The 115,343-nt window shown below is 61.6% G+C and carries 84 protein-coding genes and 7 pseudogenes; 34 read left to right on the top strand and 57 right to left on the bottom strand.

The features are described 5' to 3' along the window. Positions 1-248: 248 nt before the first annotated feature. From QRN51_RS12585 to QRN51_RS12555, 7 genes are all read right to left on the bottom strand, one after another. The gene (locus QRN51_RS12585; RefSeq protein WP_284990190.1) at positions 249-902 is read right to left on the bottom strand and encodes a hypothetical protein; all 654 of its coding nucleotides are present in this window, start codon (positions 900-902) and stop codon (positions 249-251) included. A 795-nt stretch (positions 903-1,697) separates the two neighbouring features. After that, the gene (locus tag QRN51_RS12580) at positions 1,698-2,339 is read right to left on the bottom strand and encodes a hypothetical protein (protein WP_284990189.1); all 642 of its coding nucleotides are present in this window, start codon (positions 2,337-2,339) and stop codon (positions 1,698-1,700) included. Positions 2,340-2,671: 332 nt separating this feature from the next. After that, positions 2,672-6,919 (bottom strand): sacsin N-terminal ATP-binding-like domain-containing protein, encoded by a 4,248-nt coding sequence (locus QRN51_RS12575; RefSeq protein ID WP_284990188.1) that lies wholly within the window; start codon positions 6,917-6,919, stop codon positions 2,672-2,674. Between the two features lie 91 nt (positions 6,920-7,010). Then, complete coding sequence (locus QRN51_RS12570) at positions 7,011-7,967, bottom strand: FRG domain-containing protein (RefSeq protein ID WP_284990187.1); 957 nt, start codon at positions 7,965-7,967, stop codon at positions 7,011-7,013. A 105-nt stretch (positions 7,968-8,072) separates the two neighbouring features. Continuing rightward, the gene (locus tag QRN51_RS12565) at positions 8,073-11,303 is read right to left on the bottom strand and encodes a DEAD/DEAH box helicase (RefSeq protein WP_284990186.1); all 3,231 of its coding nucleotides are present in this window, start codon (positions 11,301-11,303) and stop codon (positions 8,073-8,075) included. Positions 11,304-11,938: 635 nt separating this feature from the next. Beyond that, positions 11,939-12,481 carry a DUF6036 family nucleotidyltransferase gene (locus QRN51_RS12560; protein WP_284990185.1) on the bottom strand — a complete coding sequence of 181 codons (543 nt, stop codon included), beginning with the start codon at positions 12,479-12,481 and terminating at the stop codon, positions 11,939-11,941. After that, complete coding sequence (locus QRN51_RS12555; protein ID WP_284990184.1) at positions 12,471-13,016, bottom strand: hypothetical protein; 546 nt, start codon at positions 13,014-13,016, stop codon at positions 12,471-12,473. Before QRN51_RS12555 ends, QRN51_RS12560 begins: the two co-directional genes overlap by 11 nt. A 212-nt stretch (positions 13,017-13,228) precedes the next feature. Here QRN51_RS12555 and QRN51_RS12550 point away from each other — a divergent pair, with 212 nt between their 5' ends. Together QRN51_RS12550 and QRN51_RS12545 are read left to right on the top strand one after the other, a co-directional pair. Further along, positions 13,229-13,726: a hypothetical protein gene (locus tag QRN51_RS12550; protein ID WP_284990182.1), complete on the top strand. Its 498-nt coding sequence runs from the start codon at positions 13,229-13,231 to the stop codon at positions 13,724-13,726. After that, positions 13,705-13,968 carry a hypothetical protein gene (locus QRN51_RS12545; protein WP_284990181.1) on the top strand — a complete coding sequence of 88 codons (264 nt, stop codon included), beginning with the start codon at positions 13,705-13,707 and terminating at the stop codon, positions 13,966-13,968. The genes QRN51_RS12550 and QRN51_RS12545 overlap by 22 nt, the downstream gene beginning before the upstream one ends. Before the next feature lie 426 nt (positions 13,969-14,394). Here QRN51_RS12545 and QRN51_RS12540 read toward each other — a convergent pair whose 3' ends face one another. The 10 genes from QRN51_RS12540 to QRN51_RS12495 form a co-directional block, all read right to left on the bottom strand. Beyond that, on the bottom strand, positions 14,395-14,673 hold the full coding sequence (locus QRN51_RS12540; RefSeq protein ID WP_284990180.1) for an HPr family phosphocarrier protein: 279 nt from the start codon (positions 14,671-14,673) through the stop codon (positions 14,395-14,397). 55 nt (positions 14,674-14,728) lie between these two features. Further along, a complete protein-coding gene (locus tag QRN51_RS12535) occupies positions 14,729-16,441 on the bottom strand; it encodes a phosphoenolpyruvate--protein phosphotransferase (RefSeq protein WP_284990179.1) in 1,713 nt (570 codons plus the stop codon). A 157-nt stretch (positions 16,442-16,598) separates the two neighbouring features. Continuing rightward, complete coding sequence (locus QRN51_RS12530; RefSeq protein WP_284990178.1) at positions 16,599-17,447, bottom strand: PRD domain-containing protein; 849 nt, start codon at positions 17,445-17,447, stop codon at positions 16,599-16,601. Positions 17,448-17,534: 87 nt separating this feature from the next. Next, positions 17,535-18,953: a glycoside hydrolase family 1 protein gene (locus tag QRN51_RS12525; RefSeq protein WP_284990177.1), complete on the bottom strand. Its 1,419-nt coding sequence runs from the start codon at positions 18,951-18,953 to the stop codon at positions 17,535-17,537. A 14-nt stretch (positions 18,954-18,967) separates the two neighbouring features. Next, a complete protein-coding gene (locus QRN51_RS12520; protein ID WP_284990176.1) occupies positions 18,968-20,923 on the bottom strand; it encodes a beta-glucoside-specific PTS transporter subunit IIABC in 1,956 nt (651 codons plus the stop codon). A 487-nt stretch (positions 20,924-21,410) separates the two neighbouring features. Beyond that, a complete protein-coding gene (locus QRN51_RS12515; protein ID WP_059389075.1) occupies positions 21,411-21,782 on the bottom strand; it encodes a DUF2255 family protein in 372 nt (123 codons plus the stop codon). Beyond that, positions 21,754-22,659: an aldo/keto reductase gene (locus tag QRN51_RS12510; RefSeq protein WP_284990174.1), complete on the bottom strand. Its 906-nt coding sequence runs from the start codon at positions 22,657-22,659 to the stop codon at positions 21,754-21,756. The genes QRN51_RS12515 and QRN51_RS12510 overlap by 29 nt, the downstream gene beginning before the upstream one ends. Next, the gene (locus QRN51_RS12505) at positions 22,656-23,090 is read right to left on the bottom strand and encodes a cupin domain-containing protein (RefSeq protein ID WP_284990173.1); all 435 of its coding nucleotides are present in this window, start codon (positions 23,088-23,090) and stop codon (positions 22,656-22,658) included. The genes QRN51_RS12510 and QRN51_RS12505 overlap by 4 nt, the downstream gene beginning before the upstream one ends. Before the next feature lie 22 nt (positions 23,091-23,112). Beyond that, positions 23,113-24,099: an aldo/keto reductase gene (locus QRN51_RS12500; protein WP_284990172.1), complete on the bottom strand. Its 987-nt coding sequence runs from the start codon at positions 24,097-24,099 to the stop codon at positions 23,113-23,115. Positions 24,100-24,101: 2 nt separating this feature from the next. Continuing rightward, on the bottom strand, positions 24,102-25,010 hold the full coding sequence (locus QRN51_RS12495; protein WP_284990171.1) for a helix-turn-helix transcriptional regulator: 909 nt from the start codon (positions 25,008-25,010) through the stop codon (positions 24,102-24,104). Positions 25,011-25,142: 132 nt separating this feature from the next. Here QRN51_RS12495 and QRN51_RS12490 point away from each other — a divergent pair, with 132 nt between their 5' ends. Further along, a complete protein-coding gene (locus QRN51_RS12490; RefSeq protein WP_284990170.1) occupies positions 25,143-25,481 on the top strand; it encodes a carboxymuconolactone decarboxylase family protein in 339 nt (112 codons plus the stop codon). A gap of 122 nt (positions 25,482-25,603) precedes the next feature. Next, positions 25,604-26,464: an MBL fold metallo-hydrolase gene (locus QRN51_RS12485; RefSeq protein WP_284990169.1), complete on the top strand. Its 861-nt coding sequence runs from the start codon at positions 25,604-25,606 to the stop codon at positions 26,462-26,464. 819 nt (positions 26,465-27,283) lie between these two features. On the opposite strand, the pseudogene QRN51_RS23470 reads toward QRN51_RS12485, so the two are convergent. Further along, positions 27,284-27,445, bottom strand: a pseudogene (locus tag QRN51_RS23470) (MFS transporter); the annotation flags it as partial. Positions 27,446-27,541: 96 nt separating this feature from the next. Then, the gene (locus tag QRN51_RS12475; protein ID WP_284990168.1) at positions 27,542-29,521 is read right to left on the bottom strand and encodes an FAD-binding monooxygenase; all 1,980 of its coding nucleotides are present in this window, start codon (positions 29,519-29,521) and stop codon (positions 27,542-27,544) included. Between the two features lie 235 nt (positions 29,522-29,756). Between QRN51_RS12475 and QRN51_RS12470 the strand changes: the two genes are divergently transcribed. From QRN51_RS12470 to QRN51_RS12445, 6 genes are all read left to right on the top strand, one after another. After that, complete coding sequence (locus QRN51_RS12470) at positions 29,757-31,325, top strand: fumarylacetoacetate hydrolase family protein (RefSeq protein ID WP_284990166.1); 1,569 nt, start codon at positions 29,757-29,759, stop codon at positions 31,323-31,325. A 10-nt stretch (positions 31,326-31,335) separates the two neighbouring features. Next, positions 31,336-32,877, top strand: coding sequence for a 5-carboxymethyl-2-hydroxymuconate semialdehyde dehydrogenase (gene hpaE / locus QRN51_RS12465; RefSeq protein ID WP_284990165.1), 1,542 nt, complete (start codon positions 31,336-31,338; stop codon positions 32,875-32,877). A gap of 35 nt (positions 32,878-32,912) precedes the next feature. Continuing rightward, entirely contained in the window at positions 32,913-33,989 is a 1,077-nt protein-coding gene (gene hpaD, locus QRN51_RS12460; protein ID WP_284990164.1) for a 3,4-dihydroxyphenylacetate 2,3-dioxygenase, read from the top strand. Positions 33,990-34,082: 93 nt separating this feature from the next. Beyond that, a complete protein-coding gene (locus QRN51_RS12455) occupies positions 34,083-34,904 on the top strand; it encodes an HpcH/HpaI aldolase family protein (RefSeq protein ID WP_502870862.1) in 822 nt (273 codons plus the stop codon). A 22-nt stretch (positions 34,905-34,926) separates the two neighbouring features. Continuing rightward, a complete protein-coding gene (locus tag QRN51_RS12450) occupies positions 34,927-36,435 on the top strand; it encodes an NAD-dependent succinate-semialdehyde dehydrogenase (protein ID WP_284990163.1) in 1,509 nt (502 codons plus the stop codon). Positions 36,436-36,583: 148 nt separating this feature from the next. Beyond that, entirely contained in the window at positions 36,584-37,993 is a 1,410-nt protein-coding gene (locus QRN51_RS12445; protein WP_284990162.1) for an aldehyde dehydrogenase family protein, read from the top strand. A 58-nt stretch (positions 37,994-38,051) separates the two neighbouring features. Here QRN51_RS12445 and QRN51_RS12440 read toward each other — a convergent pair whose 3' ends face one another. Then, positions 38,052-38,489 (bottom strand): hypothetical protein, encoded by a 438-nt coding sequence (locus QRN51_RS12440; RefSeq protein WP_350224973.1) that lies wholly within the window; start codon positions 38,487-38,489, stop codon positions 38,052-38,054. Positions 38,490-38,520: 31 nt separating this feature from the next. Next, the gene (locus QRN51_RS12435; RefSeq protein ID WP_284990199.1) at positions 38,521-40,467 is read right to left on the bottom strand and encodes a primary-amine oxidase; all 1,947 of its coding nucleotides are present in this window, start codon (positions 40,465-40,467) and stop codon (positions 38,521-38,523) included. Between the two features lie 78 nt (positions 40,468-40,545). Between QRN51_RS12435 and QRN51_RS12430 the strand changes: the two are divergent. Continuing rightward, positions 40,546-41,111 (top strand): annotated as a pseudogene (locus QRN51_RS12430) (TetR/AcrR family transcriptional regulator). A 179-nt stretch (positions 41,112-41,290) separates the two neighbouring features. Here the strand turns inward: QRN51_RS12430 and QRN51_RS12425 are convergent. From QRN51_RS12425 to QRN51_RS12410, 4 genes are all read right to left on the bottom strand, one after another. After that, the gene (locus tag QRN51_RS12425; protein ID WP_284990161.1) at positions 41,291-42,688 is read right to left on the bottom strand and encodes an aldehyde dehydrogenase family protein; all 1,398 of its coding nucleotides are present in this window, start codon (positions 42,686-42,688) and stop codon (positions 41,291-41,293) included. Positions 42,689-42,760: 72 nt separating this feature from the next. After that, entirely contained in the window at positions 42,761-44,245 is a 1,485-nt protein-coding gene (locus QRN51_RS12420; RefSeq protein ID WP_284990160.1) for an APC family permease, read from the bottom strand. 56 nt (positions 44,246-44,301) lie between these two features. Next, the gene (locus tag QRN51_RS12415) at positions 44,302-45,606 is read right to left on the bottom strand and encodes a flavin monoamine oxidase family protein (RefSeq protein ID WP_284990159.1); all 1,305 of its coding nucleotides are present in this window, start codon (positions 45,604-45,606) and stop codon (positions 44,302-44,304) included. A gap of 38 nt (positions 45,607-45,644) precedes the next feature. Beyond that, positions 45,645-45,998, bottom strand: a complete 354-nt coding sequence (locus tag QRN51_RS12410; protein ID WP_284990158.1) for a cupin domain-containing protein — start codon at positions 45,996-45,998, stop codon at positions 45,645-45,647. 122 nt (positions 45,999-46,120) lie between these two features. On the opposite strand from QRN51_RS12410, the gene QRN51_RS12405 reads away from it, so the two are divergent. Continuing rightward, positions 46,121-46,708: a TetR/AcrR family transcriptional regulator gene (locus tag QRN51_RS12405; protein WP_284990157.1), complete on the top strand. Its 588-nt coding sequence runs from the start codon at positions 46,121-46,123 to the stop codon at positions 46,706-46,708. Between the two features lie 379 nt (positions 46,709-47,087). On the opposite strand, the gene QRN51_RS12400 is transcribed toward QRN51_RS12405, so the two are convergent. The 7 genes from QRN51_RS12400 to glnT are packed head-to-tail and all read right to left on the bottom strand — an operon-like array spanning position 47,088 to position 54,581. Next, on the bottom strand, positions 47,088-47,675 hold the full coding sequence (locus QRN51_RS12400) for a helix-turn-helix domain-containing protein (RefSeq protein WP_284990156.1): 588 nt from the start codon (positions 47,673-47,675) through the stop codon (positions 47,088-47,090). Positions 47,676-47,716: 41 nt separating this feature from the next. Further along, positions 47,717-48,973: an allantoate amidohydrolase gene (locus tag QRN51_RS12395; protein ID WP_284990155.1), complete on the bottom strand. Its 1,257-nt coding sequence runs from the start codon at positions 48,971-48,973 to the stop codon at positions 47,717-47,719. Positions 48,974-49,032: 59 nt separating this feature from the next. Then, the gene (locus QRN51_RS12390; RefSeq protein ID WP_284990153.1) at positions 49,033-50,175 is read right to left on the bottom strand and encodes an FAD-dependent oxidoreductase; all 1,143 of its coding nucleotides are present in this window, start codon (positions 50,173-50,175) and stop codon (positions 49,033-49,035) included. Beyond that, positions 50,172-51,554, bottom strand: a complete 1,383-nt coding sequence (locus QRN51_RS12385; protein ID WP_284990151.1) for an FMN-binding glutamate synthase family protein — start codon at positions 51,552-51,554, stop codon at positions 50,172-50,174. Before QRN51_RS12385 ends, QRN51_RS12390 begins: the two co-directional genes overlap by 4 nt. Before the next feature lie 10 nt (positions 51,555-51,564). Then, positions 51,565-52,284 carry a GltB/FmdC/FwdC-like GXGXG domain-containing protein gene (locus QRN51_RS12380; RefSeq protein ID WP_284990150.1) on the bottom strand — a complete coding sequence of 240 codons (720 nt, stop codon included), beginning with the start codon at positions 52,282-52,284 and terminating at the stop codon, positions 51,565-51,567. Then, positions 52,272-53,177 (bottom strand): class II glutamine amidotransferase domain-containing protein, encoded by a 906-nt coding sequence (locus QRN51_RS12375; RefSeq protein ID WP_284990149.1) that lies wholly within the window; start codon positions 53,175-53,177, stop codon positions 52,272-52,274. The genes QRN51_RS12380 and QRN51_RS12375 overlap by 13 nt, the downstream gene beginning before the upstream one ends. Positions 53,178-53,207: 30 nt before the next feature. After that, entirely contained in the window at positions 53,208-54,581 is a 1,374-nt protein-coding gene (gene glnT / locus QRN51_RS12370) for a type III glutamate--ammonia ligase (protein WP_284990148.1), read from the bottom strand. A 206-nt stretch (positions 54,582-54,787) separates the two neighbouring features. Here glnT and QRN51_RS12365 point away from each other — a divergent pair, with 206 nt between their 5' ends. From QRN51_RS12365 to QRN51_RS12335, 7 genes and pseudogenes are all read left to right on the top strand, one after another. Beyond that, positions 54,788-55,165, top strand: coding sequence for a cupin domain-containing protein (locus QRN51_RS12365; RefSeq protein WP_284990147.1), 378 nt, complete (start codon positions 54,788-54,790; stop codon positions 55,163-55,165). Between the two features lie 7 nt (positions 55,166-55,172). Continuing rightward, positions 55,173-55,658: a dimethylamine monooxygenase subunit DmmA family protein gene (locus QRN51_RS12360; protein WP_284990146.1), complete on the top strand. Its 486-nt coding sequence runs from the start codon at positions 55,173-55,175 to the stop codon at positions 55,656-55,658. Further along, on the top strand, positions 55,655-56,632 hold the full coding sequence (locus QRN51_RS12355) for a PDR/VanB family oxidoreductase (RefSeq protein WP_284990145.1): 978 nt from the start codon (positions 55,655-55,657) through the stop codon (positions 56,630-56,632). The genes QRN51_RS12360 and QRN51_RS12355 overlap by 4 nt, the downstream gene beginning before the upstream one ends. Continuing rightward, positions 56,629-57,627, top strand: a complete 999-nt coding sequence (locus QRN51_RS12350; RefSeq protein ID WP_284990144.1) for a heme-dependent oxidative N-demethylase family protein — start codon at positions 56,629-56,631, stop codon at positions 57,625-57,627. The genes QRN51_RS12355 and QRN51_RS12350 overlap by 4 nt, the downstream gene beginning before the upstream one ends. Positions 57,628-57,704: 77 nt before the next feature. Further along, positions 57,705-58,994 (top strand): ammonium transporter, encoded by a 1,290-nt coding sequence (locus QRN51_RS12345; RefSeq protein ID WP_284990142.1) that lies wholly within the window; start codon positions 57,705-57,707, stop codon positions 58,992-58,994. A gap of 368 nt (positions 58,995-59,362) precedes the next feature. Beyond that, the gene (locus tag QRN51_RS12340; protein WP_284990140.1) at positions 59,363-59,995 is read left to right on the top strand and encodes an MBL fold metallo-hydrolase; all 633 of its coding nucleotides are present in this window, start codon (positions 59,363-59,365) and stop codon (positions 59,993-59,995) included. A 130-nt stretch (positions 59,996-60,125) separates the two neighbouring features. Further along, positions 60,126-60,497 (top strand): annotated as a pseudogene (locus tag QRN51_RS12335) (nuclear transport factor 2 family protein); the annotation flags it as partial. Between the two features lie 506 nt (positions 60,498-61,003). On the opposite strand, the gene QRN51_RS12330 reads toward QRN51_RS12335, so the two are convergent. The 7 genes and pseudogenes from QRN51_RS12330 to QRN51_RS12305 form a co-directional block, all read right to left on the bottom strand. Next, positions 61,004-63,886 carry an aminotransferase gene (locus QRN51_RS12330; protein WP_284990138.1) on the bottom strand — a complete coding sequence of 961 codons (2,883 nt, stop codon included), beginning with the start codon at positions 63,884-63,886 and terminating at the stop codon, positions 61,004-61,006. Positions 63,887-64,291: 405 nt separating this feature from the next. Beyond that, positions 64,292-65,965: pseudogene (locus tag QRN51_RS12325) on the bottom strand (amidase); the annotation flags it as partial. Positions 65,966-67,239: 1,274 nt separating this feature from the next. Then, on the bottom strand, positions 67,240-67,734 hold the full coding sequence (locus QRN51_RS23270; protein ID WP_350224974.1) for a TetR/AcrR family transcriptional regulator C-terminal domain-containing protein: 495 nt from the start codon (positions 67,732-67,734) through the stop codon (positions 67,240-67,242). 424 nt (positions 67,735-68,158) lie between these two features. Next, the gene (locus tag QRN51_RS12320) at positions 68,159-68,431 is read right to left on the bottom strand and encodes a hypothetical protein (RefSeq protein ID WP_284990137.1); all 273 of its coding nucleotides are present in this window, start codon (positions 68,429-68,431) and stop codon (positions 68,159-68,161) included. Positions 68,432-68,471: 40 nt separating this feature from the next. Continuing rightward, positions 68,472-69,692, bottom strand: coding sequence for an NAD(P)/FAD-dependent oxidoreductase (locus QRN51_RS12315; protein WP_284990136.1), 1,221 nt, complete (start codon positions 69,690-69,692; stop codon positions 68,472-68,474). Positions 69,693-69,712: 20 nt separating this feature from the next. Continuing rightward, entirely contained in the window at positions 69,713-70,039 is a 327-nt protein-coding gene (locus QRN51_RS12310) for a 2Fe-2S iron-sulfur cluster-binding protein (protein WP_284990135.1), read from the bottom strand. 93 nt (positions 70,040-70,132) lie between these two features. Further along, complete coding sequence (locus QRN51_RS12305) at positions 70,133-70,408, bottom strand: cytochrome P450 (RefSeq protein ID WP_284990196.1); 276 nt, start codon at positions 70,406-70,408, stop codon at positions 70,133-70,135. 737 nt (positions 70,409-71,145) lie between these two features. Here QRN51_RS12305 and QRN51_RS12300 point away from each other — a divergent pair. The 10 genes from QRN51_RS12300 (at position 71,146) to QRN51_RS12255 (ending at position 82,190) form a co-directional block, all read left to right on the top strand. Beyond that, entirely contained in the window at positions 71,146-71,829 is a 684-nt protein-coding gene (locus tag QRN51_RS12300; RefSeq protein ID WP_284990134.1) for a nuclear transport factor 2 family protein, read from the top strand. A gap of 1,322 nt (positions 71,830-73,151) precedes the next feature. Beyond that, positions 73,152-74,696, top strand: coding sequence for an ABC transporter substrate-binding protein (locus tag QRN51_RS12295; RefSeq protein ID WP_284990133.1), 1,545 nt, complete (start codon positions 73,152-73,154; stop codon positions 74,694-74,696). 123 nt (positions 74,697-74,819) lie between these two features. Beyond that, positions 74,820-75,824: an ABC transporter permease gene (locus QRN51_RS12290; protein ID WP_284990131.1), complete on the top strand. Its 1,005-nt coding sequence runs from the start codon at positions 74,820-74,822 to the stop codon at positions 75,822-75,824. Further along, positions 75,821-76,723: an ABC transporter permease gene (locus QRN51_RS12285; RefSeq protein WP_284990129.1), complete on the top strand. Its 903-nt coding sequence runs from the start codon at positions 75,821-75,823 to the stop codon at positions 76,721-76,723. The genes QRN51_RS12290 and QRN51_RS12285 overlap by 4 nt, the downstream gene beginning before the upstream one ends. Further along, positions 76,720-77,703: an ABC transporter ATP-binding protein gene (locus QRN51_RS12280; protein ID WP_284990128.1), complete on the top strand. Its 984-nt coding sequence runs from the start codon at positions 76,720-76,722 to the stop codon at positions 77,701-77,703. Before QRN51_RS12285 ends, QRN51_RS12280 begins: the two co-directional genes overlap by 4 nt. After that, positions 77,700-78,503: an ABC transporter ATP-binding protein gene (locus QRN51_RS12275; protein ID WP_284990127.1), complete on the top strand. Its 804-nt coding sequence runs from the start codon at positions 77,700-77,702 to the stop codon at positions 78,501-78,503. The genes QRN51_RS12280 and QRN51_RS12275 overlap by 4 nt, the downstream gene beginning before the upstream one ends. 106 nt (positions 78,504-78,609) lie before the next feature. After that, on the top strand, positions 78,610-79,341 hold the full coding sequence (locus tag QRN51_RS12270; RefSeq protein WP_284990126.1) for an alpha/beta hydrolase domain-containing protein: 732 nt from the start codon (positions 78,610-78,612) through the stop codon (positions 79,339-79,341). Between the two features lie 32 nt (positions 79,342-79,373). Continuing rightward, positions 79,374-81,005, top strand: a complete 1,632-nt coding sequence (locus QRN51_RS12265) for an amidohydrolase (RefSeq protein WP_284990124.1) — start codon at positions 79,374-79,376, stop codon at positions 81,003-81,005. A gap of 123 nt (positions 81,006-81,128) precedes the next feature. Beyond that, positions 81,129-81,587, top strand: coding sequence for a DUF3237 domain-containing protein (locus tag QRN51_RS12260; RefSeq protein ID WP_284990123.1), 459 nt, complete (start codon positions 81,129-81,131; stop codon positions 81,585-81,587). A 204-nt stretch (positions 81,588-81,791) separates the two neighbouring features. Next, positions 81,792-82,190: a MarR family winged helix-turn-helix transcriptional regulator gene (locus QRN51_RS12255; protein ID WP_284990122.1), complete on the top strand. Its 399-nt coding sequence runs from the start codon at positions 81,792-81,794 to the stop codon at positions 82,188-82,190. A gap of 454 nt (positions 82,191-82,644) precedes the next feature. On the opposite strand, the pseudogene QRN51_RS12250 reads toward QRN51_RS12255, so the two are convergent. The 10 genes and pseudogenes from QRN51_RS12250 to QRN51_RS12205 form a co-directional block, all read right to left on the bottom strand. Then, positions 82,645-83,321 (bottom strand): annotated as a pseudogene (locus QRN51_RS12250) (IS982 family transposase); the annotation flags it as partial. 89 nt (positions 83,322-83,410) lie between these two features. Next, positions 83,411-84,880: an alpha/beta hydrolase domain-containing protein gene (locus tag QRN51_RS12245; protein ID WP_284990121.1), complete on the bottom strand. Its 1,470-nt coding sequence runs from the start codon at positions 84,878-84,880 to the stop codon at positions 83,411-83,413. 26 nt (positions 84,881-84,906) lie between these two features. Continuing rightward, on the bottom strand, positions 84,907-85,281 hold the full coding sequence (locus QRN51_RS12240; RefSeq protein ID WP_284990119.1) for a nuclear transport factor 2-like protein: 375 nt from the start codon (positions 85,279-85,281) through the stop codon (positions 84,907-84,909). Positions 85,282-85,362: 81 nt separating this feature from the next. Continuing rightward, entirely contained in the window at positions 85,363-86,979 is a 1,617-nt protein-coding gene (locus tag QRN51_RS12235; protein ID WP_284990118.1) for an amidohydrolase, read from the bottom strand. Continuing rightward, positions 86,976-88,685: a dipeptide ABC transporter ATP-binding protein gene (locus QRN51_RS12230; protein ID WP_284990117.1), complete on the bottom strand. Its 1,710-nt coding sequence runs from the start codon at positions 88,683-88,685 to the stop codon at positions 86,976-86,978. Before QRN51_RS12230 ends, QRN51_RS12235 begins: the two co-directional genes overlap by 4 nt. A 74-nt stretch (positions 88,686-88,759) precedes the next feature. Then, complete coding sequence (locus tag QRN51_RS12225) at positions 88,760-90,325, bottom strand: ABC transporter substrate-binding protein (RefSeq protein ID WP_284990116.1); 1,566 nt, start codon at positions 90,323-90,325, stop codon at positions 88,760-88,762. A 14-nt stretch (positions 90,326-90,339) separates the two neighbouring features. Then, positions 90,340-91,311: an ABC transporter permease gene (locus tag QRN51_RS12220; RefSeq protein WP_284990115.1), complete on the bottom strand. Its 972-nt coding sequence runs from the start codon at positions 91,309-91,311 to the stop codon at positions 90,340-90,342. Next, complete coding sequence (locus tag QRN51_RS12215; protein ID WP_284990114.1) at positions 91,308-92,258, bottom strand: ABC transporter permease; 951 nt, start codon at positions 92,256-92,258, stop codon at positions 91,308-91,310. Before QRN51_RS12215 ends, QRN51_RS12220 begins: the two co-directional genes overlap by 4 nt. A 5-nt stretch (positions 92,259-92,263) precedes the next feature. Next, positions 92,264-93,970 carry a CocE/NonD family hydrolase gene (locus QRN51_RS12210; protein ID WP_284990113.1) on the bottom strand — a complete coding sequence of 569 codons (1,707 nt, stop codon included), beginning with the start codon at positions 93,968-93,970 and terminating at the stop codon, positions 92,264-92,266. A 24-nt stretch (positions 93,971-93,994) separates the two neighbouring features. Continuing rightward, positions 93,995-95,302, bottom strand: a complete 1,308-nt coding sequence (locus tag QRN51_RS12205) for an NtaA/DmoA family FMN-dependent monooxygenase (RefSeq protein WP_284990112.1) — start codon at positions 95,300-95,302, stop codon at positions 93,995-93,997. A gap of 460 nt (positions 95,303-95,762) precedes the next feature. Here QRN51_RS12205 and QRN51_RS12200 point away from each other — a divergent pair, with 460 nt between their 5' ends. Genes QRN51_RS12200 through QRN51_RS12190 form a run of 3 tightly spaced genes read left to right on the top strand, consistent with a single transcriptional unit; the run spans position 95,763 to position 97,791 of the window. Next, positions 95,763-96,338, top strand: a complete 576-nt coding sequence (locus QRN51_RS12200; RefSeq protein ID WP_284990111.1) for a MarR family winged helix-turn-helix transcriptional regulator — start codon at positions 95,763-95,765, stop codon at positions 96,336-96,338. A gap of 37 nt (positions 96,339-96,375) precedes the next feature. Further along, on the top strand, positions 96,376-97,521 hold the full coding sequence (locus tag QRN51_RS12195; protein WP_284990110.1) for a flavin reductase: 1,146 nt from the start codon (positions 96,376-96,378) through the stop codon (positions 97,519-97,521). 48 nt (positions 97,522-97,569) lie between these two features. Further along, positions 97,570-97,791, top strand: coding sequence for a hypothetical protein (locus QRN51_RS12190; protein ID WP_284990109.1), 222 nt, complete (start codon positions 97,570-97,572; stop codon positions 97,789-97,791). A 423-nt stretch (positions 97,792-98,214) separates the two neighbouring features. Here the strand turns inward: QRN51_RS12190 and carA are convergent. The 7 genes and pseudogenes from carA to QRN51_RS12155 form a co-directional block, all read right to left on the bottom strand. Further along, positions 98,215-99,233: pseudogene (carA, locus tag QRN51_RS12185) on the bottom strand (c-glycoside 3-oxidase CarA); the annotation flags it as partial. Between the two features lie 206 nt (positions 99,234-99,439). Continuing rightward, the gene (locus tag QRN51_RS12180) at positions 99,440-102,196 is read right to left on the bottom strand and encodes a family 78 glycoside hydrolase catalytic domain (RefSeq protein WP_284990107.1); all 2,757 of its coding nucleotides are present in this window, start codon (positions 102,194-102,196) and stop codon (positions 99,440-99,442) included. Continuing rightward, positions 102,193-103,977, bottom strand: a complete 1,785-nt coding sequence (locus QRN51_RS12175) for a glycoside hydrolase family 3 protein (protein WP_284990106.1) — start codon at positions 103,975-103,977, stop codon at positions 102,193-102,195. Before QRN51_RS12175 ends, QRN51_RS12180 begins: the two co-directional genes overlap by 4 nt. A gap of 4 nt (positions 103,978-103,981) precedes the next feature. Continuing rightward, positions 103,982-104,827 (bottom strand): ATP-binding cassette domain-containing protein, encoded by an 846-nt coding sequence (locus QRN51_RS12170; protein ID WP_284990104.1) that lies wholly within the window; start codon positions 104,825-104,827, stop codon positions 103,982-103,984. Next, positions 104,824-106,605: a dipeptide/oligopeptide/nickel ABC transporter permease/ATP-binding protein gene (locus QRN51_RS12165; RefSeq protein ID WP_284990103.1), complete on the bottom strand. Its 1,782-nt coding sequence runs from the start codon at positions 106,603-106,605 to the stop codon at positions 104,824-104,826. Before QRN51_RS12165 ends, QRN51_RS12170 begins: the two co-directional genes overlap by 4 nt. Continuing rightward, the gene (locus QRN51_RS12160) at positions 106,602-107,543 is read right to left on the bottom strand and encodes an ABC transporter permease (RefSeq protein ID WP_284990102.1); all 942 of its coding nucleotides are present in this window, start codon (positions 107,541-107,543) and stop codon (positions 106,602-106,604) included. Before QRN51_RS12160 ends, QRN51_RS12165 begins: the two co-directional genes overlap by 4 nt. Before the next feature lie 51 nt (positions 107,544-107,594). After that, a complete protein-coding gene (locus QRN51_RS12155; RefSeq protein WP_284990101.1) occupies positions 107,595-109,127 on the bottom strand; it encodes an ABC transporter substrate-binding protein in 1,533 nt (510 codons plus the stop codon). A 120-nt stretch (positions 109,128-109,247) separates the two neighbouring features. Here QRN51_RS12155 and QRN51_RS12150 point away from each other — a divergent pair, with 120 nt between their 5' ends. Beyond that, a complete protein-coding gene (locus QRN51_RS12150) occupies positions 109,248-109,853 on the top strand; it encodes a TetR/AcrR family transcriptional regulator (RefSeq protein ID WP_284990100.1) in 606 nt (201 codons plus the stop codon). Positions 109,854-112,639: 2,786 nt separating this feature from the next. Here QRN51_RS12150 and QRN51_RS12145 read toward each other — a convergent pair. After that, positions 112,640-114,514 (bottom strand): glycoside hydrolase family 15 protein, encoded by a 1,875-nt coding sequence (locus tag QRN51_RS12145; RefSeq protein WP_284990099.1) that lies wholly within the window; start codon positions 114,512-114,514, stop codon positions 112,640-112,642. Between the two features lie 119 nt (positions 114,515-114,633). On the opposite strand from QRN51_RS12145, the pseudogene QRN51_RS12140 reads away from it, so the two are divergent. Continuing rightward, positions 114,634-114,755: pseudogene (locus QRN51_RS12140) on the top strand (recombinase family protein); the annotation flags it as partial. Positions 114,756-115,343 lie beyond the last annotated feature (588 nt).

Raw genomic sequence — 115,343 nt, 5'->3', positions numbered from 1 at the left:
TGTTTTCCTTGCCTTTTTCGAAACGGAGCAACTCGCGTACCAACCCTCCCGGTGACGCCACGGACCATATAATGCGCCGACGGAGGCACGCTAATGCCCAGATGCTCCCAGGGTCATTTCGATTGGCTGAAAGTAGCACTGTCGCACACCTCGGCACAGCGAGCCGCGCTACTCCTTGCGGTCGTTGGTGCATCGCGTGGTGGAATCGTCCATGCACCAGGAACCGAAGGACGATCTCTGTTGCAACGCTAGAGGGCCCCCGATCCAACCCGGCAGTTGAGCTCGCTGTATGCCGGAAAATCATGGAATTTGTTGTAAGTACTCTCGAGAAACATGCCCACGCCAAGTAGCTGTGCGCCGGCGTGTAGCGTTGCTTTTGGCAGCTGTCCTACAAGAGGGGCCTTTCCCGCAATCTCGCCTACCCCGTCCATCAGTGATGCGACAAACCCGGCGAATGAGGTGTTTAACCCATCGTCGATCATTAGTTCGCCGAGGTTGTCGCGGACACATGCACTCGCGAGGGAATTGGATGAAATCTCCCTGTCAAGCTCGATATAGACACCGCTTAGGGTTGCCGCCATCTCGGGGCCGTTAGCGACATCCGAACGCTCAAGTTTCTGTATGAGCGGAACGTAGACATCGTGAGCCGCCCGCGCTACATCGCTTGGGTCCGCCCGCGAGCTGAGAACCTTACGAATTGCGGGGTCCTGGCACGTGGAACGATAGTTCTTGCAGTTCTTCAGCACGTCTTGGTGCATGCAGAAGCGAATGCCGCTCACCACAATTGGGATCAGAGTCAGAACCAGAAAGACACCGGCTATGATCCGTTTCTGTTGCTGCCAAAATGACTTCACGGCACCCGCAATTCGACCAACCATATTCAAAATGATTCGGCGATGCATTCTTTCCCCAATATTTGACTTATTCTACGATAACAAGCATAGACGATCTGAATCTTCGGTTTTAAATTATCCGAACTATCAGAAAGCTCCGTATCCTGGCCTACGCCTGGCACTGCGACCAGCAAGCTAGCCGTGCAAAAGTGTTTGTGCACGCGTCAGGGCGAACGGTTTAACAGCAGTTGGCGCGCGGGGATGACTGCAAAACCATCTTCGCCCGAACTACTCGAAATGGCTTCACTTCCAACGTAATTGGCGCGAGGGACGCCAGACCATCGTCGAGCCGGAAGCCCCAAAGGCCCAGACCTGGACACGAACACTCGTGCCCAAAGGAGGACTCGAACGGGGTTCTGGCGGTTCAAAATCCGCCACCGATCGCGACGTCGAGCCCACACGCCATTTTTCGAATTCGTAAGCGGGCACGATCATGCGCGACATCGACGAGGTTTCAGCTGTAGTTACAAAGTCGGCCTTGATATGCCTCCTGTGTAGCGAGGACGGATAGCCGGTGCGGGCAATCTTTCGATGAGCGCGCGGGCGGGTCATGCGTATAGAGAACTTTTCTTGCGACGATCTCAAGTCCATGCTGACTCAATGTTCGCCCTGGTATGTCGCCATTACCCGTGTTGCGTACGAGATAGATTGCTGCGTTCTGGAAAGTTGCGCGCACAAGTCCGCGGTCACCGACCAACGGCAACGCGAATAGACAATCTGTCACGATCTCGGCAAAGGTATTCGCTATCGATGTCGCAGCCGGAAAAGCGCATAGAGCTGGCGGTGAAGGATGCCCGGTTTGTTCTAGCCTTTCCGCATGTTGATCTTCAGTACGCCGGCGTCCTCTTTGATCGAGCTGACGACTCCTAGTGCTTGGAGGCGGTTTACCAAGGCGCGTTCGGCAGGAGTGTTAGTGATTCGTGGACGCCGTCCGTCGGCACTGGTGAGTTGCACATAATCTCCGCCGAGCGCGGTTAGCAGAGTGGCAATTTCAGTCAACGTCAAAGATGACAGGAGCGGGTTGAGCAATGGGAGGATGATTGCGGTTGCTAATCGTTCTGAGGCTAGGCGGGCGAGGTCTGTGACGGCCAGTCTCTTGCCTCGTTCCAGTGTGTAGCTGGCAAGAGCAGCAAGAGCATGTCGAGTGGCGCCGACGGTGAACTCTCCAAACCTATCGGCGAGGGCGTCTTTGACTTGGATCGCCACCAGTTCGCTTTCAATGACGGGGACCAGAGCCAGCGGCGCCACGTGGGCGGGTGTCATGAACGTTGCAAAACCAGACGACTTTCTTATCGCAAACACGAGTGCCGAGACGCCTGCGGTTGCGATCATGCCGAACGTCTCGGCGTCATCTTCGACTACATCACCAGCTATGAGGTGGACGAAGAGCTCGCCGTCCTCCGTCGGGATAGTGGAGGCGGATAAGTAATGTTTGATTGGTTTCAACGATCACCCGCCGGCAACCCGCAGTGACGGTGGTGGAGATGACGTGATAGTCGGGCAGGTTGAAGAGGATGGTAGCAGCGTCAGCTGCGACCCCGGTAGGCCCGTTCAAGGCTCGTGATCCTGTTCCAGGTTGAATGCTAGACACACTCATCCCAGCAGGGCCACGGGCCCCCTTGCCTTCAACGACACGAGCTCAATTCCCCACCAACCACGAAGAGCCGAGTATCTGGCGGAGCCGACATGCGTATGCCGGCGCGGTTGCCCAGGCAAATCGGCTGGCAATTTCGCGGTAACCCATACGGGTATACCTCGACAGGCAGTTTTCTCTTTCCTCACTTGCTCTCAGCCTCATCGGCCAATGAGAGGGCCATCTGTGCCTTGGCGAGCAACAGCTGTCCCTTGCCGCTTTTGATCAATCCAAGTGGGTCGGCCCACCTAGTGATGGTTGGAACTACAGTGTCAACGTGAGTAACCCGGTAAATGTAGTACCGACTCCGGTGCACTGTGGCTTCAATCAGCTCACGGTGTGAGATGTAGAACGCTTCGGTGGGATCAGTCCCCTTCGTCGATTTCACCTCAAGGTAAATCAGCTGGTCATCTTCATCCATACTGACGATGTCATATGGCGACAGCTCATTGACCTTTGAAACCCACCGAACCGAGTCGGGGTTCTTGCCCAGCTTGCTCAACCGCTGACGTTCTGCGTGGTACACCACCTCTTCGCCACGCTTGCCGATACGGCGGTTCTCTTCCTCGGTGTGAATGCTTGGTGCCGTGCTGTAGCCGCTTCCGCCGCTTCCCCCGTAACCGTTGGGTTTGGCACTTCCAGTCTGAACTGGGTTCCCCGGTACGGCGTCAACGATCTCGACAGCTGAGAAGTCGACCGCTGGAAGTGAAGTCTGCGCACGGGGCTTGCTTGCCACCTCGTTGTCATCCTCAGCCGAATCATGCTTGCTCGGGTCATTTGTACCGTTGCCCGTCTCGGGAATAGGCTCGGATACCACTCCCGCTTGATGTTTCTGTAGTGCCGCCAGCCCAGACGAAATACCCCCATCCGCGTCGCCGAGATCGGGCAGAAGCGAATCGAGGACATTGATCAGTTCCTCTTCTTCCTCTTGAGGCAGTTTGAGCAGCCGCCTGGCCTCCGAGATGTCGTGTGGCAGGATCTGGCGGTCGGCCATCATGCGCTTTCGGTCTTCGGGTGAGGCTGTGAGCAACATGGTGAATGCGTCCGCCGAGGTCGGCACGTTCAAGTGCTGGGCCAGTTGCCGGCCGAGTGGAAACCAATGGGGTTCGCCGGTTGCGGCGTCGAGTTCCAGATACGCCGTGCCGACATTGATCGTCTTTCGGCCTCGTTTCTCGGAGCGGCTGGCGATATAACAGACGGCATCCTCGCGCGAGGCTTTCGTGCTTCCAAATTCGTACGTGAGGACCAGCCGTTCGCAAACGACGAGTTCAAGCCTCCGCAGGGCCGGCCGGACGCGGTTTTCGGCGCTGGAGTTCTCGGCGCGAACCAGCGCCAACAGGTACGGCTTGATGCCGGTGATTCGCCCTCTGACCTGATCGTCGACCGCACCGTGGTCCTCGCCGAAGGGAAGTGCGGAGGTAACGACTGAGTCGTCGAGCTTGTTCAGCGCGAGATAGCGGGTAAGTTTCGTCAATCCGACCTCGGCCGAAAGCATCGGGAGCTGCTTCTCGAAAGTGTCTCGAAGAAGGGGATCGTCAGCGTAGGCCGGCTGTGCCACGAACTGGGTTACGCCGTCTTGGCTGGCCAGAAGCAGAACGGTCTCTGGTGCAGGGTGCGGCTCGGGCTCATCGCGAAGTACATCGTTCAGGGTGCGCTGCACCCAGCGCGCTGCCTGGTCGATCTCCCGGTTCGTCCCCCCTGCGGCATCTGCTTCCTCTGCGATGCCCTCCAGCAGCATTAGAAGATCGACGACACCGGGACGGCCGGCGTCTGTTAGGTGCAGGGCTGCAGCCAAGCCCGCCCCGCCATGGGTTTGATACATCGCCTCGCTGATTCGCGGGATGCGTTGTTGAATTCTGCGCGGCGTTTGAGCCGCATCGATCCATGCCTCCGACGGCCGGACGAGATCCGGCACGTTGCCTCGGTCAACCGGAACCCACGGTTGCGACCGAAGGGTGTAGGCGAACAAAGACGGGGCACGACGGCCACGTTCGCCGGCATGGCTGCCGTGGATGCAGTAGAAGATGGCCTGCATGCCGTCCTCGTAAACGGATCCCCACCGTCGCGCAAACTGCTTCCAGAGCGCCATGAGGCGGACAGGATCCTCGGACGCCACGAGTTCTTCGTGACGGTCAAGCCGGAATGACTCGCGCAGTTGCTGAGACTGAGTGTGGCCTTGCGGGCACAACGTCGCAGCCTTGACTTCGGAGCATTCGAACCACTCTCGGAAAAGCGGCCCCCGGTGGGGATGTCGGATGGTGTTGTTGATATAGGTGTTCGTTTCAGCTTTGGAAAGCCGTGGATACTCAAGCACGCCGAGCATGCGGTAAAAGTCAAAGTCATCCTGGCGACTTTCGGACTCGTGGGGTGGCGCGATGTCGAGGAACTCGGCGTCACCGAACGGACCATAGATTACTTCCAAATCATCGGAACCAATCCACGGCGCACCGAAGTAGATCTCGGCTGCAGGACGCATCTGCTGGACGGAGCCGTCTGCCGTCCGGGCAGGAAGAAGCACTCCTCCGAGCAGCGGCTCGAAATCTTCGCTTCCCTGCAGTCGCACCTGGTGGTATGCCCGCAGGCCGGCCATAGCGCCAGCTCGTGCGTCGTCATCGGGTTCAGGGTCGCACAAAATCTTGATCAGATACTCGCGGATGAGTTCGCGCCATTCAAAGGACTTGATCCCTAGCTCTCGAAAAAGGTTCCTCACGTCATCGACATCGGGCACATATGCAATGGGAACCGGCAAATCTTCCGGAATGGTGGTGTCACCGCGCTCCCTCGGAAAGAAGATGGTGTCACTGCCCGGCGTCAAAAGCTGCCCAGCCGCGCCCAGAACGATTGGCGCCTTCTTGAGTTCGTTGACGATTCTCATTCCGAGCGATTCGCGCCAGTCCACCAGGAATTGGTAGAAGTACTCCGCAGTCTCCCGTGTGGGCGCAGTCAACAGCGAGATAAACTCGCTGATCCCCATCTCGAGGGTGTCGGCCACGCCAGCAAGAAAGCCTTTGATCGGAGCTAGCTGCTCGACGTCGGGACGCAGCGTGTGAGCGCAATCTAGGTTTGCCAACTCATGAGCAGTCACGGCATCCGGCAAACTTCGCGGCAGGAGAAAAATCTCGTCGGGACGACGCAATGAACCATTTGCAGTAGGCAGGAAGGGAGAATCGAGCAGCGCTTCCCGCCAGTAGCCGCGCATGACGGTCCCGCCCCCGCCGGCTGGCGGGGCGATCGCAGGGACGAGGGCCTCGATCGCGACGGAACTCGCCTGAGTCCGCCGGACCAGGTCCGGAGCGACTGTCGACTTGAGGTGATCTGCGACCGCCCGGAACAGCATGCGATTAAACTCTGCAGCTTCGGGCGTCGTGGCGATCTGACGACGGTCCATACTCAACATCCACTCGGCATGGACCGCCACGTGGAGCCCAGGCTCTTCGTCAGTCGGGAAATAAACGTGAAGTGGATATGTCGAGTCGACGAGCGGCTGGCCCTGTGCGTCCACCGGCACGGCGACGGCGAAACGAACCTCGTCCATCTCCTTCCACGACTCTCCAAGAGGCTCCAACAACGCAGGGTCCGGCGCGACAGACCCTCGATATATGAACCACTCTTCAGTACTGCCGTTGGTTTCCAGAATCACGTGCTCTACGCCGCCGTCCGTCTGGCGAAAGATCTCGGACGAAAAGTCGACGTAAGTCCCTTCCAGCTCCAGATGATCCACATGTGGCAGAAAGAGAAGGAGACGGGAGGCGAGGTTTTCAATCAGAGCGGATTCGACAGTCGACCGCTCGACGCCGTCCCGGAAGGGAAGCCGGATAACCGTCGTAAAGCCTTTCGCACGGAGTTTCTCAACCGCGGCAGCATCGGGGCCAAGGTCCGTATTCTCTACGGGAAACGGAAAAGCATAAATCGGTATCTTCTGACGCGGCGCTAATAATCCGAGAAGCTGGCCAACTTCAGCACGGACGCGCGCACCGTTGAATTGGAATGAAGACAACTCCGAGACAATCTGCGGATGGTCGGTGATTTCCCCGACAGATTTGAACCCAAGCCCTTTGTGACCGACTGAGTCCGCTGGGTCCTTGGAGGATCTCCCCAGTGAGCAAATGGCTTCAACCTGTGGATCACCAAACCCGGAACCATTGTCGGCCACGATCAATGCTGTTTCGGTCAACAGGAAGTGTGCGCTGCCCTGCGCGCCGGTGTCACGAGCTGCGTCGTTGGCATTCTGCAATAACTCGAAGGGATATCGTCCAGTGTACTGTTGTCGCACCAAATCCTGTGCGCCCCCACGTTCATCCAGACTCTTGAGCACGCTCTCCCGCAAATCATTGTCCATTTGGACGCGGATTGATGCCAGCTCGCTTTCGCGAAGTCTCGTTGTGACGTCCACTTTGCCCCTTCGTTTATGAATTCCTTAGGGAGTGTATCTGCTGGTTAGGTTCGGCCCCGGCGTTGCCCGCGCTTTACTTTGGGGGCCAGGCTCATTTTGCTGGGGCGTAATTGAAGTCCTGCGCAGCGAAACCGGATAGGTCGGGATACATGCTTCGGTGGGAACGGTTGAAGCTATTTTCCAGGATGGGGAGAATCGTCTTCTTGACGTCGGGTTTGATGATGAGTCCCAGCATCCCGAAGGAGGGCCAACGGCTCCCTTGAATATCAAAACTCATCCCCTTCATCTCCCTCACCAAACTCAGAAGAGTCCAATTTGTCTTGTACGGGAAGCCCCACATGGGCGTTGCCGCCGACTCCTCCGGCACGGATGCAGTTATAAATAACCCCTCTTGGGCTGTCATCCGTGCGTCGCGCACGACCGGCTGAACCAAAAAAGGCGTTTGGTTCTCTGCGGACTTCTCGAGCGCGTGGGAGTAGTCAAAGCCAAGCGGATCCCCCATACCTCCCCAGGTCTGCTTAGGCAAGAACGGGACAGTCTCGATTACAGGGACATCACTGACCGCCATGCCGATAAGCACGCCTGGTTCATCGATCCGACCCTCATCTGAACAGGCGAACCATAATGCAGTTAGCGGGTTGTAAGTCACGTCGATGAGTCGCGTAGGAATTCCGTGGTGCTGCATGAGGGCCAACATGTGAAGGTCAGAAGCATAGCCATACTGCGAGTGGCCTAAGCCCCATTCTCTGGCCGCTTGGATGGCTCGTACCTCATTAGCACGAATGTTTCCTTCCGTCGGGTCTACCCCGCTTGCCGCGAGCTTGCGGGCCAGCGACGACTTAACTTCATATTGCGTGCTGGGAAGGCCACGCCATACAAACTTTGTCTCAAAGCCCAAGGAGAAACTCAAGAAGCCAATCTCGGCCCAGAGTTCCTTAGGAGTTTCGACGCTACGGGCCCACGCTCTGTGCCAGGTTGGGTACTCTTCATCGTCGTCCTGGCTGTCGACCGCAGCCTGGCTGTTAGCTGCGCTCTTGTCACTGCTCATATTGCTCTGTGTTCCTCACCATTAAAATCCGTCTCGCAGACGGCTGTACCGTATGCCCGCTGCTTTGATATAAACCCGTTTGGGTCCCGCAACCATGAATGTCGGTCAAGCTGAACACCAGATCGTCAGTGGAGCGTTGATCGTCGTCTTGACGTAGGTTTCAACCGAGGCGAGCAGGTCAGCTTGTTGTTGGCTCAGTAGCGAAGCGCTCAGCCCGGGTTGGACGATAACGATTTCCATCCTACGGCGGAGGACTTGGGCCTGAGCCTGAAGCAGAAGCAGTCTGGCGGCATCGCCGACTTCAAATGGGCTTGTGCCCGTCCGCTGGTGCCTTAGTTGGGCGCGCCGGGCGAGTTGCTTGAAGAACGGTCCGAGGTCGCTGCGCCGCCAGGCTACAGACTTCTCGGCCTGCCCGCAGACCTCGTAGAGGTCGGCTACACGTGCACCAGACGTAGGACCGCCTGAATATTTACAGTGCACCAGACGCACGAGGAGCCCCTCGTCGTCCAGTCTCATAGCGACAACGTCAGCAATCTCCCCCGGGCCATCGTCGTCTATGACGACATCCCAGCTTTCGGCTTCCTCGAGCAAGTCCCGAATTACGCGGTGTTGAATCGAGTTGTCGAGCTTTCTCTCAGTTTGCGATTCCACTTTGATGTCTGTTCCTGCCCAGTCGACAACGACGAGGTTTCTGCGGGCGTAGGGGGCGCGGTCCCACTTAGGCCGGTAGAGAAGCCCGCCTTCAATCATGCGGTCATCGTTTAGAAGAAAGACCAAGCCGTTCTGGTTAAGCCAAGTGCTGAGCGGCAGCTCCGAACGCGGTCGGATCACTTGGATCTCTTCGGTTTCGGTGCACGAGTACGATATGACACCTTCGGGGCTGACGGTGGCTACATAGGCAACATTCCACGCACGGTTCGAAACGGTGAACTTGAAAGGACCTGTGGAGCTCGATGTGTCTGGAATTAGATCGCAGTACACGGCCTCCACTGATTTGTCGCCGTGCTTGAGCCGCATGCTTTCCGCGCTTTGAATGTGCAACTCCCATGGCCACTCGACCCCTAGCAGCACGCCTTCCGGACGGCTTTTCAATGCTTCAGGAAGTATGAAATTCCCGATGACGTGCTCGATAGTAACCGTTTCATCCAAGAGTTTCGTGCCGATGGCCTCGCACCAGTCGCACCACTGTTTCAGACTTGTCGCAGTCGAGTGGGACCAGATTCGGCCTTTCTGCGAGGCGCTGATGTTGACGCGTTCGCCTTCGCGGAAGCCCGAGCCCGAGATGTTGGTTTGTGTCTTCGTCCCGGCCTCAGCCGCGGTGAAGCTCTCAGTAACATCAGAGCCAACGTGCATCGAGAATCTCCGGAACTGGCTACGCGCATCCAAGACACCTACGTTCGTTGGCACGAGGCGTTGAACATCGCCCATGACCCGATAGACCTGCGCACCGTTGAAGCGCACCGCTCCGGGGCCGAGCACGGCTTCAGCGAGTTCTTCAAAAAGGCCGTCGTTAGCTGAGTTGTTGATGTAAAGAAGCTTTCGCGCACTATCGAAGTAGAGCACATATAGCTCGAAGCTAACTTCGTCGAGTGTTTTGAGGTCGCCCCAGCGAACCGGAGTTCGTCGTTCGACTACACACCAGGCAACGCCGGCTTGGGTGTTGAGGCCGATTGGTTTCGTGAGAAGCGAGGATTCACCAAAGTATTTTTGGATTGCATCGCTGTCCCACTCGGATGACGGCGCCCGGTACACAACAGTGCTCATCTTCGGCAGCAAGCTTCGGAGCGCGACCTCTTCAGGCAGACTCCCGAAACCAGCTTCGAAATCGCTGATCTCCTGCTGTTCGTCCACAGCGGCTTCGGAGATGTCCCGGAGGATGACGTTCCAATCAGCATCCTCGGCGTAGAGGTTCCTGAGCCGCGGATCAGGCTCAAGCTCCGTTCGGGCGACGAACATCGCAGCATCACCGAACCTCTCACCCGATGATGTACGGGCGAATCGTCCGATGAACTGGAGCGTCACGCCAAGGCTCTTGTGCGCGTCGTGGACCGCTGCGACCTTCAGCGCGGGCAGGTCGAAACCCTCGCCGAGCATGTCCACGCAAACTACTACCCGCGTGGTACGGGCCGTCAGCGCCTCAACGGCGCCTTTCCGGGTCTTCGAATTCAGTTGGCTGTAAATGGCCACCGGTTTGAGATCCTCAGCCTCATTCTGATAGACAGCCAAGATTGCTTCGGCGCGGGCAATACTCTTCACCCTTGCCATAAGCACATGGTCTCTGCCCGCTTCAAGGTCGACGCGTAAGCGCGCGACGGCCTCCTTGGCAAGGGCCGCATCAGGGTCCTCGAAGTCAACTACGGACTTGAAGTCAATCTTCGAGAAGTAACCCTGAGCTTGAGCTTCCCGGAGTGGGAAAGAGTAGATGACACGACCTTGCATATGCCTGCCATCTTCACGAAACGGTGTAGCGGTGAACTGAACCACGTGCTTCTTCTCGAAAGCTGCACGGATGTCAGTCCAAGTTGAAGCCGCCACGTGGTGAGCTTCATCGACAAACAAGTGACTAAACTGGGACAGGAACGCCGCCCTTACCTCCGGACTGGACGCGTGGAGCGCAGCCGGCGTGCCGACGACGACGTTGCAACTCTGCGCAAATGCAACTGCCGTTTTTTCTGCTGAGAACCCATGGCTGACCCGGCCAACGATAGGGCGGAGCGCAGTTGCCGAAACGACGCCGAGCTCCTGTAAAACTCCGAGGCGGTCGAACTTGCCCGCAATCTGTTCACGCAGCGCATCGGACGGGACGATCACGAGCAGACGCCTGGGCCGTGCCGCGACCAACAAACCGAGCATCGTCTCGGTCTTTCCAGTGCCCGTAGGCATGACGACGGTCGCAGGTTCAGAGCGCTTGGTCGTCCAGTACCCAAGTACCGCGTGGATCGCCCCCAACTGGGGTGAGCGGAGCCCGATCTCGTTCTCAGCAGGCTCTTCAAGCTTTAGCGCGCCGCGGTAAGTTTCAAGCACTTCATCTGTCGTTCGACATCGTAACGAGGCATGATTTTTCCACGCCGCGCCTCGAATGCGGTCGCCGATCTTTGTGCCCACCGGAAGCTTGAGCCAGAGGCCATCCGTGGAGATCGGGCGATCTGCGACCGACGCTAGCCACGCCCCGTATCCATTGGATACATACATGGCGCCGTCCTTGCCCGACACATTCGCGAACCCGGCGGCCGGGACCATGAGCTGGCGGGCAACGTTACCGTCGACCACAAGTGGTTTCGACCACAAGTCTCGACTTCGCCACATCTTCGCGTCCGCGTATTCAAACTCCCCCATGAAGCAAGACTACTGGCCGGGACGGCGTCCTCCTTGAAGGTGCCCAACCGAGCCAGCCCCGAGTCGTCCAAGGACGGGGCCACCTTTCGACGGCCCGCGAAACCAAAACTTGGAAAAAGTCAAGGTTTGTCAACAGTCAGGGGCTAAATAGCCCCTGACCTGCGATAACACTGTGCCCGAGGTGGGACTCGAACTGCATTCCAGGCCTTGCAAACACTGGGAACTCCCGAAAACATGTCGAGTACGGGCCAAACCGGCCGATGTACGACGCAGTCCGACGGCAAAAGTGTTGACACTGTCAACACCCCCTTTCGGACAGAATTTGTATAACGCCGAGCGACTGCCGCCCTCGTTTTAGGAGAAGCGGCAGTCGCTCTATCGTCCGTTGCAACGGCATCAGGCCAACTCGTCCTCGATGCATCCGTCCGCGACAGATGTGTCGGCACGAATCTGGTCACGGCGATCCTCCTTCGTACATCTCATAGACCCAAAGTGCAGGAGCGCCCATGACCTTGCAGTCTGCACGACAACGTCACCGTGGGCCGTGGAACCGAGCGAACGGGTTGGAGCTCAAACGGCGGGGGGCTCCGTCGCAGGCCGCCCTCGGGGATGAGGAGGGCGTGGTTGCCTGATTGTCAGCGGCCGGCGGAACTGCGGACCCATGCCAGGGCCCGGTCCCGGCGAATGTCGTCACCACGTACGGTTTCAAGCCGCACGGCAATCGTGTCCGCATCGACCAGCCCATGCTCAAGGAGGGCGTTCACGAAGACGCGGTCCTTGGCCCGGCCGGCGATGAGCTTGGCCGCACATAGGTCGTGCGGTTCAAGGCAGAGTCCGGTCCGGCCATTGGTGTTGGCGTTATTGACCCTCACAAGCCTGTCCGTCCAGCCCTCGGGCAGCACCGCAGTGTCCATGCCGACGCCTTGGACATAAAACCCGTGTGTTTCGTGGAAGAACGACATCTCACCGATGGCCGCGTCCAGCTCGGTCGCCAACGACTGGGCATCATCGTCCTCCATCGGAGCGACGTCGACTTCCTCGGACATCGTCGCCTCGAGCGGCAACTCGTCCTCCGTGAATGACCCCAGGATTGCCTGGCTGCCGATGATCACGACGGTGTCGTGCCGGATGATTTCCGTCGCAGCCCGAATGGCGTGCTCCAACTGGCTACGATCCATGCCGCGTCGCCTTGTGAATGGCCAAGAGCCTCTCCTCATCTGTCAGGACTCCGGCGAAGGGCGTCATCTGGCGCAGGTCGATCGACCGCTCGTCCGGGCGGAGCATCACCTCAATAAGGTTCTCGACCGGGCCGGCGAGCAACGCCGACCATTCACTCACCCACCCCTCGGCAAAGGAGCCCCGGGACCTTGCCGCAAGACGGGCGAGGTTCACCCCCGCCTTAGCCAGCACAGCCTGAGGATCGACACGCAACTTCTCGGCAACGGCCCGGTGCAACTCATACGACACCCGTTCCTCCCGCCGTTCAAACGCCGGCCGGCCGGCCCGGGCCTTCTCCAACAGGCGCTGACTCACCGAAGGACTGACAGCCGTCGCCTTGGCGATCCCCCGAACCGTCATGCCCTCGACCCACAAAGAAAAGACAGCTTCAGCGCGGCTATCCGAAGCCGCAACCATCTCCCGACGCGCCCTATTGGCCGCCTCGCCAGCAACTTTCACCTTCTGGATGAGCTCATCCGTCAACACGGTGGACATGCTTGTATCCTACCCGGATACAGGTATTTTCTAAAAGCCAGCGATGAGAATACGGCGGCCCTTCGGCCGTTTCCTCGCTCTGCCATCACAGCTTGGGCCAACCTCGCGACGCCGAACAGCCGCCTCTCACCCTGTCATAACAGCCTCTTTCGGGTGTCATGACACCGCGTAGACTTGACCGTAAAGGTCAAGCCCTCTGAAAGGAGCGCGCCATGTCGGCAGGCACGCCACGGCACACGATCCGCGTGAGTGATGACCTGTGGAACGAAGCCCACCGCAAAGCCCTGCGGGAAGGCACCTCCGTGTCTGAACTCATCCGCATCCGGCTCCGCGAGTACGTCCCGGCCCCGGTCGAGCACCGGCACACCATCGCCGACTCCCTCGCGTACCTGGTCCCGAACGCGTTCAACGACCTGCACGGCCCTGCCGCCGGAACCGTGGAACTCCCGCTCCATCTGGACTGGGGACCGGAAAGAAGCTACACCGTGGATGACGACGGCAGCTGTTCGGCGCTGTACCAACTCACCCTGCAGAATTCGGGATCCATCGAGGAAATCTGCCGCATCGTCCACCCGGCACGGCAGACGGCCCTGTGGCCTACCATGATCCTTCCCTCACGGTGCAGGCAGCTCTGGGAAAACACCTTCCCCCAGCTTCCCGCCACCCGCGAAGCGAAGGAACACCCATCATGGACGACGCTCAGCGCGTAGCAGCCAAAATCGCCCTCGGCGCCCTGGCCGCCGACGGCTTCCTCCTCGCCGGCGGCCAGGCCCTCATTGAACACGGCATCACCGAACGCCTCTCGGACGACATCGACCTCTTCGCCCTCCACCGACGCCACACCCCGGCAACCTTCGCCGCATCGGTACAGAAAATGACAGCCGCCTCGAAGCCGCCGGATACACCGTCAAGATCACCCGACACTAGGAGGAGTTCGCCAGCGTCACCGTAGGACACAACGAAGAAGCCGTCGTCATCGATCTCGGACTGGACTGGTGGGAGAACTCCCCCGCCATCATCGACATCGGACCGATCCTGTCTCTGAAAGACTCCGTCGCATCCAAACTGCTCGTCGTCTACTCACGCGGATACGCCCGCGACTAGCTCGACGCCTACTCCATCATCACCAGCCGCCGCTTCACCCACCAGCAACTGATCACCCTCTGCCAACGCCGGGACCCGACCCTGGACCTGCCAACCTTCGCCGCCGCCATCGCCAGGCACCGGACACTCCCCACCACCGAATTCACCAAATACGGCCTCCACCCCAGCGAACTCCCCACCCTCAGCACCACCCTCCTGGACTTCGCCACGACAATCCACAACGCCTCATCAGCCGACTGACCTGCCGGGCGGACATTGTCTCTTCCGGAAATCGTCAGAAGGCGTCCAGGTCGGTTTCAACCAGGGCTGCGAGCTTGTCCAGGGCCTCTTCGGCGCCAGCGCCCTCGGCGCGCAGCACCACCGTGTCGCCGTTGCCGGCGCCCAAGGTCATGAGGGACAGGATGCTCGAGGCGTCCATGGCTTCGTCCTCAGGGGTGCCGTCCATGGCGATAGTGACCTCGACGTCCAGTTCAGCGGCGGCTTCGGCGAAGATTGCCGCGGGACGGGCGTGCAGACCGGAGCGGCTGGCGACTTCGGCTTTGAGTTCGGTCATGGGGTTCTCCTTCAGAATGGGGATCGATGAGGGTCGGGTGAAATCCAGGGTGCTTCTACAGGCCCAGTTCGGCCAGGATCGGCAGGCGGGCCCGCACGGAGTCGCGGCCTTCCGCAGCTGTGGCGGCTCCCACCGCCAGGGCCGCCACCTCCTGCGCCTCGGCCAGGGTGACGGTCTTCAGCACCGCGCCCACGGCTGCGAGCGAGCGGGCCGTCATGGAGAGCGTGTTCACGCCAAGGCCTGTGAGGACGACGGCGAGGGCCGGGTCCGCAGCGGACTCGCCGCAGACGCCCACGGCCTTGTCCCCAGCGGTCTTCGCACCCTCGACGGTCAGCTGCACCAGGCGCAGAACGGCCGGCTGCCACGGGTCGTTGAGCCCGGCGAGGGGGCCGAGCATGCGGTCCGCGGCCATGGCGTACTGGGTGAGGTCGTTCGTGCCCAGGGACGCGAACTCGACTTCCTTAAGGACACTTCCGGCGGTCAGCGCGGCGGAGGGGACCTCCACCATGACGCCCGGCGTCTTCAGCCCCGCGGCGGCACACAGGCTGGCGAAGTGCGCGGCCTCGGGCCGGGTGGCGATCATCGGGGCCATGACCCACACGACCGCCTCGGAGTCAGCGGCCGCCCGCGCAATCGCGGAGAGTTGGCGATCCAGCACGCCCGGGGTGGTCCAGTCGGTGCGGTAGCCGCGGACGCCCAAGGCGGGATTCGGCTCTGTGGAATCGGTCAGGAACGGCAGGGGCTTGTCCGCCCCGGCGTCCAGGGTGCGGACCACCACCTTCTTCCCCGGGAAAGCCGCGAACACGGCTCGGTAGGCGTCGGCCTGCTCGGCCACCGACGGCTCGGTGTCCCGCTCCAGGAAGCAGAACTCGGTGCGAAACAAGCCCACGCCCTGCGCGCCCATGCCCGCGGACGCCTCAGCGTCCTTTGCGTTGCCCACATTGGCCAGCAACGGCACCGGGTGACCATCCGCCGTCGTACCCGTGCCATCGAAGGAAGCCAGGGTCGCGGCACTGACCGCCCACTTCGCGGCCGATTCCCGCTCCGGCTCCCCCGGTTCCGGGACGACGACACCGGCAGCGCCGTCAACGTACACCTCCACGCCGTCGTCGATCGCCTCGATGCCCGCTGCCGCGACGACGGCAGGCAGGCCGAGGGAGCGGGCGATGATGGCGGTGTGGGACTGGGGTCCGCCGCCGGAAGTGGCCAGGGCCAGGACCACGGTGGTGTCCAGGGTGGCGGTATCGGCCGGGGCGAGGTCCTCGGCCAGGAGGATGAACGGGGTAGCGGAGCTGGGGATGCCCGGGGCGGGGGCGCCGCGCAGCTGAGCGACGATGCGGGCGCGCACGTCCAGTACATCAGTGGCGCGTTCGGCCATGTACCCGCCCAGGGCCTTGAACTGGGCGGCCACGCCCTCGGCGGCCTCCCACACGGCGCGTTCCACGCCGGTGCCGGCCGTGATCAGCTTCCCGGCGGCCTTCAGAAGCATGGCGTCCTTGGCCATCAGGGCCGTGGCCTCCAGCACAGCCTTGCCGTCCTCACTGGCCCGGGAGGCGCGATCCTTCAGCTCGTCATGCACCGCCAGCGCCGCGGCCTTCAGGCCAGCGATGGCCTCCGCCGGGTCCGTCCCGACGGGCAGGGCATCACCGGTGGCCGGCTCCGCCAACGGCCCCGGCATGTGCTTGACGGTGGCGATGACGCGGCCCGGATTGACTCCGACTCCCTGGAACCCTGTGGTTCCTGCAGTTTTCAGAGCTGTTGCTTTCATTGAAGTTCTCTTTCGTCTGTTCGGCTCAACAGTGCCCAGCGGGCGTCAATGCTGTCGGTTGGTTGAGAGAGGATTGTGACGGCGTCAGTGCACCGTGCCGCGACTATGGCTCTGCGGGCATGCTGCCCGGCCCTGGAGCGCGAGACGCATCGCGGTTTCAGCGGTATTCGTTCACATCCGCAACGAGGCGGGCCACGTGCAACGCCAGGTAGGCGACCTCGTCCCGGGTGAGGCTCGTGTCCAGTCCCATTTCCAGTAGGTACTGGATCTTGGCGGCGCAGACGACGGCCTCGGCGTGGCTCTGGATGATCGCGTCCACGAGTACGGAGGACTTCTCAGAGATCTGTTTGCCTGAGGCGACTCGGCTGAACAGGTATCGCAGATGGGTGACGAAGCGCGCTGCGTTCATGGACTGCTGGTCCACGGTGAAGCCGAAGGTCTTGTCCACCAGCGCGAACGCCTGCGCGATGACACCGGTCATCTGCATGGCCTTCTCCATGCCGGGGGTGGCGAACTGGGCGTTCACGAAGTGCATGGCCAAGGCGACTGCTTCGTCGTCGTGCAGTCTCACGCCCAGGGACGCCTCCACCAGGCCCAACGCCTCGCGTCCCGTGGAGAGCTCCTTCGGGTACAGCTGGGAGACCTCCCAGGCCAGCGGGAACTGCGCCGGGATCCCCGCCTGCAGCCGTTCGACGGCGAAGCTGAGATGGTCAGCGAGCGGTACCACCAGGGCTTGGCTGACCCGCAGGTCGAGCCGCTCCCCCGCCAGCGCCGCGACCTCGCCGGCTGCATTCAGGCAGTCCAAGGGGATGTCATCCAGGAAGCGGGCAAGCCGCTCCACATTGGCGTTCTCCGCCGCGACGAAGACCTGGTCTGCCACTTCGCGGGAGATTTCATCACCCGGTCTGCGGCCGTGGCCGAGGCCCCGTCCGATCACCACAAGGTCGTTGCCGTCGTCATCGATCGCCAGGACCGCGTTGTTGTTGAGCACGCGCTTGACTTGCACGTCTCACCGTTCCTTCCATCAACAGTTCACGGGGTGGTGCGGGGCAGGATGCCCCGCACCACTGGTGCCCGCACCGCGGGCCCGTCCTCAGAAGGACAGTGACTCACCGCCGGTGGCGATGACGTCCTGGTACCAGAAGAAGCTGTCCTTCCGTACCCGGGCCAGTTCCTTCAGATCGTCCTCCGTGCGGTCCACATAGATGAACCCGTACCGCTTGGAGATGCCCTGATGGGTCGAGATCACGTCGATCGCAGTCCAGGGGCAGTAGCCGAACACGTCCACGCCGTCGCTGATGGCCAGGCGGATCTGTTCCAGGTGTAGCTTCAGGAACTCGATCCGGTAGTCATCCCGGACCCGGCCGTCCACCAGCTCGTCCAAGGCACCCAGGCCGTTCTCAGTGATGATGAGCGGCAGCTGGTACCGGTCCCAGAGGCGGCGCATGGTGGTGCGGAAGCCCACCGGGTCGATCTCCCAGCCGAAGGCGTTGACGGGCAGATGTTCGTTCTTCACCGCTCGGTAGAGTCCCACCTCGCCGCGTACGATCTGCTGGTCCCCGCCCCGTACCTGGATGTCCGAGGAATCCCCGCGGGACGCACCCACGGTCTGGGTGGAGTAGTAATTGAACGCGAGGAAGTCCGGCTTCGCGGCGGCCAGCAACTCGAGGTCCCCGTCCAGGATCTCCGGCTCCCAGCCCTTCGATTTCAAGTAGGCCCAGGCCAGGTTGTGGTAAGTGCCCCGCACGGACAGGTCCACGTAGAGCAGGTTGCGGATGGCATCCCAGTCATCGGCCGCGATGATGTCCTCCGGTGCGCTCGTGGCCGGGTAGACGGAGACGATGTTCGGCGCGGGGCCGATCTTCGCTTCCGGCAGGAGCTCGTGGCAGAGCACCATGGCCCGGGCCTGGGCTAGGAACATGTGGTGGTTCTGCTGGTAGAGCTCCTTACCTCCCACCTGGCCGCTGCGGCCCGTGGTCCCGATGGCCCGGCCATGCAGGATCATCATGTTCTGCTCATTGATGGTGAGCCAGAATTTCACCTTGGAGCCGTACTCTTCGAACAGGATCCGGGCGTAGCGTTCGAAGGCATCGATGGTGGCCCGCTCCGACCAGCCACCCTTGGAATCCAGCGCCGCGGGGAGGTCGAAGTGGTACATGGTCACGACCGGCTCGATACCCTTGGCCAGGAGCGCGTCGATCACCCGGTGGTAGTGCGCGACGCCGGCCGGGTTCACCTCGCCGTCGCCGTCCGGGATGATCCGGGTCCAGGCGATGGAGAAGCGGTATGAGTTCAAGCCGAGTTCGGCGAACAGTTCTACGTCCTCGGCGTAGCGGTAGTAATGGTCAGAGGCCACCGTGAAGTCCGTGACACCGTCCGGCCGGTGCATATGGATGTCGATCACGGACGGGCCCTTGCCGTCGGCGTCCCAGCCGCCCTCCACCTGATAGGCGGAGGTCGAGGCTCCCCAGAGGAAGTCCCCAGGGAACGGCGTCAATTGCTCATGCTGCATGGTTATCCCGTTCCTCAGCGTCCGACGGCGGCGATCGCCGCGCCTGCCACCACGGAGCCGCCTTCGAGCTGCTCCACCGGCGCGTCCTTGGGACCGTTGGTCACCACCACCAGCACGGTGGCCGGGTGACCGGCGGCACGGATGGCGCCCAGATCGGCCGTGACGAGCGGCTGACCGGCCTCCACACGGGTTCCGCGTTCCAGCGCGCCGTGGAAGCCCTCACCCTTCATGGTCACCGTGTCGATGCCGACGTGCACCAGCACCTCCACGCCGTCGTCGGTCTTGATGCCGAAGGCGTGGCCGGTCTTCATGGCGACAGCGATCGTGCCGCTCACCGGGGAGACAATGACGCTCTCGGTCGGCTCCACGGCGATGCCGGGGCCCATGGCTCCGGAAGCGAACACCGGGTCACTGACCTCGGCAAGCGGCACCACGGAGCCGGCGCAAGGGGCCGCGAGCTCCACGGTCTCGGCACGCACCAGCGTGGCCATGCCACCCGCACCGCTGGCGACGACGGCGCTCTCGGCAACGGACGAGCGGCGGCCGGACGGTGCGGCGACGGCGTCGTCCGCTGCCGCAGTTGCTTCGCCGGCGGACTTTTCGAACTTGAACGAGAGGATGAAGGTCAGCACGGCGGAGACCACCGCGGAGATGACCAAGGCAATGATGATGTTGATCATGTTCACCAGCGTGTTGTCACCGATGTAGAGGAGCACGGCAGGCAGGCCGGAGGATCCGGTGGCGAAACGGTGCGCCTGGGACAGGCCAGCGTACAGGCCGCCCGCGCCGCCACCGATCATGGCCGCGATCAGCGGGTACCGCTTGGGCAGAGCCACACCGTAGAGGATCGGTTCGGTGATGCCCATCAGGCCGGTGATGCCGCCCGCGGTGGCAATCTGACGCGTCTTCTTGTCCTTGGTTCGGAAAGCGACGACCAGGGACGCTGCACCCATGGCGATGTTGGAGACCAGGGCGCCCGGGCCGAAGATGCTCTCCTTGCCCGTCTGGGCCAGCTGGACGACACCGAGGGGCGCGATGCCGTTGTGCAGGCCGAACATGACCATCACCGGAAGGGTCGCACCGACCAACAGGGCCGGTGCCCAGGCGGCGTTGGTGCTGAGGAAGGTGAAGAACGAGCCCAGGTAGCCGCTGAGGATGCTGCCGATCGGGCCCAGGACGCCGAGGGCCAGAGTGCCCATGATGAGGAAGGTCAGCATGGGGACGAACACGAGGTTCACGGACTTCGGGATTACCCGGGTGAGACTGCGCTCCACGTAGTATTGGGCGAAGATGACCAGGATGATCGGGATGACCGCACCTGAGTAGTTCACCAGCGGGAAGGGTAGGATCTCGAAGAAGCTGACCGGCTCTTTCTTTGTCACCAGGGCCACCCAATTGGGGTGCAGCATCATGGCGGCGACCGCGGCGGCCAGGATGGGGCTGATTTTCAGCTTCTGTGCCGCGCTGAACGCCAGGAGCACGGGCAGGAAGTAGAACACCGCATCTGCGAAGAGGTTCACCAGCACGTAGGTCTGGGAGCCGGTGTTCACTACCTTCAGGACGACCAGCAGGGCCAGGAGGGCCTTGACCATACCAGCGCCGGACAGAGCCGGGATGAGGGGCTGGAAGACGCTGGAGACGAACTCGATGACCGCGCTGCCCACGTTTTTGCGCTTGCCCTTGGCTGGGCCGTCGTCGTCCTTGGCGTTGGCAGACAGATCGCCGAGCTCGCGCTCCACTTCGTCAAACACGTCCTTGACGTGCATGCCGACCACCACTTGGAAAACTCCGCCCTTGGAGAGGGTTTTTGCGATGCCTTCAGTGGCGTTCAGTTCGTCCAGCGCGACGGCGGACTCGTCCTTGAGGGCGAAACGAAGCCGGGTCTGGCAGTGGTAGGCCTCGGTGATGTTGGCTTTGCCGCCAACCAGCCGCACGATGTCTGCGGCTAAGGGAGCGTATTGCTTGCTCATGATTTCCTCGCGTTCTCAGATCCGCCCTTCATTGGGCGGAGGTGTGAGGCAACGCGGCTTGAGCTGTTTCAGGTGATCCTGTTTCGGGGCACGATAAAGGCCCAAGCCGGTTGACCGATGAAGGTCGCAGAGCTTGAGCCTTGCCTCGCCCGAAGCGAGTTACATACCCAGGTCTCGAAAGAACCAGCAACCATCATGTCAGGTGATATGAGTCACGTCAAGCGAAGCGGCCATCGGATCGATCGCGGGACGCATTGACCTCACCGATCGGGTGTCCCTCATGACCGGCCGCAAAGGGTGCAAGGCGTCGTGATCGGCACGAACCTGCTTGGCTCCGTTACCTCATCGGGGTATTCCTCGACCAGCTCACGAAAAGGAAACCGGCAAGCTGATCGAGGTCTTCTCGGACGGCCGTGTGCCTCTGATTGAGCCGGGCGTCGTCGACGCCGGACTGCCCAGCTCGATCAGCGGTCGGAGGGAGGGAGCCCTACCTCGGGTCGACGCGCACTGTCGCCGCGCGAGTCCTCGTTGAGGTCATCGGCGGTAGATACGGGCTGCCTGCGTATTTCTTCGCATAGGCTGCGTCGATGCGGTCGTTGATCTCGCCGTCCACCGGGGTGAACGCAACTTCAGCGTCGATGCCGCCGGCGCGGATGCGCCCAGCCCCCTGCGTCATCGCTGAGCTGTGCCAGCGGGATGCGGGCCCGTTGTACGCGCGAACGTACACGTCACCCTCGACGACGACAGACCAGATCCAGGTCGGTGTGCCCGGAGTCGTGCCGTCATCACGGTAGGGCGAGATGTGGAAGTCGTCGGTCGAGCCGATCTCCTCAAGCTGCTGCGGAGTCCAAGCCGTCATCCTTCATCGTCCTCCCGTGTCGCTTGCCGCCGTAGACCGGGAAAGCGGTGTGCTCGCCGTAGTCCATGTCTTGCAGCTCGCGCAGCGCGGCCATGTCGTCATCGGCGATGACGAAGTCGACTTCGGCGTTGGAGCGCATGTGCTCGGGGTTGGCGGTCTTCGGCAGCGACACCGTGCCCAGCTGCAGCGTGTACCGGATGCACAGCTGCGGCACCGTCACCCCGTATCTCCCTGCCATCGCCCGCACCTCGGTGTTCTTCAGCATCTCCCCGTGGGCAATCGGCGAGTATGCCTGGACAAGGATGCCCTTGCTCACGCAGTAGGCCAGCAGGTCCGCCGGCGTGTTGCCCGCGTGGACCAGGAGCTGGTTCACCTGCGGGACCACGGTCGCGGTGGACAGGATGGTGTCCAGGTCGGATTCCAGGAAGTTCGACACCCCGATGGAACGGACCTTGCCGGCTCGGTAGGCGGCTTCCAGGGCACGCCATGCCTGACGGTTCCCGTCTGCGTAGTCCCCGCCGCGAAAGTCGTCCCACGGCTGCGGAGAATGGATGAGCATCAGGTCGATGTACTCGAGCCCGAGCTTCTCCAGCGACCCATCGATCGCTGCCACCGCACCGTCATAGTCCTTGATTTCCGCAGCCAGCTTGGTCGAGACGAACAGCTCTTCACGAGCGACACTGCTGGTGCGGATCCCTTCGCCCACACCGCGCTCGTTGCCGTAGGCCTGAGCTGTGTCGATGTTGCGGTAGCCGATCTCGATCGCGGCCTTCACCGCGTCAGCAGCTTTGTCGTCGTCGATGAACCAGGTGCCGAGGCCCAGCTTGGGAATCTCGACGCCGTTGGCTAGTGTGTAGCTCTCGTTCAGAATGCTCATGCGCCTTCTTCGTTCTTCGGCAGCTGGGCGTACACTTCGTCGGTGACGGGCTCGAGCCATTCGTTGCTGACGTTCTCACCCGGGGTGATGAAGGCGACGTGGGAGAACCACGAGTATTCCTTCGCCCCATGCCAATGCTTCGTGCCGGCCGGCACACGGATCACCGCTCCCGGCTCCAGGCTGATCGGCTCGGTGCCCTCTGCCTGGTACCAGCCGCTGCCCGCAGTGCAGATCAGGATTTGATCGCCTCCCCCATCGGTGCCGTGGTGGATATGCCAGTTGTTGCGGCATCCCGGCTCGAAAGAGACGTTGCTGACCGGCACGATCCCGCCGGCGAGCGGGGCCAGGTAGCTCTGGCCAATGAAGTACTGGGCGTAGGCGTCGTTCTTCTCCCCGAGAGGGAAGATCTGTGTGAAGTTGTTGTCAGTCATTCTGCTTTTCCTTATGTTGTGATCAGTGATTGACGTACGCCATGTGCTCGGGGTTGTAGCGGTCTCCGCGGACGCCGAGGCGCCGGGCGAGGCTGTCGAGGTCGGAGCGCTCGTCCGCGGAGAGCGCGAGCTGAGTGGCTGCTGCGTTCTCCTGTATGCGCTCGGTGCGTCGGGTGCCGGGAATCGGCACGATCCCTGGTTGCTGCGCGAGCAACCAGGCAAGGGCGACCTGGCCCGGCGTCGCGCCCTTCGCCTCGGCGAGGCCCTTTACGTGGTCGACGAGCTTCTGGTTCGCTGAGAGGTTCTCCGCCTCGAACCGCGGGACACGGTTGCGGATATCGCCCTCGGTGAAAGCCGTCGCCGAGTTGATGGTGCCTGTGAGGAAGCCCTTGCCGAGCGGACTGAAGGGGACGAATCCGATGCCGAGCTCCATCAGCGTCGGCAGCACCTCTGTCTCAGGGTCCCGTGTCCAGAGCGAATACTCGCTCTGGACCGCGGTGACCGGGTGCACGGCGTGAGCGCGGCGGATCGTGGCCGCGGAGGCCTCGGAGAGGCCGAAATGCTTAACCTTGCCTTCGGCGATGAGCTCGCCGACCGTGCCAGCGACATCCTCAATCGGCACGGCCGGGTCGACGCGGTGCTGATAGAACAAATCGATCACGTCCGTGCGCAAGCGGCGTAGGGACTCGTTTGCGACGCAGCGGATTTGCTCTGGCCGGCTGTTCAGGCCCGCCATCCTGTTGTCCCGGATGTCCCAGCCGAATTTGGTGGCGATGACGACCCGGTCGCGAATCGGCTCAAGCGCCTCGCCGACGAGCTCTTCGTTGACGTACGGCCCGTAGACCTCTGCCGTGTCGAAAAACGTCACGCCCTCGTCGACTGCCGATCGCAGCACGGCGACCATCTCATCGCGATCGCCGGGATTGGGTCCGTAGCTCTGGGACATGCCCATCGCGCCGAGCCCGATCGCGGAGACCTTGAGGTCCTGGCCAAGTGTTCTGGTGTGCATGATCAATCCTTCGTAGTAGTGGTGTCGTCCAGCACGGGGCGCGACGGCGATACGGTCATGGTGGCGATTTCGGTGGCGGCGAGGCTCGCGAGCAGCTGCAGCCGTTGGTCGCTCGGCGATCCGGGCTCGGCGGTGTAAATGAGGAACGAAAGCCCGGGCTCGGCGGTCAGTTCCAGACCCTCGTAAGTGAGGGTGAGGTCGCCGACCTCGTGGTGGTGAAAGTCCTTTGTCCCCGAGCCGTGGCGGCGGACGTTGTGCGCACCCCACCGCGTGCGGAACGCGTTACTGCGGGTGGAGAGTTCACCGACGAGGTCGTGCAGCTGCTTGTCCCGTGGGTCATGGCCGGCCTCCGTGCGCAGGATCGCGACGGTGACGTCGGCGGCTGCCTCCCAGTCCGGGTAGAAGGTCCTGGCGCGTTCGTCGAGGAAGCAGTACCGGGCGAGGTTTCCCTGCCCGGGCCCGGCGAAGACCTCGTCGTAGAAGGCGCGGCCCAGAGCGTTGGTGGCCAAGATGTCCATCCGCCCGTTGCGTACGAAGGCCGGGCCGTTCACGATGACCTCCAGTGCACGGGTCAGGCTATCCCTCGCCACCCACGTCTTCGGCTTGCGTCTGCGCACAGGCTGCGCACGCCCGTTGGCGGCCCGGGCGAGGTCGAACAGGTGCTCGCGCTCGGCATCGTCGAGCTGCAGGGCCCGGGCGACCGACTCCAGCACGGAGTCGGACACCCCGACGAGGTTGCCTCGCTCGATCTTGGCGTAATACTCCGGGCTCACGTCCGCAAGCATCGCCACCTCACCACGCCTCAAGCCCGCCACGCGACGGTGACCCGAGACGGCCAGCCCTGCCTGCTCGGGGCTGATATTCGCCCGACGGGACATGAGGAACTCCCGCGCTTCGTCTCTGGTATTCATGCAGACAACGCTATTCCGGCCACCGACCTGGAGGGAGTCCCCACTGGTACACCCTTCACTGGAGACTCCCTCCGCCGCCGCCGCGGCGATGGAATAGAAGCATTCGAGCAGCTGCGACGAAGGAGAATGATCATGAGCCATGAAGAGCAGAACACCGGCTGGAGCGGCGGGAAGAAGGCCTTCGGCGACTTCGCCCCCGGAATGGTCCACTACACCGACAAGGTTCTCTTCGATGAGGTCTGGGAGCGCGAGGAGCTCTCCAAGCGCGATCGGAGCCTGATTACGGTCGCGGCGCTGACCGCACTGGGCAAGATGGACCAGCTCAAGTTCCATCTCGGTTTCGCCCGACAAAACGGTGTCACCGACGAAGAGCTGAAGGAAGCCCTCCTGCACCTGGCGTTCTACTCCGGTTGGCCCAACGGTATGGGCGCGATGAGCGTATTGAAGGGCATTATCGAGGAAGAGAGCTGAGCGTTTACAGCTGCTTAGTACGACTAGACTGACCCGTTCCTGGCAGCAAATCGGCAGTGCCCATTCCCCGACTCGATCGGAGAAGCACCCGCTGCACCCCAGAATTGTCCCAAGGAGAGTAAATGAACGATCCGCGCACACCGGTCCGGCGCAGCCCCCGCGGGCAGGCCATGGCCCCGCCGACGGTGCCGATTCGGGCCGAGGCCTTCGACGACCCACACGGCACCGTCCTGTACTGGCTCGGCATGGCGGGATTCCTGATCAACGCACGAGGAACTTTGCTGGCCGTCGACCCGCTGCTCCAGGACTTCGACATGCCCGTGCTCATCGACTTCCCGCTGCAGGCGGCAGACGTGCCCCGACTCGACGCCGTCCTCGTCACCCATGCCGACAATGACCACTTCAGCGTGCCGACATGTACGGCCTTGAATGCAGTCACTCAGCGGTTCCACTCGACCCGCTACGTTGCCGAGCTGATGCGCGAACTTGGCATGCCCGCCGACGGCCACGGCATCGGCGACGCCTTCTCCGTCGGAGGGGTCCGGGTCACGGTCACCCCGGCCGACCACGCCTGGCAGAATGCCGCGCCCCAGCCGGGGCAGCGTACCTTCCACGATGAGGACTCGTGCGGCTTCTGGATCGAGACCCTTGACGGCGTGATCTGGGCACCAGGCGATTCACGCTTGATCCGCGAACACCATCTGACCATGCCGACTCCGGACGCGCTCCTCTTCGACTTCTCGGACAGCGAATGGCACTTCACCTTCGACGGCGCCGTCGAGATGGCCAATGCCCATCCCGATGCGGACTTGCTCCTGCACCACTGGGGCAGCGTAGATTCACCCGAGTTCGCCCCATTCAACGCCGACCCGGACACGCTCCGGGACGCCGTGGTCAACCCCAAGCGCATCCGTGTGCTCGCACCGGGCGAGCCTTTCCGGCTGGGGGCGCGTCCGCGGAGGCGCGACACACTCAGCGGTTGACATAGCCAAGGTGAGTGGAACCGCCGCCAAGACTAGAGCCAATTCGACGATCTGCCCAGTCAAAGAACATGGCATGTGACTTCTGACTCGAGCGCAGAATCTCGCGACATGAGCGATTTACCAACGTTGTCAGATAGGTATGCAAATGTGCCTCTGAAATGCGGCGATACCTTCCAGCGACCGGCTGACGACCCATATGCGTCCCCGCACATTCACTCACCAGTGACTGTGGTGAGGTGGGTTGTGCCGGTGGCTTTCACCGCACCCCCAGCGTCGATAAAGCAGACATCAGTGTTGACAGTGTCCACACCCGCTTTGACAGGACCAACTCACCCACACAGTTCCCCGGATGGCCACGAGAAACCTTCCGAGAACCGCTCCCCAACAAAATCGGTTTCATCATGTCGTACCTGCACCCCAATCCCATGAACAGGTGTTGGCCATCCACGGCCCACCCGACCAAACCGGAGCGAGGAACCGCATAATCCCACCCATAGCAGGCGGAGGGCCCACCAGCCAGAACCCTGGACCCGCCACCCACACACCTGAACAGGCCACCGCGGCGACCAGGCCGAAGCCCGCACCACCAGCGTCAGAGGCACTTGTCAAGCTTTGTCAACACGTTAAAGCAAAAACCCCTCTGACGAGGGGGAATGCTGTGCCCGAGGTGGGACTCGAACCGCATTCCAGCCCTTGCAAACACAGGGAACTCCCGAAAACATACCGAATCCGAGCGTGTCCGGCAGATGTACGGCCCAGTCTGAAGCCAAAAGTGTGGACATTGTCCACACTTTCTTTCTGCCACCATTCCAGCTAAAAGCCGATCAGCGTGGTTGCGGCCCCCATGAACACCACGGTCAGTACGAGCACGGTGCGGCGGCCGACTTGTCGCCGTAGTGGCCGGCGAGGAAGGCGCGAGGGTGGGAAGAGGAAGCTGATACCGACGGAGGCGAAGGACAACAGCAGCCCGATGGAGCCCCCGTTGGTTCTCCTTCGAACTGTTGGCGGGCGTGCCGATGGCAGGGGTGCCGATCGTGGGCCGGCGCCCCCGCCTTCCAGAATTCAGTGGTGTTGGATCTACACCGGGACTGATGGTGCGGTGGCTGAATCTGCGGTAGCCAAGCCAAACACCGTTGAGGAAGGGTGCACCTCCGGCTGCAGTAGGGGTGCAAAGAACGCACCTAACTCTGCTGTTGCCGTCAGCGGCAGGACGTTTGCCACGTACTGGTCCGGGCGGACAACCACGACCACGCCGCCGCGGTCCAGACCTCGCAAGTCGAAAATGTCCGCTGACGGATCGGCACCATAGACCTTTTCGTAGTCGGTGAGCTTGAACGGGCCGACCTGTGGCTTAAACACTGCCGGAACGGCTCCGATGTCTATGCTGTCATGCGCTTGTTGGTAAATCACTTTGACGTCGAACCAAGCATCAGGGTCAGCGCCTGGCGGCGTGGCGGCCAGCGGGGACTCAGGAGATTTCATCATCCACTCGGCCAACAGTTCAGTGGCCGAGGGAACGCCATGCCCGGTCCCCTGTCCCTGCTGAGGAACACCGGAATCTGCGAACACATAGATCCGCCAGCGGCCGTCGGCGGTGGCGTGGTGGCCCAAGTGGACTGGGTTAGTGTCGGCCACCCGTACAACAGGTGCCGATTTGAAGCGCTTGCCCACGGGGAAGCCAGCCGCCAGGGATTGGTACTCAGCAGTGCCGACCAGCATCGACGGCGCGTATTGGGTCATGAAGCCGGCGGGGAACTCTGCAGTGCTGACGTAGAAGTCCTCGAGCTCGGAGGGGTTCGCGAACTCCTCCGGCTTCTTGGCCATCATGGTGGACCACTCTTTGTCGAAATCGATGAGGTTCTTGGCGACTACCTGCCGTTCGGCCGAGTAGGTGGACAGGAGGCTTTCGGGGCTCCGGCCTTCCAGTACGTGTCCGAGTTTCCAGGCGATGTTGAAGCCGTCCTGCATGGAGACGTTCATGCCTTGGCCGGCTTTGGCGCTGTGGGTGTGGCAGGCGTCACCGGTGATGAACACGCGCGGGGTTCGGGTTCCGCGCTGCTCCGGGAGGACGTCGTCGAACCTGTCAGTGAGGCGGTGGCCCACCTCATAGACGCTGTGCCATGCGACGTTGCGCACGTCCAGTGTGTAGGGGTGCAGAATCTCGTTGGCCTTGCCGATAATTTCCTCGATGCTGGTGTTCCGGACCGCGCCCCTGTCATTGGGGTCAACTTCGCCGAGGTCCACATACATGCGGAACAGATGTCCGCCCTCACGTGGGATCAGCAGGATGCTGCCGCCCGCACCTGACTGGATGGCGCACTTGGTGCGGATGTCCGGGAAGTCGGTGACGGCGAGTGCGTCCATGACACCCCAGGCGTGGTTGGCTGCGTCGCCGGCGAGGGTACAGCCAATTGACTCCCGCACCTTGCTGCGCGCGCCGTCGGCACCTACAACATACTTGGCCCGAACAATCCTCTCCTGGCCTTCGTTGGGACCGGAGGTGTGAACGAGTGTGACGGAAACCGGGTACTCCCCTTCGTCGGTAACCTCGAGTCCTTGGAACTCGTAGCCGTAGTCAGGTGTCATACGGGTGGGTGCGTTCGCCATGTACTCGGCGAAATAGTCCAAAACCCTGGCCTGGTTAACGATGAGGTGGGGGAATTCGCTGATTCCGGCCGGATCATCAGGGGTCCTCGCCGTGCGGACAATGCCCGTGGGATCATTCACATCCGGCTTCCAAAACGCCATCTCAGTGATCGCATAAGCCTCGGCAATGATCCGTTGGGCGAACCCGAAGGCTTGGAAGGTTTCGACGCTGCGGGCCTGGATGCCGTCCGCCTGGCCGATAGCGAGCCGTCCGGGGCGGCGTTCCACGATTCGCGTGGTGATGTTCGGAAAGCGGGACAGCTGCGCTGCGGCGATCATGCCGGCAGGCCCGGTGCCAACGATGAGCACGTCAACTTGCTCAGGGAGCTCGGCAGGCCGGTCCAGACCGACGCCGGCTGCGGGCTGAACCCTTGGGTCACCGGATACGTAACCGTGGTGGTGGAACTGCACGGGCTTTCCTCACTTCACTGTGGGCGTTAAGTCATCTGAATGGTGTTCTATATTTGAACGCAGGTTTCTATATTCGAAACGTTGGCAGTTGAGTCAACACTTTACGGCACGAGCGGACCACTCGACAAGAGGGCAGAAATCCCCTGAATTGAGGGGTTGACGCAGGATGCAATGCCGGTCATAGTCATTCGTATACGATTTCGTACTTGATGCAGCTCGACGAGGAGGAGGCGCTGTGACACTGGATTTACGGAGCCAGGAAGTCAGCCAGGACATGCTGGCCCGGACGCGCAAAGTCATTGCCGTCCACATCAATTACCCCAGCCGAGCGGCGCAACGTGGGCGAACCCCCACGCAGCCTTCGTACTTCCTGAAGCCGTCCTCGTCACTGGCGCTCGGCTCCGCTGCCACCCCCGGCACGGTTGAGCGGCCGGCAGGCTGCGAGCTCCTCGGTTACGAGGGTGAAATCGCCCTGGTGATAGGAAAGCCGGCACGCCGCGTCAGCCTTGAGGATGCCTGGAGCCACGTCGAATGGGTGACTGGGAGCAATGACCTGAGTGTGTACGACCTCCGGTATGCGGACAAGGGCTCCAACGTCCGGTCGAAGGGCGGCGACGGCTTCACTCCCGTTGGCCCCGCGCTGATCCCGGCCGATGCTGTTGACCCCACACAGTTTCGGATCCGTTCCTGGCATAACGGGGATCTCGTCCAGGACGACGCCACCGAGGACTTGCTCTTCCCGTTCGCACAGCTCGTCGCGGACCTCTCCCAGTTACTCACGCTCGAAGAGGGCGACATCATCCTCACCGGCACCCCCGCCGGTGCGTCCGTCGCCAAGCCAGGTGACGTCGTCGAAGTCGAGGTCACCGGCGGTGAGTTCAGCAGCGGCCGCCTGGCCACCAGAGTAACGGAAGGAACGACGCCGTTCGCGGACTTTGGCGCCCGGCCCAAGACTGATGACATTCAGCGGGAAGAAGCGTACGGATCGCGGGAGGCTGCGGGTCTGAAGTCCGCCGCCTCGGTGCTAACGCCGGAACTGAAGAAGAAGCTGGAGTCCGTTGCCACGGCCACCTTGTCGTCCCAGCTCCGTAAGCGCGGACTGAACAACGTGAGCATTGACGGACTGCAGGCCACCCGCACGGACCGCAAGGTAGTGGGCCTGGCCAGGACCCTCCGCTATGTGCCGAACCGGGAGGACCTCTTCAAGGCCCACGGCGGCGGCTTCAACGCCCAGAAGCGTGCCATCGACTCTGTAAACGAGGGCGAAATCCTGGTCATGGAAGCCCGCGGCGAGAAGGGCACCGGCACCGTTGGGGACATCCTCGCGCTGCGCACACAGGTCCGCGGAGCAGCGGCCATCATCACCGACGGTGGCGTCCGCGACTACTCGGCAGTGGCCGATCTGGAGATGCCCACCTACTTCGCCAACCCGCATCCGGCGGTGCTGGGACGTCGGCACATCCCCTGGGATACGGACATCACCATCGCCTGCGGTGGAGCCACCGTGCAGCCGGGAGACATCATTGTTGCCGACTCGGACGGCATCCTGGTCATCCCGCCGGCCATCGCCGAGGCACTGGTGGAGGACTGCATTCAGCAGGAGAAGGAAGAGACATTCATCTTCCAGATGGTCCAGGAAGGCAACAGTGTTGATGGGCTGTATCCGATGAATAAGGAGTGGCAGTCGAGGTACGAGAAATGGGTCGCAGCTGAATGGTCCACCGAGCAGGCAGACCACCTGCACCGCTCCGCCACCTTGGACGCCTACCTCGCCCAATCCAACCAGCAACCAAATAACAGTTAGGACTTCAATGATGACGACCTCAGTAGAAACCACCCAGCACTACATTCCCGAGAACCTTCCTACGCACCTCCAGCACTTCATTGACGGCAAGTTCGTCGATTCCGTGGGCGGCAAAACCTTTGACGTTCAGGACCCGGTCTCGAACGAGAATTACGCCACGGTTGCCGCCGGTCAGCCGGAGGACATCGACCTCGCCGTCGCCGCCGCCAAGCGCGCCTTCCACGAAGGTCCATGGTCGAAGATGCTGCCCCGCGAACGCTCACGCGTGCTGCACAAGATCGCCGACATCGTCGAATCCCGCGACGACGAACTCGCCCTTCTCGAGAGCTTTGACTCCGGCTTGCCCATCACGCAGGCCAAGGGCCAGGCCCGACGGGCCGCGGAGAACTTCCGCTTCTTCGCCGACCTCATCGTCGGGCAGGAAGACAACGCCTTCAAGGTTCCTGGTCGCCAGATCAACTACGTGAACCGCAAGCCGATCGGCGTCGCCGCGCTAATCACGCCGTGGAACGTCCCCTTCATGCAGGAGTCCTGGAAGCTCGCCCCGGCTATCGCAACCGGCAACACCGTGGTCATGAAGCCCGCCAGCTACACCCCCCTCTCCGCCGTATTGTGGCCCGAAATCTTCCGAGAGGCAGGCCTGCCCGACGGCGTCTTCAACCTCGTCTTCGGATCCGGCGGCGTCGCAGGCGACTACCTCGTGAAGCACCCCGACGTGCCGATCGTCTCCTTCACCGGCGACAGCTCCACCGGCGCCACCATCTCGACCGCAGCTGCCCCGCAGTTCAAGAGCCTCTCGCTCGAGCTTGGCGGTAAGAGCCCCGCCGTCGTCTTCGCCGACGCCGACATCGAAGCCGCCCTCGACGCCACCGTATTCGGTGTGTTCAGCCTGAACGGCGAGCGTTGCACCGCCGGGTCCCGCGTGCTCGTGCAGCGCGAGATCTACGACGACTTCGTAGCCCGGTTCGCCGAGCGCGCCAAGAACATCAAGGTGGGCCTCCCGAGCGATCCCGCGACGGAGGTTGGCTCACTTGTGCACCCGAACCACTTCGACAAGGTCATGAGCTACATCGAAATCGGCAAGACCGAGGGCCGGCTGCTGGCCGGTGGCGGCCGTGCCGAAGGCTTCCCCATGGGCAACTACGTCGCGCCGACCGTGTTCGCCGATGTCTCCCCCGACGCCCGAATCTTCCAGGAAGAAATCTTCGGCCCTGTCGTCGCGATCACGCCCTTCGACACCGACGAAGAGGCGCTGGCTCTGGCGAACAACACCAAATACGGCCTCGCTGCCTACGTCTGGACGCAGAACCTGAAGCGCGCACATAACTTCGCACATGCCATCGAAGCCGGCATGGTGTGGCTGAACTCGAACAACGTGCGCGACCTGCGCACACCGTTCGGCGGCGTCAAAGCCTCCGGCCTCGGACGCGAAGGCGGCTACCGCTCCATCGACTTCTACACCACCCAGCAGTCGGTACAGATCACCCTCAACGAGGCCCACTCGCCCAAGTTCGGCAACGTCGAAGACGCCGCCGCAACCAGCGACAGCTAACCCCACCCCATACCTTTCGAAGAAGAGAGACCATCATGACAAACTTCGTCCCCACCCCCACCGTCCCAGCCCCGGACATCGTGCGCTGCGCCTACATGGAAATTGTGGTCACTGACCTCGCCAAGTCCCGCGAGTTCTACGTTGACCTCCTGGGCCTGCACGTCACCGAAGAAGATGACAACAACATCTACCTGCGCTCCCTCGAGGAGTTCATCCACCACAACCTGGTACTGCGCAAGGGACCCGTCGCCGCCGTCGCCGCGTTTGCCTACCGGGTGAAGTCCCCCGCGGAAGTGGACGCCGCCGAGGCCTACTACACGGAACTCGGCTGCCGGGTCGAACGCCGCAGGGACGGCTTCACCAAGGGCGTCGGCGACTCCGTCCGCGTCGAGGACCCGCTGGGCTTCCCCTACGAGTTCTTCTACGACGTGCAGCACGTCGAGCGCCTCACCCAGCGGTACGACCTCTACTCCGCCGGTGAACTCGTCCGGCTGGACCACTTCAACCAGGTCACACCCGACGTCCCCCGCGGCCGCAAATACCTCGAAGACCTCGGCTTCCGCGTCTCAGAAGACATCCAGGACTCCGACGGCGTCACCTACGCCGCGTGGATGCACCGCAAACAGACAGTCCACGACACCGCCCTCACCGGCGGCAACGGACCCCGGATGCACCACATCGCCTTCGCCACCCACGAGAAGCACAACATCATCCAGATCTGCGACAAGATGGGCGCCCTGCGCATCAGCGACCGGATCGAACGCGGGCCCGGCAGGCACGGCGTATCCAACGCCTTCTACCTCTACATCCTGGACCCCGACGGCCACCGCATCGAGATCTACACCCAGGACTACTACACCGGCGACCCCGACAACCCCACCATCACCTGGGACGTCCACGACAACCAGCGCCGCGACTGGTGGGGCAACCCGGTGGTCCCGTCCTGGTACACCGAGGCTTCCCTGGTGCTGGACCTGGATGGCAACCCGCAGCCCGTTATCGAACGCACCGACGCCTCCGAAATGACTGTCACCGTGGGAGCGGACGGATTCTCCTACACCCGCAAAGAAGGCGCGGACGCGGAAGGCTTCAAACTCGGGGCACAGCTCTAAGCCTGGAATCTCGCCGCCGGTCCCGTCTCGCAACGACACGGGACCGGCAGCCACACGTTCACACTGATCTGCCGACCATTTGAGGAGCGCCTAATGCTTGAGCCGACGCCGCTTCGACTAGAACCGGAGAACACCTTCCGGGACGCTCTCGCCGCGGCCAACCGCCCACTCGCGGGCATGTGGGTCTGCTCCGGCAGCCCGCTCATCGCCGAGCTCTGCGCCGGGTCCGGCCTCGACTGGCTGCTGGTCGATGCCGAACACAGCCCGAACGGACTCGAATCCATCCTCGCCCAACTCCAGGCAACCCACGGCTACCCCGTCCTCACCGTGGTGCGGCCGCCAGTGAACGACACTGTGCTCATCAAGCAGTACCTGGACCTGGGCGTTCAGAACCTGCTGATCCCCATGGTCAGCTCGGAGGCCGAGGCCGAGGCCGCCGTCGCAGCGACCCGCTACCCTCCCCACGGGGTCCGCGGCGTGGGCTCGGCCCTTGCCCGCGCCGCCCGATGGAACCGCATTCCGGATTACCTCGCCCGGGCCTCGGAAACCATCAGTGTCACCGTCCAGATCGAAACCACCCGGGCTGTGGATTCAGTGGCGGAGATCCTCGCTGTGGACGGCGTCGACGCCATCTTCCTTGGCCCCTCGGACCTCGCTGCCTCCATGGGTCTGCTGGGACAGCAGGAACACGCCGAGGTCCGTGCCGCCGTCGAACATTGCCTCGGATCCGCGAAAGCGGTCGGCAAACCGGTCGGCGTCAACGCCTTCAACCCCAGTACCGCCCGCCACTACCTGGACAACGGCGCCAGGTTCATCCTGGTGGGGGCCGACGTCGCACTCCTTGCGAGGGGCTCCGAAGCCCTCGCCTCCCAATACATCCAGCCCTCCGACGACGACTCCCCCGCCAGCTACTGACTCGCTTTAGTTAGGACTTTTCATGACTGCAACATCTGCGGCAATGACTTTTGCCATCTCTCCTGGGCGCGAGGCCGAGCTCCTCGCCTCCGTGCCCACCGGCCTGCTGATTGGCGGGCAATGGCGGGACGCGTCCGACGGCGGCACGTTCGACGTTCATGACCCCGCCACAGGGGAAGTGCTTGCCACCCTCGCCTCAGCCACCAGCGAGGATGCCGTCGCCGCGCTCGATGCGGCGGACGCCGCCCAGGCCGGTTGGGCGCGGACCGCGCCACGCGTGCGGGCCGAGATCCTGCGCCGGGCCTTTGACCTGGTCACCGAACGGGCCGAGGACTTTGCCCTGCTGATGACACTCGAGATGGGCAAACCCCTGGCCGAAGCCCGCGGCGAAGTGGCCTACGGCGCCGAATTTCTGCGCTGGTTCTCCGAAGAAACAGTCCGCGACTACGGCCGCTACCTCACTACCCCTGAGGGCAAAAACAAGATCCTCGTCCAGCACAAACCAGTCGGACCCTGCCTGCTGATCACGCCTTGGAACTTCCCGCTCGCGATGGCCACCCGCAAGGTCGCCCCCGCCGTCGCCGCAGGCTGCACCATGGTCCTCAAGCCAGCCAAACTCACCCCTTTGACGGCGCAGCTGTTCGCTCAGACCATGCTCGACGCCGGGCTGCCGCCGGGGGTCCTCAACGTGGTGTCTTCCTCCAGCGCCGCCGGGATTTCCGGACCGTTGCTGAAGGACTCTCGGCTGCGGAAGGTGTCCTTCACCGGCTCCACCCCCGTGGGCAAGCGCCTTATCGCCGACGCTGCCCAGAACGTCCTCCGCACCTCGATGGAGCTCGGCGGCAACGCCCCGTTCATCGTCTTCGAGGACGCCGACCTGGATGCCGCCGTCGAAGGTGCGATGGCCGCCAAGATGCGGAACATGGGCGAAGCCTGCACCGCAGCGAACAGGTTCCTTGTCCAGGAATCCGTGGCGCAGGAATTCACCCGGAAATTCGCCGCGGCGATGGCAGCCCTGGCCACCGGCCGCGGTACCGAGGCTTCCACCCAGGTCGGTCCGCTGATCGACGCCGGCGCGCGCGACGACGTGCACGCCCTTGTGACCGCTGCCGTCGACGCCGGAGCCACAGCCGTGACGGGCGGCTCTGCAGTGGACGGACCCGGCTACTTCTACCAGCCCACCGTCCTCGGCGGTGTGCCGAACGACGCCGCGATCCTGCGCCAGGAAATCTTCGGACCAGTGGCACCCGTGACGACCTTCGCCACCGAGGAAGACGCCATACGCCTGGCCAACGCCAGCGAATACGGCCTCGCGTCCTACATTTACAGCCGCGACTTCAATCGCCTCCTACGCGTGGCTGAGCAGATCGAGTTTGGCATGCTCGGGTTCAATGCCGGCGTCATCTCCAATGCCGCCGCACCCTTCGGCGGGGTCAAGCAATCAGGCCTTGGCCGCGAAGGCGGCTCCGAGGGCATCGCCGAATACACCACCACGCAGTACATCGGCATCGCCGATCCCTATGTACGCTGACCACTGCTCGGATCGGCCCTCGTCCTTCTCCCCGCGACAAGAGCCCTGCGTGCAGAAACAAGATAAGCAACACACACTGAACAAAACTGGGACTAATCCGTTCAGCCATTGGGCTGCACGCAACCAACTACTCGAAGTGGAGTAACCCTTGGAATCTTATGATGCGCTTCTGGCGTCCTTTACGCCCGCGTCCGGCCCCACGAAAACTATCCTTAACCCGGCGACGGGCGAGACGGTGGGCGAAGCCCCTCTGCACGATCTTGAATACCTTGAGAAGGCTGTTGCGCGGGCTGTTGCAGCGCAACCGGCGTGGGCTGCGCTGGGTCATGAAGGCCGGTCAGCTGTACTCCTGAAAGCAGCGGATGCCGTTGAACGCTCGGCCGAGGAACTCGCCCAGCTGCTCTCCCGCGAGCAGGGCAAACCCCTGAACGGGCCCAACGCCCGTTTTGAAGTCGGTGCCTGCGCCGCGTGGCTCCGCGCTGCCGCGACCATTCCTCTGGACCCGGAAACAGTTGTCGATGACGGCGAGACGCGCGCCCTGCTGCACTACAAGCCCATTGGTGTTGTGGGCGCTATCGGCCCCTGGAACTGGCCGATGATGATCACCGTCTGGCAGATCGCCCCCGCCCTGCGGATGGGTAACGCTGCGGTGGTCAAGCCCTCGGGAAACACGCCGCTGAGCGTCCTTGCCCTGATCAAGGTCATCAACGGGGAGCTTCCCGAAGGCTTGCTGTCCGTGGTCTCATGCGGCCGTGAAGTCGGTGCCCGCCTGACCGAGCACCCCGCCATCGGCAAAATCATGTTCACCGGCTCTACCGCCGCCGGCAAGGCCATCATCAAATCCTCCGCGGACACGGTCAAGCGGCTCACCCTGGAACTGGGCGGAAACGACGCGGGTATTGTCCTTCCCGACGCGGATCCCAAAGCCATCGCGCAGGACCTCTTCTGGGGCGCCTTCATTAATACAGGCCAGACCTGCGCCGCCCTCAAGCGCCTTTACGTCCACGAGGACATTTACGATGCCGTCTGCGAGGAACTCACGGCGGTCGCCGCGGCGATGCCGATGGGCAACGGGCTGGACGAGAACAACGTCCTGGGCCCGCTACAGAACAAGGCACAGTACGACATCGTCGCCAACCTTGTAGAGGCGGCCAAAGACTCCGGCGCACGGGTACTCCTGGGCGGAAACCCCGATACGGACCAGCCGGGCTACTTCTATCCCACCACACTGGTCGCCGACATCGACAACGACAACCCCCTCGTGACCGAGGAACAGTTCGGACCGGCACTGCCCATCATCAAGTACAGCAGTGTGGATGAGGCCGTCGAAATGTCCAACGCCCTGGACGTCGGACTCGGCGCCTCCGTCTGGTCCTCGGATCTCCCCGCCGCCCGCGAAGTGGCAGCCCGGATTCAGGCTGGTTCCGTGTGGATCAACAAGCACGGCGTTGTAGATCCACGCATCCCGTTCGGCGGAGCGAAGCAATCCGGTTACGGCCTCGAGTTCGGCGTCGAAGGCCTCAAAGCCCTCGGCGTCCCCCAGGTCATCAACGGTTGAGGCTGTTCCATCACTTAGGGGGCACTGCACGCTGCGGCGTGCAGTGCCCCTATTTCGCCTACTGCGCAGAGCTGCGTTGACTGATCAGCAGCCGGGCGAGCAGCGTGGCGGCGAGGAGCCCCGTCATCAGCTCCAGTCCGACAACAGCCAGCAGAGTTCCGGCCTGGGTGTCTGCAGAACCTTGACCGACGTGGTGCGTCACGTGTCTGGGGCCTTCTGTAATGCCGCCCACCAGCAACATTCCGTGGAGGACCACCATGGCAAGCGCACATGCCATGACAAGCTGCAGGGCACCAACGTTGCTGTGCTGCCAGATGTGCACAGCGCAGGGCACGCACACGGCGGCGAGTACGAGCATTAAAAGGCCCATCCAGACCCCATGCCAACCGGACACCGCCACCCACAGTTGGACCAGGCAGGAAACCGAGGTAACCGCAGCGCACACCCGGGGGTGCAGGACGGGCCCGGCTGACCGTACCCGTCCCGCTGTCGTCATCAATTTCCTGGACGTGGCTCCGGCAGCGGTGCTAGTGGCAGGAGCCACCGGTATCGCCCTCGCTCTGGCAGGATCCCGAGGTCTGCTTGTTCGGGTTGGCAGGCACGTCCAGGACGGGGCTGCGGTCGAAGAAGCCTTCAGGGCGTAGCTTAAAGCCGACGGTGTCCACGGGCATGATGGGCCAGTCCTCGACGCGCGGGAAGTGGGTGAGGCCGAAGGTGTGCCAGAGGACGATGTCCTGGCCATTAATGTCGCGGTCCTGGGCCACGTACTCGGGCAGACCCGCCCCGCCACCATGCTGGTTCACGAAGTCGCCAGTGGGGTAACGCTCGTCCTCCGCGTAGCGGGTGACCCAGAGGTCCTTCGTGGCAAAGGCCGCGCGCCTGGCGATCGAGGACCCCGGGTCAGCGAGCAGGGTGGGCTGGTTGTGGGAGTGGAGCTTGTAGCCCACGGGTTCACCGAGCCGGTTGCGGGATTCGGGGTTGGAGATGATCCAGGTCCTGCCCACGCGGGCGTCCGCTTCACGGACGGCTTCCGATTCGCGTGCCAGTACTGTGCGCTTGCGTGAGAAGGCGTTGCCGCGTTCGTTGCCTGGGCCGATTGCCTGGCGGACCACGTCTTCTTCTTCCACGCGGTTGGTGAAGCCGTCGATTGCCATGTCCAGGCGGGCGCTGAAGAGGTGCTGGTGGAAGGGTGCCCCGAGGCCGGGTGCCAGTTGGGAGATGTTGTCCGAGCCGCCTTCCGGGAACGCGCTGGTGAAGACGACGCCGGTGGCCTTGGCTTCGAATTCGATGGTGCCGTCGAGGTAGAGGTACCAGTAGAAGCCGTAGTCGTAGTTGCCGATGGTGGTGAAGAAGGAGATGACCAGGCGCCGGTTGCGGCGGGTGTAGCTGATTCCGGACCAGAGGTCGCTGTGCTTGGAAAGGATGCCCCAGTCCTCCTCGTGCATGCAGATGCCGTTGCGGATCTCGCGCGGGTTGCCGAAGGCGTCTGAGACGACAGGGCTCAGGTAGGTGATCTCGCCCAGGCAGTCACAGCCGAGTTCCAGGGAGTTGGCGTACTGGCCCACCAGGTATTCGCCGGTGTCGAAGTAGTTCTGCCAGGACCGTATGGGCGATGGGTCGCCGTAAGGAACCACCATCTCGGCGATGGAAGCCCGGTTGATGATCGGCCGCAGCCGATCGCCGTCCTGGAAGGCCAGGTTGTGCAGGACCACGCCTTCCCGGACGTCGAAGCCGACGTCGACGCTCCACTTTTCCCATTCCACGTGATTGCCGCCGGTGAGCGTGAAGCTGGGGCCGTCGGGCTGGGTGATGTTGATGGGCTTTTGCGTGGTGCGGAGCGGCCCGGTCAGCTCCGGGTCCGTGTAGTTGCCATGCTCGGACGGGATGGGCATGGCGCCGAGGTCCAAGACCTGCGTGACTTCCTTCTTGACCACATCGACGTAGGCCACCAGGCCATCCACGGGGTGGGCCCAGGCACTGTCCTCCGGAAAATCCTGAACAAACGCCAGGCCGCGAAGGATCCGCCGGCCCTTCTCTTCGGCGTACTCGAAGGAGCCTGCTGAGAGCGGAGCCACCCGGACCTTACTGACGTCCAGGTCACGTGCCGCCAAGGCGGTGAGCCAGCGGGCATCTGCGGCCAGAAGCGATTCCACCACCTCGAATTCCTCCTCAAGCACGGGCAGCTCGCCGGTTCGTGCGGTATCCAGGACGACGGCGGACTGCACCTGCTGTTTGGTAACCGAGACGATGACGTCGTGCGGTGTGCCGCCGGAGACATCGTGGATGAAGATGCGGAAACGCCGGTCTGGTTCGTCCGCGCTGGTCCCGCGGTTCGGCTCCATAAGTCCGAGATAGGCAATGCGGTGGTGGGGCTCAAGGTGGCCGGCCGCCCGCAGGATAGCTTGGACCTGGGAGATTTCGCCCCCGGAAGTCAGGCGGTACGGGGTGTCTGCGTCTGCATGTGCGAGTGTCATCATCGACCTTACTTAAAACCGTTACCGGGCGGAAAGTCTATTTTCTATGTCTGTAGAGAATAACTTGAGGATAAATTGATCACAAGAGTTGAAGAGGAATGTTTCCCGGAAGGGGCAGCGTGCCAAAAGTATGTTGACCTTAATGAGCGTCGCCTGGAGCTGGATGCAACTTGGAGGATCATTGCCCGTCACGGCATTGAGGGCGCCACCATACGGGAGATTGCGATGGAGGCGGGTTTCGCCAACGGGGCGCTGAAGCCCTACTTTCCGACTAAAGAGACGCTCCTGGAATTCGCGATCGGACATGTTTTCATTCGCACCAACCAGCGAATTTCGGGCGTAACTGCCAACAAGTCCGGCCTTGCCGCTTTGCGAGCATTCTGCCTCGAGGTTCTCCCCTTGGACGAGGAGCGTGTTAACGAGGCGCGGACAGTTATTCCCTTCTGGCAGAAGCGGTAAACGACCCCCAGAAGGCGCTGATTCACCGGGGTTCGATGGCTGAATGGCTTGACGCCATTCAGCGCTGGCTGGCCGAGGCAAGGAAAGCCGGCGACGTGAGCACCAAGATCGACGACACCGTCCTTGCCGGCCAGCTCCTGAACATGCTGCCCGGCGCGCAGATTGAGGCGGCCCTTGCAACGTAGGGATCGTCCGCGATGGCCACCGTTTCACCAGCCTTCAGAACAGCATGGGGTTCCTCGCTTCCTGGTGGGGAGCGGACGCCTTTGACTGCAACGGGCGCATGCCATGGAAGTCTTGTCCCGTTGCCGGTGTGGGCGACACGGTCGGCGCGGGCCCGCCGTGTCGCCCGCGTGTGTGCTCATTAGCCGTTGATGATTTGCGGTACACCGAGTGCTTTGAGACCTTCTACGCCGAATTCCAGGCCGTAGCCGGACTGCTTCGCACCACCGAAGGGAACGCGCGGGTCCACGGCGCCGTGCTTGTTGATCCACACGGTGCCGGCTTCGATCCGGGAGGCGACTTCGCGGGCGGCGCTCAAATCGGAGGACCAGACTGAGGCGCCCAGTCCGACGTCGAGCGCGTTGGCTTTGGCGATTGCCTCGTCAACCGTGCTGAACTTGATGATCGGCAGGGCGGGGCCGAACTGTTCCTCGACGACCAGCGGGTTGTCGTTGTCGATGTCCGCCACGAGCGTGGTGGGGTAGAAGTTGCCGGGCTGGTCGGCATCGGGGTTGCCACCGAGCAGCACCCGGGCACCGGAAGCTTTGGCGGCCTCCACCAAGCGGGCGACGATGTCGTACTGCTGGCGGTTCTGCAGGGGGCCAAGTACATTGTTCTCATCCAAGCCATTGCCCATGGGCATCGCTTCTGCAACGTTGGTCAGTTCGTCGCAGACGGCGTCGTAGATGTCGGCATGGACATAGAGCCGCTTTAGTGCCGCGCAGGTCTGGCCGGTGTTGATGAATGCGCCCCAGAAGAGGCCCTCGGCGATGGCCTTGGGGTCGGCGTCAGGAAGGACGATTCCGGCGTCGTTGCCACCGAGTTCAAGGGTGAGTCGCTTGACGGTGTCCGCAGAGGAGCGGATGATCGCCTTGCCGGTGGCGGTGGAGCCGGTGAACATGACCTTGCCGATGGCTGGGTGGGAAGCCAGGGCCTCGCCGACGTCCCGCCCGCCGGAGATGACTGTCAGGAGGCCCTCGGGGAGGACTTCATTGATGGTTTCGACGAGGGCAAGCACACTCAGCGGGGTGTATTCGGAAGGTTTCACCACTACCGCGTTGCCCATCCGGAGGGCGGGGGCGATCTGCCAGATGGTGATCATCATGGGCCAGTTCCACGGGCCGATGGCCCCCACAACCCCGATAGGGCGGTAGCGCAGTTCGGCCCGGGTCTCGCCATCATCGACAACGGTTTCGGCCTCCAACGGTGTCCCGGCGGCCGCGCGCAGCCAGGCGGCGCAGGCACCAACTTCGAACCGGGCGTTCGGGCCGTTCAATGGCTTGCCCTGCTCCCGGGAAAGCAGTTGCGCGAGTTCTTCGGCGCGGGCCTCGACGGCGTCTGCCGCCTTCAGGAGCGCCGCGGACCGGGCCTCGTGGCCCGACGCTGCCCAGGCGGGCTGGGCGGCCAAGGCTACGTCGACGGCGTGCTGCAGGTCTGCGACGGTGTGGACGGGGGCTTCACCGACCGGCTCACCGGTTGCTGGGTCAAAAATGGTACGGCTAGCGACGGCATCCTGGGTTAGAGCGGGTGTGGTGTTCATGGCTTTCCTCTTTGCCTGGGCATTCATGGGTTGGAGTCGGCGGGAGCGAGTTTTGAGGCGCTGCCGATGGGTTTAGACGGTGGGCTCGGCTGTTATGACAGTGTCGGTGAACTCAATGGTGTGTACGGTCCGGTTTCGGCGCTCGAGGAGCAGGCCGGCGATGAAGGCGGACGGGACCATCAGGAGCAGCCAGTTTGCCGTGATGGGATCACCACCGATGAGGGTGGTGAAGTTGCTGATCACTGACCAGAGCACGGCGGTCATCAGGAACACTGCAAGGATCGGGGCGATCAGTGTCTGCCAGACCCCTTGCCCCCCGTGGCGGCGGAAGAAGACGACCACTGCTACCGAAGCGAGGACATACAGGACCAGCAGGGATACGACCGCGACTCCTGAGAACCAGGCGAAAAGAGTCAGGACGGGGTCCATGCCGAGGATGGCGAACGGCATCGTCAGCACAAGGGCCATAGCCGTCTGGACATATGCGGCGGCGTAAGGTGCGCCATGGGTGTTGGTTCGGGCCAGACGGGCTGGGACGGATCCACGCTGGGCAAGTGAGTGCAGGTAGCGGTTTATTGCATTGTGGAAGGCGATGATGCCTGCAAGAACCGAGGTGATGAGGAAGATACCGCCGACCGGGCCGGCCCAAGCGCCGAGTTTGTCGACGGCTGCTGCGAAGAAGAACGAGGTGGCGTCACCCGATTCGACGGCCGCACCTGCGGCTCCTTGTACGGCTGCGGGGCCGTAGTAAGAGACGAGCATCCAGGTGCTGAAGGCGAAGAAGATCGCGATAGCGCTGACCGAAAGATAGGTGGCCCTGGCCACGGTGCGGCGGGGATCCTTCGCTTCGCCGGAGTAGATCGCAGTGGATTCGAAGCCGAACATTGAGGCGACAGCGAACATGATGGCCACACCAGGGGCCCCAGCTGCGATTGCTGCGGGGGAAAAGCTGGCGGAAAGGCTGATTCCTTCGGGTCCGCCTCCGGAGGCAAGGACGCTGATGCCGAAGGCCAGGAGGATTGCTACCTCGGCGCCGACAAGGACTGCAAGAAATTTGGCGCCGAGTTCGACGTTCCTTGAACCCAGTAGTTGAACTCCTGCCATGGTGACCAAGACCAGCAACCACCAGGGAATGCTCACGCCGGTGTAGGTGGCGATGAGGGCGCTGAGGCTGGCCCCGTAGAGTCCGTACATGCAGGCTTGGACACTGCCGTACGCAAGGAGTGCCAGCCAGGCGGCCCCGGCACCTGTGTAACGGCCAAGTCCTGCCGAGACGTAGGCGTAGAAGGCGCCGTTCGCTTTGATCCTGCGGCTCATGGCGATGAAGCCGACGGCGAAGATGATGATGACGACGCCGACAGCCAGGTACGCCCCGGGCGCCCCCGCCCCGTTGCCAAGGAGCACGGTGAGACCGGATGCCCCCGCTATCCCGGTCAGTGGTGCCTGCGCGGACAGGACGAAGAACAGGATACCGAGGACTCCGATGGAGCCCTTTTTCAAGTCGGTGCCTGGCAGTGTTGCTGCGGTTGAACCGTTGGGTGTTTGTGTCTTTGACATGGTGGATGTCAACCTTCTTTGAGGATTTTTGTGGGGGGGTGTTGCAGGGTTCGGCATTAGGCGCGGCGCTGGATGATGGTGTGTGCTGATTCCATTCCGCTTTCAATGGCTCCGTCGATGAACCCGCCCCAACCGTTGGCATAGTCGGAACCGGCGAACAGCAGGGGTCCGTGTGGTTGCTGGAAGCTGGCGAGGGATTCTGTGAGGAACCCGGTGCGGTGCATGGCCCAGGTTTGTCCGGAAAGGGGATCGCTGGTCCAGTCGTGGCTGGCGACGTCCAAGACTTCAAGGTCCGGGACGAGGAGGTCTATGGCTGCCTGGACCTGCTGGAGGTCTGCGGCGTCAATGCAGGCGGAGTCGGGTCCGAAGGCCACGAGGATTGTGTTTCCGTCCTGGTCGTATTCGGCCTGGACGTAGTTTAGAGGCCAGTCGGCTGAGCCGAGGGCAACAAAGGGCTTGACCTCGCCCTTGACGGTGATCCAGACCTTGACGCCTTTGGAGATCTGCCCTTCGGTGATGGCCTTTTGGGCAGGTGTGGGCAGGGCAGGCTGGAAGTCCACGGTCGCCATGACTCCCAGAGGCAGGGTGCAGATGACGTGTGCGGCGTCGAAGGTGTCGCCGGCGCTAGTAGTGACGGAAGCCTTGTCGCCGCTGTACTGGACGGAGGTGACGGTTTTTCCAAGACGGACATCGGTTCCGGCAGCGATGCTGGTGATCAGTTTGCCGGTGCCGCCCTGGATCTTGAAGGTGGCGCAGGCTTCGAAGTTGACCATCCAGTCGCCGTTGGTGATCGCTACCCAGCGCAGGGCCTGGGTGAAGGCTGCATGATCAACGGGACCGTTGAAGTTCAGAGCCCAGAAGGATTCCAGGATGTCGCGGGAATAGGGCGAAAGGCGGAGTTCAGTGAATTTATCGGGTAGCGAGATCTCATCGATGCCTTTGATATCCGGATTGGTGAAGGGGCTAAACGGCTGCGGGAAGTACGCTCTGGATTCTTCCATGAGTTTCCGGTTGGGTTCGTCGATGTGGCACAGCAACTGTTCTGGGCTGCCCGCGTGGCGTTGATCTTCGGCCCACCAGTAGGCAGTTTCTGGAACCGGGCTTTGTACGGTGCCCAGCCCATAACGCTTCATCTCGGCCCAGACGTAGGGCTGGGTCCAGTGAACCCAGGTGCCGCCCATTTCCAAGGGACGGCCCAACTGGTTATCAAGCCAGGTTCGCCCGCCGATCCGGTCTCGTGCTTCAAGGACGACGACGGAGTGTCCAGCCTGGCGGAGCTCCCGGGCAGCGGTCAGACCGGCGAAACCCGCGCCGATGATGACGACATCAGCCTGTTCAGTGGTGGGGTTGGCGTTAGTCACAGTGGGGCCTTCTGCTTTCAAAAGTTTCTGGAGATCGATCAGGTGTAGACGAAGAACTCGATGGTGTCTTCTACGACGGTCCAGCGGGTCTTCGTGCCCTTATTGAAGGACGCCACAGAGCCCGGACGCAGGTCGAAGTTTTGACCGCCTTCAACCTCGATGTGCAGATGCCCCTCGATGATGTGAAGGGTTTCGTCGGCCTCGATCAGAAGATCAAAGGGCTCCGGGGCTTCTTGGGTGGTGACACGCCAGAAACCTGCCGACAGAGCCGGTCGGTCCCCGTCGCCGGGACGGCGAACCCACTGGACCTGGCCCAGGACGAAGGGCTCATACTTCTGTGGATCAAAGGCGTCATGGACGGCAAAACTGGTCGTGGTGGGGGAAGTGGACATCATTGTCTCCTCAAGAGAAAAAAGCGTTGACTGAGCGTTTGCTTAGTTGTGCGACGCATCACATCTAAGCATGTGCTGAGGATCTACGTCAATAGCGAGGTCCGGGAAGCTAGAATCGACCCATGAACGGGGATAGGCATAAGGGATACGGCACGGGCCGTGAGGCGCTGCTGGCCGCGACTGTGCACGTCGTGGCGCACAAGGGGCTGAGGGGGCTGACCTTCCGCGCTGTAGCTGAGCACGCAGGGGTCAACAACACCCTGGTGGCCCACCACTTCGGCACGCGGAGCTTACTGATCAAGGCAGCCCTCGAATGGTCGGTTCAGCAATCCATCGGGCTGTCGCAACTTGAAATACTCCCAGCGACCGAAGAAGAGTTCTGCGAAAGCATCCTTGCGCTGATCGCGGAGAATCCCGACCTGCAGATCTTCCAGTACGAAATGATCCTCGAATCACGGCGCCAACCTGAACTGGCGGACGCTGTGCAGCAGTTGTACGCGAGCTACATCACCGCGTTCGCCGAGGGTCTGCACCGGATTGGGTTCGGCCAGGACGAGGGCGCAGCTCAGGCTGCCTTCGCCGCCCTCGACGGTCTGGTGTTGCAGCTCCTGGCCGGCGTTGACCGCCGCGGCGTTGAAAATTCAATCCGCTACCTATGGATTGCACTGGGCGGCAACGTCACCACCACAGCAGTCACCACCGCTACTTAAGGTCAAGAAACCTACAGCAGAGCCAAGAGTCTCGGTTTTTGATCGTCCGGTTCCGTTCCGCAACAACGCCGTCGACAGCAAGAGTCCCGCTGCGGGCAGGCGTAGCGACCACAGGATGCGGTGTCTTGGACCCTTGTGCTCGAAACGCTGGCGTTTTTGTCACCCCGGATCTTCGCATAAAACAGACATGGCTGTGGACAATGTCCACACGCACTTTGGCAAGACAAACCGAGCACATACGGCTCCAGCAGGCGGCAGTTCGAGGCGAAAAAGTGGACTTTGTCCACACCTTCTCTTTGTCACCTCGAAGCCCCTTAGACCTGCAGGCAAACGCACTGCCACGTAACCGATGCCAGGAGAACCACCGTCTGCGCTGGATTCATTTTGCCGCTATGGCCAGGAACCGGATCGGCAGTTCCAGCAGTTCAAGCGGGCCGTGAGGTCCTTCGCCGTCCAAAAGCAGCGAATCCCCTGGCTCCATGGCATATTCGTATACTCCATGGCCGTAGACCATCCGGCCCGCAAGCATGTAGATGAATTCCGTACCCGGATGCTGAAACAGCGGGAAGACGTCTGAGGCGTCAGTCAGCGTGACCAGGGTTGGTTCCAGCGCATCTGTGCGCCCCTTAAGCGTCCCAAGAACCCGGTATTCGTGCCCGTGCTGGGTGCCGCTGCGTACTGTAAGGCTGCCCTGGCCGCTCTTGGTAAATGTCGCATCCCTGTCCGTGTCCGCACCACGGAACAATGCGGTGACGGGGATCCCGAGGCCGTCAGCGAGCCGTTGCAACGTGGTCAGTGAACAAGACGTGCTGGCCGTTTCGATCTTCGAGATCATCGCCTTGGACAGTCCGGTGCGGGCTGCAAGTTCAGCGGAGGACAGGCCCTGGGCGGTGCGGTAGCGTCGCAGCTGGGCAGCAATCACTTGTTCGAGTTTTCCGGCAACCTCTTCCCGGGCATGTTGGGTCATATATGCCATCTTAGGTTGCTGTGAGTGATGCTCCGGCAGCCCTAACTGATAGGTCGTGCTTGCCCCAGGAACCCTGCAAGGGAATCTGCCAAGGCGATCGCGCCGGCCTCTGCATCCCAGTCCTCCACCAGCTCGTCCGGTGAATGGGAGATCCCGGTGGGATTGCGGACGAACAGCATCGCTGTTGGAAGGTGCGAACTCAGCACACCGGCGTCGTGCCCGGCGCCGGTGTCCAGGACGGGCGCGGATGGAAGCAGTTCCTTGAGCCGGTCCCTCAGGCCGCCGTCGAAATGCACAGTGGGGCTAAGAGACTCCGCATTGAGGCTGGCGGTGCAGCCTTCCTCGGCGGCAAATACTTGCGCGTTCAGCCTAATGGCTTCAACCAGGGCTGCGGTTACGGCGTCGTCCGGGTGCCGGACATCGATCCACAGGTCCACCCGGGAGGCGATCACGTTGGTCCCGCCTGGAACGGGTTGAACCCTACCGACGGTGGCCCGGGCATCCCGGTACTTCCTGGCGGTGTCGCGGATGCTGACCATGATTTTTGCAGCGGCGATCATGGGGTCCTTGCGGTCGGTCATCAGGGTGGTGCCGGCATGGTTGCCCTGTCCGCTGATGCTGAGTTTCCAGCGGCCGTGGCCCAATATGGACGAGCCAATGGCCACCGGCTGGTTCAGGTCCACCAGTCCCCTGCCCTGTTCCACGTGCAGTTCCACGAAGACCCCCATCTGCTGGAGCGTGGTGTAATCGACTCCGATCAGCCGAGGATCCTGGCCGTTCGCGGCGGCGACGTCGGCGAACGTGTTCCCATCAGGGTCCTTGAGCCGACGTGCCTTGTCCGGGTCCAGTTCACCCGTCAACAGACGGGAGCCCAGGCAGGCGACGCCGAAGCGGGAACCCTCCTCTTCGGGAAACACGGCGATGGCCAGCGGCCGCTGGGGCCGGAGTCCGCGGGATTTGAGGATGTCGACGGCGACCAGCGCCGACGCGACACCGAGCGGACCGTCGTATTCACCGCCGCCGGGAACGGAGTCCAAGTGGCTTCCGGTAACTACGGCATCCCTGCGGGTACCACCAGCGGTGTCCCACCATGCCCAGATGATGCCGTTCTGGTCCGTGTGGACGTCCAGCCTGCGGCGGCCGGCCTGCTCAATGAACCAGTGGCGCAAATCTGTTTCGGGAGTGGAAAACACTGGCCGCGAATAGCCTCCCCGTGACTTGTCCTTGCCGATAGTGGAGATGTCCTCGAGCAGACCGCTTACGGAGTCAGCAGTCTGCTTGATGGTGGAGGTGGTCACAGGATGGATCCGTTTCTTTGTAGCGATCGGCAGCCGTGCAGGAAAGGTCGGGTACAAGGTCATGAGGTGCTGACGCCGGCGGTGGGACGGAACCGGTCTGGAACGCCTCGGGAGCCGGTGGCGAGGTCCGCGGCCCACTGGCCAATGAGCGGTGCGAACTTGGCACCATGGCCGGAACACGGGGACAGGATGGTTATGTTGTCCACTCGGTCGATGAGAAAGTCTTCATTGGGGGTGTTGGTGAACAGGCAGGTGGTCTCGGCGTAGGGCTCCGGGTCCAGGCCGGGCAGGTAGCGGCGGACGTAGTCCGCCACCCGTTCCCGATTAGCGGGATCTACAACACCGGTTTGTTCGGCTGCGGAGGGAATGAGGGGACCACCGTTGTACTCGGCCACTTTCTGCCCGGCAAAACCGGCATCCCGCCCTCCGGGAAGCCCGTAGGCCTGAATGTCGGCAGCTTTATGAATGAAGGTTGGCCACCGACCCGCAGATCCGTGATCAATGTATCTGAAATGGAAGGCCTGTTCCTGCCGGACGGTGATGTCCGGAAGCCCGGCGAGGAAAGCGTCTGGCAGGGAGAGCGACCCGAGTAACCGCGGAAGCCAGCCGCCCGTGCTGACGACCACGTTGCCGGCGTCGAGCGTTTCCCCGCTCGTGGAGGTGAGGTGGTAGCCGCTGCCGTTGCGCTCTATGCTGTGCAGGCTCCAGTCCGTCAGCAGCCGGGCGCCATTTCCGACGGCAAGGCCCACGATCGCGTTAACTGCTGTTTCGGCGTCAATAACGCCCGCGCCCGGGTGCCACAGAACCTCCGTGTCGAAGCCGATCTGCGGCCAGCGCGTCCGTGCTTCGGAAGCGGACAGAAGTTCGTGCTCGATACCCTCGTCAGCCAGCACCGAGGCCAGGAGCCGCGGATTGCGCTCTGAACCGTAGTCCACCGCGCCGAAGGGACTGATCAGCGGGGTTCCCGTGGCGGCGACCAGTCCGTCCCAGAGTGCCTTGGACTCCACGACCGCCCGGGTGTAGAAGTGCTCCGGGTAGGCGTAGCGGAAGATCCGGGCTGAGCCATGCGAGCTGGCGTCGTGGCTTGCCGGAACATTGCGTTCCAGGAGGGTGACCTGGTGGCCGCGGGAGGCGAGCTGCCAGGCGGTGGCTGCGCCGGCGAGGCCGGCGCCCACGACCACATAGTGGGAGGAGTCAGTCACAGTGCACCTTGGCCTGCACCGGGAATCCACGAGGTGCCGGCCAGCGGGACGCGGGCCATGGCAGAGGCTTCGATGGTCAGCGCCACGAGGTCTTCCGGTTCAAGGTTGTGCAGGTGCGACTTGCCGCAGGCTCGTGCGATAGTCTGAGCCTCCATGGTGAGAACGCGCAGGTAGTTGGCGAGGCGCTTGCCTGCAGCTACCGGGTCCAGCCGGGAGGAGAGCTCCGGGTCCTGGGTGGTGATGCCGGCGGGGTCGCGGCCGTCCTGGAAGTCGTCGTAGAAGCCGGCGGCCGAGCCGAGCGCGGCGTATTCGGCAGCGTAGCGGGGATCGTTGTCGCCGAGGGCGATCAGCGCCGCCGTGCCGATGGCCACGGCGTCGGCCCCGAGGGCCATGGCTTTGGCGACGTCGGCGCCGGTGCGGATGCCGCCGGAGACGATGAGCTGGACCTTGCGGTGCAGGCCCAGTTCCTGCAGGGCCTGAACGGCCTGAGGAATCGCGGCCAGGGTGGGGATCCCCACGTTCTCGATGAAGACCTGCTGCGTCGCGGCGGTGCCGCCCTGCATTCCGTCGACGACGACGACGTCGGCTCCGGCCTTCACGGCCAGGGCGGTGTCATAGTACGGGCGGGAGGCGCCGATCTTGACGTAGATCGGGGTCTTCCAGTCGGTAATCTCACGCAGTTCGCCGATTTTGATTTCCAGGTCGTCCGGGCCGGTCCAGTCCGGGTGCCGGCTGGCGGAGCGCTGGTCGATGCCGACGGGCAGGGTGCGCATCCCCGCGACGCGCTCGGTGATTTTCTGGCCCAGCAGCATGCCGCCGCCGCCGGGCTTGGCACCCTGGCCGAGCACGATCTCGATGGCGTCCGCCTTTCGCAAATCATCCGGATTCATGCCGTAGCGGGACGGCAGGTACTGGTAGACGAGGTGCTTGGACTGCCCGCGCTCTTCAGGCGTCATGCCGCCGTCGCCCGTTGTGGTGGAGGTCCCCACCTCACTGGCACCGCGACCCAGCGCCTCCTTGGCGTTGGCCGACAGCGCACCGAAGCTCATCCCGGCGATGGTCACCGGCGTCTGCAGGTGCAGCGGCCGGCTCGCGTGCCGGTCACCGAGGACGACGTCGGTATCGCACTTCTCGCGGTAGCCCTCGAGCGGGTAGCGGGACATCGAGGCGCCGAGGAACAGCAGGTCATCAAAGTGCGGGACCTTGCGCTTGGCGCCCCAGCCGCGGATGTCGTAGACGCCGGTGGCGGCTGCGCGCTGGATGTCCGCGATGGTGGCACGGTCGAACGTTGCCGATTCGCGCAGTCCCAGCTCAGCGATGTTCTGGGGACGCTCCCGGGCGGGGAGAACCGTGTCCTGGGGCAGTGAGGTGATGGTCATGGGATTGTCCTTAGTACGACGTCGAGTTGTGGACGCTGAAGTGGTAGAGGCTCCGTGCCGATCCGTAGCGTTTGAAGTCCGCGGGGTTGTCGGCGCGGCCTGCCGCGGTGAGGAGCCCGCCGAGTTCTTCAAGGTGTTCGGCTTCCATCGGCTTTTCGATGCAGTCGGCACCGAGCGACGCGACCGTTCCCTTAACGTAGATCCGGGCTTCGTATATGGAGTCGCCCAGCGCGTCGCCGGCGTCGCCGCAGACCACGAGCCGGCCGGCCTGGGCCATGAATGCTGACATGTGCCCGATGTTGCCGCCGACCACGATGTCCACGCCCTTCATGGAGATCCCGCACCGGGCCCCGGCATTGCCGTCGATGACCACGAGTCCGCCGTGTCCGGTGGCCGCCGCCGATTGGGAGGCGTCGCCGTGGACGTGCACTTTTCCGGACATGATGTTCTCTGCGAGTCCGACGCCGGCGTTGCCGGTGACGGTCACCTCGCCCTTTTGGTGCATTCCGGCTGCGTAGTATCCGGCGTGGCCGTTGATGGTTACGCTGACGTCGGCGTTGATTCCCACCGCGATGCTGTGCTTGCCGCCAGGGTTGGCGACCGTCCAGGCCTGGCCTTCAACGGCGTGGTGGAGGGCCTGGTTCAGGTCCCGGACCGGGCTGCCGGCCAGGTCAACGCTGAAGGAATCAAGGGTGGTTTCCAGGTTTTCGGGGGCTGTCAGAGTGACCATGTGTAGACCTTTCCGGGTTCAGGTTCAAAGATGCGGGCGTTTTCGATGCCGGGCAGGGCAGCCAAGGCACGGTATTCGGAGGCCATGGCGACATAGTCGTCGGTTTCGGCGATGATGGCGGGCTTGCAGGCGATGGGGTCCCGGACCACGGCCATGCTGTCGGCGGTGGTGACGACGAGCGTGTAGAAGCCGTCGAAGACCTTGCCGAGGTTGGTCAGTGCCTCTTCGAGGGTGTCGCCCTGCTGCAAGCGGGAGGCGATGTATCGGGCGCCGACCTCGGTGTCGTTGTCAGAGTCGAACACCACACCGTCGCGCAGGAGGCCCCGCCGGATGGTGGCGTGGTTGGAAAATGAGCCGTTGTGCACCAGGCACAGGTCATCCGCGACGGAGAAGGGGTGGGACCCTCCGGCGGTGACGGCGGACTCGGTGGCCATGCGGGTGTGGGACAGGCCCTGGCTTCCTGCCATGGCCTCCAGCCCGTGTTCGGCGGCGATGTCCATCGGGTGGCCCACGCTCTTCATGACGGCCACGTGCTCGCCGCGGCCGATGATCGTGGAGCCCGGAAGGGTTTCGCTGACGGCTTTCACCAGCAGGCCGGTGTCGACGGCGGCGCTCACCAGGGTGGTGTCCCCCATTACCCTGACGGCTGTTGCGGCGGAGGGCAGGAGGGTTTCCAGCGCTGCGGTGATGTCACCGACCGGCATGCCCTGGTCCTTGCCGAGGAGGCTGAGGGTGGCGGTGCCCTGGGACACCAGGCCCGGGGTGTCGTAGACGGCGAGTCCGGCGGAATCCGGTCCGCGGTCCACGATCTGGCACATCATGGAGGACAGCAGGCTGCCCATCTGGGGGTGCAGCCGGGGATTGCGCAGCTGCAGCGCGGCGATTCCGCACATATTGTGTCCTTTTCTAGTTGGAGATGGGTGTCAGATCGAGGTCAGGTACGAGCGGATTTCCCAGTCGCTGACCTGGTTGTGCCAGCTCAGGAACTCTTCTTCCTTGGCGTCGGCGTAGTACTTTCCGATCTGCTCGTCGCCGCTGAGGCTGGCGAGGATGACCGGGTCGCGGCGAAGGGCCTCGACGGCGTGCAGGAGTGTCGCGGGAAGGGAGTGGGCGTCCGGGCGGGCTTTACCAGGGCCCGATGGCGCACCGGGGTCGGTTCCTTTCGCGACTCCGTCCAAACCTGCTTCGATCGCCGTGGCGATGGCGAGATAGGGGTTGGCAGAACCGTCCCCGGAGCGGAGTTCGATGCGTTTTTCGTCCGGGACGCGGATCATGTGCGTGCGGTCGTTGCCCCCGAACGAGGCCTTCCGTGGGGACCACGTGGCGCCGGAGGAGCTGGTGGTGGCGCCCGAGCGCTTGTACGAATTGACCGTGGGTGCCAGGAACGCCTGGAGCGCCGGTGCGTGTTCCAGGAGGCCGCCAATGAAGGAGTAGGCGAGCTCTGAGAGCCCCAGGCCGCGTTCGCCGTCGTCCCCCGGGAACAGCGCGTCCGCGCCGGACCACAGGGACAGGTGGAAATGCAGGCCGGTGCCGGTCCGGTCCGTGAACGGTTTGGGCATGAATGTGGCGGTCATGCCGCGCTGTTCGGCGAGGATGTTCAGGATGTAGCGCAGGGTGACCACACGGTCGGCCGTGGTGAGGGCGTCGGCATAGTTGAAGTTCTGTTCAAACTGACCGGCCGCGTCTTCGTGGTCGTTGGCGTAGTTGCCCCAGCCCAGGCCGTTCATCGCCTCGGAGATGGAGGTGAGGTGTTCGTACATGCGGGTGACGCCGCGGGCGTCGTAGCAGGGGCGGGGCGAGTCATCGCGGGCGTCGGCGGTGCTCAGGGAGCCGTCGGGGTTCTTGTTGACCAGGAAGTACTCAACTTCCGCGCCGATCTTGGCCTGCATTCCTTGCCCTGTCAGGCGGGCGAGGGTGTTTTTCAGGATGACCCGTGGGGCGTAGGGCCACGGCGTACCGTCCACGTGCGGGTCGCAGTGGATGATCGCCAGGCCGTCCTTGATGAACGGTACGGGAGTGAAAGACGAAAGGTCGGGGACTGCAATGAGGTCGGAGTCCTGGGGCTTCTGTCCGATCAGCCCTGCGGCGTATCCGGCAAATCCCATCGCTCCGGCTTCCAGCTCATCTGCGGCTTCGACCGGCACCAGCTTGGCGCACGGCTTGCCGGTCATGTCCACGAACGTGGCCAGCAGGAACCGCACATCATGGGCCCTCGCGATGTCCGCAAGGGAAATCTGTCCGGCTTCGGCCGGCACCGAATGCTCGGCGAGTACTTCAGGGGTTGCGACACTGGTCATCGGAACTGTCCTGTTCAGTTGGGTGTTACCTACGGGGAAACGCTGTTGAACCACAGTAGCCGTTGCGATGTTTCCAACGAGTGCCTCCTGCGTTAAATCTGAAAGACGCCATGGGGACCCGACGGCAACAGGAAGTTAATATCGACGAAACCCAGGATCGTTCACTGTGATGAATCATAGTTTCACACCACTATTCAGGAGAGACCATGGAAACCTTCACAGGAACACTCAGCAAGGCCGGATCCATCCACAAAGTTGAAGGCGGCTATATCGGGCTGCCGTCGATGAACGAGCCCGGATGCGACGCAGCAATCGGCGATTCCCTGTCCAACCCAGGAGGCTCGGCCATCAGCGCCGGGTTCTTCGAACTGAAAGCCTCCGAGCCGCTGGTATACGAGTACACATACGACGAAATGAAGGTCGTGGTACAGGGGGAATTCATCCTCACCGACCAAGCGACAGGGGAGATGACGCACGCGAAGGAACGCGACGTGCTGTTTTTCCCCAAAGGCACAACAGTCAAATTTGAGACCCCGGACTATGCGCTGGGCTTCTACACCGGTCACCGTTCGTTCGCCCCATAGGAACCAAATGCGATCCTCATCCATGACTCCGGCAGAAGGAAGCGATCTTGTGGCAGGTTTCCGCGGGACGATCTGTGCGTCGTTCGGAACATCAGCTGCACACGCGGAGGAAGATACCGGCGACCGGCCCCGACATGAACTCCGTTTCGACTCCGCGAACCCGGAAAGCCTCGCTCGCCTCAGGACCGCGCTCGAACAGGCGTGCGTCGGGGTCCGTCTCGTGCTGGCGGGCCCCCCGGCAGACATCCATGCAGCTGCGGCCACCGCCGCAGCTTCCGGACTCATGGAAGAGGAAGTGACTCTCCTAAGCGACGGAACCGGGCCCCGCGTCGTCTTCTGCGCACATTGCCGCACGGCAACTGAAACCCTTCAGGCCATCGGCTCCCAGGTTGACTGCCAAGGATGCGCCACCACTCTGGCTATCTCCAGCCACTTTTCCCGGCGCATCGCCGGTTACCTCGGATTCAAAGCCAATGCCGAGGAGGCAGCATGACCGTGACAGCACTCCATGCCACCATCCACCCAGCGGTGGCGGGAGGCCTGCATTTGGAAGTGACGGATATCAGCGTGCAGACGGCCTCCGTCACCAGCATCACTTTCAGCGACCCGTCAGGGGCCCCGCTGCCTTGCTATGTCCCGGGAAGCCACCTCGTGGTCCAGTACGGGGATGGCGCCAACGCATACTCCCTCACCGGTTCAGGAAGCGCACCGTCCGAATACACCATCTCCGTCCTGCGGGTCGAAGACGGCGCCGGCGGATCCATGGCCATGCACCGGCTCGCCATCGGCGAGCGCGTCCTGGTGTCCCGTCCCCGCAGCGCCTTCGCTCCCGCAGCAACAGCGACGCATCACCTGCTGATAGCTGCCGGAATCGGAATCACACCAATGCTCTCGCACAGCCGGGCCGCCGCGGAATGGGGCGTCGCGACGTCGCTCATATACGTACACCGGCCCAGAGAAGGGCCGCATGTACTTGATGCGCGGGAAGTGTTGGGACCAGCCCTGACCGAATTTACGGATCGCGTCAGCTTCCGGAAGGAACTGACGGAAAGACTCTCGAACCAGCGGCTTGGAACGCACCTCTATGTCTGCGGACCGGCCGCCTTCATGGAAACCGTCCTGGGGCAGGCCCGCGAACTCGGGTGGCCGAAGGGCCGGCTACATTCAGAACCTTTTGGCGCTGCGGAGCTGGACCCAGGCCAGCCATTCACTGTGAATCTTGCCCGCAGCGGCATCATGTTGGACGTCCCTGCCGGAGTTTCCTTGCTCGAGACGCTCGAAAAGGCAGGAAAAAGCATCCCCAACATGTGCCGCAAGGGCGTCTGCGGCGAATGCGCCCTTCCGGTCCGGCGTGGGGCCCCTCAGCACCGGGATCTCTACCTGAGCGACCAGGAAAAGGCTGCCAACACCACCATCATGTGCTGCGTCTCACGCAGCCTGGACCACGAAATGGAGTTGGACCTTTGACTACCAACGTCATCGACAATGAACCGGAAACAGTCCTCCCGGAGAGGATCACGCGATTTCCCTTCCCTTTTTCCGGGGACAGCTACCGCTACAGCACCAACGTCGAACCCGCGCTCAAAACAGTAGAGACGGAAGCGGGGGCTTGGGGTGGCCGCCTACTCGACATCGATGAGCACTACCTTCACGAACTGAAGGAACGCAACGAGGTGCTGAAGCGGGACCCCACGCGCGTACGGGCCCTCCCCCACATGCGGCCCGCCGTGTGGGACGCCATCTCCACCCTGCTGCCCATCATGGCGGAGGAACACCCGGACACAATGTTTTTCCACCGGGACGGCAACGCGTGCCGCTGGATGAACACCCTGCAGAACCTCGAACTGGAGTTCACCATCGGCGACGACAGTTCCCTGCCCGTGGGTCCACTGCGGTTCCTGGGCAGCCAAGTACAGGACGACATAGCACTACTTGACCACCGGGAGGACGCCCTCTGGCTCGACGCCGGACTCGTCACTTTCGCCGCCGACTGGTCCTTCGGGTTCGATGTGGGCATGAAATTCCTCGAAGTCCACGGCCCCGTACCCCGGGTGCACGGAGAACACATCATCACCCGGGCCCAACAATTCCTCATGCGTCTACAGCCCGGGGAGAAATACCGCCGAACCAACTGGACGATGACCATAGACCGCCGGCTGGACACCTCCACCGAAACATACCCCGACTGGGCCCAGGACCGCGCGACAGTGGCGGCAGATCCTGCCATGCCGGACAGGCTCCACCTCCGTGTGGAAGTTCAGCATCTCATCCGGCTCCCCCATTCAGGTGCCGTGCTGTTCCTCGTTCGGACACACCTGCTGTCCCTCTCAGACATCGCCCAGATACCCGCCTGGCGGGAACGCCTGGGACGCGTGCTCGCCGAACTCCCCGAAGACATGGCCGAGTACAAAGGCATCAGCCGCTACCGCCATGCAGCATCAGCGTGGTTGCTGGCCCACTAACAAAAACGCCCGGCTCTTTCACTCACCCTTTGGCCGAATTCGGCCATAACAATCCCACTCCCCTGATTGGAGCTCCCATGAATTCTGGAGATGTCGCCTGGATCCTCGCAGCCAGCGCCCTGGTCTGCATGATGATCCCTGCCCTTGCCCTGTTCTACGGCGGTATGGTCGGCTCCCGCCGCATCCTCAACATGATGATGATGTGCTTCGGCGGCGTGAGCATCGTCGCAGTGCTGTGGGCCGTATTCGGATACTCGATGGTGTTCGGCAACACAATAGGCGGCGCCGGACTCATCGGCGACGTCACTGAGTACTTCGGCATGGAACAACTATTGACCGAGAACCCGAACGCGCCCATACCCGCAGCCCTGTTCGCAGCCTTCCAACTGTTCTTCGCCGGAATCACCACCGCCATCATCGCCGGAGCCGCAGCCGGTCGGATGAAGTTCGGTGCCTGGATGACCTTCGCCGCGCTCTGGGCAACGCTGGTCTACTTTCCTGTCGCCCACTGGGTCTTCGCGTTCAGCACAGCGGACGGTTCAGTGACCGGCGGCTGGATCGTCAACAGCCTCAAAGCCATCGACTTCGCCGGCGGAACCGCAGTACACATGAACGCCGGAATCGCCGCCCTTGCCCTTGCCCTGGTTCTGGGTCGCAGCGCAGGATGGCCCAAGAGCGAACACACCAAACCCCACAGCCGCCCGCTCGTACTGGTCGGCGCGGGACTCCTGTGGGCCGGCTGGTTCGGCTTCAACGCCGGCTCGGCACTCACCGCAGGGCACTCAGCATCCGTGGTCTTCCTCAACACCGCGGTAGCGGGGTCCGCCGGCCTGCTCGCCTGGGCACTGGTGGAGCGCATCAGACTCGGCAGCGCCAGCAGCATGGGCGCCGCATCTGGCCTGATCTCGGCCCTCGTCGCCATCACACCCGCCTGCGGCGCAGTCAGCCCGCTCGGAGCCCTGGCCATCGGTCTCATCGCCGGTGGAGTCTGCTCACTGGCCATCGAGCTGAAATTCCGCCTCGGCTTCGACGATTCACTCGATGTCGTCGGCGTTCACCTGATCGGTGGGATCATCGGAACCCTCCTGATCGGCTTCTTTGCCACCGATGCAGCCCCCAACAAGGTCAACGGGCTGTTCTACGGAGGAGGCTTCGACCTTCTGGGTATTCAATCAATCGCCACCGCAGCCGTGCTCGCCTACTCCTTCGCCGTCACTTGGGTAATCGCCAAGATCCTCAACATCACCATGGGTTTGCGCATCCACGAGGCCGATGAACTCCGAGGCATCGACATCGTCGCCCACTCCGAGGCCGCCTACCTCACCGACGAAGAACCAGTCGAACTCGGCTCCCCACACCGCGTTTAGACAGGCCTCGACGACCCGCCACCGCATGCCTCCAACGGCGATCGTCCGCGCCGGGTCCCTGCCCCGCATCCCCCGGAAAGACGGGGCAGGCACCACCCGGCTGGCTGCCATGTACGGGCAATTGCCGGAGTCGTGGACTTGTGGCGGCGCGTCACATTCGATGTAATCGTGAGTCACAGCTCGACCACATAATTGGCTCCTTGACCGGGACCCCTGACGGCTGCGCCGTGATAGGTGACATTTTCCGGGGACCTCCGAGAAAGGTTCACTAACATGTCACTGAATTTTGAGGTTTTCGATTTCGACTTCCCCGCAGGGTCACCCAACAAGTCAGCAACCTTGATTCCGGCCCCTCAAAGGCTCTCCTCGTGGACGCCGGCTTTACCCGGGCTGACGGCCACCGTCTCGTTGCGGCGGTCCTGGGCTCCGGCAAAGACCTGGAAACGGTCTTCATCAGCCACGCCGACCCCGACTACTACTTCGGCCTGGAAGTCATCGCCGACGATTTCCCGAATGCCACAATCCTGGCGACCCCCATCGTGATTGAACACATCCAGGCAAGTTACGAGGGCAAGCTCAAGGCTTGGGCGGTGTTGGGGGCCAACCTTCCAACGCGTCTGGCCACGATCACTCCCCTGACGGCGGACGCCATCGACCTCGAGGGGCACCGCTTCGAACTCCGGGGCGGCTCCGAGACCCTTCCCGACAGGCACTACCTCTACAACGCGGACCAGAACTCAGTCGTCGGTGGAGTCCTGGTCTTCCAGGAGGAACACGTGTGGACCGCAGACACCTCAACTCCCGAACAGCGCTCAGCGTGGATCCAGCTCCTTGACCAGATGCAGGCCCTGAAACCAGAGGTCGTCATCGCAGGACACCGCCTGCCGGGAACCGCCAACGACGCCTCTGGAATCGACTCCACCCGGTCCTACCTCCAGGAATTCGAGCGGATCCTCGCCCGCTCAGCCGACGGAGCCTCTGTCACGGCTGCCCTGAAATAAAGCTATCCGAACTCCGGGATGCTCATTGCTGCGCAAATCGCGCCCAAGGTCGCCAAGGGGGAAATGACATGGGGCTGAACGACACCACCGACCCCCTCACCTCAGCCTAGCCCCGCGACGTCGCCGGCAGTACATTGCATCAGCAGCTGGTGACCTCGAAGGGCTCCGTGCCACAATGGCCCCGGATGTCGAGTGGACGGAGATGGCCGGCTTCCCCTTCGCCGGAACCTACCGGACACCCTCGGGCGTCACATCGAACGTCATGGAAATCCTTGGCCGGGATTGGGATGACTGGACTGCCCACGACGAAACGTACGTCGTAGAGGGCGAAAACGTGGTGGTACTGGCCAGATATACCGCCAAACACCGGGCCACCGGGAATCCCCTAAACGTCCGGGTCGCCCACCACTTCATCGTTCGCGGTGGACTCATCGTCCGCTTCGAACAGTTCGTTGACACCGCAAAAGTCGCCGAGGCAAGCCAACCACAGCCGGCTGAATGACCTAGCTGCGATGAGGGGGCACCCATCGATGGAGTCCCCTCATCGCAATCATGGCAGTCCACCTACAATTCAGGACGAAGTACAGCGCGCCTGAAGTAGGGCTCGCATGGGCTGGCGATGTGCGCTCCATGCTGCGTCGTCCCCCAGCTGGAGATTCATTTGCAGCCCCACCTTTGCGTCTAAGAGCTCCACAGGAAGAACCCCCTTTCTACCTTTGTCATCGTGCAAACCGGGAGAAGCAACATGACCAATCACCGAAGCCTGAATCCGGTCAGCCATCCAGGTATAGGAGTGCTGACTCTTACCAGCACTTGCTAGTTCCCCGTCGCGCGTCAGAAAGAGATGCCTTAGCCGATCGGCTGAATGGCCTTAGTGGCAGCTGACAGTACACACACTAACCAAAGCCTCTACTTGGGCCGGCAGCCTCTGCGCTAACCATCTCGAGGGAAGGCCATCCAAGTTCGCGTATGTTCGGCGGCCTCTGAAGGCATTTGCCACACCATTCCTCACCACCCCGTTTCGAGAACGTGGGCCAGGCTGTCAACGAAGTAGTCGGCAGATTCCTGGGAGATGCATAGCGGTGGCTTGATCTTCAGGACGTTCAGATGATCGCCAGTGGGCTGCATGAAGACTCCTAGTTCGAGCAGGCGATTACAGATCGCCGCTGTTTCGTCCGTTGCAGGTTCGAGAGTTGAGCGGTCCTTGACGAACTCGAGACCGAGATAGAGCCCCGAGCCGTGGACGGCCCCGATGAGGTCATTCTCTTTGCTCAATGCCTCTAGGCGATTCTTGAGGTGTCGGCCAACGACGCGTGCGTTTTCCTGTAGGCCTTCGTCTTGGATGATGTCAAGTACAGTCATGCCAATCACTGACGAAACGGGGGATCCGCCGGTCGATGAGAAAAAGTATCCCTGTGTGCGATATCGATCAGCGATCTCGCGACGGGTAACAACTGCTCCGATGGGTTGCCCCGCTCCGATGGACTTGGCGACAGCAACGACGTCGGGAACAGCTCCCTGCTGCTGAAAACCCCAGAACCATTCGCCGAGGCGGCCGAAGCCAACCTGCACCTCATCGGCGATGGCGATGCCGCCATGTTTGCGGATTGCCGCGTAAACGTCCGTTAGATAGCCATCCGGCAGTGCGATGCCGCCTGCGTTACCGAAGTAGGACTCGCAGATAAAGCCAGCAGGCAGGGTGCCCCCTGCGGCAAGTTCGTCGATGATCTTCACTGCATTCGATGCATATCCGGCAGCTTCGTTGCCCCGTAGCTCTCCTCTATAGGAGTTGGCTGCTTCCACGGTATGCACCCATTCAGGGCGTGACTCAAGGGCATTTGGATTGTCGGCGATCGATGTGGAAACTGCGTCGCTTGCAAAAGTCCACCCGTGGTAGGACTCCCGCATCGCGACGATGTCACGCCGCCCCGTGCTGGCCATTGCCAGTCGGATGGCTAGGTCAGTGGCTTCGGAACCGGAGTTGACAAAGAACACGGTGTCGATCTCGTCGGGCAACGTAGCGGCAATCCGCTCGGCATAATCTGCGATTGCGCGGTAATGAAACCGGGAGTTCGTGTTGAGGAGTCTCATTTGCCGGCTAGCCGCCTCGGCTACCCGGGGGTGTGCGTGGCCCACAGAAGCGACATTGTTGACCATGTCGAGATAAATACGGCCATCAACTCCTATGAGGTATTCCCGCCATCCACGTTCGATCTGGGGTGGCACCGCATAGTAATGTTCCTGGACGTTCGCGAGTACACCTCCGCGACGCTCCAGGACGTCATCGTTGGTAGATCTGCTACTGGAGACGAGTCCAAGTGCCGGCGCAGGATCGCCCAGGATCGCAGCCCATCCTGCCATGAGATCGGCTGTCACCATCGCAGGGGCATCGGATACTCCGCGCCGGTCGAACTGAACGAAGAGCTTCGTGCGTGCCGGTAAAAGATGAGTGCTTTTACGACCCAGGCCCACGGCCGATATCGTGAGCACCGCGCCGGCGATTGCGACGGCGATGGTGTCGGCATTGATTCTGGAAACCAGGGCTTCCGCTGACAAAGACGTTGGCCTTGAAAGCCAGAGCGTCAAACCTGTCGGAAACGTTTCTGGCACCGTCGGCGTCCGGATCGGCGCAGCGGTAAGAACCGCGGACCAGGCGGGCAGCACAACTGCGTCAGCTCCGGTGCTCAGAGCCGCGGCAGCGGCCTTATCAAGCGTTGCCTCTTTCATCCAGGCACCATTGTCATTGAGGGTTGAGGTGGTTCCTGCGTCAAGAGTTGTAACGACGCCCAGGGGCGGCAGTACGGGTTTACAGGTCCACGATGGGTTGTCCTTGATGGGCATCCCCAGGGCTTGGCGGACTGCCCCCGTCATCACCTCGGGTGGTACGGATGCTGCAACGGTGAGAATTCGAAGCTCGCGCTCGAGGGCGGCGTCCGCATAGGAATTGTCGGCATCCAGCCTGACCTGACACCGCCCACTTAGAGCGAGGACGGCTCCGCGCAAAACCACCAGTGCCCAAAGTGCAGAAACTTCGCTCTCATCCAGGGGACGCAGCTTGTGGAAAGCACGGATCGCGGGCAAGGTCGTCGCCGGGGTCGCTCCATCATGGTGCAGGAGTGAAGAGATGGTGACCGCGAGTTCCCCCACACGCCATGACGTGCACACATCTCCGAAGTCGATAACCGCATCAGGCAACCGTCCTCCATCCGGACGAAGAACGTTGTCATCGGTAATGTCGAAATGCCCCGCTTGCACCGGCAGTATGTCTTCGACTTCTTCAAGAACGAGTCCCGCGCGAAGAGCCGATTCCTCAACGAAACGCCGGATGGATGAGTCCGGTTCCAGTGGAAGAAGCCGGTCGATGACCCGGCGGGCGTGCCGGAGATCCCACTGCAGGACCCGATGTGTTCCGGCGTGTTCAAAATCCGCTAGTGCCAGACTCGTTCTGGCTGCGATTTCTCCCATACGACTGACTACATCGGGCGCCAAGTAGTCGGACCCCGTCAGCGTGCGTCCCGCGATATTCTCAATCACGCGCGCGTGGAGGAGACCTTGTGAAGTTTCCCACCATGCTGACAGTGGCCCCCGTGGACCCGTCACGATACGAGGTACGCGAAGCGTGTTCTGGTTTTGCGCTAGAAGCAGCGCGGCCTGATCCTGCATTTGAATCTCGGGGAAACTGAAAGCCGGGTTGCTGATTTTGAGCACCCCTTTGGGGTGGGGCGACCCGTGCTCGAACAATCTAAAGTTCTGATCCTGCTGGCTGCCAAGGGCTTCGACCGAGATCTCTAAACCGAAAGTGCTGGCGACAAGGTCCAAGACTTCGGTGGGTTCGAGTGTGGGAGTCGGCAGTTCGACCTGATCGAAATAGTTGAAAATATTTTGAGGCATGGTGCTCCTTTGAGGGGGAAGTGTGTGCGCCCAGTCGTCAGATGGGCAGTCAGCCTAGAGGGACGCGTGCTTGGATGTTCCCAAGGCGCCAGCCACGGCGCCGCTGGAGCTGCGGACAGCCAGCGTTACCAAGGGACCGTATGCTGGCCGCCACTCGCTGTGTCGATGGTTGTAGGCATTGGCATGGGTCGACCAGCTCCCCACGATCCGAGTTCCTTCCAGCACTGTCGGTACAGGTTGCCCGTCCACGAAGGCTGCACACTCTGATGCTCTACCTGCCGTTACCGTTGCGACGAAACGGACAGTGGTGTTGGTGGTGGTTCTTTCTACCTCGACGTCTTCGATTCGCACCTCGAGAGAGTCCGATCCGGGAGGGAGGCTGACCGGAAAAAGCGCCTCCCCCGGTAGCGGTGGCGTTCGCGGGGGTACGGTGCGTCGTGGTCGGAGTTTTTCCATCGTTGAGGCCAGTTGCAGTAGGCGCATGTCGTCGTATGCAGGGCCAGCGACGGTGACGCCAACCGGCATCCGGGTATCTGACATTGTCCCCAATGGAAGGGTCCAAGTGGGAATGCCAAGGTGTCGCGGTACGAGGTTGCCGTTCGAAACCCAGACGCCGTTGCGCCAGGCGACATCGGCAGACGACGGGTTAACATCTGAGTCGGAGGGTCCAACGTCAGCGGCGGAAGGGAATATCACGGCATCAAAGCCGTTTCCTGACAACCAATCCTCGAAGTCCTCTTTGCGTGTGCGTTCGAGACCACGCAACCCGTCTTCGAGAGTCGCAATATGCTTCCAATCGGTGACCCCATCCTTGGCCATTGCAACAAAATCTGAAAGGTCGTAGGCAATGTCGAACTCAAAGATGCCGTATCTGTCAGGCAGGGCTCCTTTGGGCTGCGGAAAGATGAGTTCAGCCTTCGCTTTGGCCAAGCCATCGATTGCCGGGTCGCCGTTCTGACGCAGGAAGTTGTCCAGCGCCCAGGCCGACAACATTCCGACTTCATCGCTGAGGAAGTCTTTGCGCACCCATCCTCGATCAACAAAATCCCGATCGCCGTCGTGGAGCCGCTCGTAGTTGTCCACTACAGGGAATGGAGTCTCGATGACCTCGGCACCGGCCGTCCGCAGATCATCACACAGCCCCTCCCACAGGTCCATAATCGATTTCCGGGTCTCAATAGGGTATCTGCTCGTCGGGTCAGCATTCACGTAGTTCCGGGGTACCGCCAAGCGAAGCCCGGCCAATGGAAGGTCGGGAATGGCGGCATATGAATCCGGCCGCATCGTGGACGGCTTTGGTAACGGGATCCACGGCTGCAAACGCCACAAATCGCCTTCCGACGATGGGTCGTCAGCGACGATGACGTCGAGTATGTGCTTCATGTCGGAAATCGAACGGGTGTGCGGCACAACAACGTCCATCGTCGGCACAAGGGGCCAGTTGCCTCGGACGGAGATGAGGCCGCGAGAAGGCGTGTATGCGACCAGCGAGTTGTTCGAGGCCGGCGCTCGCCCTGAGGACCAGGTCTCTTCGCCGAGACCGAAGGCCGCGAAACTGGCCGCGGTCGCGGTCCCGGAACCATTGGAGGAACCGGAGCCGAACGCCGATGTCAGAAATTCGCCGCTATAGGGAGATTCTGCTCGCCCGTAAACACCGCGCTGCATGCCTCCCGCGGCCATAGGAGGCATGTTCGTAAGACCAAGGAACACGGCCCCAGCATCCCGAAGACGTGAAATCGCGAACGCATCTTCACTGGCCGTCAAGTTGGCGAAAGCCGGTGATCCGGCAGCAACCGGCAGGTCCCGGACGCAGTAACTGTCCTTTGCGGTGAAAGGTATACCGTCCAACGGCCCAAGCACCGTCCCCCGTGAACGCCGGAGGTCTGAGTTCCGGGCCTCCGCCAACACACTGGGATTGATTGTCGATACAGAATTCAGCCTAAGTCCGGAGCGATCATAAAAGGCGACGCGGTTAAGATACCGGATCACTAACTCGACGCTGCTCACGAGCCCGGCCTCAAGTGCGCCGGACAGGTCGTCGATGTCGGCTTCGACGACTGTGAAGCTCCGCAAATCCATGGTACTCACTCTCAAGTGGAAGGCCCAGGCTACTAACTGAAGGGCATGTGATTTAAAACATACACCGTTTGTTTGGGTAGTACTAGGCCCTTTAAAGCAGGCAAGCTTATCTATTGACAAGGCATTTCCCGCACCATTCCGTCAGATCTTGATCGATTCCCGGACAAGTTTTTTTCACAGCCTGTCCCCAGCTGGCTTGGCCCTTTGTCTGCTCCATTTCCCCCAGAAAGCCTGTTTGCCATGACATTTTCGACCTCAAAGGCCCCACCCCGCAGACGCCCCTCCCCCTGGACGCGGTAATCGGTCTGAGCAGGAAAGGGCTGCCCAGAGGACAGGTTGGTGTTCTCGGTGCACTGGTAGTAGGGATCTCGACCTGCGCGCCGGCAACCACTCTGGCAGCGTCAAAACGGACCAGAGGCAAGCGTCGTTGGCGATCAGATGCCGGCCGTCTTTCTCGTGGGATTCATCCCGATGCTTCTTGTCACTCTCGGATACAGGCCCCGAACACCGCCATGCTCGACTCAGAAAACCTCATTTACCTGGGGATCCCGCGCGTTCGGACCTTGGCTTGGATGGCTTACCGGGTGAGCTCGTAGCTTTCACCGCGCTTGTTCTTTTCAATCTTGCCGGAATTGCCGTCGATTTTTTTATCAAACAGTAGCCATCGCCCTTATAAATAAGTCGTGCGTCGGTCTAACCGACAACCACCTAATCAACCTCGTGACATGCTTGACATTCATGGCACTGTCGACGGTATCTGCTACCTCGGGATGACCTCGGCCAAGATCTTCCAGTACTGCACAGTCGCGTTCCAGATGGCGATTCTGGGGTGGTTCCTCATCGCGCTAGGCAAGGAAGCTGCGTCTGCTGACAATCCTGCTGGACCCATGCCCGATATTTCATGGTTTGACCCCACCCGGATAAATAGTTTCAGCGCCTTCTCAGCGGGACTTGCGGTCTCGATCTTCGTTACTGGGGCTGGGCCACTGTCCCCACAACGGGAGAAGAAACCAAAGTCTCGCGGGGTCCTACTTCCACGGAGAGCACGGCGGCATCGATTCTTCTGATTCTTCTGGTGGTTGTGTTCGTTAGGCATAGCAGCGGCGACGCTCTCCATCGCCGGGCCAGGAGACACCGCAAACAGTCTTGGAAATCCGGGCATAGCCGAGAACGTGTTCATGGTTCTCGCCCACCCAGTGATGGGTCCAGCCGCGATCTTTCTTTCCTTCGCCATCCTCCTCGGCGCAATGGCATCAACAAACTCCACAGCGATCTCACCCGCACGCAACCTGCTGGCCTTCAGAAAATGCGCTGCGTCCTGGCCTGGCGGACGCTACCAACATACTCAAACCCATCTCGAACGCGCGTGACGCGACTGGATCACTTGGGTCCTCAGTCGACAAGGACGCGAACGCCAATGAAAACCTCGGAAGTCGCTCTTCTTGGCCAGTTGGATCGAACACGATGCTGGGCCCCGACATGTCAAGAACACTTCCTAAAATAAAGGACTCGAAGGCAGTCAATAGTGGCAGGACGTCCCTACTTGTCCATCCAACGGCTTCTGCCGCGACCACAAAATCCTCGTACTCCGATAGCAGGACGGGTGACGAGGCACGCGTTGTCATCAATAACGGAACCACTCGCGGGTGACCGGCGAATGCCAGCCTGTACGAATACGCCCATAGCCGGAGTCCTTCTTCCCAAGGGCATTCCCGAAGAGGCCGCGAATCGATGTCTGCAGAAACGATCGCCCTCACGTCTTCAATCATGGCGGCGCGATTTGGTACATGGTTATACAGCGAGGTGGGGTTTACACCGAGCGTCGCCGCGACGCGGCGAATACTGGCACCGTCGGCGCCGACGCGGTCAACGAGGGCGAGGGCGGTACTGGCAATCAACTCGCGGCTTAGCAGAGGTTGGGATGGGCGGGCGATGGCTGACCTCCTTGGGGATCTGATACCCACCCTACCCATCATGGCCAACATGACTGGACAGCGGGTTGAGTTCAATGCCGCGAAGCCAATATGCAGAGCTAAGAACTGCGGTTTAGATCCGATTTCGACCCCTATGCGCCCAAGAATTGCCTCGGAACGCATCGTGATGTCTCCCGTTTTTGCAAAAGACAACACTCGACGAGCTCGCTGTCTATGTCCACTACCTAGCGCACGGAGGTCAGCAATGAATAAGACAACGTCACTCGACGGCACCACCCCGGCTATCAACTCCACCGCGGCCCGGACCGGCCCTCATCATCGCGGCGGCAGGAGCGTTCTGCGATCGGCAATCCAAAAGGGTATGGCCGTGCTGCTTGCGGATCGCTTCACTGTCCATGAGTACGATCCACCATTCACCTCCAAGCATCGGCGTCGCCGAGCAGCTCTCCCCCACAACCAGACGGGCGACCCGGCTGAAGGCGACGCGTCGTTGCGTCCTTTTTGCCGATGCGTCGATGGCTGTTTCGGACATAGTTTCTCCTGCTGAGAGGGAAAGGTGACTGGTAACTGCTCTATGCGGGGTCTAGCGATGCCTGTTGCGCATGTGCTTTCAAACTGAAGCCGGGAGCTTGGGCTTCTTCGGGCGACGGACCGAGTCCTGCCGTCAGCAGCTTTCGGGCAGCGATGTGATCGCCTGCGGCGTTTACGGATTCCACGGCGACGAGTCGTCCAACGCGGTGGCAGAGCACCGAGAACTTGGCGGTCTCGGGGTTTCCGATGACCGTAGCTGTGTCACCGGCAGCCTGTATGCCGGCCATTGGCAACCGCAGAGAGCCTTGTGTCGACCAAAACCAAGGGGTCTCCTCGTAGTTGTCTGCTGCATGGAGGATCACTTGTGCTGCGTGGCGTCCGTGTGCGGCCGCGTTTTGAACGGACTCGAGCCTGATTCTGGAACCGGTGAGGGAGTTCGGAAAACTGGCGCAATCGCCGATAGCGAAGATTCTAGGGTCAGAGGTTCTAAGCGCCTCGTCTACCAGGATTCCGTTGTTAGTCTCCAGACCGGCTTGGGCAGCGACTTCGTCATTAGGTATGACGCCCACGCCTACAACAACAAGATCAGCGGTATATCGGGCGCCAGTCATGGAATGGGCGGCGCATACATGACCGTTGTTGTCGCGTTCAAAATGGCTGAGGCCCTCATTAAGACGTAACCTAACGCCATTGCGTTCGTGTGCAACGCTGAACCAGTCGCTCATGACAGGACTAAGAGCCCGGCTCATCGGCCGCGAGGCGAACTCCAGTACGGTGACTTCGCACCCGTATGCCTTTGCGGCCGATGCGAACTCCAAACCGATGAAGCCAGCGCCGATAACGACCACGTCTTCTGCGGCGCTCAGTGCCCGCTGCAGGCGCTCTGCGTCCGTTATGGTTTTCAAGCTGTGTATGCCAGCTAAATCCGCTCCCGGGCAGGATAAGGACCGATTTCGTGAACCAGTGGCCATGAGGAGGTAGTCGTAGGGCAGCGATGTCCCGTCTGCGAGAGTTACAGTTTGAGCGTGCCGGTCAATGGTGGATGCGGCCACACCCGTGAGCAGATCAATGCCGTGGTCAGTATAGAAGGACGCTGGCCGGAGAGGCAGCGCTGCCAGGTGGCCGGTAGGAACGAGGTAGTCCTTGGACAGGGGTGGCCGTTGATAAGGCAACGTCGCCTCGTCGGCAACTATCGTTATGCTGCCGGGGAAACCGCCTGATCGGAGGGAGTCTGCCGCCTGAACGCCTGCCTGGCCGCCCAAATTATCACAACATTCATTGCTCAGACCTGATCCGTGGGGACGTCAACAATAATGGTCTCCAAGTGCGCCCCGACGCTAACCTGGCATCCGAGGCGGGATCGGTTGGTGCGCTCTGCCGTGGTGCAGTCGAGCATTTCGTCCTCGTCCTCGCTGATTTCAGGCAGCGCATCTTCGAACTCGGGGCGGATGTAGACGTGGCAAGTCGCACACATGGCCTGGCCGCCGCATTCTCCGACTATTCCTTCAACGCCATTGGCGACTGCTGCCCGCATAAGCGAAGAAGTCTTCTCGGAGACAGTTACAGTGTCAGAGTGTCCAGTGGGCTGGACAAAGGTGATGGTTGGCATGATTTTCCTTGAGCAGTTGGTGGGCAGAGTCAGTTCCAGAGGACAGGCATTTTTATGAGTCCACGGAAGACCCAGCCGGCGTCTACGGAGGCGTTATTCGGGTCGAGCCGCATGTTCGGCAGCCTGTCGAAGAGTGCGGGCATCGTATTTGGCCACCTGGGCGCGGGCAATCCAGGTCCCGGCGCAGAAGTGGGCACCGCCACCAAAACCGAGATGCGGTTTTTTGGGTCGGTGGATGTTGAACGTCTCTGGATTTGTGAAAACGGCGGGGTCACGGTTGGCAGCTCCCAGCACGACGCCTAGCCGCGCGCGGGCCGGCAAACGCACGCCCTCCAGTACGGTCTCCCGCGTGGTTTGACGAGGATCCATGCCAATGGGGGCGACCCAGCGGACAGATTCTCCGAACGCTACTGAGTGCAGCTTGGGGTTCGCAAGGACGTCAGCCAGTTGCTCAGGGTTAGACAACAGCGCCCAACCGTCGTTGCCAGGACGTCCCGGCATCGCTCCGACAAAGGGGCATCCGGGCGGCACATCAAACCGCCACAGAGCGTAGAAGCGATGATAACCCTGGCTGAAAAGCTGTATGACACGTCCACTAATGCCTCACCTCCAGGTTAGGGATTACCCAACGACATTGACGTGCACAGCAGCTACCCCAGCAGGCCATCCCATCGTGGGCCGGGCCCCTTGCCCTGTCGGCCTACCTCCTAATGCCGTGGTTGCCCACTCCGGCGCTGCCGCCTGACGCCCCATCGGCTTCGCACTACGCGGCTACGGGCTTGGCGTTGATCTTGTCCGCGACAATCCTGGTGTCCTTCAGCGATCCCTTGTCCGGTGCCGCAGATGACGGTGCCCGCTTTGTTGTTCAATGCCCCTCCACCGCACATCAGATGGATGAGCCCCCGCATCATGGCCGATTGTCCAGGGGAAAACGACTGCCACAGCTGCCCCGTGGCTGGAGGGCCGCCATTGGACGCGCTTCGGAGCTCCTAGCCTTTCGGCGTTTCAGATTACGCTTCTGACTCTTATATCGTCTAGCAGTGAACTTGTTTTTTGGGGTTTAGGCTTGATTTTACAGCCACTTCGCTTCAGAAGTAATTCACTGCTTGACTAAAATAACAGCTCTACGTAATGTGGCTTCATTCGGAAAACTGGTGACGAAGGCAGGACGGCTGGACTGGCTTGTCGCCCAAAATGCAGCGTGGGCAGTCGACAACAAACCTGCGCAGTTGACAACTAAGGAGTGTCAGACGATGAATCATGAGGATCTAACGCGGCATCTGATAGCACTGGAGCGTCGGGTCGAAAATCTCGAGTCGGCACAGGCGATAGCCACGCTTCACCACAAGTACATTCGCGATCTAGCGGCGCGCGACTGGCAAGCAGTGGCTTCCGCCTACACGGAGGACGCGGTATGCGACATCCGCCATCACGGAGTGCACCGGGGACGCGACGCCATCGGCGCGATGTTTACTAAGGAATTGGTTCCCGTCGTGCACAGCAACGATGGCTACATCCTGTCGTCGCCGGACATAGTGGTAGATGGAGACACGGGGCGCGCCACGTGGACGTGGCACCGGCTGCAGGCTGATTTTAAAACGTCCCTCGGCATGCTTCGAGTATGGGGTCCATGGTCCGAGGGGCGCTACGAGACGGAGTATGTCCGGCAGGACGGTGAGTGGAAAATCTCCAAACTTTGGTTCCGTGTCCACGCGCCCGATCCTGATCAGGAGATGGTCGACATCGGTATCGCTGGCGGCGTGATCGGTGGTGGAACTCGGCGGATTTGAAGTCCCGTTGACATGGGCTGGGTCGCCAATGTCGCACTGGAGAGATGCTCGATCACCTTTATTTTATCGAGTCCGCATTCTGCCCAGGTCTTGAGAGGCTCGTACGAAGTGGGAAGGCAGGAAGCCGGACCGCCAAGGTCCAACGGCCAACTTCAGCGCAATGGTTGGCGCTGATGAGCCGAACCCGCTCGGACTCGTTCGTCATGGGGCTTCAGACCAGGGAGCAAGCTCCATTGCTGGCCGACCAAGAGGAAACCAACCTCAACCAATTGGCGATGTAGCGCCAGGGCGGAAAGATCGGCGAACCGCACGGACGGCAAGACCTGCCGTCCGTGCTTTCTGCGTCGCGACAACTTCCTGGCCTCATTCGGAGACGCCCAGCACGTACCTGGTCAGGTCGAAGCGCCGGGCTTGCCAAAACATCGGAGAACTTAAATCGGCCGCTCGAGCAGTGGGACTTAAATCAAAGGCGAGCTGGGGAGTACCTGTCGCAGCCGAATCCGGCTACTCGCCGGCGCCCCAAATAACACATCTGCTCGTGTCCGAGCTGACCCGTTGACCCTCGTCCCGGTGTCGTGCCGGGTTCCCAACTGCGCCCGCGCAGCGCACGTGCAACGCGACGTCGGAATGCCGGCGTGATGGGATGGTTCACCTATCCTCCAGCAAGGCCGCCTCAAGACAGACGAAATTGGCGGTAGAACCGCTCCCGTCCTCGACGTCGGTTTGGCGGAGCGATTTTGCAGCTTAGCCTCAGTTATGGGGCCGCAGTGACATGCTGTTTGGCGGCTATGCCGTTCGCGGCTGCGAGCGACCGTGACGACCACTCCTTGGTATGGACCCGGCATGCGGACAGATCAGCTTCCACCGCTTTATCCCGGTCGTCGGGCATGGGTCAAGAGCCGTCGGCAATTGATTGGGGCCTGCACCTTTACCTCAAGCCGCAGACCCACGCCGTCTAGCCTACCGCGACGGCGTACTCTGCCCACGATGCCCCGCTGCATATCGATCAAGGCGGGGTTCACCCTTGGATAACGCGAAGCAATCAGTTCAGTCGTGAACTGTCGAGAATTTCCTCATCCATCCTAGTCCCCGCCTTTCCGGGAATTTTTGAGCTAGTCTGGCCTCAAAGTTTCCCAAATATAATTCAGTTGTTGACTACATCACATTTTGCTCTTAGCCTTGTTTTGATGCAGGACCCCGGCCGCAAAAACAAACGGCGGTACTTCGACAACCGCGAAGCCGCTCGACCTCAACGAAGACGACAGCTCCGCAGCACGTGATATCCCAAGAGACTCATTCCATCGCACTACAGAGGAGTAGAGATGGCTCAAATTTGGAAGCCCCGAACCGCCTACCTATCGGGAGCGGCGCTTCTCGTCGCCGCTACCCTGGCCCTCAGCGCATGTTCCGGCAACGGGACAGGTGAAGGCCTGTCGCAAGCCAACCTCGACGAGGTTCATATCGATCTGTCTACCGCAGTGACCTCGATTGATCCGGCCGCGGGCCCGTACTTGTCCGACTCAGTGATCGTTGGATTGACTACTGGCCGGCTGGTGCAGTTCGTCAAGGGCAGTGCGACCAAGACGGAGCCCATGCTCGCCGAGAGCTTGACCGCTTCTGATGACGCCAAGAACTATACGGTCGTTCTTAAGCCCGACTTGACGTTTTCCGATGGTTCGCCTTTGACGAGCACAGACGTGGTTGCCTCCCTCACCAGGTTGCGCGACACCCCTGGTCCCAATCAAAGCTATGCCGAGCTCATCGCCGACCTGGCAGCGCCGGACAAGACAACAGTGAAGATCAGCCTGAACGCTCCCTCTGCGGACTTTGGGCAGATGCTGGCAGTGCCAGCGATGGGCATCCTTCCCGCCGCAGCGGCGACAGATAAAAACTACTTCCAGGGTAAGCCGGTCTTCTCCGGTTCTTACGCTCCCGAGGGAAATGTCAAGGAAAATTCGTTCACACTGGTCAGAAACGAGAGGTTTGGAGGAACGAAGCCCAAAATCAAGAAGCTGGCGTTCAGCGTCGTGGCCGACAGCCCGACCAGCGTCAAGCGGTTGCAGAGCGGAGATGTTGACCTCGTTCCCACATTGCCACAGGACGTGTCGGATCAGATCTCAGGGGACCTGACGGCTCCGATGGTCGACGGCTTGGCGAGTATGTTCATCGTGCCGAATAACCGCGAAAGCAGCTTGTTCCATGACGCGCGCATCCGCAAGGCCATAGCGTGGGCTATCGATCGCAAGACACTCGCGACTCCGGCGTACGGCGCTGATGCCAAAGTACAGACCGGTCCTTACCCTGTCATAGCCGAGTACCCACAACCCGTAAATGTCTATTCCCAGCAGGATGTCGCGCAGGCGAAGGCGCTGCTCAAAGGGACGGCTTGCCAAAGCGGCTGTACATTCACCGCCAGCTACTTCGCCAGTGCTTCAGACGACGCTGGACGTGTGGCCACCGTGCTACAGCAGCAGCTCGAGCCGCTTGGGATGAAAATGAACATTCAGCCCGTCGAGGATCAGCAGTTCATCCAGAACTCCATCAATGGCGGATTCGACCTCAACGTCGTGACTTTCAGCAAGTTCAATGTGCCGAGTTCCGCCGAGGGCATCTTCGATCCGAAATCCACCATGTGCATTTTCGCTGGATGCAACAACGATGAAATAGAGCCCGCGTTCAGAGCCTTGTTCGGGGCGCAGACACCACAACAGCAGGAAGCGGCATCCACTCACGTTCTGCAGGTTTTCGAGGACTGGACTCCGATCATCCCCATTGCAGGTGTGACGAGTCGCTACGGTGTTCGCTCGAATCTCGTTGACGTAATTGGCCTGCAGCCGAACTCGGAGTTCTGGATTGCAGGGCAGTAGGCTGCGCGCCGACGTGTGGGATGGCGTGTTCCCTGGGGCACAAGGAAACTATTTGAAAGTTGCCGCTGGCATCCTCCTTCCTGACAAGCCGGCTCCTTCATTTCCGGCGTCTGGTCAGCACGGATGAGCGCTACAGTAGAGGTGATTTCAACCACCCCCAGCGGCCACGGAAGGCAGCGCGGCTGGAAGCGTTTGATGCGGAGAGTCGCGCGGAGCGTTCTGCAGCTCGTGATTGTTGTCGTGCTGATTGTGGTCGGAACTGCCGTGCTTGTGCGTCTGGTGCCCGGCGATCCTGCCCAGTCAATTTTGGGTATGCAAGCTACGCCCGAATCACTGGCTGCACTGCGCGCTCAGCTTGGTCTGGACCAACAGCTCTCTTCCCAGATCCTGAGTCAGCTCTCAGGGCTCATGCACGGAGACTTCGGGACTTCGATGACAACGCAGCGGCCCGTTATTTCCATGGTTGGCAGCGCACTTCCCATCACGCTGTCGCTAGTGGTCACGGGAATTCTGTTCGCGCTGGTTATCTCCTTCCCGCTTGGTCTCCTGCCGGCCTTCGGAATGGGGCGCCGGGGCATTCATGCCCTCCGTATCTCAATGGTCGTACTTGTTGCCATTCCGTCCTTCCTGGTCGGAATCTATCTATTGATCTTGTTCAGCGTTCAGCTTCATTGGGCGCCCGCGGGAGGTTGGTCGAAGGACGGGCTGAATGCGTTGCGCTACCTTTGGCTTCCCAGCCTGGCCCTTGCACTGTTCATGACGCCGATCTTCGTCCGATCCATTGAGCGAGAGACGACGAGGCTGATGGGTGAGGAATTCGTGGAAGCCGCGATCAGTCGTGGTATATCGCGGGTGTCCCTGATCACCCGCCACCTCTTGCCGAACGTACTTCTTCCCGTCATCACTCTCGTCGGGTTCAGTATGGCGGTACTTATTGGAGGTGCTGTGATCATTGAGGCGCTGTACGGGATTCCGGGAATCGGTTCAGTGGTGGTGACCGCTGTCGGGCAGCGCGATTACCCGGTGATCGTAGGGGTGACGGTCTTCACAGGGATTTTCACGGTCGTCATAAGCCTCATCACTGACGTCGTCTACACCATCGCTGACCCAAGGGTACGTGTCCAATGACTAACATTCCTCTCAACACTCTCGTCGCCGCGCAGCCTAGGAAGCGACGGTCCAAAGAGCGCGGCTCGATGCCCATAGTTGCTGGCGTTCTGGTGCTGGTGTTCTTCATCGTCATGAGCTTCCTTGCCCCTATCCTGGTCGGACATGGCCCGAATGCAGTGAGTGGTCCCCCGCTGGACCCGCCCTCTCCTGGGCACCCGTTCGGCACAGATGTTCTCGGGCGCGACGTTTTCGCCCGCACGTTCGTCGCCGTACACGTCGACTACCTGGCAGCAGTACTTGGCGCATTAATTTCCCTAGCCATCGGCACCATTTTGGGCACTCTGGCCGGCACAGCCAGGCGGACGCAATGGGGTACGGTCCTGATGCGGGTAACGGACGCGCTCATTGCCGTACCCTTTCCGCTGCTGATTCTCATGATCCTGCTTACGGTAGGGAATCAGGTCAGTGTGCTGGGGACGGCTCCGGGAGTGTTTCAAATCCTCGTCGGTGTCGTCACCGTGGGCTGGTCGATTTACGCGCGGCTCGCACGGGCGGAGTCTTCCGGACTGAGGTCGCGGGAGTATGTTATTGCCGCCGAACTCATGGGGTATGGGAAGTATCGGATTACATTCCGCCACATCATGCCTGCGGTGATTGCGGTCACAGGGACTTACGCTGTCGCCGACGCCGTGATGATCGTCGGGTTCGTGGCCAGTCTCCCGTTCCTGGGGGCCGGGGTCCCACCGCCCACTCCGGAGTGGGGATCCATGATGTACGAAGGACGGGCGTCGATTGTTTCCGCTTGGTGGCAGGTCATATTTCCTGCGCTTGCTCTCACCGTCTCGGCAGTCGCAGCGTCGATCATCGCCGACGGATTGCTTGATCGAACTTCGAAGAAACTGAGGAGACACGAATGACTCTGCATACTGCGTCGGGTGCGCAGCCAACCCTGCGAGTCCGAGACCTTGAGTTCTCGTTAGGGGACAGCGTCCGGCTGGGCCCGATCAACTTGGAGGCCGCGCCCGGAACGACCTTGGGTGTCGTAGGAGAAACGGGTTCGGGCAAGTCGCTGCTGTGCCGCGCTCTCGTCGGAATGCTAAGCCTCACCGGTGGAACTATCGATGCTGGCTCAATTAAGTTCCAGGGCGAAGAGTACGCGCGGGCCGACCGCCGCCGGTGGGCTCACTTGCGACAGCGACGCGTCGGGTACATGCCGCAGGCCTCAATGGCGGGCCTCAATCCTGTGCGCAAAGTGGGTGGTCAACTTACCGAGATTCTCGCCGGCTCCCGGGCAGCGAAGGTCGAGAAGGCGCGCTTGCTGATGCAACAGGTACAGATGCGCGATCCTGACCAGGTTCTTCGCAGCTATCCACATGAGCTCTCCGGCGGGATGCGTCAGCGCGTGATGCTGGCATTCGCGCTGGCAAGCGATCCAGCTATTGTGGTCGCCGATGAACCAACGACAGCACTGGATGCGACAGTCCAGAACGAGGTGCTCCGCCTGATCCAGCAAGTGCAGAAGGAACGCGACATGGCCATGGTGCTGGTCTCCCATGACATGCGCGTGATCCGCCGCGTATGCGATCAAGTGGCGGTGATGTATGGCGGCCGCGTTGTGGAGATGGGCCCCACAACGACCGTTTTGTCCACACCGTCCCATCCGTACACGAAGGCGCTGCTACAGGCAGATCCTATGCTTGCCCAGCGCAAGACGATGCTCGGTGCCATCGGAGGCGCGCCCCGTCCTCCCGCCGAATGGCGGGACGGTGGTTGTGTCTACCGTGAACGGTGCCCACTGGCCACTGAACTTTGCGCCAGGCTGGTGCCTGAACTACGGACCGTGCGCGAGGGTGCCACTGCGGCGTGCCACTATGCAGAGGAGGTCCTGGCGGCGTGAGCGACATTCCGGCAGTCGAGCTATGTGACGTTCGCTATCGCTACAGGAGAAGCGGCCCTGAAGTCTTGAAGGGCATCTCTCTCACAGTTGGCGCCGGCACGATCATGGGCCTCGTGGGTGAGAGCGGATCCGGGAAGTCAACCTTGGGAAGACTGATAGTAAATGAGCGCCAGCCGACTGGGGGCAGCATTCTCATCGAAGGTAGCCGCTGGGATAGCCAATCGCGGAAAAACGGCCAGCGCCGATCTGTGCAGATGGTATTTCAGGACCCGTTTGCCGCACTGAATCCTTATCTGACCCCCGTCGCCGCCGTAACTGAAGCGGTTGCCGTCGCGGACAGGCAAGGACTACCCACCGCACGGGAGCGTGCGATCGAGCTGCTCAGGCAGGTCGGTCTAAGTGGCGCCATCATCGATCGCGCGCCCAGTTCCCTTAGCGGCGGCCAACGACAGCGGGTGGTGATCGCGCGCGCCTTGGCCTGCCGCCCTCGGATCCTGGTGGCTGATGAGGCGACGTCCGCGCTCGATGTGTCTGTGCAGGCACAGATTCTGAACCTTCTCATGGGGCTGCAGCGGGATCTCGGATTGACGATGCTCTTTATCAGTCATGACATATCGGTTATAGACCACCTGACCGATGAAGTGGCCGTCCTCAAGGATGGCCTGATCGTCGAAAGCGGCGCGACGGAGCAGATCCTGAACGCGCCGCAGCACGACTACACTCGCGCTCTGCTCTCGGCGTTCCGAGAATCCGATCGCGAGCAGGACATGGACAGCATGAACCGGGGCCAACAGGTCTGAGTCCCCGCGGACACTGCCTTTGTGGAACTCAAAGGAAACAGATGATGACCTTGTTCTTATCAAACCAACACCAATTCCACTGAAGACCTAGGATGAGACACTCCACATGATTTACGAGCTTAGCGGTGCGACTGAATCACTATCGCACCTCCCCCAGCAGATCTCGGAGAACGTTGCCGCAATCAAGGACTCTGGCTACGACATCCGAGAGTTCACGATCACCGCCATGGGACCCCTGTTCGCAGAGAACAACGGCGCTATGCCCCACCCGGTGCTCGCAACGTCTTATTTCACTAACCGTGTCATCACTGTCGTCCCGCTCCGACCTGAGAGGTTCAGCGGAAATGTTCATTTCGAGCTTCTGAACCCTTCCGGTGGAGTGGAATCGTCCATGTTCTGGCCCGATGCAGCCGGGTACGTCCTGCGGCGTGGCGACGCCTACGTAGGGCTCACCTGCAAGAGCATCATCGTCGAGGCGCTCAAGAGCAGCGACAGGTATGCGCGATTGTCGGTGGAGCATGACGGACTTCTGTGGGACGCGATCGCAGCGGTAGCACGAGCTCTCCGCACCCCCGCAGGTGGCGGACTGCTTCCGGGCCTCAAAGGGGCGGAACGTATCGTCGCGAACGGATGGTCGAAGTCAGGCAGTTTCCTCCGCAGCTACCTGTCGGAGCATCGTGCACTCTCAAGAGATGAAATGCGTGCTCTGTACGGATCGCTCCAGGTGTATAGGGAACGCGTTGAAAGGCGATTGGCGGAGCTCGTCGAGCGGCGTTGGTACCTGCCTGAGCACACCCCCGCTGCCCTTAACCTTGCCCTCGCCGGCGTCCGATTCTGATGGTCCGAAATGAGATCGACAGGAGACAGGCAATGAATTCCACGATTTTTACAAACGGTTCAGTCTATCTGACCGGGGTCGGTTCGCGACCGGCCTCGGTCGGCGTTGTCGATGGTGTTATCGCTGCAATCGGCCCCCGCGAGGAAGTCCGCGACCGAGTCGGTCATGCTGATGAAGTCGACCTTGCCGGCGGTCTGCTGAGCCCGGGTTTTATCGACGCCCATTTGCACCCGATTATGGGAGGCACGGAACGCGGTCAGTGCGATCTCAATCAAGCGACAAGTCGTGACGAGGTTCTGCGGATCATTGCCGAATTCGCAGCCGCCCTGCCCAAAGATGCGTGGGTGGTCGGCGGAGGTTGGCAGCAGGACCTTTTCCCAAACGGCCTGCCAACTCGCCAGGAACTGGACGCGGCAGCGGACGGCCGCCCGGCCGTTCTACGCAGCGCGGAGCGACACAGTGCCTGGGCGAGTAGCGCGGCTCTACGTGAGGCGGGCATCAACTCGACCACACCTGATCCTTCCGACGGTCGCATCGAGCGAGAAGCGGACGGCTTCCCATCCGGGGCGCTGCACGAGGGAGCCATTATACTCGTCCAGTCCATCGCGCCCGAACCTGACTTGCACGCAATGCATCGCGGGCTGCTCGTTGCCCAGGATCACTGCTTCTCTCATGGGATCACCGGCTGGCAGGATGCCCTTCTCCGAATCCATGACAACGGTGTTGATGCTCTGGACGTCTACCTTCACGCATTGGCTCGCGGCGACCTGATCGCAAAAGTTCGCGGAGCTCTGTGGTGGGATCGCAATCGAGGGACTGACCAGGTTGCCGAGCTGATCGAGCGTCGAGATCGTGCACGAGAATGGGCCCCCCGATTCCGTGCCGACTCCATTAAGATCATGTTGGACGGCACCTGTGCCAACTTCACCGCGCTGCTAACCCAGCCCTACCACGACAGTCACGGCCATCCGACCGATAACCAAGGAATGCGGCTGGTACCGTTTGAGCAGCTGGGGTCTGCCGCCAGGCAACTCGACGCCGCCGGCTTCCAAATGCATTTTCACGCCCTTGGCGATCAGGCAGTTCGTGATGCACTCGATGCGATTTCGCCCCTTCCCCGCCCAGCCGAGCGACGACATCACTTGGCACACTTGCAGGTTGTGCAGCCCAAAGATGCGGATCGTTTCGCCGCGCTCGGGGCGATCGCGAACCTGCAACCGCTTTGGGCCCAGAACGACGCGTATATGCAGGATTTGACTATTCCGTTCCTGGATCCTGACCTTCGCGGGTTGCAGTATCCCTTTGGAACGCTGGAGAAGGCTGGCGCCCGGTTCGCGGCCGGAAGCGATTGGCCCGTCTCCGACATCAATCCAGTCGCAGGTATGCACGTTGCCGTAAACCGGCGAGCTGCGGGAGCCCCGGGCACCGAGCGCTTCCTTCCGGAGGAAGCATTGTCGCTGACTTCGATTTGGGATGCATATACAGCTGGTTCTGCCTACCTAAACGGACAAGAGGACAGAGTTGGCAGGCTTTCCGTCGGATATGACGCCGACTTTGCGATCTTCGACCTTGATCCATTCGCGCAATCTCCCGAGCAAATTGGTGAGGCACGAGTGACGTCGACTTGGGTCGACGGACGTGAAGTTTTCTCTCGCCACGCCTAAGCCTGGGCGGAGCGCGGAAGCGCCTTCTTCCTGCATCTGTCTGCTTCCCTATCAATCTCACAATGTCCGGATCCCGGGCACGATCATGTCTCGCGGAATCCGATCCGCAGAAAGGAGCCCCCCATGCGTGAACCAGGGCTAAAACTTCTCTTCGAGGCCACCGGCGACCTCTCACCAGCCGTCACTATCGGTAACACTGCCCAGGGACTCGAAAGGGTGATTCCTATCCCCGCAGGAGGGCCATTCGAGGGCCCACGTATCCGAGGAACCATGGTCGGAGGCTATGACTGGCAATTGACCCGCCCGGATGGCGTCACCGTCATCGATGCGCTTTATCTTCTCGAAACGGACGACGGTGTCCACTTGCGCTGCCGCAACCGCGGGCTTCGCCGCGGGGATCCGGCTGTTATGCAGCGGTTGGCAGCTGGCGAAGATGTGGACGCTGACGAGTACTACTTCCGATGCGTGCCCGAATTCTCCGCTCCAGCCGGACGGTACGGATGGCTCAACGACAGCGTCTTCGTCAGCACGGGCGCGCGGTACCCTGACGCCATCAAGGTTCGCTTCTACCAACTGACATGATGCGCGGCAATGTAACCGACGTACCGCGAAGCCCAAGGTATGGTGTTGACGATGACAGTGCAACAGGAACCGCCGAGTCCCCCTGACGACAGCTTTCTAACGTTCGTGAAAGCGGCCGGGGATCGCACCGTTGCCGAGCTGGGGCATCTCGGAAGTGGACCCAGCGTGATATTAACGTTGCTCCTGCGGCGCGCTTCGCGGCTGATGGCTGATAGCGACACGCTTGAGCTTCCCGACGGGCTCACCTGGGCAGGCTTCCGCGTTTGCTTCACCTTGTGGGTCGCCGGCCCCCTTGAACCCCACCGTCTGGCCTCGTTCACGTCCATGAGTCGCGCCGCAATTAGCGCCGCACGCAAAGCGCTCGAGGCCCAACAGCTCGTTACATCTGTCGCCTCGTCCACCGACCAGCGTTCAATTCTCATGTCGCTGACGCCACAAGGTGGCGACCTCACCCGCGAGATCCACGAACGCGCTATGCGTAACGCTACTGCGACGCTTAGCGCCCTGACACTCCCCCAGCAGCACATGTTGGTAGGGCTCCTCGGGCAGCTGGTGGGCGATGATACGACCGACATCGATCGGTCCATCACTGACTTGGGATGAAACGATGGACGGCCATGACAGTGCGTTGTGCTTTCCGCCTATGGCGTTGGTAGGGGTTCCCTCAAAACGCCTCGTTGGTTCCGAACTTCCTCATCGTGGCTACGGTTGAGGATTCGTTCGGCGAATTGGTCTCCGTCTTGCCTTCAACGAGTCAGCAAATTCCTCGGCAAGGTTCCGATGGCATCTCTCGAACTTCCCGTTCATTGAGGGTACGCGGCCGCATCTTTAGCGTGGACAGTGCCTTGTCCAATGGTTGTCAGTGAAAGCTCCTCTGCCGCCCTGGCTGTGCTCGGTCTTGTACCTGCCTGACTTGAAACGGAAGTTTCGAGAGGAACATGTACATGAACCGCTCGACATGGCGAGACGAACTCGCTCAAGCCGCGGGTCTGTCGTCGCAGAAGACGCATTCCCGATTTCAGTCCTAGATGATTAATTCCTAATGATTTTGGCGGTTTTAGAGGTCGTAAGCGGTGAGGGAGCGTTTGCGACGGGTGTTGGTGCGCCAGTTGTGCCAGATCCCGGCGGCAGGTGCAAGGAGTTTTGAGGCGGCTCGTGCGTAGACGCCTTCGAGGGTACGTCCGCCGTGGTGTTCCAGGCCGAGTTGGCCTTTGAGCGTGTCGAAGACCGACCCTATCCATTGGCGGATCCCGCCGAACCGACCGAACCGTGGTTTCTCGTCTTTGCGGTTCGGCCGGATCAGCGTGACACCGAGGTCTTTGGTGATGAACCGTTCAAAGTGACGGCCGGCGAGGCCATTGTCGCCGAGGATGACTTGCCCGGCGTGGATGTGCCTGTGCTCGCGCTCGAGCAGCGCCTGGGTGACTTCGCGTTCCCCGAGTTTAGGGTTCGCGAGCCCCCAAATCACAGGCATGCCTTCTGGGGTGCTAATCAGATAGAGCCGGAATCCCCAGAAGAAGCGCCAGTGCGAGGCGCAGGACCCACAGTCTGCGTGGCCGGACAAGTCGGAGCGTTTGACCGTTCCCCGCGACATGCTGCAGGGCAGCGGAGTGGAGTCGATAAGGCGCAGGATCTCGTGCCAGGACGGGCCAGCGTGGTGATGGCCGCAGAGACCAGCGGTCCTGCCGCCCGGACGCGCTTGTTGTACCCGGACTGGTACGGAATCTCCGGGAAGTTAACACCCTCCGCCAGCAATTAACAGACCCCCGGCGCAAACAGCACCGGGGGTCTGCTCTGCATAAGGCCGGCTAGGAATTACTCATCTAGGTGTGTGACGGGTATTTTTCACACGCCGCCCGTATGGCCAGCTCCGTGTGCTCGGGCAGTAGCCAGCCCTGGCTTACCAGCTGGGCAGCACGGCGACGTGCCAGCTGCGCATATGCGGCTTCGCCGCCGTATCTGGCATCGGCCTCCGCCCGCGTGAAGGGGACGTGTTCCCAGGGACGCATGATGTGTCGTTGGCTAGGCACGACCTGCATGCGTGCCAGGGGCAGCTCGATCTCCAGGTAGCGCAGTCCGCCCATCGCGTGCCCGGTCTCGTCGTGTACTGGAACGATCCCCGTGTAGTCGACACCCAGAGTGTCGCGTGTCAATGCTTTTGGCACATCGAACGGGATCGGGTCTGCCCGCGGGGGCGGGGTGCCTTCGCTCCACAGCACCAGATGCGTGATGGTGGCCGCGATGAGCCATTGGCTTCCATCGTGGCGCGGCGGATCTTCGCTGTCGAGGTCTTCTCCATCGGACAGCCCATTCTCAGAGCGTCTCGCTGAGGTAGTAAGTAGCCCTGTCTCATGGCCCCGAGCTGGCACCTGGTAGCAGCGGTACTGGTCGCCAGGCAGGTCGCTGTCAGGGCGCTGGTGCCAGAGGTGCTGTACTGCCTCGTCCTCGCTGAGGTATTCGATGACCGGAACCGGGGGCCGGCTGATGGTACGCCTGTGGTCATCAAGAGCAATAAGGCCAGGCAGCGACTCAGTTGGAGTGAAGCTCGTATCCAGCTCCATCTCCCCGTCTCGGTCGATTTCGACGTAGCCCATCGGACCAAAGCCTCCGCTCGAGACTCCTATGAGGTAGCCATCTATAATCTGCGACTGTGCTTCGTCGCCGTTGGGCACCCCTCCAGCGAGGGCGGACGAGTGCTCCTCATGGAACCGCTCCGAGAGGTAACTGCGGAGGAAACTTCCGGATTGGGACCAACCAGTGGCGAAGCGCCTCGACGGCGCACGCAATCCAAGGAGCATACCTCCAGCCTCCTCTTGATGCGTTGCCCCCGCTACTGAACCCAGAAGATCCCAGATCATGCTGTCATGCGGGATCAAAAGAGATCTGTAACGCTCCGGATCGCGGCTACGAAGGTCAGCAATAGTTACCGACTTGCAAGTCACCCCGAGGTAGGCATCGCCGCGGGCCATCAGGTGGAAGCCGGCGTCCGGCCAGAACATCGGGAAGTCTGAACCGCTTGATGGGTTGAGTAATTCAATATGGACGACGCCGCTGAAGTCGGCGTCACGCTCCGGAGCGATAACCAGCACCCGTGTGGCGTATCGCTCGGACGAAGGGATCGCATCGGGTGTCCGAAAAACGCGGGCTTCACCGGATACTCGGTACTCGCGGCTTCGATATCCTGCCGAAGCCAGCGATGGATGGGTCAGTGTGTCCCACCCATCCGGGGACAGGAATGGCGGTCGGTCCGCGAGTTGGGCGATCTCTTCTACGAGAAGGTTCAGCTTGGGCATTACACATTCCTCTATTTTGAATGTACTCATCGAATTCGGGTGATCTTTCGCTGGTCGAGCGTATACGTCATTTCTCCGGCCAGCTGGATGATCTCGCCCTTGACGTAGGGGCGGAGCGGAGAGTCCGGCCAGTCCTCGATGACTTCGAGCGTGTTCTGGACCAACGCGCGGATATGCTTCTCGTCCGCCTCCAGAACTTGCGCACTGACGTTCTCGCGCAGATGGCGCCACGCCACGCGGTAGAAGTCAAAGAATGCGTCACGGCCCACGAGGTCGTCCATCGCGCCATCCCAGTCAAAGACGATCTCGATGTGCAGGTAGCGCTGGAGTGCGCCGATGTCCTGTGAATTGAACGCAGACAGATAATTGTCGTACCAAGTTTCAAGTGAAACATCCTGCATGGTTGATCCTATTCTTCGAATACCGTACTGAGTGGGGCGGCGGTGGCTCCAGAGCGAGTCATGATCGGCCGTGGGCCGCGTTCACGTGCGCCGCCCGGCCACGAAGGTTGCAAGAACCGGCACATCCTCTAGTGCATCCGCCTCGACTGTCAGCGGGTCTGATTCAAAGATGGTGAGATCCGCGAGAGCGCCAAGTGCGATCACCCCTTCGGTTGTCTCCGTGCCGTGAAGAGTCGCTACGGCCGACGTGTAGGCCGTCAGTGCCTGCCTGGCCGTAACTGCTTCCGCGGGCAGCACGGGGTCCATGTCGGTTCCGGGTGCGCGCCGCGTCCGCGCCATGGCCATGATGGTCCGTGGATCGAACGGCCCGGTTGGCCAGTCCGAACCCAACGCCACGACGACTCCCGCCTCGATAAGGGAGCGCACGCGGAAGACAGTTCCGGTTCGCTCGGCAAGTCTGCGTGAGAAGACACTGGAGCCATCGACACCGAGCGACATGGCAGCATGTGCCGGCTGCATGCTGGCGATCGCGCCGCTAGCGGCGAACTCATGGACGAGTTCGTCGTCGGCGATCTCGACATGTTCGATGCGGTGCCGTGGGGAGTTCTCCCGCCGTTCAAGCGAGGCGATGACGCGCAGCGCGTGTTGGACCGCGGCGTCACCAATGGCGTGCGTTGCCGTGGGGATCCCGGCGTCGTGGAACTGCCGCAGGGCGGCCGAGTACTGCTGGGGATCGTCCCAGACTGAACGGGTCGATTCGCCGAAGGTGTCCGCTTCGCGGAGCCACGCTGTACCGTTGTCGATTGTGCCGTCGAGGAAGAACTTGGCGCCCTCGATCAACCAGTCCCTGCCACCTATGCCCTGCATGCGCATGATCTCATCGATCGTGTAATCGCCGTCTTGCGCCCCACTGCGGCATACCGGTGAGAGCCGGACCCGCAGTGGCAGGTCTGTGTCTGCTTCGATTAGCTCGAGAGCAGTCACACAGCTGTGATCGAACGTGAGGGAGTGTGTCGCGGTCAGGCCGCTGGCCGCCATCTCGCGCAGCAACTGCAGGAGTGCGTCGGCGCGCTCCCGGTCGCTCTGCACGGGCGCCATGTCTTCGACGAGCCGCATCGCGGCGAACTCTTTCAGGTATCCAGTCGGTGCTCCCGCCGTGTCGAGCACGACCTCGGCGGCGCCTGGCAGCGGAGTCAGCCCGGTAATCCCTGCCTCTTTCAACGCGCAGGAGTTCGCCACACCAGCATGGAAGTCGATAAGACGGAGGAAAACGGGATTCTTCGGGCTTCCAAGGTCGAGGGGTTCACTGTTTGGGTCTCCCTCGAACACTTCGGGATGTAAGTCGCGACCGATGATCCACTGACCGGGATCCAATCGCTCTGCCTCCGCCGAGAGCCTCGCGGCCAGTTGCCTGGAATTCTGGACTTCACCAAGGTCGATGCCGCGCATGCCGAGCAAACCGTGCACTGGGTGTGAGTGCGGGTCCGACAGACCAGCGCAGACAGTAGCGCCGGCGAAGTCGTGGTGGGCTGTGGAGCCGGCTACCGGCCAGTCTGCCGCTTCGGCGGAAGTGCCGAGGGCGACGATTCGTCCTCGTCGCACTCCAAGCGCGCTGATTCCGGTTTGGCCTCCCTCACCGGTATCGATGCGCCCGGCGGTCACGACGAGGTCGAGGGGAACGTGGGAGTCACTGATCATGCTGTATTCCTTTCTTGCGCCAGCTCGGTGGCCTGAAGCAGCTGTTGTGTGTATTCCTCGCGCGGGACTGAAAACACCGTTTCTGTTTCTCCGTACTCGATGAGTTCCCCGTGCCGCATTACGGCCACGCGGTGCGAGAGGTGCCGGATGACCGCGAGGTCGTGCGAGATGAAGAGCATGGTCACGCCCGTGCGCGCTTGGATGTCGACTAGGAGATTGAGGATCTGCGCCTGTACTGAGACGTCGAGTGCGCTGGTTGGCTCGTCCAGCACGATAAGTTCCGGGTCCGTCGCCAGGGCGCGTGCAATTGCGATGCGTTGACGCTGTCCACCCGAGAATTCGTGCGGGTACCGTCTTGCCGCGTCGGCCGGAAGCGCGACAAGTTCGAGACACTCCTGCACTCGCGCCGCGACGGCGGGGCCGCGCCGGCCTTGGGCTGACATGGGCTCAGCGATCGACTGGCCTACGGCGTGCCTTGGGTCAAGGGTGTCGTTAGGGTCCTGAAAAACGATTTGCACTCGACGGCGATGGTCGCGTAGTGCACGACCCCGCAGGGATGCGAGGTCCACTCCTTCATAACTTACCGTTCCGCTTGTTGGGGCCTCGATACGCATGGCCAGCTTCGCGAGGGTGCTCTTGCCCGAGCCCGATTCACCGACCACACCGAAGGTCTCGCCGCGACGAAGACCGAAAGTGATGCCCTTGAGCGCTTGGGTATGACCAAAGGACGATGTGCGGTAGTCCTTGGTGACCGCGTTGAAACGGACGAAGGATTCGGGCCCCTCGGGATCCCAGCCGATGAGCGTCGGGGTTGGCTCGACGAGCGTCAAGGTCGTCGCTGAGGGGCGGGCCTCAGAATCCGCCGACGATGCCTGCCGCTCCATCACTTCGCTGACGACGCTCAACCGTGTCCGGGGCGCGATATGAGCTCCAGGGGCGCACTGGAGTAGTGCAGTGGTGTAGGGGCTCCGGGGGGACTGCAGCACCTTCCCTGCCCCGCCTTCCTCCACGATTCGGCCCTTGTACATGACGTTGATGCGGTCGCAGTTGGCCCCGATCATCGTCAGATCGTGGGAAATCAAGAGGATGCCCAGGTTGAGCCGGTCCCGAAGCTCGAGCAGCAGAGACAGGATCTGGGTCCGTACGGTGACGTCGAGCGCAGTGGTCGGCTCGTCCGCGACCAGCAGTGCCGGATCGGCCGCGAGTGCAATGGCGATCATTACACGCTGCCGTTGGCCGCCCGAGAGCTGGTGGGGATATTGGCGCATGCGCATCCGTGGATCCGGCATGTGTACCAGTTCAAGGAGTTCAAGGGCTCGTGCGCGGGCTGCCTGGCGAGTCGCGAGCTTGTGGATACGCATTACCTCGACAATCTGGTCGCCGATGGACATTACCGGGTTGAGCGCTGTCATTGGCTCCTGGAAGACCATTGAGGCCACTCGCCCGCGCATCGCCCGGAGCTGACGTTCGCTGGCTGTTAGAAGGTCGCGTCCTGCGACCTCCAAGCGCTCGGCTTGGATCATGGCACTCGGTGGAAGCAGCCCCATCGCGGCCGTGGCGATCGTCGACTTGCCTGATCCGGATTCGCCGATTATGCCGACGACCTCACCGGGGGCGACATGCAGCGAGACGTCGGATACCACGGGCGCGCCCGGGCCGTAGGCGATGCTGAGCCGCTCGACGTGGAGGGCATGCTGCTGGTTCATTGCTCAGTCCTTAGTTTAACCGGGGGGTTCCCGCCGGAAGGCGGGAACCCCGTTCGCTGCTGGGCTTGGACGTCTCAGCCTTGGAGCCAGGCGTCTTTCAGGTGCATCCGACCCATGAAGGGGTCGGGCTTGTAGCCCTGCACCTTCGTGGAGAGGAACTCGTAGCCGAGTACGCGCGAAGCAGGAATCAGCACCAGTACATTTTTGGTGTATTCGTCTGTTGCCTGCTGAGCCAGCTTTTGACGCTCCTCGGGGTTCGGCTCGTGGATCATCTGCAACACGATTGCGCGGGCCTGTTTGGCATCAGGGTTTTCTCCCCAGAAGTCGAGCACGCTCCCGCTCGTAGGTGCGAAATAGCCACTGATGTCGGACTGGGCGATGGCCGGGATCATGATCAGTCCGGAGGGAGCTGGCGCTCCGCCGAAGATCGCTGAGATCGTCGACCAGGCTTCTGCTTTGAGGTTGAGTGTGATCCCGACACGCTTGAGCTGTTCTTTGATCACTTCGAGGATGGGGACATCGGCCGCATTGATGTCTCCCGCGTAGGTGAGGTCGATGGAGATATTGCTGAGCCCCGACTTCTTTATCAGGCTCTTCGCCTCCTCGAGGTCGTGCTTGTAGTAAGGAGCATCAGCGGGATTCTGCTCGAGTTTGCGCGGATCGCCTGGCGGTATCGGCAGTGCTGACTCGCCCTTACCGGTCATGCCCACGCGGATGATCTCGTCGCGGTCCATCGCGAGCGAGACGGCACGGCGTACGTCGATATTCTCCAGCGGCGTCCCGGCTGCGGAGATCATCAGGGACATGTTCCGCAGCACGGGCGCGGCGCCCGCAACGAATCCCGCGGCCTTGGCCTGGTCGGCGATGACAGGGTCGGTGACCTCAGCCGCCTCGAGAAGGCCTTGCTGCAGCATAGCTAGCCGGGTGGAGTTGTCGGGGGCTTGCACCCATTCGATGCCGTCGAGTTTGACGTCATTGGCACTGTGGAACTTCTCGTTCTTCTTAAGCGTGAGCTTGACGCCGTCCTGCCAGCTGTCGAAGACGAACGGGCCGGAGCCGTCGGCCGAGCGCATGCGCTCATCCTTGGGGGTGCTCTCGTACCATTGCTTGCTGAAGATAAACATGCCCGACCATGCCGAGGCGATCGGAAGGAAGGAGCCGTTCGGCTGGTCGAAGGTGACTACGACCTTGCCGCCGTCGGCGACACGCGCCTGTGAAAATCCAGCGAGCTGGTCGGGCGCGTTGGGCGCGGCGGCGGAGATTGAGTAGGCGACGTCCTCGGGGGTGAGCGGTTTACCGTCTGCGAAGGTGACGTCATTGCGGATGGTGAAGTCGAAGGTCCTACCGTCGGCAGACTCTGTCCAGGCGCTGGCGATGCCCGGCTGGATTTTGCCGGCTTCGTCGACGGTGAGCAGCGTCTCGTACATTTGGGCGAGCACGATGCGGTTGGCCAGAGCTTGGGTGCCTTCGACAGGGTCCAGACCACCGACCACCGGTAGGGAGTCGACGCCGTAGCGGAGTACCCCGCCAGTTCGTGGGGAATCTTGTGACGTTGGGGCCGGGCCGCTGCAGGCGGTCAGAGCAAGTGTCGTTGCGAGTGCGGCGCCGATGCCGACTCGCAGGAGCGTGCGTTTCTTCATGCTTGTTACTCCAATCAGTAAATGTCGGTGGTGCGTGTGGTGGTGTGCTGCCGGTGGGGGTCGGGCGTGAGGTCCTCCATATGCTTCGTGGCCCCGCGGGCCGGTCTCCAGCCGGCGATCAGCGCCATCAGGGCGCTCCACCGGGTGTGGGAGCCGCCGCGGATGACCCTCTGTAAACCATCAGCGAGCAGGTTCCAGGCGACCACTTGCAGAAGAATGAGGATGGCAGGCAGCACGATCAGATGTGGATACACGAGCATGTACTTTTGAAACTCATTGACCATTCGGCCGGCGGAGGGGCTCGGGGGCGGCGTACCTTGGCCGAGGTAGCTAAGGGTGGCCTCGACGAGGACGGTCTGGCCGGCGATGCCGGCCGCGGTGACAAGCAGGGGTGTGAGTACGTTCGGAAGGATGTGCCCGGTCGCAATGCTCCAGCGAGAGCACCCTGCAATCTCGGCTGCAGTCACGAAACCGCGTTCTTGGACGGCGAGCATGGGACCTCGCATGATGCGCGCGAGTACCGGGGCGAACAACACCGTCATGGTCACGAGAAGTGTGATCATTCCCGGCCCAAGAATGGCCTTTACTACGAGTGCCATGAGCAGGCCGGGAATCGAGAGTACAAGATCGGCGCCGCGCATGATAATCAAGTCCCAGAGACCACCGAAGTAGGATGCGACAAGTGCCAGGGCTGTGCCCACAACCGCTGCAAGGAGCGTGGCAACTACAGCGAGCAGCAGCCCGCTGAGCGCTGCGGTCGAAAGTCGGGCCGACATCTCTCGTCCTAGATTGTCGGTGCCGAGCAGGTGCTGGGGCGATGGAGCGGACAGGGCGGTGGATCCGTAACCCTCCGCATCGACTCCGGGCAGCAGGCTCGTCAGCGCGAAGAGCGCAAGGCCGGCGAGCAGAGCGATTCCGAGCCACAGCTCCCAGTTTCCGCCTCGCTTGTGTGTGTGACGTCTTGGGGTTTGTGCGGTTGCGGTCACTTCTTCACCAGCCTTACTCGAGGATCAATCAAGGGGTAGCTCACGTCGACGAGCAGATTGATCACGACGTAGAACGCGCCGAGGATCACGACGTAGCTCTGGATTGCGGGGTAATCGCTCGTGTTCATCGCCGTGATAAGTGCGGTCCCCATCCCAGGCAGCGAGAACACGTTTTCGATGACGACGGTGCCACCGATCAGAAGTGCCAGCGAGGTTCCGATGACCGTAACGACCGGGATCATGCTGTTACGGAGCGCATGTGCGAAGACGAGTCGTAGATGAGAGGCGCCCTTGGCGCGCGCGGTGCGAATATAGTCTTGATCGAGGGCATCAAGCAGCGAGCTGCGTACATAGCGGGTCAGCACGGCCCCGCTTGTGATGCCGAGCACGATGCCGGGAACTAGCAAGGACATGATGTTCTTTGTAGGGCTCTGCTCCCACGGCACGTAACCAAGTAGGGGAAGGCGGAGCGTCAGCGAGTTGACGACCACCACGAGGGTCGCGGCGATGAACTCCGGTAGCGCGAGCAGGATGAAGGCGAGTGCTCGGATCGAGACATCGGGTACCCTGCCACGCCAATAGGCCGAGGCCGTTCCGAAGCTCAATCCGAAGATCACCGCGACGATTGTGCCGATGACGGCCAGTTCGATCGTTACGGGCAGGCGGGTCGCGACCTGATCCTGGAGCAGTACGGGCAAGGTCAGCGAGCGGCCGAGGTTGCCCGTGAGCAGTCCGCCGAGCCATGTGAGGTACTGCTCGGGCCAGGGCCGGTCCAGACCTAGTTGCGCGCGGATGGATGCGATGTGTTCGGGTGTGGCGGAGTTGCTGTTGACGATGTTGGCAACCGGGTCACCTGGGATAAGCCGGACGATCAAGAAGCACAGCACCGAGAGGGCAAACAGCACAGCAACTGCGGCTGCTACGCGTCCTGCAATATAACGGAGCAAAGGACTCACCACTGCCCGTCGCGGACGGAGGCCTGGTCGACAGGTATCCGCAGACGACTGTCGTAACAGGGCCCCGCCAGCAGTGTCCAGGCGCCGCGGTTGCGCAGATCCTCGTGCAGGATCTGCAGCGGAGGTCGACCGGCAACTGGGGGCCGCACGTTGTAGTCTCTGCCTTGCACCACGAGCATCAGGCTCTCGCCTGCGGCGAAGTGGGTCGCCTGTGGCCAGACCTCAATCTCAAGTGGTACGGGCACTCCGGTTTCGAGCGTTTGTTCGCCCGTGTGCGGGTGCCAAGGTACGAGTGCTGTCGAGCGAACCGGGTCAAGTGCGCGATGGCTTGCACGCAGCCATCCAAGGGCGACCGGACCATCGGAGAACAGGGCATTAATGGGAAAAGTCACGTCGTCTCCAGCGCGATCCAGCTTGCGCACGATGACGAAAACGTCTGCGTCGAGCGCGGCCTCCGGAGCGGCCCCTTCGCCGAGGTCGACGCGCAGCCACAGCCGAAGGGACATCGGGCCGATGAGGTCGGTGTCGCGGTCGAAGACGTAGCGGAGCTCCACTGACTCACTGAGTGGGTCGATCCGCAGCTCTCCGGCTGGCGTGACCTCAGGGGTGAGCTGGCGGGTCGCCATGTCAAGGTTTAACGAACGGTAGTCCCCAGCAGGGGGCCAGAAGGCCTGCTCAACCCACCGCGCGCGATTCTTGCGGGGATCGTCCCGTACCTCGAGCCGTACACTCGGCCACCGCTCGAGCCCGCGGTCCTCCCCCTTTAGGAAGGTGTCAAAAAACGCGAGCTGTCTGGCCCGGCTTTCCGGGGCGTAAAACTGACGCCATTTCTTCTGGCCGTGCACCTCAAGCCACTTTTGTTCGGAACCTATTGCGGAGTACGCCGCGAGCGTGCCACGAGTGTGGAGGCCGTGGTCGCTCCAGGACGCGACCACATATGCCGGGATGCCGATCTCATGCAGTTGCCCGTATTTATCGGCGTAGTAGGGATCGTCGAGTGGGCGGGCTATTACGTTCGCCTCAGGATCTTCCGTGCCGTTCAGCGAGTACGATACATTCTGGGAGACCCGGGGCCGGAAGCCGGTCTCGGGAATGCCGCCGTGGTAGGCGAACTCCCGATACCAGTCCGAGAAGCACTCCCACGGGTTGATGGCCTTCAGCGACGGTGGACGAGCAGCTGCCGCCTGGTACTGACTTCCCGCCAGGTAGGACACGCCCAGCATGCCGACGTTACCTGAGCACCAGTGCTGGCTGCCGATCCACTCGATAGTGTCATAGAGATCCTCGCGTTCCTGGGGGCCGTTGTGCGGGAAGATTCCCTCCGAATGCCACAGTCCGCGGGGGTCGACGAGCACGACGGCGTAGCCGTTCGCGCACCAAAACACGGGATCGGGCGCCTCGAAGCCGGTCAGAGGCGAGATCCACTCCGGGTCAACGTCTGCCCCCGGGAACATGCGGTCCGTGACCCAGTGTTTGCCGTAGGGTCCCCATGCAAGCAAAACAGGGTAAGCCTCCTCGGACTCCGGGAGGTAGGCGTCAGCATAGATGGTCGTGTTGTCACGGAGGACGATGGCGAGGTCCTTCTCGAGCCGCAGGCCATGTGTCGTGATACTCTCCCGCCGCAGAGGCGGCGGCGCCGGTTTGCCGACGACCTCGCTCGGATGAACGCCAGGCCGGGTGATTGTCGTTCGTGATGTCTTCATGGTTCCCTCGCTGATCGTCATCGGTCAGAACCGCACATTCGGGCGGGGCAGGCCCAGATGGTCGCGCAGAGTAGTACCTGTGTACTCGCTACGGAAGATGCCGCGGTCCTGTAGCTCGGGCACGAGCTTGCTGCAGATACGTTCGAACCCGTCAGGGTTATAGGGGGCATTGAGGTTGAAACCGTCACACGCCCCTGAGTCGAACCACTGCTGCATTCGATCTGCCACCGTGGATGGGGTTCCAACGATCCACTGGTGGCCGGTGGATCGTGCGCGGTCAAGAACCAGCTCGCGAAGGGTAAGGCCGCCGTCCACGGCCTTACTCCGGAAGATGTTCTGCCTGCTGCTCAGCCGCTCCGGCGCTGGGAAGCGGTCTTCCGGGATACGATCATCGAGGTCGATGTCATCGATATCGATACCGAGCTGGGCTGCGATCTCCAGGCGCTCTTGACCGTAGTCCAGCAGTTCCCCGAGCGCGTGCGCAATCTCATTCGCCTCGGCTGCAGTGTCGGCGACCACCGGAACGATGCCCGGCAGGATCTTGACGTGGCCGGCGTTGCGGCCGGCTTCCGAGATAAGCCCTCGACACTCCTCGGCGAACTCCACAGCAGCGGGAAGCAGAGACTGGGCGGTGTAGATTGCATCAGCTACAGCGCTTCCGAGTGCTTTGCCTGGCCCTGACGAACCGGCCTGCACGATCACCGGGCGCCCTTGAGGTGAACGTGGCCCCGGGATTGGACCCTCGACGTTGAAGAATTCTCCCTCGAAATTGAGCCGGCGCAGCTTTCCGGGATTGAGCCATTGAGCGGCGGCACGGTCGGCGAGCACTGCGTCGTCCGACCAACTGTCCCAAAGCGCGAGCACGACCTCCACGAACTCTTGCGCACGGCGGTAACGCTCGATCGGGTCGGGCACTTGTTTGATTCCGAAGTTGGCGAACCCGTCAGTTGAGGTTACGACATTCCACCCTGCCCGGCCTCCCGAAAGGTGGTCCAGTGCGGCCAGTTGACGAGCCGCGTTGTAGGGCTCGGTGAAACTGGTCGAGAGCGTACCGATGAGGCCGATTTTCGTCGTGCGGGCCGCGATGGCAGAGAGCACGGTCATCGGCTCGTAGAAGCCGTTCATCATCGTGTCTCCGCGCATGGCTCCGTTTGCGTGGGAGATGTCGCCGAAGAACACCGCGTCCAGTTTGGCCTTCTCGGCCATCTGCGCAAGTGATACTACGAATTCGAGGCCCGGGACCTCTTCGGCGCGGCTACCGGGAAGCCGCCAGCTGTTGCGGTGGTAGCCCAAGGGCAGCAGGAAGGTCGTGAGGGTCATCTGGCGGGTCATGCGATGCCTTTCGGGTACTTGGGGTCAAGGGAGAATTGCGGCTTTCACTGGTAGTCAGCCACACAATCCCGATCGCGTTCTGCCAGGGCAGCCCACATAGTCATAGTGAAATGCGGAAATCCGCCCTAGAGATCCGTGGCAAACATTCCGGGCGGGGATATCGGCCTATGCCGTTCGGTGACGACTTTGACATGCGCTCCATCCATTTTGGCAACTTCACTGCGGCGCCTTCCTGGCCCGGCTCGATCGTCTTCGGCGGCTCCACTTTGTGCTGGAGATCACGCTAACACCGCTTCGCAAAGTAGTCAATGAATGAACTACTTTGAGCGAAAAGTCCGCCCAAGGCCTTGCTTTTACAGAGCAATAAACCCAAGATGGTAGCAAATAGCTGAACTAGTTCCACAGATCGAGCGCTTCTAATCTGGGAGCAGACCTCCTCATCGAGGCAGAGAGAGTGCAAATGAGCGAAACAGTCGAATCTCCGGACTTTGCGACGGCTAACCAGGCCGGGGACCGCTTTGGCACGTTCCTTGATCGTGCTCGGAGCCGCGCCCGTGACGAATTCGCCGACGCAAGATTGGAGGACGCCGCCGCAATCGGTTTGCTGCTTCGCCGTGTCAATCGCCTCATGTTGAACGACGCGGAGGATGAGGTACTGCGGCCAGCAGCTCTCTCCTGGACCGAGTTCAGGGTCTGCTTCTCGCTATGGATCGCGGGTCCGCAGCAGCCGCACGAAGTTGCCACCTCTACGGCTATGAGCCGGGCCTCAGTCTCCTCCACGATGAAGACGCTTAAGAAGAAAGAGCTGGTCACGACGCGCGATTCCACGACCGACCTGCGATCGATCGTTATGACCCTGACCCCAACCGGTAGCGAGTTGGTAAGCCACGCGCACGCCAGGCATCTCGCTCTCATCGACGAGTGGCTCAAGCCTCTCTCCGCACCCGAGCGGATGGTTTTGCAAGGACTCCTCGGCCAGATCATGCTCGGGCCGCGCGCCCGGCCCTATGCCGACGGACATGCCGTGAACAGCTGACCGCGACGAAACTCCTCAAATACACGAAAGGCCATTCATGCCAGTGAACCTCCCGCAGCTTCCTCCCATCGATGACGTCGCATTTCGCAACGTCATCGGCCACTTCGCCTCCGGCGTAACCATCATCACCACCACAGAAGGTGACCAGCTGTTCGGTACTACAGTCTCGGCCTTCAGTTCACTTTCAGTTGACCCGCCGATGATACTCGTCTGCTTGAACCAATCGAGCAGCACGCACGATGCACTCCTGAGCACCGGGAAATTCGCTGCGAATGTGCTCTCGTCCGCCCAAGGCGAGTTGGCAGTACGATTTGCCCGTCCGCTTGATAATCGTTTTGAGGGGCTCCGGCTTGAGACCGGGGCTGCAGGCCAGCCACTGCTCCCTGGTCGGCTCGCAGGTATGGAATGTGCCGTGGAAGAGACGCACGTCGGGGGTACCCATACCGTCTTCTTCGGGCGGGTGCTTAGCGCGGAAGCCCACCTCGGTGAGCCACTCGCCTATTACCGCGGACAGTTCGGGGAGTTCCATGAGACACGCGAACGCCATGCATTCCTGGCTGCTCGCCGGTGGATCCTGCAGCGGGCGGTGACAGTGGGCCGTGAGGTCGACCTCGAACACATGGCATCAGACTTTGGCATCACGACGACTACCGTCTACAATACGCTGATGCGGCTGACCGCAGCAGGGCTGGTGGACAAAAACGAGGCTGATGGTTCCTTCACCGTCACACCGCTAACGGCAGATGCAGTCGATGGCGTGTATCGCACCCGTTACGCGCTTGAGAGCGGCGTGATCGATAAATACCTTAGCGACGCAACTGATGACGAGATCGCCTCGCTCGTACTGGACGCCCAGAAGCTTGCCGCGATGCCGCTGGAAACCAGCGGTGACCTGGAGGCTTTCCTCGAGCGGAACCTTGACTTCCACGCAGCGGTCGTCGGGCTGGCGCACTCACGCGACCTGGTTGACCGCTTCCGGGAGTGCAGCCTCGCTGCGGCTTGGCTGGGAACCTACGACGACAAACTTTGGCAGGAGCGCCGCGGCCACAATCTGCTGGCATCCTATGTGCGCGCCCTAAGCGAACGCGACGTGGACGCTGCAAAGGGGCTTTTACGTGAGCAGAACGGCCTCGTCCGCGGCGCCGCCCGCAGCGCTGTACACGCTTGGGGCGGAGTGTTCTAAATGGCTACTGCCCTTCCCGTCCCAACGCACTTATAAGGAAAACCGCCAATGGAACCGGACCTCAGCATGCAAAGCAAGCACGGTCCCGAAGATAGCCACGAGCTTTTAGGACGAATTGTGAAGGTCATGGAAACGGGCACCATCGTCCGGGTGGGACGCGTTGAATGCGTGAGCCCAAACGGAGACTTGATCTGGATTGAGGCTTCAGGTTGTGAACCCAGGGCCCTCTACGGCCTGGCGCTTGGCCACAGCGTTGTTCCCGTGGAGTAACAACGTGAGCACGGATGGCGTCACCGCCGGTAGCAGAGCGGGGTGCTATGCAGATGCTTCTCCTCGACAGCGTGATCGTCGTGTGACATCGGAAGCAATTGATTCACAAGGAGAGCATGGATGTCCTGTAGAAGACCTTCAACCCGGCGAGTATATCCAAGCCTGGCACAACGGGAAGATCTATCACTCCGGAAGCGTCGTTAGGACATTTCCTTCGTTGGGGCTGGTCAACCTTTTGAGCCCGGACGAGACCAGAGTGCGTCTCATCGATGCGGAGGTATTTCTCATCATCAAGACCCAGGGACAAGTACTCGTGGAGCTCTGATGGTTTCGCCGACGAACCTTAGAGAGAACCAACGGCAGTCCAAAATTGAAATTTCCAATGAAGGGCCGCCCGGGAAGGCATCGTCGACGCGTATGGCACTGGCCGTGGAATGGCGCCTCGTCCATGTAGGGAACCCACGCCACGCCGCTCTGCTCACTCAGGGCACCGTCAGCGGCCCGCGTCACCTGTTCGGCGGAAACGCCGCGCAACCTGCTCGCGAACACCACCTGCGCCTGGTCGTTAAGGTAGCGGCCCAGCGCGTCGGGCCTGATGCCGGAAGCCCACAGCAGCTGCGGCGTGCGCAGCGCGTCACCTCCCACCACAACATAGCGGGGGCCACGTGATGGGTTCCGCCGTTGCGGCGGTCCTGGACTTCGACGCCGGAAGCAATACCGTCCTCCACGAGGACACGGGTCACCAGCGACTCGTCAAAGAGTTCAAACTGCGGGTTTTCCCGGCTGACGTCCCCCATCACGACGTCGGAACCTGACCAGACGAGGCCGCCATCCTCCCGCCGGTGCACAGCAAGCGGCATGGGCTGGACGCGGTAGGCAGGCTTTCGGCCCTGCTCCACTACCGTGGCAAGGCGTTCACGGACCAGGTCTGAAAAGGGGGCACCATCGAAAGCGGATGTAGTGACGCCCAAAAGGCGGTCCGCCTCGTCAAGGAGCTCGTCCAGGTCCGGCAGGAACGGCATGCGCTCCTTGCCGCCCGAGCGGGGGCAGGCGGCGGTCCAGTGGGCGGCCATGCCTCCCACGTTGCTGGACATCGCCGCGACGGGCAGGCCGTCCTCGCCCGGGAAGGCGTAACCGGTCGGCAGAAGGTACGTGCTAGGGCGCGCACGGCGTTCGCCGCTCTTGACGGCGCCCGGCGAGTTCACCGTTGCGGTACCGGCACCGGGGCTTTCCGACGCCCGTTGGGCCAGGCTGCGGCGTTCCGGGTCCTCGATGTTCTTGACATGCGCCCCGGGCGGATTGCTGACCGTCGGGCCCACTTCGAACATGGCAATAGTGGCGCCGGGAGCTTCCTCGCTGAGGATCCGCGCATAGGCCGATGCTGTAGGCCCGCTGCCAACGATGGCTACGTCGACCGCGGCTGGATACCTGTTGCTGCTCACCGCCCCGCCACCAGTTCCGGGATGTGGCGGGTGGATTTTGCATGGCTGCGGTGGGAAGGTCCGGTACCACTGCTGATAACGGCAAGGTCCTGGCGGCGGGGAAAAGATCTATTCATTCCTGCTCTTTTCGGGGTCAAGGGTGATAGGCAGAGGAAATCCAAAGGGTTGGTTAGTCTCCGTGGTGGGAGGGCTTAGAACCGCTCATGTCAGGCGTCCAGCTCTTTCGCGATTTGATTGAGCACGTGGGGTGGCACCGAAAACAGCGCGATCTGCAAGGGCGTACTTAAGGTCCAGTCGGTGCGCCGACGCACCATTTCGGCGAGGTGGCCGTCGTGGCTGGCGAGTACCTTCATGACAGTTGCGAACGCGTCCGGGTTGTCTACGACCTCGGATACGGGGGACCACATATGTACAGAGGCGGCGGCCGTCCGTGGGGGCTCGGTTGTGGTCCATTCGTGGACGCCGGGCCCGACCTCTAGCTCGATGCCCGGGAGGCGCACCGCGGCTGTCGCGTGGGCGGGCACTCTGAGCTTCCAGTGGATTACGCCCTGTTCACGCCGCCAGCCTCCTTGTGTGCGTCCTGCGGGTGTGTCCACGGTTGCTGTTGCATGGTCGAGGCCAGGAAGAACGGTCGGGGCGAAATGGATTTGCGAGTAGCCCGGGGCTGCGGGGGCGATTCCTGCGAGACGTCGATACAGCCAGTCGGCTACTGCGCCCAGCGCGTAGTGGTTGAATGAGGTCATCTCGCCGGGGTTGATTGACCCGTCGGGGAGCATGGAGTCCCAGCGTTCCCATACGGTTGTCGCGCCCATGGAGACGGGGTAGAGCCAGGAAGGGCAGCGGGTCTGGAGCAGGAGTGCTGCTGCATGGCTGTCGTACCCGAAGTCTGTGAGCGCGTCGAGCACCAACGGGGTTCCGATGAACCCGGTTGAGATGTGGTAGGCATCCCTTTTGGTGACGTGTGCGAGACGCATTGCGAGAGCTTCGCGAGTCTGCAGGTCCTGGATGAGGCTGAACTGCAGGGCGAGGGCGTAGGCGGTGGGGGCGTCTGAAACCAGTCGGCCGTCACTGGTGAGGTAGGCGGCTGCGAATGCTGCCCGCACGTCCTCGGCAGAGGCACGGGCCCAGGCGGCGGACTCGTCCTCGCCCAGGTGCACCGCTGCCTTAGAAAACAGGTCAAGGGACCGGTACAGGTATGCGGTGGCCACCAGTCCGGGCTGGGTTTTGGCGGCTCCGGCCATGTCAGCGGGTGCGTCGGGGTCGAGCCAGTCACCAAACTGGAGGGTCGTTTCCCAGAGCCCCGGGCCGCCCGCCGCTGCCAGCTCGGATGAGACCCACGCCTGCATACTGTCCAGGGACTTGCTGAGCAGGTCATTGTCGGCGAACCGTTCGGCCAGCACGGTCGGGATTACGGTTGCGGCATCGCCCCATGCCGCCGCGGCCCAAGCGAAACCAAAAACGTTGGGAACAATGTTTGGCACGACGCCGCCAGCCCTATCCTGTTCGGCGCGGAGGTCGACGAGCCAGTTGGCGAGGAAGCCGTTGCAGTTGAAGAGTGTCGCAGCGGTCGGGGCGAATATTTGCGCGTCTCCAGTCCATCCGAGTCGTTCGTCGCGCTGGGGGCAATCCGTGGGCAGGCTGAGGAAGTTCCCCCGCATGCTCCAGACAATGTTTTCGTGAAGCTGGTTCAGGAGCGGATTGGAGGTTTCCAGCCAACCGGTGCGGCGAAGGTCGCTTTGGAGCACAATGGCGCGCACCCGCTCAGGGTCCACTTCTCCTGGGTGCCCCGATATCTCTGCGTATCTGAAGCCATGGAAAGTACCAACGGGTTCGAGCACCTCGGTTCCGGTTCCGGAGAGAATAAACGTGTCCGTCGCCGCCGCCCGGCGCAACGGCCGGGTTGCAAGTTCCCCGTCTTCCAGGACTTCGGCGTGACGGATTTCGATCCTTGTGCCGGCGGCACCTTGGACCTCGATGCGAAGTCGTCCAACGAGGTTCTGGCCAAAATCTAGGATGGTACCAGCGGCGGAGGATGACACCTTTACGGGCGCCAAGGTGTTTACCCGCCGGACGGGCTCATTCATGCGGGAGACGGGAACTGGCTGGTCGGGTGCGACGGCGGCAGCCTCCCAGTCACCCTCTTGTGGGTCCCACCAGCGGAGGCTTCGGCGGTGGTCGATGGTGTCGCCTTCGTATATGCCGGAGGCGACCACTTCGCCATCCGCAGTCGTCTCCCAGTCAACACCTGAGGCAATGATTTCTTCTGACCCGTCGTCGAACAGCAGGTGCAGCTGTGCCGCGGCGTAGGGTTGCTCTCCGTAGACCCGACGGGCCTCGTCGGCAAAGCCGTAAACCTCTGTGTACCAGCCGCCTGTGACTTCGAGCCCGATCGTGCACCATCCAGGCTGCAGCAGGGCAGTTACGTCTGTTGTCTCGTGGAGCACCCTGTCTGCATAGCTCGTCCAACCCGGTGCCAGAACAGAGTCGTCAACGTCGACTCCATCAATCCGGGCTTTTACCGCACCGAGGGCGGACCAGTACAAGGTGGCCCGTGCTGGCTTACGATCAAGCAGGAACCGGTGGCGGATAATAAAGGGTTGGGCCTCTTGACGTGGTGCGGCCAGTCCGCTGAAACGGGCCTGCCACTCCCCCTGCGCGAGTGTACCCAGCTGAATATCCAGCGGGTCGCTCCAATCGGTCCAGATCCCATCTGCGCCTTGGAGCCGAACCTGCACCTGGTATGTTTCGCGGGCTACGAGGTCCTCAAAGGGCCAGCCGACGAACACGTTCAGGGAACCGTTGATCTGCTCGGTCCGGCCGTCATTGAGACGCAGTTCGGCTGCGGCCTGGCACCAACCCGGCGGCGCCTCGGTGAAGACCCAGCTCAGGCGCGGCCTCGATGTTGCCACCCACGAACTGTCCCGCCGGTATTCTGCGCTTAGCTGCAGTCCGCTCCCGGTCATTGTGCTCCTGCTTTGTTCAGCTTTGGGTTACGGCTGGAAAGCGAGAGCCCCCACCCTGCCGGGAACAACGGGTCCGCCGTGTCATTTGCCACGTCCGGGTTGCTGGCTTCGATCGCTGCCATGCTCCTGGGCAACTCGAACGGCAGTCGGCCCTCAGCGGCACGCTCACCTGTCAAGACTTCGAGGAGAATGTCATCTGCAATGCCAAATTCCACCAGGAGCGCATCGACAGCATCCACCAGTGGTGTCAGGATCGCCGGCCGGTTCAATGTCACAACGAGGATTGTGGGAAGACGCCGTCCCAAAGCGGCGATTCGCTCAACTTCCTCCTCCGGGAAGTCGAGCGAGCCCTGCTGCATCCCGGCCTCGAGAAAGTAGCGGTCACGATGTTCGTACGGGGCGGATACCCGAACAATGGCCACTTCAGCCGTGTCCGCGTCCACGGCGGACCACCCTTCAGGAAGGGCCTCCTCGGACAGGTTGACGAGATGCACCTTGCGGGGCCTGGCAAGGGGCAGGACGGGAAGGTCGTCACTTCCGTTTGTCAACACGGTCACTGCCCGGGCTTGGGCTTGTTTTCCCAAGAACGCGTCTTGTGGAAGCGGGAGCAGCGCCGCTGAGGACCTGGTGTCCGTTTCGTTGTCGATGAGGCCAAGGTCGAGCATCAATTTCACCAACCGCGTCGCGGAGACTTTCACCCGTTCGGGGCTCACGAGCCCTTCCGCTACAGCGCGGAGGATAAGCGGAGCGTCCAGCTCACCCCCGAGCTGGTCGACACCGGCATTGAATAGTCGTCCGACACGTTCGAGCGGTGAGAGATGCTCTACACCCCATGCACAGGCAGGAAAGGGTTTGCCGCCAATTTCGATGTCGGTCACCAATCCGAAGTCACTTAGAACAACACCGTCGTAGCCAAGCTTCTCCCGCAAGAGGTTTGTGATGATCTGGCGATTGAACGCGAATCCGACAGGCTCGATGTCCTCGCCGTCCACCGTAAGGTCAACGGGCATCCCGTAGTACGGCATTATCGCTGCTGCTCCCGCTTCGATGGCGGCGCGGAAAGGCGCGAGGTGTTCGCCGAAAGCGCCCCCGGGATACACCTGCTCGCGGCCATACGGGAAGTGCGGGTCCTCGCCGCCGAGTTGAGGTCCTCCCCCGGGAAAGTGCTTCACGGTGGCGGCGATGCCTTCCGGCCCGAGGGCCGGACCCTGCAGCCCTTCAAGGAAGGCCAGGAGCAGTTCGGTGGTACGGGCAGGATCCGCCCCGAAGCTTTGTGCCTGCCTTGCCCAGCGCGGCTCCGTTGTGAGGTCGACCTGTGGGTGCAACGCCATTCTGATACCCATCGCGAGGTAATCCTTGCGCAGGATGTTGCCGTAGGTGCGGACCAGTTCCGTGTCACCTATGGCGCCCAAGCCCAGGTTTTCAGGCCATTGTGAGACGCCTGCGGCACGGTGCGCGGCCCCGTCGTTCTGCATGAACGAATGGCGGGGATCTGTCGAGAACACCAAGGGAAGCCGCGATCCGCTTCCCCGTGCAATGTCCTGCAACCGGTTGAGGACTCGGGATGTGGCAGCAGGGTCGGGAATACTGCCGAGGCAAAAGAACCTGATGCCGTGGTCTTCAATGAGCTGGCGGAGCGTCGGCCCACCAAAGCCTGAAGAGGCGTCGGGGTCCCCGTCGTTGTCAATGATGATGATGGGATGCAGGAGCAAACCCACCTGCTGCTCGCGTGTCATGGCGTCTGCCAGGGCACGAGCTGCGGCGGTATTTGAGTGAGTCACGGGGTTAAACCATTTCTCCGGCTGCTTGCCGGGTGTTCAGAGTTTGAAAGTACGCGGTGCGGCGGGCCGATTGGAGCGCCGGGTCGGCTACAGGTGCCGCGAGTAGGAGTTGCTGCGTATAGGGATGCCTCGAGTTGGAGGTGACTTCGTCGGCTGTCCCGCTCTCGAGGATCTTTCCGCCGCGCATGACTGCAACGCGGTGGCTCATTACCCGCACAACCGATAAGTCGTGGGAAATGAACAGGTAGGAAACGCCGGTGCGCTCCTGAACCTCAAGGAAGAGTTGAAGGACGAGCGACTGCGTGGTCAGGTCCAGGGCTGAGACAGGTTCGTCACAGACGATGAGGCGTGGTTCCAGAACGAGGGCACGTGCAATGGCAATTCGTTGCCGCTGCCCGCCGGAAAACTCGCGTGGAAGCCGCTGGATGGCGTTGAACGGAAGGCGGACAAGGTCCAGGGCTTCCGCTATCCGCGCATTTGCATCTCCCCGGCTGACATTACGCACCCGCAACGGCTCGGCAAGAGTCTCACCGACTGTCAACGATGGGCTGAGCGAGGAGTAAGGGTCTTGAAAGACGACTTGAATCCCTGATGCAAGCTTTCGGCGTTCTTGGGTGCTGGCTTGGGCGAGGTCATGCCCGTCGAAGAGGATCTTTCCTCCGCTTACGGGTGCAAGTCCGAGGACGGCCCGGCCCAGGGTCGACTTTCCGGAACCGGATTCACCGACCAAGCCGACCGTTTCGCCTTCACGGACGTCAAGTGATACCTGATGCAGGGCCTGGAAGGGGGGCTTTCGCCAACCACGCCGGGGATATGTGACCGAGACGTCCTGAATATCCAGCAAACTCACTGTCGGGCCTCCGTTTTCGATGTCCAGATCTGTCGGGTGGGGGCGTGATCAAGAACCGCCTCGAACAGTCCCTGCGTATAGGGATGCTTCGGGCTGGCGAACACGTCGGCAACGGTTCCGGACTCGACAACGGTTCCGGCGCGCATGACCGAGACCCGGTCGGCGAGATCCGCGACCACACCGAAGTTATGGGTGACCAGCAAGACAGCAACCTGCAAATCAGCTTGAAGTTCACGCAAGACCTCGAGCACCTCCGCCTGGACGGTAACGTCAAGTGCTGTCGTGGGTTCATCGGCAATGATTAGTGAAGGGTTACAGGAAATCGCTCCGGCGATCAGAATTCTTTGCGCCATTCCGCCTGAAATCTGGTGCGGGTAGGATTTCATCGTCCGTTCCGGGTCGACAATACCTACCCGGTCCAGCAGTTCCAGAGCCCGCCGTCGCGCCTGGTCTTTCGACATTTTTCCAACGACCCGCATGGGTTCCATGAGCTGAAAGCCGATGGTGTAGGACGGGTCAAGGTTTGAGAGAGGCTCCTGGGGGATGTAGGCGATGCGCCGACCCCGCAATTGAGCGAGCTCCTGGGCACCTTTTGATGTAAGTTCTTCCCCGTCGAGTTGGATGGATCCGGAAACAACCCGGCCGCCCTCGGGCAGGAGACCCAGCGTGGCCCATGCCGTCTGTGTCTTGCCTGACCCGGACTCGCCAATAAGGGCGTGGACTTCGCCAGGAGCAATGGTGAGTGAAACTCCATCAACGACCGTGGTCCATTGGTTTTCCGAGGGATACGCCACAGCAAGGTCTGTAATTTTTAGCAGGGGCGGCTCAGAGCCGGGGTTTCCATGGACGACCGGTGGGGCCGGGCGCGGTTGGAGCGGGACCCAGGGGGCGCGGGCTCTGGATGCCCGGTCACCGGTGAGCTCTAGTTCGTCCCGCAGCGCTGTACCGAGCAGGGTCAGTGCGATGCAGGTAATTCCGATTGCAAGGCTGGGCCAGAGCATGAGCCAGGGAGCGCGGAAAATATTGTAGAAACCCTCACCCAGCATTCCTCCCCAAGTGGGCAGGGACGGGTCGCCGAGGCCAAGGAAATCCAGGATTGCCTGGATGCCAACACCGACGGCGAAGATGCCGGCCACCAGAAGCACAGCGGGGGCGCGAACAGCCGTGAGCACGTGACGGCCGATGATCCGGGCATCGCTGAGACCTGCCACTTTCGCTGCATCAATGTAGAGTTCCTCCCGCACCGCTCGGACCGAGCCGGAAACAACACGGTAAAACGAGGGTGAAATGAGCACCCCGAGAATTGCCATCACCAGCCACATGGATGGGCCGACCACAGCGCGGACTGCAAGCAAGACAACAAGCGCCGGCAGAGCCATCAGGAGTCCGGAAACCCAAGCGGCTGCGGTATCAAACCAACCTCCGTAGTAACCAGCAATCAGGCCCGCCGGGACGCCTACGAGCGCAGCGATGGCCACGGTCAACAGCGCCCCACCCAGGCTGACGGAACTGGCAACTACGAGTCGTGAGAACACGTCACGACCAGCACTGTCGCTCCCGAGGACGTGCCCGTCACCCGGACCAGCGAGGACGTTGGATAATTTCGCCTCGTTGGGATCGAACGGAATCATTAACGGACCCGCAACAGCGACAAGCGCCAGCAACACCAGATACACGATGGCGATCATGCCGATGGGGTTGCGCATGAGTCGGCGGAAGAGTCCGCGCCGTACTTGCGCAGGGCCCTGAGGTACGGGACTAGCCAAAACTTCGCTCATGAGAGTCGCACCTTGGGGTTAAGCCAGCCCTGCAGGAGGTCGATGGCGAGATTGACGAGAACAACGAGCACGGCGGTGACAATGACGACGCCCATGACGACGGGAAGGTCCCCCTGTGTGGTGGCTTTTACCGCTGTCTGTCCGATTCCGGGGAGCGAGAAGACCTGTTCGATGATCACGGCACCGCCGAAGACGACCACGAACTGCAAGCCAAGGACCCCCAGAGCGGGCCCGGCAGCGTTGCGCAGTACATGGCCGTATACCACCCGGTGTGTGGGAATGCCGCGGGAGCGAAGGGTGCGCACGTAATCCATTCTGAGTACGTCAATCATCGAGCCGCGTACCTGCTGGGCCACTCCGGCTGTCGCCCCGATCGAAAGGGCGATTATCGGTAGCGTGACTGTCGACAACCAGCCTGTGATGGACTCCGAAGCAGAGATGTAGCCAGTGGCAGGCAACCAGCGAAGGATAAGACCGAAAACCGTGGCCAGGGCAAGGGCGAAGAGAAAACCGGGCACGGCAGCAGCGATGACCGCCGCGATCTGAATGGTGCGGTCCAACCAGCCCCGCTGCCCGGCAGCGAGGGCGCCTAGTAGGACCGCCAGAATGCCGGACACCAGCGTTGCGCCGATGGTGATCGAAAGCGTAACCGGCACGCGCACTGCGAGCGTCTGCAAAACCGGTTCGCCGGTGAACCACGACCGGCCTAGGTCGCCGACGATAACCTGCCCCAGCCAATCGCCGAATTGTACGATCAGCGGTTTGTCGATGCCGAGCTCGGCGGCCTTGCGAGCTAGGGTCTCAGCGGACGCCGACTGGCCAACGATGTTACGTGCCGTGTCGGTCGCGCCCAGGTAAAGCAGAAAGAAAGCTAGTGCGCAGAGGGTCGCGACAGTGACGATGCCGGCTCCGAGCCGACGAAAGATGAAAGCAATCATGGGGGTCCCGTCCGGGTCGGGGCGGGCGTAACATCACACCCGCCCCGGCGATCATTTTTTGGGCTCGATGTTCCAGAGGTAAGGCGCGATGTTGTCATCCTGCATGACGACCTTCGTGTCCGCGTCGCTGAAGAATGCGCTCTGGAGACGGTAACTGGGCGCGAACCAAGCCTGGTCCACGATCCACTCGTTTACCTGCTTGGCGGCAGACGCAGCATCCTCGCCCTTCGCCGTCTGCAGTTTCGCGGCCAGTGCCGACAATTCGTCGTTCGCGACGTGGAATGGGTTCCATGTCGCGGATGGCAGTACGGCGAACTGCAGCGTTTGCCATGCAGTCGGGTCAGACTGCAGCTGGAACGGGAACGCCGACCAAGTGCCGCCCAGCATCTTCGGGAAAAGGTCGTCTCCGGTTTGCTCCCATTGGACCTTGATCTCGACCGCTCCGAGCTGTTCGGCGTAGACAGCAAATTCGGACTCGGGCACGAAATTGTTCCGCGGCATGGCCAGAGTAAAGCCCTCCGGGTAGCCTGCCTCAGCGAGAAGCTTCTTAGCCTTGTCCGGGTCGTACGGATAGCGTTCGTCGAGGTCGGCAATGTAGGCGTCGCTGCTGGAGGAAAAGATTTGGGTTGTTGGCGTGGCATATCCAGCAGCGAGAGCTTGTACAAGTCCATCGCGGTCAAGAGCGTGGTTGATGGCCCGGCGAACGCGGACGTCCCCAAGGGCCGGGTTAGCTTTTCCTTCTCGGTCGACCAGCAAGAACCCGGCCCAGTTCAACTCAGTAAGGTTTGCTTCGTAGCCGGAAGCCTTGGCGTCAGGGATCTGGGTAGGTGTGTTTGATGCGCTCACGTCCAGCTGGCCACTCTTGAGCGCATTAACAAGCGCCGTCGAATCGGCATAGACGTTCACAACGATCTCGTCGTAATGGACGGACGCCGAATCCCAATAATCGGCCTTCTTGTCAAAGACGTACTTCGAACCCACCACGGACTCTTCCTTATTGAGTTCGTAAGGGCCCGAGCCGACCGGGGTGGTCTTGGCCTCAGGAGAGTTCCACATCGACGGGCTTCCGATGATTCCAGCATTCTGCGACAGATAGACGAGGAATGCCGGGTCGGGCTCCGACAGTGTCAGGACCAGAGTATGTTCATCTGCTGCCTCGGCGGTCTTCAAAGCGCGCAGGAATGAAGCGTTGTCGCTGGTACCGTCGCGGAAACGGGTAAGGTTCCCGGCGGCGACGTCTGCCGTTAGCGCCTGGCCATCACTAAACTTCACGTCGTCACGCAGTTTCAGGGTGAGTTTGGTCAGCGTCTCGTCCCAGTCCCACGTTGCAGCCAAACCGGGCTGTATGTTGCCGTCCGGATCCGCTCGAAGAAGCGTGTCATAGACCGGCTGGAGATAAGCAACGTCACCTGCCCAACGCGCTTCCCAAGGGGCAAATGAGTTGAGAGCGGCTGCCGAGCCGTAACGAAGGGTTGTCTGCCCCTGCGCGGTTCCTCCCCCGCCAGCTCCGGTGCAGGCAGAGAGGGCAAGAGCACATGAAAGCCCCACCCCTACAGCCCAATGCTTGCTTGTGTTGTGCTTCATTGCACGTCCTTTCGACGTTGAACGGTATCGGTGTGACGGTCGATACATGCACGGTAGCCACGGTAGCACGAAAAACGGACGATCTTCCGGTTTTCATAAAAGAATTGATATCGTCAGAGGATGAGTACCAATACGGCCCGGCGCGGGGAGTATGCAAAGACGGCCCGACGCCGGCAGCAGATTGTGGACGCCGCGTCCGTTGTCTTCGCCAAGGTAGGTTTTCTCAATGCCTCGTTGGGTGAAATCGCGTCCTTGGCGGGCATGAGCGTTGCCGGCTTAAACCATCACTTCCCGACCAAGACGTCTTTGTTGGAAGCCGTCTTTGAACAGCGTGATGCTGAAGCGGAGACGTTTTTCGAGGGGAACAGCGGGGTCGCTTTGCTGCAAGGCCTAATTGATGTCGCTGAACGAGATCAAGCCAACCCATCGGTAACCCGCTTTTTCGCGATGATGTCCGCAGAGTCGACGACAGAAGATCACCCAGCAAACGCATATTTCAAGCGTCGCTACGCAGCCATCCTCAGCCACGTGGAAGGGGCGTTCAGGGATGCCCAGGCCGAAGGGGAACTTCGTTCTGGAATCGAACCGATCGAAGCAGCGCGCGCATATGTTGCACTTTCAGACGGGCTGCAGGTCCAAGGCCTCTACCAACCCGGCGCCTTCTCACTGCCTCAGATTACGCGGAAGCTCCTTGAATCGTTCTTGGTTCATCCGCTCTCACCATGAATGTAGGCATCGCGGCAGTCAGCCATGGCGAATCGGAGGTCCCGAGCGTAAGCCCTGTCAGATGCGATGCCATCTTTCCCTCCCACCTTTCGAACGTTCCGACGGTGGAAGCCCCATGTGCAGGGCGCGGTACTTCACATGCGCTATCGTCTGAATCTATCCGAGGGGTGAGAACGCTTTTGGGAGTTGGAAGCACAGCCTAAGCTGACGTCAGGCCAGAAACCCGGCCTTGTCAGAATGAAGTCGATTCTTCTTTCTGACATTGGCTTGGAAAGGCCCTTAGAGCGAAACCTGACACTTCTGACAGGGCCCACGGCAGGGCAGTATTGACATCCGTCGGGCAGAGCCACTCCTCGGACCATGTCAGCTCGGCAAATATCCGAGGCGACCAATCGGTGAAACTTCAGGGCCGAGTTTGTCAGGTTAGCGGCGCGGCAGCACCGTCAGCGCCAGGCACCACCAGCATCTGCCGTCAAGCATTCAGGTGCCAGGGGTCAGTCCACTCCTGTTAGTGATGGTGCCCCGCTCCCCCGCAATTATTGAATGACCAGAAGCCCAGGGCAGCTTCGTTGTCTGTCACTCTGATCTTCATGGTCGTTGGACCCCTCCCCCGTGCAATCACGGCGCTACATGCCGCTCGTCATCCAAATTCCCTTCCGCGCTCCTACGCGACAAGAGCAACTCCCTTAAATCAGACGTAAGTGTGGACAATGTCCACACCCACTTTAGGAGGACAAAGCGTGCACATGCAGCTCTCTTAATGTTCTGAGAGAGCCCTTCAAAGAGAACTTCCCAACAAAGGCCACGACGTCATGTTGTGCCAACAACACTGAACCATGAATAGGTGTTGGCCACCCCCGACCAACCCGACAGGACGAAACGAGGAACCGCATAAACCGAGCCACAGCAGGCGGAGGGCCCACTAGCTAGGACCCTGAGCCCGTCACCCACACACCTGGTTAGGCCATCGCGGCGGCCAGGCCACAGCCCGCGAACCTTAGCGTCAGAGGGACGCCACCACAAGCTTTGTACACACGTTAAAGCAAAAACCCCTCTGACGAGGGGATCTACTGTGCCCGAGGTGGGACTCGAACTGCATTCCAGCCCTTGTAAACACTGGGAAGTCCCGGAAACATGCGGAATCCCACCCGATCCGATCGATGTATGGCCGAGTCCGAAGCCCCGGTGTGTTGACATTGTCAACACACCAAATCGCAAAGCTGACGCCAGTGAGAACCGCGTTCCCCATTCAGCTGATGCGGTTCTTCTTTGCCACGCATGGGATTTCAGGGCTGGAAGTGTTCACGTCTCTCCCGAGGACATGACGGACTAGCTTTGGGCCTGGGGCGCACATGGTTTCCAGGATCTTCACGGCCGGTTCAACCTCCTGCAGCCCTTCATAGACTGAAGGGCCCAAATCCGCTCGACCTCTTCTCATTCGACCGCATCCTTACCGGGGTCCTGGAACGTCATCGGTCTCCCCAGTCTTGTCGACGCTGCTCAGATACGGGCCAAGAGAGTCTATGTGCCTTAAGAATCATTGGAAGCAGCAGACCAAGCGGGTGGTAGCCGGCCCTGCGCTACCACCCACGTGGTGTTACTTGTCCCTGCAGTGCTTACACAGGGGGTAATTGTTCGTTCCCGGGCGCTTGTTGTGCGCCGGAATCTGCTTCCCACTCAAGCAGTCACTGTGCTTGTGGTGGACGTCCGGATCGCTTGGGTTGATGGAGTAGTACAGACTTACGAGCATGAGGCCTCCTGCTGTTAGACCCGCAACTTGCGGGCTGACATCAGACTAAAACTGACCTACGACATTCTCCGGTTCCCTTGGCGGAGGAGGCCCACTGCCCCGCAAGAGAGAGGTGGCTGACGGACTCTTGCTGACTCGTGCCAGGCATCCGCCGACCATTATTTTGCAGTCGCAGTTAACGGCTGAGGGCCCCGCAGCGCCTGGCCGCGGGGCCCTCAGTAATCCATAGCAGGGAACCTGCCCCTGTCTTCCTCTACAGTTTAGTCCTATGGCCGCAGCGCACCAAACACCAATCGAACTGGTCCTTCATCACAGGATTAGCCCGGAGCGCCTCGCACCCTACATCCGAGAAACACCAACCCTGCATGAAGCCATCCGGCTCTACAGGTGGAACATAGATCTCTCAGGCGCCGTCTACGAAGACCTGCACGTTTTCGAAGTCGTCCTACGCAACGCCATCGACGAGCAGCTCTGTAATTGGAACGCCACCCAGCCCGAACCTGAGAGCGGACAACTGCATTCTTCCGACTGGCTCCTCGATCCAAGTGCACTACTGCTCCGCAGCGCCGGCCGCGACATGCCCGACGTCGCGCACTCAAATCCACCACACGCAGGCCACAGGGCCAACGTGAACCCCTACACGAAGACATCCTTGCCGCAATGTCCCTCGGAACCTCGTCATCGGCTCCATCGACCCGCCGCTACTCTCGTGGTTCACAAGCACAGAGCGCATCAGCGCCGCCCTCACTGCGCGATCTTCCCCTGCATCACGCGCGCAGAAGGCGCGACCAGGTGAAACCGCCAATCCTTGAACGAATCGCAGCAGCTTTCGTGCCTGCAGCCGTTACCGTCCAGCGTGGAAAAGAGTCGCTCCCTGTGCGGCCACCGAAGGCCTGGACACAATTCTCACACAAGTGACTGGCCAATACTTGCATTGGGAGTAGATCCCTGATGCAGAATGTGCTCAGGCTTCGCTCCAAGCGAGGCACGAAGTCTCTGATTCACAACCTAAAGATGCCGGTACCTGAGTTTGTTCTTACTCTGATCCTGACCCCTCCGACGCCGTGCCACTGAACTCCAAAAAGTCAACAGCCAGAGAGAGGCGGTCGACCCCATGCATAGCGTCTGCTGCCCTTACCAGGGTCAGGTGTGAGAACGCTTGGGGATAGTTCCCGGCCATCCGCTTTTCGTCTGTTGCGTACTCTTCGCTCAGCAGGCCGAGCTCGTTGGCGAGCCCCACGAGTTTGTCCATCAAGGTCTTTGCTTCGGCTTGTCGACCCGTGCGCGCATACTGTTCAACAAGCCAGAATGAGCATGCGAGGAAAGGGTGTTCGCCCGGCGCCAGGCCGTCAACACCGCTCTCTGTTCGGTAGCGGAGCAATAAGCCGTCGTCGGTCAGGAGTTCCTGTTCCAGCCGAGCAACTGTACCGAGCATGTGCTTGTCATTATAAGGAAGAAAGCCGACCTGTGGCATAACCAGCAGTGCCGCGTCTGTTTGCGTTCCGCCATAGGTCTGGGTGAAGGAGTCGATGCTTCGGTTGAATCCCTCGCGCATGATCTCGTTACGCAGCCGGTCGCGGAGATGTTCCCATTTCTTGGCATCTCCAGATAGTCCGTGGTCCCGTACCGCCCGGATCCCGCAGTTGAACGCGGCCCACATCATCACCCGGGAGTGGGTGAAGTACTGTGCGTCGCCGCGCATCTCCCAGAGGCCGAAATCCTTGTCATCGATGTGTTTTTCGACGAATCCCAGGAGCGCCTTCTGAAGGGCCCAGGAGAAGTGGTCTTCTTTACCGCCGGCCATACGCAGTCTTTCCAATGCCACCATCACTTCGCCGACAACATCAGCCTGGAACTGCGACACTGCGGCATTTCCAATGCGGACAGGCTTAGAGTCGGCATAGCCGGGGAGATGGTGGAGTTCGCGTTCAGGGAGTTCCCGTTCTCCCCCTACCCCGTACATGATCTGCATCTGCTCGGGATCCCCGGCAAGTGCCCGGAGGAGCCAGTTGCGCCACTGAAGTGCCTCGGTTTCGTAGCCGTGTGTCAGCATCGATTCCAGTGTCAGAGCCGCGTCGCGGAGCCAGCAATACCGGTAGTCCCAGTTCCGCGTGCCGCCGAAATCCTCGGGGAGGGACGTGGTGGGCGCTGCGACGATGCCGCCCGTTTCAATATGTGTGAGGGCCCGCAGTACTAAAAGCGAACGTTTTACCGCGCCCCCATAGGCCCCGTCCTGCCGGCAGTGGCTTCCCCAGCGGCTCCAATAGTCCGTGGCTTCTTCGAGGGCGGCATCAACGTCAGTCGCTGCCGGCAAGGGGCGGTGCGAGGGGAACCACTTTAGTTCGAAATCAAGCTGCTCGCCCTTCGAAATGAGGAATTCACCTTCGTGCCCGTGCGCCTGGGCATGCGGAAGATGGGGTCCCCTCAGTGCGAGAGCATCCGGACCGGCCATGGCCAACAGGACTGGTGCCGCCGTTGGCCCGCTGTCGAGGACGCGACTCACCCAGGGTAAGACGGTTGCATATCCTGGCCGGATCCGAAGTTCCTGGTGTATATCCACACTGCCCTCCAACCCGGTAACCCGGCGGATAAGGGACGAGCCGTTATCCCCCAGCGGCATGAAGTCGGTGACAAGGACCTTTCCGCCGCTGGCCTTCCATGTGGTTTGGAGCACGAATGTTGATTCGATATAGACCCGATCGACAACATCAGCGCCTGATTCGCTGGGAGCCAACAACCAGTGCCCGTGGTCATCAGTGCCCAAGATCCGGCTGAACACCGAGGGTGAGTCAAAACGCGGGAAACAGAGCCAGTCCACGCTGCCATTCCGGGATATGAGGGGCCCCGTTTGGAGATCCGACAGCAATGCATAATCTTCAATGAATGCAGCCATATGCACACTTTTCCACATTTAGGTCACGACCGCCGTATGTAAATCTAGGTCGGTGCGGAACTACACGGCCCCACGGGCGGCGTCGCCATCGAAGCCTTCACTCCGGACGTTTTCCTTGCAAAAGCCTGCCCTTTCCTCTCACGCCGGAGCGGGCGGCCGAGCTGTCCGCACCGGTGTTCCCAAAGCCCTCCGTGCCCGTGACTACGGGACCAGCAGGGAGACGGTCTACCAGTACCTGCGCCACGCCAAACTGCCCTGAACCGCTCGCCTGCCCATTGCCGAGCCGGCCGTAGCTTGACGAAAGGTCCATCATCGGCGTGAATCCGGTGCGATCAAGGCGACGAATTGGCAGTCACGAAAATGCAAGAGCTTTCTTTCATTTATCTCATCCCCGATCCAAATCATGAGCCCGTCGTTAGTCCTCTGCTCAACCGTTCCAACGTGGTGCCGATTCCCCAACGTCCGCCATGACACGACATCGCCGAAGTCGAGGCCCGTCCAGATCAGCAACGGATGTTTTCCGGCGTCGTGGCGCCGCTGTTCTGCTCTTGGTTCTTGCGCTGCCGCGGAGTGGCTTCCGGGGTCGTAGAAGATGTCATGATTCATGCCTTTATTCTTTTCGCGTAACGGGAGGTCAAGCGATGCCACTCTCTACCTGGAATGGCATCGCTTCATCGCTGTTCTCATGGCCGCCAGCATCGACCAGTCAAGAGCCCGGCTAGCTGCTGGCGCCAGCGAGATGTTTCTGAGCAGCTTCATTGGCTGCCGCAGTGATACGTTTCGCGCTGTGGCGGCCCATCCTGATGGCGCCGTCAACGTGCTGGTAGCCTTCGGCCGCCAGGTCGGA

The organism is Arthrobacter sp. efr-133-TYG-120 (assembly GCF_030209785.1).
In the GTDB taxonomy this organism is placed as follows: domain Bacteria; phylum Actinomycetota; class Actinomycetes; order Actinomycetales; family Micrococcaceae; genus Arthrobacter.
The sequence above is the reverse complement of the archived record's forward strand: the minus strand, read 5'-3'. Positions and strand labels throughout refer to the sequence as shown.

What these genes read in the sequence shown, in the direction of transcription:
- QRN51_RS12585 (WP_284990190.1), bottom strand. Translation starts at nt 902, where the DNA reads ATGCATCGCCGAATCATTTTGAATATGGTTGGTCGAATTGCGGGTGCC.
- QRN51_RS12570 (WP_284990187.1), bottom strand. Translation starts at nt 7,967, where the DNA reads ATGAGCAGTGACAAGAGCGCAGCTAACAGCCAGGCTGCGGTCGACAGC.
- QRN51_RS12565 (WP_284990186.1), bottom strand. Translation starts at nt 11,303, where the DNA reads ATGGGGGAGTTTGAATACGCGGACGCGAAGATGTGGCGAAGTCGAGAC.
- QRN51_RS12560 (WP_284990185.1), bottom strand. Translation starts at nt 12,481, where the DNA reads ATGGATCGTAGCCAGTTGGAGCACGCCATTCGGGCTGCGACGGAAATC.
- QRN51_RS12555 (WP_284990184.1), bottom strand. Translation starts at nt 13,016, where the DNA reads ATGTCCACCGTGTTGACGGATGAGCTCATCCAGAAGGTGAAAGTTGCT.
- QRN51_RS12550 (WP_284990182.1), top strand. Translation starts at nt 13,229, where the DNA reads ATGTCGGCAGGCACGCCACGGCACACGATCCGCGTGAGTGATGACCTG.
- QRN51_RS12545 (WP_284990181.1), top strand. Translation starts at nt 13,705, where the DNA reads ATGGACGACGCTCAGCGCGTAGCAGCCAAAATCGCCCTCGGCGCCCTG.
- QRN51_RS12540 (WP_284990180.1), bottom strand. Translation starts at nt 14,673, where the DNA reads ATGACCGAACTCAAAGCCGAAGTCGCCAGCCGCTCCGGTCTGCACGCC.
- QRN51_RS12535 (WP_284990179.1), bottom strand. Translation starts at nt 16,441, where the DNA reads ATGAAAGCAACAGCTCTGAAAACTGCAGGAACCACAGGGTTCCAGGGA.
- QRN51_RS12525 (WP_284990177.1), bottom strand. Translation starts at nt 18,953, where the DNA reads ATGCAGCATGAGCAATTGACGCCGTTCCCTGGGGACTTCCTCTGGGGA.
- QRN51_RS12520 (WP_284990176.1), bottom strand. Translation starts at nt 20,923, where the DNA reads ATGAGCAAGCAATACGCTCCCTTAGCCGCAGACATCGTGCGGCTGGTT.
- QRN51_RS12515 (WP_059389075.1), bottom strand. Translation starts at nt 21,782, where the DNA reads ATGACGGCTTGGACTCCGCAGCAGCTTGAGGAGATCGGCTCGACCGAC.
- QRN51_RS12510 (WP_284990174.1), bottom strand. Translation starts at nt 22,659, where the DNA reads ATGAGCATTCTGAACGAGAGCTACACACTAGCCAACGGCGTCGAGATT.
- QRN51_RS12505 (WP_284990173.1), bottom strand. Translation starts at nt 23,090, where the DNA reads ATGACTGACAACAACTTCACACAGATCTTCCCTCTCGGGGAGAAGAAC.
- QRN51_RS12500 (WP_284990172.1), bottom strand. Translation starts at nt 24,099, where the DNA reads ATGCACACCAGAACACTTGGCCAGGACCTCAAGGTCTCCGCGATCGGG.
- QRN51_RS12495 (WP_284990171.1), bottom strand. Translation starts at nt 25,010, where the DNA reads ATGAATACCAGAGACGAAGCGCGGGAGTTCCTCATGTCCCGTCGGGCG.
- QRN51_RS12490 (WP_284990170.1), top strand. Translation starts at nt 25,143, where the DNA reads ATGAGCCATGAAGAGCAGAACACCGGCTGGAGCGGCGGGAAGAAGGCC.
- QRN51_RS12485 (WP_284990169.1), top strand. Translation starts at nt 25,604, where the DNA reads ATGAACGATCCGCGCACACCGGTCCGGCGCAGCCCCCGCGGGCAGGCC.
- hpaE (WP_284990165.1), top strand. Translation starts at nt 31,336, where the DNA reads ATGACGACCTCAGTAGAAACCACCCAGCACTACATTCCCGAGAACCTT.
- hpaD (WP_284990164.1), top strand. Translation starts at nt 32,913, where the DNA reads ATGACAAACTTCGTCCCCACCCCCACCGTCCCAGCCCCGGACATCGTG.
- QRN51_RS12455 (WP_502870862.1), top strand. Translation starts at nt 34,083, where the DNA reads ATGCTTGAGCCGACGCCGCTTCGACTAGAACCGGAGAACACCTTCCGG.
- QRN51_RS12450 (WP_284990163.1), top strand. Translation starts at nt 34,927, where the DNA reads ATGACTGCAACATCTGCGGCAATGACTTTTGCCATCTCTCCTGGGCGC.
- QRN51_RS12440 (WP_350224973.1), bottom strand. Translation starts at nt 38,489, where the DNA reads ATGACGACAGCGGGACGGGTACGGTCAGCCGGGCCCGTCCTGCACCCC.
- QRN51_RS12435 (WP_284990199.1), bottom strand. Translation starts at nt 40,467, where the DNA reads ATGACACTCGCACATGCAGACGCAGACACCCCGTACCGCCTGACTTCC.
- QRN51_RS12425 (WP_284990161.1), bottom strand. Translation starts at nt 42,688, where the DNA reads ATGAACACCACACCCGCTCTAACCCAGGATGCCGTCGCTAGCCGTACC.
- QRN51_RS12420 (WP_284990160.1), bottom strand. Translation starts at nt 44,245, where the DNA reads ATGTCAAAGACACAAACACCCAACGGTTCAACCGCAGCAACACTGCCA.
- QRN51_RS12410 (WP_284990158.1), bottom strand. Translation starts at nt 45,998, where the DNA reads ATGTCCACTTCCCCCACCACGACCAGTTTTGCCGTCCATGACGCCTTT.
- QRN51_RS12405 (WP_284990157.1), top strand. Translation starts at nt 46,121, where the DNA reads ATGAACGGGGATAGGCATAAGGGATACGGCACGGGCCGTGAGGCGCTG.
- QRN51_RS12400 (WP_284990156.1), bottom strand. Translation starts at nt 47,675, where the DNA reads ATGACCCAACATGCCCGGGAAGAGGTTGCCGGAAAACTCGAACAAGTG.
- QRN51_RS12385 (WP_284990151.1), bottom strand. Translation starts at nt 51,554, where the DNA reads ATGACCATCACCTCACTGCCCCAGGACACGGTTCTCCCCGCCCGGGAG.
- QRN51_RS12380 (WP_284990150.1), bottom strand. Translation starts at nt 52,284, where the DNA reads ATGGTCACTCTGACAGCCCCCGAAAACCTGGAAACCACCCTTGATTCC.
- QRN51_RS12375 (WP_284990149.1), bottom strand. Translation starts at nt 53,177, where the DNA reads ATGTGCGGAATCGCCGCGCTGCAGCTGCGCAATCCCCGGCTGCACCCC.
- glnT (WP_284990148.1), bottom strand. Translation starts at nt 54,581, where the DNA reads ATGACCAGTGTCGCAACCCCTGAAGTACTCGCCGAGCATTCGGTGCCG.
- QRN51_RS12365 (WP_284990147.1), top strand. Translation starts at nt 54,788, where the DNA reads ATGGAAACCTTCACAGGAACACTCAGCAAGGCCGGATCCATCCACAAA.
- QRN51_RS12360 (WP_284990146.1), top strand. Translation starts at nt 55,173, where the DNA reads ATGCGATCCTCATCCATGACTCCGGCAGAAGGAAGCGATCTTGTGGCA.
- QRN51_RS12355 (WP_284990145.1), top strand. Translation starts at nt 55,655, where the DNA reads ATGACCGTGACAGCACTCCATGCCACCATCCACCCAGCGGTGGCGGGA.
- QRN51_RS12345 (WP_284990142.1), top strand. Translation starts at nt 57,705, where the DNA reads ATGAATTCTGGAGATGTCGCCTGGATCCTCGCAGCCAGCGCCCTGGTC.
- QRN51_RS12330 (WP_284990138.1), bottom strand. Translation starts at nt 63,886, where the DNA reads ATGCCTCAAAATATTTTCAACTATTTCGATCAGGTCGAACTGCCGACT.
- QRN51_RS23270 (WP_350224974.1), bottom strand. Translation starts at nt 67,734, where the DNA reads ATGATTGAAGACGTGAGGGCGATCGTTTCTGCAGACATCGATTCGCGG.
- QRN51_RS12320 (WP_284990137.1), bottom strand. Translation starts at nt 68,431, where the DNA reads ATGTCCGAAACAGCCATCGACGCATCGGCAAAAAGGACGCAACGACGC.
- QRN51_RS12310 (WP_284990135.1), bottom strand. Translation starts at nt 70,039, where the DNA reads ATGCCAACCATCACCTTTGTCCAGCCCACTGGACACTCTGACACTGTA.
- QRN51_RS12305 (WP_284990196.1), bottom strand. Translation starts at nt 70,408, where the DNA reads ATGGATCCTCGTCAAACCACGCGGGAGACCGTACTGGAGGGCGTGCGT.
- QRN51_RS12295 (WP_284990133.1), top strand. Translation starts at nt 73,152, where the DNA reads ATGGCTCAAATTTGGAAGCCCCGAACCGCCTACCTATCGGGAGCGGCG.
- QRN51_RS12290 (WP_284990131.1), top strand. Translation starts at nt 74,820, where the DNA reads ATGAGCGCTACAGTAGAGGTGATTTCAACCACCCCCAGCGGCCACGGA.
- QRN51_RS12285 (WP_284990129.1), top strand. Translation starts at nt 75,821, where the DNA reads ATGACTAACATTCCTCTCAACACTCTCGTCGCCGCGCAGCCTAGGAAG.
- QRN51_RS12280 (WP_284990128.1), top strand. Translation starts at nt 76,720, where the DNA reads ATGACTCTGCATACTGCGTCGGGTGCGCAGCCAACCCTGCGAGTCCGA.
- QRN51_RS12270 (WP_284990126.1), top strand. Translation starts at nt 78,610, where the DNA reads ATGATTTACGAGCTTAGCGGTGCGACTGAATCACTATCGCACCTCCCC.
- QRN51_RS12265 (WP_284990124.1), top strand. Translation starts at nt 79,374, where the DNA reads ATGAATTCCACGATTTTTACAAACGGTTCAGTCTATCTGACCGGGGTC.
- QRN51_RS12260 (WP_284990123.1), top strand. Translation starts at nt 81,129, where the DNA reads ATGCGTGAACCAGGGCTAAAACTTCTCTTCGAGGCCACCGGCGACCTC.
- QRN51_RS12255 (WP_284990122.1), top strand. Translation starts at nt 81,792, where the DNA reads ATGGCTGATAGCGACACGCTTGAGCTTCCCGACGGGCTCACCTGGGCA.
- QRN51_RS12245 (WP_284990121.1), bottom strand. Translation starts at nt 84,880, where the DNA reads ATGCCCAAGCTGAACCTTCTCGTAGAAGAGATCGCCCAACTCGCGGAC.
- QRN51_RS12240 (WP_284990119.1), bottom strand. Translation starts at nt 85,281, where the DNA reads ATGCAGGATGTTTCACTTGAAACTTGGTACGACAATTATCTGTCTGCG.
- QRN51_RS12235 (WP_284990118.1), bottom strand. Translation starts at nt 86,979, where the DNA reads ATGATCAGTGACTCCCACGTTCCCCTCGACCTCGTCGTGACCGCCGGG.
- QRN51_RS12230 (WP_284990117.1), bottom strand. Translation starts at nt 88,685, where the DNA reads ATGAACCAGCAGCATGCCCTCCACGTCGAGCGGCTCAGCATCGCCTAC.
- QRN51_RS12225 (WP_284990116.1), bottom strand. Translation starts at nt 90,325, where the DNA reads ATGAAGAAACGCACGCTCCTGCGAGTCGGCATCGGCGCCGCACTCGCA.
- QRN51_RS12210 (WP_284990113.1), bottom strand. Translation starts at nt 93,970, where the DNA reads ATGAAGACATCACGAACGACAATCACCCGGCCTGGCGTTCATCCGAGC.
- QRN51_RS12205 (WP_284990112.1), bottom strand. Translation starts at nt 95,302, where the DNA reads ATGACCCGCCAGATGACCCTCACGACCTTCCTGCTGCCCTTGGGCTAC.
- QRN51_RS12200 (WP_284990111.1), top strand. Translation starts at nt 95,763, where the DNA reads ATGAGCGAAACAGTCGAATCTCCGGACTTTGCGACGGCTAACCAGGCC.
- QRN51_RS12195 (WP_284990110.1), top strand. Translation starts at nt 96,376, where the DNA reads ATGCCAGTGAACCTCCCGCAGCTTCCTCCCATCGATGACGTCGCATTT.
- QRN51_RS12190 (WP_284990109.1), top strand. Translation starts at nt 97,570, where the DNA reads ATGGAACCGGACCTCAGCATGCAAAGCAAGCACGGTCCCGAAGATAGC.
- QRN51_RS12180 (WP_284990107.1), bottom strand. Translation starts at nt 102,196, where the DNA reads ATGACCGGGAGCGGACTGCAGCTAAGCGCAGAATACCGGCGGGACAGT.
- QRN51_RS12165 (WP_284990103.1), bottom strand. Translation starts at nt 106,605, where the DNA reads ATGAGCGAAGTTTTGGCTAGTCCCGTACCTCAGGGCCCTGCGCAAGTA.
- QRN51_RS12160 (WP_284990102.1), bottom strand. Translation starts at nt 107,543, where the DNA reads ATGATTGCTTTCATCTTTCGTCGGCTCGGAGCCGGCATCGTCACTGTC.
- QRN51_RS12155 (WP_284990101.1), bottom strand. Translation starts at nt 109,127, where the DNA reads ATGAAGCACAACACAAGCAAGCATTGGGCTGTAGGGGTGGGGCTTTCA.
- QRN51_RS12150 (WP_284990100.1), top strand. Translation starts at nt 109,248, where the DNA reads ATGAGTACCAATACGGCCCGGCGCGGGGAGTATGCAAAGACGGCCCGA.
- QRN51_RS12145 (WP_284990099.1), bottom strand. Translation starts at nt 114,514, where the DNA reads ATGTGGAAAAGTGTGCATATGGCTGCATTCATTGAAGATTATGCATTG.